Origin of the sequence: Methylohalobius crimeensis 10Ki, assembly GCF_000421465.1 — a bacterium.
GTDB classification, from domain to species: Bacteria; Pseudomonadota; Gammaproteobacteria; order Methylococcales; family Methylothermaceae; genus Methylohalobius; species Methylohalobius crimeensis.
In genome coordinates this window covers 2417907-2533249 of sequence record NZ_ATXB01000001.1, presented here as the reverse complement: position 1 = coordinate 2533249, position 115343 = coordinate 2417907, and the positions used below count along the sequence as shown (strand labels likewise).

The 115343-nt window shown below is 59.4% G+C and carries 95 protein-coding genes and 3 tRNA genes (2 of these 98 cut by a window edge); 53 read left to right on the top strand and 45 right to left on the bottom strand.

The annotated features are described in order from the left end of the window. The 4 genes from H035_RS0112425 to H035_RS0112400 form a co-directional block, all read left to right on the top strand. Positions 1-2457: the 3' portion of an Ig-like domain-containing protein gene (locus H035_RS0112425; RefSeq protein ID WP_022949298.1), read on the top strand. It extends 51 nt beyond the left edge of the window; 2457 of the gene's 2508 nt are visible here — the last part of the coding sequence; its start codon lies off the left edge, out of view; it ends in the stop codon at positions 2455-2457. A gap of 119 nt (positions 2458-2576) precedes the next feature. Next, positions 2577-5270 (top strand): FG-GAP-like repeat-containing protein, encoded by a 2694-nt coding sequence (locus H035_RS20875; RefSeq protein ID WP_084684908.1) that lies wholly within the window; start codon positions 2577-2579, stop codon positions 5268-5270. Further along, positions 5234-7036 (top strand): RHS repeat-associated core domain-containing protein, encoded by a 1803-nt coding sequence (locus H035_RS0112405; RefSeq protein WP_321162856.1) that lies wholly within the window; start codon positions 5234-5236, stop codon positions 7034-7036. Before H035_RS20875 ends, H035_RS0112405 begins: the two co-directional genes overlap by 37 nt. Then, positions 7033-7635, top strand: a complete 603-nt coding sequence (locus H035_RS0112400; RefSeq protein WP_022949293.1) for a tetratricopeptide repeat protein — start codon at positions 7033-7035, stop codon at positions 7633-7635. Before H035_RS0112405 ends, H035_RS0112400 begins: the two co-directional genes overlap by 4 nt. 1185 nt (positions 7636-8820) lie before the next feature. On the opposite strand, the gene H035_RS22235 is transcribed toward H035_RS0112400, so the two are convergent. From H035_RS22235 to H035_RS0112380, 3 genes are read right to left on the bottom strand one after another with little or no spacing between them, the layout of a single operon-like run. Next, positions 8821-8994: a hypothetical protein gene (locus H035_RS22235; RefSeq protein WP_022949291.1), complete on the bottom strand. Its 174-nt coding sequence runs from the start codon at positions 8992-8994 to the stop codon at positions 8821-8823. Position 8995: 1 nt separating this feature from the next. After that, positions 8996-9421, bottom strand: coding sequence for a type II toxin-antitoxin system VapC family toxin (locus H035_RS0112385; protein WP_022949290.1), 426 nt, complete (start codon positions 9419-9421; stop codon positions 8996-8998). Further along, complete coding sequence (locus tag H035_RS0112380; RefSeq protein WP_022949289.1) at positions 9406-9651, bottom strand: AbrB/MazE/SpoVT family DNA-binding domain-containing protein; 246 nt, start codon at positions 9649-9651, stop codon at positions 9406-9408. The genes H035_RS0112385 and H035_RS0112380 overlap by 16 nt, the downstream gene beginning before the upstream one ends. A gap of 80 nt (positions 9652-9731) precedes the next feature. Between H035_RS0112380 and H035_RS21995 the strand changes: the two genes are divergently transcribed. Continuing rightward, positions 9732-9899: a hypothetical protein gene (locus tag H035_RS21995; RefSeq protein WP_161624028.1), complete on the top strand. Its 168-nt coding sequence runs from the start codon at positions 9732-9734 to the stop codon at positions 9897-9899. Between the two features lie 391 nt (positions 9900-10290). Here the strand turns inward: H035_RS21995 and purL are convergent, their stop codons facing one another. The 4 genes from purL to H035_RS0112355 all read right to left on the bottom strand — a co-directional run bounded on the left by purL (position 10291) and on the right by H035_RS0112355 (position 16166). Continuing rightward, complete coding sequence (gene purL, locus H035_RS22230) at positions 10291-14397, bottom strand: phosphoribosylformylglycinamidine synthase (protein WP_022949287.1); 4107 nt, start codon at positions 14395-14397, stop codon at positions 10291-10293. Then, on the bottom strand, positions 14394-14969 hold the full coding sequence (bamC, locus tag H035_RS0112365; RefSeq protein WP_022949286.1) for an outer membrane protein assembly factor BamC: 576 nt from the start codon (positions 14967-14969) through the stop codon (positions 14394-14396). The genes purL and bamC overlap by 4 nt, the downstream gene beginning before the upstream one ends. Before the next feature lie 10 nt (positions 14970-14979). Beyond that, complete coding sequence (dapA, locus tag H035_RS0112360; RefSeq protein WP_022949285.1) at positions 14980-15855, bottom strand: 4-hydroxy-tetrahydrodipicolinate synthase; 876 nt, start codon at positions 15853-15855, stop codon at positions 14980-14982. A 224-nt stretch (positions 15856-16079) separates the two neighbouring features. Beyond that, positions 16080-16166, bottom strand: a tRNA-Leu gene (locus H035_RS0112355). 41 nt (positions 16167-16207) lie between these two features. Between H035_RS0112355 and queA the strand changes: the two genes are divergently transcribed. Beyond that, positions 16208-17224: a tRNA preQ1(34) S-adenosylmethionine ribosyltransferase-isomerase QueA gene (gene queA / locus H035_RS0112350; RefSeq protein WP_026596578.1), complete on the top strand. Its 1017-nt coding sequence runs from the start codon at positions 16208-16210 to the stop codon at positions 17222-17224. 56 nt (positions 17225-17280) lie between these two features. Next, on the top strand, positions 17281-18369 hold the full coding sequence (locus H035_RS0112345) for a lysylphosphatidylglycerol synthase transmembrane domain-containing protein (RefSeq protein ID WP_022949284.1): 1089 nt from the start codon (positions 17281-17283) through the stop codon (positions 18367-18369). A gap of 244 nt (positions 18370-18613) precedes the next feature. Here the strand turns inward: H035_RS0112345 and H035_RS0112340 are convergent, their stop codons facing one another. From H035_RS0112340 to H035_RS0112325, 4 genes are read right to left on the bottom strand one after another with little or no spacing between them, the layout of a single operon-like run. After that, positions 18614-19345 (bottom strand): ABC transporter ATP-binding protein, encoded by a 732-nt coding sequence (locus H035_RS0112340; RefSeq protein ID WP_040574412.1) that lies wholly within the window; start codon positions 19343-19345, stop codon positions 18614-18616. Next, positions 19342-20079 (bottom strand): ABC transporter permease, encoded by a 738-nt coding sequence (locus H035_RS0112335; RefSeq protein WP_022949282.1) that lies wholly within the window; start codon positions 20077-20079, stop codon positions 19342-19344. The genes H035_RS0112340 and H035_RS0112335 overlap by 4 nt, the downstream gene beginning before the upstream one ends. A 10-nt stretch (positions 20080-20089) precedes the next feature. Continuing rightward, positions 20090-21139 carry an ABC transporter substrate-binding protein gene (locus tag H035_RS0112330; protein ID WP_022949281.1) on the bottom strand — a complete coding sequence of 350 codons (1050 nt, stop codon included), beginning with the start codon at positions 21137-21139 and terminating at the stop codon, positions 20090-20092. Continuing rightward, entirely contained in the window at positions 21140-21916 is a 777-nt protein-coding gene (locus H035_RS0112325; protein WP_022949280.1) for a ParA family protein, read from the bottom strand. Between the two features lie 97 nt (positions 21917-22013). Here H035_RS0112325 and leuS point away from each other — a divergent pair, with 97 nt between their 5' ends. The 3 genes from leuS (at position 22014) to H035_RS0112310 (ending at position 25798) form a co-directional block, all read left to right on the top strand. Next, the gene (leuS, locus tag H035_RS0112320) at positions 22014-24473 is read left to right on the top strand and encodes a leucine--tRNA ligase (protein ID WP_022949279.1); all 2460 of its coding nucleotides are present in this window, start codon (positions 22014-22016) and stop codon (positions 24471-24473) included. A 26-nt stretch (positions 24474-24499) separates the two neighbouring features. Continuing rightward, the gene (locus H035_RS0112315; RefSeq protein ID WP_022949278.1) at positions 24500-24967 is read left to right on the top strand and encodes a hypothetical protein; all 468 of its coding nucleotides are present in this window, start codon (positions 24500-24502) and stop codon (positions 24965-24967) included. A gap of 63 nt (positions 24968-25030) precedes the next feature. After that, the gene (locus H035_RS0112310; RefSeq protein WP_026596574.1) at positions 25031-25798 is read left to right on the top strand and encodes a hypothetical protein; all 768 of its coding nucleotides are present in this window, start codon (positions 25031-25033) and stop codon (positions 25796-25798) included. 33 nt (positions 25799-25831) lie between these two features. Here H035_RS0112310 and H035_RS19585 read toward each other — a convergent pair whose 3' ends face one another. Then, positions 25832-27613 carry a patatin-like phospholipase family protein gene (locus H035_RS19585; RefSeq protein ID WP_022949276.1) on the bottom strand — a complete coding sequence of 594 codons (1782 nt, stop codon included), beginning with the start codon at positions 27611-27613 and terminating at the stop codon, positions 25832-25834. Positions 27614-27768: 155 nt separating this feature from the next. Here H035_RS19585 and H035_RS0112300 point away from each other — a divergent pair, with 155 nt between their 5' ends. Next, positions 27769-29352, top strand: a complete 1584-nt coding sequence (locus H035_RS0112300; RefSeq protein ID WP_022949275.1) for a carbon-nitrogen hydrolase family protein — start codon at positions 27769-27771, stop codon at positions 29350-29352. Between the two features lie 3 nt (positions 29353-29355). Then, positions 29356-32511: an exodeoxyribonuclease V subunit gamma gene (gene recC / locus H035_RS0112295; protein WP_022949274.1), complete on the top strand. Its 3156-nt coding sequence runs from the start codon at positions 29356-29358 to the stop codon at positions 32509-32511. Between the two features lie 22 nt (positions 32512-32533). On the opposite strand, the gene H035_RS0112290 is transcribed toward recC, so the two are convergent. Continuing rightward, the gene (locus H035_RS0112290) at positions 32534-32923 is read right to left on the bottom strand and encodes a type II toxin-antitoxin system VapC family toxin (RefSeq protein ID WP_022949273.1); all 390 of its coding nucleotides are present in this window, start codon (positions 32921-32923) and stop codon (positions 32534-32536) included. Then, positions 32920-33150, bottom strand: coding sequence for a type II toxin-antitoxin system Phd/YefM family antitoxin (locus H035_RS0112285; protein ID WP_022949272.1), 231 nt, complete (start codon positions 33148-33150; stop codon positions 32920-32922). Before H035_RS0112285 ends, H035_RS0112290 begins: the two co-directional genes overlap by 4 nt. A gap of 122 nt (positions 33151-33272) precedes the next feature. Between H035_RS0112285 and H035_RS0112280 the strand changes: the two genes are divergently transcribed. The 7 genes from H035_RS0112280 to H035_RS0112250 all read left to right on the top strand — a co-directional run bounded on the left by H035_RS0112280 (position 33273) and on the right by H035_RS0112250 (position 42963). Further along, entirely contained in the window at positions 33273-34892 is a 1620-nt protein-coding gene (locus H035_RS0112280) for a BCCT family transporter (RefSeq protein ID WP_022949271.1), read from the top strand. Next, positions 34858-35310: a universal stress protein gene (locus tag H035_RS0112275; protein WP_022949270.1), complete on the top strand. Its 453-nt coding sequence runs from the start codon at positions 34858-34860 to the stop codon at positions 35308-35310. The genes H035_RS0112280 and H035_RS0112275 overlap by 35 nt, the downstream gene beginning before the upstream one ends. Before the next feature lie 46 nt (positions 35311-35356). Further along, complete coding sequence (locus H035_RS0112270; RefSeq protein ID WP_022949269.1) at positions 35357-35839, top strand: hypothetical protein; 483 nt, start codon at positions 35357-35359, stop codon at positions 35837-35839. A 109-nt stretch (positions 35840-35948) separates the two neighbouring features. Beyond that, positions 35949-39461 (top strand): exodeoxyribonuclease V subunit beta, encoded by a 3513-nt coding sequence (gene recB, locus H035_RS0112265; protein ID WP_026596572.1) that lies wholly within the window; start codon positions 35949-35951, stop codon positions 39459-39461. After that, positions 39448-41178, top strand: a complete 1731-nt coding sequence (gene recD / locus H035_RS19580) for an exodeoxyribonuclease V subunit alpha (protein ID WP_022949267.1) — start codon at positions 39448-39450, stop codon at positions 41176-41178. The genes recB and recD overlap by 14 nt, the downstream gene beginning before the upstream one ends. Positions 41179-41233: 55 nt before the next feature. Further along, entirely contained in the window at positions 41234-41776 is a 543-nt protein-coding gene (locus H035_RS0112255; RefSeq protein ID WP_161624027.1) for an SCO family protein, read from the top strand. Next, positions 41773-42963, top strand: coding sequence for a DUF3754 domain-containing protein (locus tag H035_RS0112250; RefSeq protein ID WP_022949265.1), 1191 nt, complete (start codon positions 41773-41775; stop codon positions 42961-42963). Before H035_RS0112255 ends, H035_RS0112250 begins: the two co-directional genes overlap by 4 nt. Positions 42964-42988: 25 nt before the next feature. Here H035_RS0112250 and egtD read toward each other — a convergent pair whose 3' ends face one another. Further along, positions 42989-43969, bottom strand: coding sequence for an L-histidine N(alpha)-methyltransferase (egtD, locus tag H035_RS0112245; RefSeq protein ID WP_022949264.1), 981 nt, complete (start codon positions 43967-43969; stop codon positions 42989-42991). Continuing rightward, a complete protein-coding gene (egtB, locus tag H035_RS0112240; RefSeq protein WP_022949263.1) occupies positions 43966-45279 on the bottom strand; it encodes an ergothioneine biosynthesis protein EgtB in 1314 nt (437 codons plus the stop codon). Before egtB ends, egtD begins: the two co-directional genes overlap by 4 nt. Before the next feature lie 197 nt (positions 45280-45476). Here egtB and dapC point away from each other — a divergent pair, with 197 nt between their 5' ends. The 7 genes from dapC (at position 45477) to H035_RS19570 (ending at position 53048) form a co-directional block, all read left to right on the top strand. Further along, complete coding sequence (gene dapC / locus H035_RS0112235; protein ID WP_022949262.1) at positions 45477-46667, top strand: succinyldiaminopimelate transaminase; 1191 nt, start codon at positions 45477-45479, stop codon at positions 46665-46667. 62 nt (positions 46668-46729) lie between these two features. Next, positions 46730-47551 carry a 2,3,4,5-tetrahydropyridine-2,6-dicarboxylate N-succinyltransferase gene (gene dapD / locus H035_RS0112230; protein WP_022949261.1) on the top strand — a complete coding sequence of 274 codons (822 nt, stop codon included), beginning with the start codon at positions 46730-46732 and terminating at the stop codon, positions 47549-47551. Positions 47552-47559: 8 nt separating this feature from the next. Further along, positions 47560-47901 carry an ArsC family reductase gene (locus tag H035_RS0112225; protein ID WP_022949260.1) on the top strand — a complete coding sequence of 114 codons (342 nt, stop codon included), beginning with the start codon at positions 47560-47562 and terminating at the stop codon, positions 47899-47901. Next, a complete protein-coding gene (dapE, locus tag H035_RS0112220; protein WP_022949259.1) occupies positions 47898-49049 on the top strand; it encodes a succinyl-diaminopimelate desuccinylase in 1152 nt (383 codons plus the stop codon). Before H035_RS0112225 ends, dapE begins: the two co-directional genes overlap by 4 nt. 153 nt (positions 49050-49202) lie before the next feature. Next, entirely contained in the window at positions 49203-51956 is a 2754-nt protein-coding gene (locus H035_RS19575) for a cation-transporting P-type ATPase (RefSeq protein WP_022949258.1), read from the top strand. A gap of 28 nt (positions 51957-51984) precedes the next feature. Continuing rightward, positions 51985-52692: a fluoride efflux transporter FluC gene (locus tag H035_RS0112210; RefSeq protein ID WP_022949257.1), complete on the top strand. Its 708-nt coding sequence runs from the start codon at positions 51985-51987 to the stop codon at positions 52690-52692. Next, a complete protein-coding gene (locus H035_RS19570) occupies positions 52686-53048 on the top strand; it encodes a DUF190 domain-containing protein (RefSeq protein WP_022949256.1) in 363 nt (120 codons plus the stop codon). The genes H035_RS0112210 and H035_RS19570 overlap by 7 nt, the downstream gene beginning before the upstream one ends. On the opposite strand, the gene crcB is transcribed toward H035_RS19570, so the two are convergent. From crcB to H035_RS21415, 4 genes are all read right to left on the bottom strand, one after another. Further along, positions 52992-53705: a fluoride efflux transporter CrcB gene (gene crcB, locus H035_RS21420; RefSeq protein WP_022949255.1), complete on the bottom strand. Its 714-nt coding sequence runs from the start codon at positions 53703-53705 to the stop codon at positions 52992-52994. The two genes, H035_RS19570 and crcB, sit on opposite strands and share 57 nt — an antisense overlap. A gap of 12 nt (positions 53706-53717) precedes the next feature. Further along, positions 53718-54920 (bottom strand): polysaccharide deacetylase family protein, encoded by a 1203-nt coding sequence (locus tag H035_RS0112195; RefSeq protein ID WP_022949254.1) that lies wholly within the window; start codon positions 54918-54920, stop codon positions 53718-53720. 116 nt (positions 54921-55036) lie between these two features. Next, the gene (locus H035_RS0112190) at positions 55037-55870 is read right to left on the bottom strand and encodes an alpha/beta hydrolase (protein ID WP_022949253.1); all 834 of its coding nucleotides are present in this window, start codon (positions 55868-55870) and stop codon (positions 55037-55039) included. Positions 55871-55921: 51 nt separating this feature from the next. Further along, a protein-coding gene (locus H035_RS21415; RefSeq protein ID WP_152486022.1) for an IS630 family transposase occupies positions 55922-57050 on the bottom strand; the annotation gives its coding sequence in 2 pieces (ribosomal slippage) (positions 55922-56618 and positions 56617-57050; 1131 coding nt in all). Positions 57051-57352: 302 nt separating this feature from the next. Here H035_RS21415 and H035_RS0112175 point away from each other — a divergent pair. Then, positions 57353-58600 carry a Glu/Leu/Phe/Val family dehydrogenase gene (locus H035_RS0112175; protein ID WP_051149785.1) on the top strand — a complete coding sequence of 416 codons (1248 nt, stop codon included), beginning with the start codon at positions 57353-57355 and terminating at the stop codon, positions 58598-58600. Here H035_RS0112175 and H035_RS0112170 read toward each other — a convergent pair. Beyond that, positions 58597-59526 carry a hypothetical protein gene (locus H035_RS0112170; protein ID WP_022949251.1) on the bottom strand — a complete coding sequence of 310 codons (930 nt, stop codon included), beginning with the start codon at positions 59524-59526 and terminating at the stop codon, positions 58597-58599. The two genes, H035_RS0112175 and H035_RS0112170, sit on opposite strands and share 4 nt — an antisense overlap. Before the next feature lie 83 nt (positions 59527-59609). Between H035_RS0112170 and H035_RS19560 the strand changes: the two genes are divergently transcribed. From H035_RS19560 to H035_RS19555, 4 genes are all read left to right on the top strand, one after another. Next, a complete protein-coding gene (locus H035_RS19560; protein WP_022949250.1) occupies positions 59610-60683 on the top strand; it encodes a beta/alpha barrel domain-containing protein in 1074 nt (357 codons plus the stop codon). A 798-nt stretch (positions 60684-61481) separates the two neighbouring features. Then, complete coding sequence (gene ltrA / locus H035_RS0112160) at positions 61482-62813, top strand: group II intron reverse transcriptase/maturase (RefSeq protein ID WP_022948237.1); 1332 nt, start codon at positions 61482-61484, stop codon at positions 62811-62813. A 346-nt stretch (positions 62814-63159) separates the two neighbouring features. Continuing rightward, complete coding sequence (locus H035_RS0112155) at positions 63160-64410, top strand: PQQ-dependent sugar dehydrogenase (RefSeq protein ID WP_022949249.1); 1251 nt, start codon at positions 63160-63162, stop codon at positions 64408-64410. Between the two features lie 300 nt (positions 64411-64710). Continuing rightward, entirely contained in the window at positions 64711-66225 is a 1515-nt protein-coding gene (locus H035_RS19555) for an L-lactate MFS transporter (protein ID WP_084684959.1), read from the top strand. A gap of 103 nt (positions 66226-66328) precedes the next feature. On the opposite strand, the gene H035_RS0112140 is transcribed toward H035_RS19555, so the two are convergent. Together H035_RS0112140 and H035_RS0112135 are read right to left on the bottom strand one after the other, a co-directional pair. Then, positions 66329-66404 (bottom strand) — tRNA-Asn (locus H035_RS0112140). 6 nt (positions 66405-66410) lie between these two features. Continuing rightward, positions 66411-66487: transfer RNA gene (locus tag H035_RS0112135), tRNA-Arg, on the bottom strand. A gap of 145 nt (positions 66488-66632) precedes the next feature. On the opposite strand from H035_RS0112135, the gene H035_RS0112130 reads away from it, so the two are divergent. The 4 genes from H035_RS0112130 to H035_RS0112115 all read left to right on the top strand — a co-directional run bounded on the left by H035_RS0112130 (position 66633) and on the right by H035_RS0112115 (position 70768). Beyond that, positions 66633-69134 (top strand): glycogen/starch/alpha-glucan phosphorylase, encoded by a 2502-nt coding sequence (locus H035_RS0112130; protein WP_022949247.1) that lies wholly within the window; start codon positions 66633-66635, stop codon positions 69132-69134. 105 nt (positions 69135-69239) lie between these two features. Continuing rightward, positions 69240-70073, top strand: coding sequence for a hypothetical protein (locus H035_RS0112125; protein WP_022949246.1), 834 nt, complete (start codon positions 69240-69242; stop codon positions 70071-70073). Between the two features lie 135 nt (positions 70074-70208). After that, positions 70209-70433 carry a DUF433 domain-containing protein gene (locus tag H035_RS0112120; RefSeq protein WP_022949245.1) on the top strand — a complete coding sequence of 75 codons (225 nt, stop codon included), beginning with the start codon at positions 70209-70211 and terminating at the stop codon, positions 70431-70433. 44 nt (positions 70434-70477) lie between these two features. Further along, entirely contained in the window at positions 70478-70768 is a 291-nt protein-coding gene (locus H035_RS0112115; protein ID WP_235044577.1) for a DUF5615 family PIN-like protein, read from the top strand. 76 nt (positions 70769-70844) lie between these two features. On the opposite strand, the gene H035_RS0112110 is transcribed toward H035_RS0112115, so the two are convergent. The 3 genes from H035_RS0112110 to mtnA all read right to left on the bottom strand — a co-directional run bounded on the left by H035_RS0112110 (position 70845) and on the right by mtnA (position 73195). Beyond that, the gene (locus H035_RS0112110) at positions 70845-71543 is read right to left on the bottom strand and encodes an SDR family NAD(P)-dependent oxidoreductase (protein ID WP_022949243.1); all 699 of its coding nucleotides are present in this window, start codon (positions 71541-71543) and stop codon (positions 70845-70847) included. A 108-nt stretch (positions 71544-71651) separates the two neighbouring features. Next, on the bottom strand, positions 71652-72116 hold the full coding sequence (locus H035_RS0112105) for a tRNA (cytidine(34)-2'-O)-methyltransferase (protein WP_022949242.1): 465 nt from the start codon (positions 72114-72116) through the stop codon (positions 71652-71654). After that, complete coding sequence (mtnA, locus tag H035_RS0112100; protein ID WP_040574996.1) at positions 72116-73195, bottom strand: S-methyl-5-thioribose-1-phosphate isomerase; 1080 nt, start codon at positions 73193-73195, stop codon at positions 72116-72118. Before mtnA ends, H035_RS0112105 begins: the two co-directional genes overlap by 1 nt. Positions 73196-73246: 51 nt before the next feature. Between mtnA and H035_RS0112095 the strand changes: the two genes are divergently transcribed. The 6 genes from H035_RS0112095 (at position 73247) to H035_RS0112070 (ending at position 78369) form a co-directional block, all read left to right on the top strand. After that, positions 73247-74572: a TRZ/ATZ family hydrolase gene (locus tag H035_RS0112095; protein ID WP_022949240.1), complete on the top strand. Its 1326-nt coding sequence runs from the start codon at positions 73247-73249 to the stop codon at positions 74570-74572. Continuing rightward, complete coding sequence (ubiG, locus tag H035_RS0112090) at positions 74569-75279, top strand: bifunctional 2-polyprenyl-6-hydroxyphenol methylase/3-demethylubiquinol 3-O-methyltransferase UbiG (RefSeq protein WP_022949239.1); 711 nt, start codon at positions 74569-74571, stop codon at positions 75277-75279. Before H035_RS0112095 ends, ubiG begins: the two co-directional genes overlap by 4 nt. Beyond that, positions 75276-75989 carry an HAD family hydrolase gene (locus H035_RS19550; protein WP_022949238.1) on the top strand — a complete coding sequence of 238 codons (714 nt, stop codon included), beginning with the start codon at positions 75276-75278 and terminating at the stop codon, positions 75987-75989. Before ubiG ends, H035_RS19550 begins: the two co-directional genes overlap by 4 nt. Next, on the top strand, positions 75983-76768 hold the full coding sequence (locus H035_RS0112080; RefSeq protein WP_022949237.1) for an SDR family NAD(P)-dependent oxidoreductase: 786 nt from the start codon (positions 75983-75985) through the stop codon (positions 76766-76768). The genes H035_RS19550 and H035_RS0112080 overlap by 7 nt, the downstream gene beginning before the upstream one ends. Beyond that, positions 76749-77303: a putative Fe-S cluster assembly protein SufT gene (gene sufT, locus H035_RS0112075; RefSeq protein ID WP_022949236.1), complete on the top strand. Its 555-nt coding sequence runs from the start codon at positions 76749-76751 to the stop codon at positions 77301-77303. The genes H035_RS0112080 and sufT overlap by 20 nt, the downstream gene beginning before the upstream one ends. Before the next feature lie 172 nt (positions 77304-77475). Then, entirely contained in the window at positions 77476-78369 is an 894-nt protein-coding gene (locus H035_RS0112070) for a GGDEF domain-containing protein (RefSeq protein WP_022949235.1), read from the top strand. Positions 78370-78527: 158 nt separating this feature from the next. On the opposite strand, the gene rfbD is transcribed toward H035_RS0112070, so the two are convergent. Genes rfbD through H035_RS0112030 form a run of 8 tightly spaced genes read right to left on the bottom strand, consistent with a single transcriptional unit; the run spans position 78528 to position 85672 of the window. Next, positions 78528-79424 carry a dTDP-4-dehydrorhamnose reductase gene (gene rfbD, locus H035_RS0112065; RefSeq protein ID WP_022949234.1) on the bottom strand — a complete coding sequence of 299 codons (897 nt, stop codon included), beginning with the start codon at positions 79422-79424 and terminating at the stop codon, positions 78528-78530. Next, positions 79421-79981, bottom strand: a complete 561-nt coding sequence (gene rfbC / locus H035_RS0112060) for a dTDP-4-dehydrorhamnose 3,5-epimerase (protein WP_022949233.1) — start codon at positions 79979-79981, stop codon at positions 79421-79423. Before rfbC ends, rfbD begins: the two co-directional genes overlap by 4 nt. Continuing rightward, positions 79978-80868, bottom strand: coding sequence for a glucose-1-phosphate thymidylyltransferase RfbA (gene rfbA, locus H035_RS0112055; protein ID WP_022949232.1), 891 nt, complete (start codon positions 80866-80868; stop codon positions 79978-79980). Before rfbA ends, rfbC begins: the two co-directional genes overlap by 4 nt. Further along, complete coding sequence (rfbB, locus tag H035_RS0112050) at positions 80865-81929, bottom strand: dTDP-glucose 4,6-dehydratase (RefSeq protein ID WP_022949231.1); 1065 nt, start codon at positions 81927-81929, stop codon at positions 80865-80867. Before rfbB ends, rfbA begins: the two co-directional genes overlap by 4 nt. Further along, entirely contained in the window at positions 81926-82726 is an 801-nt protein-coding gene (locus H035_RS0112045; RefSeq protein WP_022949230.1) for an ABC transporter permease, read from the bottom strand. Before H035_RS0112045 ends, rfbB begins: the two co-directional genes overlap by 4 nt. Beyond that, positions 82717-83457, bottom strand: coding sequence for an ABC transporter ATP-binding protein (locus H035_RS0112040; protein ID WP_022949229.1), 741 nt, complete (start codon positions 83455-83457; stop codon positions 82717-82719). Before H035_RS0112040 ends, H035_RS0112045 begins: the two co-directional genes overlap by 10 nt. After that, positions 83454-84506 (bottom strand): PQQ-dependent catabolism-associated beta-propeller protein, encoded by a 1053-nt coding sequence (locus H035_RS0112035; protein WP_022949228.1) that lies wholly within the window; start codon positions 84504-84506, stop codon positions 83454-83456. The genes H035_RS0112040 and H035_RS0112035 overlap by 4 nt, the downstream gene beginning before the upstream one ends. A gap of 2 nt (positions 84507-84508) precedes the next feature. Continuing rightward, on the bottom strand, positions 84509-85672 hold the full coding sequence (locus tag H035_RS0112030) for an ABC transporter substrate-binding protein (protein WP_022949227.1): 1164 nt from the start codon (positions 85670-85672) through the stop codon (positions 84509-84511). Between the two features lie 11 nt (positions 85673-85683). On the opposite strand from H035_RS0112030, the gene H035_RS19545 reads away from it, so the two are divergent. After that, positions 85684-86832 carry a mitochondrial fission ELM1 family protein gene (locus H035_RS19545; protein ID WP_022949226.1) on the top strand — a complete coding sequence of 383 codons (1149 nt, stop codon included), beginning with the start codon at positions 85684-85686 and terminating at the stop codon, positions 86830-86832. 75 nt (positions 86833-86907) lie between these two features. Beyond that, positions 86908-87504: a hypothetical protein gene (locus H035_RS0112020; protein ID WP_022949225.1), complete on the top strand. Its 597-nt coding sequence runs from the start codon at positions 86908-86910 to the stop codon at positions 87502-87504. Positions 87505-87524: 20 nt separating this feature from the next. Here the strand turns inward: H035_RS0112020 and H035_RS0112015 are convergent, their stop codons facing one another. From H035_RS0112015 to H035_RS19520, 11 genes are all read right to left on the bottom strand, one after another. Further along, entirely contained in the window at positions 87525-88787 is a 1263-nt protein-coding gene (locus tag H035_RS0112015; RefSeq protein ID WP_022949224.1) for a competence/damage-inducible protein A, read from the bottom strand. Further along, positions 88784-91708, bottom strand: coding sequence for an FAD-binding and (Fe-S)-binding domain-containing protein (locus H035_RS19540; protein ID WP_051149784.1), 2925 nt, complete (start codon positions 91706-91708; stop codon positions 88784-88786). Before H035_RS19540 ends, H035_RS0112015 begins: the two co-directional genes overlap by 4 nt. A gap of 115 nt (positions 91709-91823) precedes the next feature. Further along, complete coding sequence (locus H035_RS19535) at positions 91824-92768, bottom strand: hypothetical protein (protein ID WP_022949222.1); 945 nt, start codon at positions 92766-92768, stop codon at positions 91824-91826. 71 nt (positions 92769-92839) lie between these two features. Beyond that, the gene (locus tag H035_RS0112000) at positions 92840-93694 is read right to left on the bottom strand and encodes a radical SAM protein (protein ID WP_022949221.1); all 855 of its coding nucleotides are present in this window, start codon (positions 93692-93694) and stop codon (positions 92840-92842) included. A 1-nt stretch (position 93695) separates the two neighbouring features. Next, complete coding sequence (locus tag H035_RS19530) at positions 93696-94202, bottom strand: LEA type 2 family protein (RefSeq protein ID WP_022949220.1); 507 nt, start codon at positions 94200-94202, stop codon at positions 93696-93698. A gap of 109 nt (positions 94203-94311) precedes the next feature. Then, positions 94312-97170, bottom strand: a complete 2859-nt coding sequence (locus tag H035_RS0111990; RefSeq protein WP_022949219.1) for an ATP-binding protein — start codon at positions 97168-97170, stop codon at positions 94312-94314. A 4-nt stretch (positions 97171-97174) separates the two neighbouring features. After that, complete coding sequence (locus H035_RS0111985) at positions 97175-97687, bottom strand: hypothetical protein (RefSeq protein WP_022949218.1); 513 nt, start codon at positions 97685-97687, stop codon at positions 97175-97177. Positions 97688-97711: 24 nt separating this feature from the next. Then, entirely contained in the window at positions 97712-98827 is a 1116-nt protein-coding gene (locus H035_RS0111980) for an AAA family ATPase (protein ID WP_022949217.1), read from the bottom strand. Between the two features lie 10 nt (positions 98828-98837). Further along, the gene (locus H035_RS19525) at positions 98838-101615 is read right to left on the bottom strand and encodes a DUF1156 domain-containing protein (RefSeq protein WP_022949216.1); all 2778 of its coding nucleotides are present in this window, start codon (positions 101613-101615) and stop codon (positions 98838-98840) included. A 9-nt stretch (positions 101616-101624) separates the two neighbouring features. Next, positions 101625-105167, bottom strand: coding sequence for a helicase-related protein (locus H035_RS0111970; RefSeq protein ID WP_022949215.1), 3543 nt, complete (start codon positions 105165-105167; stop codon positions 101625-101627). 172 nt (positions 105168-105339) lie between these two features. Next, entirely contained in the window at positions 105340-107730 is a 2391-nt protein-coding gene (locus tag H035_RS19520; RefSeq protein WP_022949214.1) for a Lon protease family protein, read from the bottom strand. A 59-nt stretch (positions 107731-107789) separates the two neighbouring features. Here H035_RS19520 and H035_RS0111960 point away from each other — a divergent pair, with 59 nt between their 5' ends. The 10 genes from H035_RS0111960 to H035_RS0111915 form a co-directional block, all read left to right on the top strand. Beyond that, positions 107790-108329, top strand: coding sequence for a TRAP transporter small permease subunit (locus H035_RS0111960; protein WP_022949213.1), 540 nt, complete (start codon positions 107790-107792; stop codon positions 108327-108329). Beyond that, on the top strand, positions 108326-109708 hold the full coding sequence (locus tag H035_RS0111955; RefSeq protein WP_022949212.1) for a TRAP transporter large permease: 1383 nt from the start codon (positions 108326-108328) through the stop codon (positions 109706-109708). The genes H035_RS0111960 and H035_RS0111955 overlap by 4 nt, the downstream gene beginning before the upstream one ends. A 2-nt stretch (positions 109709-109710) precedes the next feature. After that, on the top strand, positions 109711-110046 hold the full coding sequence (gene lptM, locus H035_RS22765; protein ID WP_084684905.1) for an LPS translocon maturation chaperone LptM: 336 nt from the start codon (positions 109711-109713) through the stop codon (positions 110044-110046). Then, positions 110047-111294 carry a diaminopimelate decarboxylase gene (lysA, locus tag H035_RS0111945; RefSeq protein WP_022949210.1) on the top strand — a complete coding sequence of 416 codons (1248 nt, stop codon included), beginning with the start codon at positions 110047-110049 and terminating at the stop codon, positions 111292-111294. It abuts the gene before it with no gap. 17 nt (positions 111295-111311) lie between these two features. Then, positions 111312-112121 (top strand): diaminopimelate epimerase, encoded by an 810-nt coding sequence (dapF, locus tag H035_RS0111940; protein WP_321162855.1) that lies wholly within the window; start codon positions 111312-111314, stop codon positions 112119-112121. Then, entirely contained in the window at positions 112118-112825 is a 708-nt protein-coding gene (locus tag H035_RS0111935) for a DUF484 family protein (protein ID WP_022949208.1), read from the top strand. Before dapF ends, H035_RS0111935 begins: the two co-directional genes overlap by 4 nt. Then, positions 112818-113723, top strand: coding sequence for a tyrosine recombinase XerC (xerC, locus tag H035_RS0111930; RefSeq protein WP_022949207.1), 906 nt, complete (start codon positions 112818-112820; stop codon positions 113721-113723). Before H035_RS0111935 ends, xerC begins: the two co-directional genes overlap by 8 nt. A 53-nt stretch (positions 113724-113776) precedes the next feature. Next, positions 113777-114817 (top strand): DUF2333 family protein, encoded by a 1041-nt coding sequence (locus H035_RS0111925; protein ID WP_022949206.1) that lies wholly within the window; start codon positions 113777-113779, stop codon positions 114815-114817. A gap of 13 nt (positions 114818-114830) precedes the next feature. Further along, positions 114831-115148 carry a DUF4389 domain-containing protein gene (locus tag H035_RS19515; RefSeq protein WP_022949205.1) on the top strand — a complete coding sequence of 106 codons (318 nt, stop codon included), beginning with the start codon at positions 114831-114833 and terminating at the stop codon, positions 115146-115148. A 148-nt stretch (positions 115149-115296) separates the two neighbouring features. Continuing rightward, positions 115297-115343 carry the 5' portion of a type IV pilus assembly protein FimV gene (locus tag H035_RS0111915; protein WP_022949204.1) on the top strand. 634 nt of this gene lie beyond the right edge of the window, so only the first 47 of its 681 coding nucleotides appear in the window; it begins with the start codon at positions 115297-115299; its stop codon lies off the right edge, out of view.

Here is a 115343-nt window from a genome sequence, read left to right as displayed (position 1 = left end):
GCGGCGGTGCTGGTCGCTTTGAGCGGGTTCTTCCTGCTCGCGGTGAAGGCCGAAGGCCCGCCGCCGGCGGGATCGGACCTTTTGTGGATCGCCGAATCGGGCGGGGTGGTGGCGCTCGATGGCGAAGGCGAGGTCCGGATCGAGCTTCCCACCGACCGGCCGGCCCGAGCGGTGGCCTTCGATCGCGATCGAAGCCTGGTGTGGGTGCTGTCGGGGGACGAGCTGCTCACTTTCGATCTGGCCGGTCAGATGCGCTCGGCGGCGGTGCTGCCGGCCCCGCCCGGTCCTTCGGCCGAACTGGTAGTGGATGCGCCTTCCGGCACTGTCTGGCTGGGGACGGCCTGGACGCTGCAGCGGTTTGCTACAGATGGAACCTTCCAGGACGCGTTCGATCTTCCCCCCGGCGCGCGCCTTGTCGGGATGGCGCTGGACGAGGCGCGCTCGCGGTTATGGCTGGCCACGCGCGATGCCCTGTTCGCCTTTGCCCCCGACGGCACTCAGACCCCTCCGATCGCCGTGTCGGACCCGGGTCCGGGCCGGATCGGCGCGATCGCCTTCGACCGTTTTCACGACGCCCTCTGGGTCGCCGGCGGTGGGCGCGTGCAGCGTTACGATAGCGCCGGCGAGCGCGTCTTCGAGGCGACTGCCCCGCGCCGGGTCGACCACCTTGCCGCCGACGGCCAGGGCGGCGCTTGGTTGGCGACCCCGGCGTCCCTCCACCACCTCGACCTCGAAGGCCGGGTTGATCTCAGCCTGCGCCCGCCCAAGGTTCCCGCCCCGGTGCGCGCGCTGGTGGCCGACCCGGGCGACGGCACTGTCTGGCTGGCAGGTCCTAAGCGGCTGCGCCACTATGCCCTGGACGGCACTCTGCTGGACGCTCCGGAATTTGCTCCGGACCGCGGCCGCCGGCGTCTTCTGGCCGATCTAGCCCGGGATCCGGGACCGGCCGTTCGCGTGGTCGTCACCGCCCCCCAAGGCGGCGCTCTCACCAACCAAAACCCGCCCCCGGTCGAACTGACCGTGCAAGGGCTTCAAGTCGCGCCCGAGCGCATTGTCCTGACCGCCAACACGGTGGAGGTAGCGGCCGACTGCCAGAATCTCGCCGAAGCCGCCTTCCTATGCTTTCCGCTCGACGAATTGTCCCAGGGCGCCAACGAGATCGTGGCCGCCGTCGTCAACGCCGCCGGCACCCGCTTTGCGTCCGAGGCGGTCGTGTTCGAACTCGATTCCATCCCCCCTGCGATCACGATCGACCAGCCGCCCAAAGGCCACCCCACCAACACAACGCAGATCGAACTGATCGGCACCCTCAGCGAGGCGGCGTCGCTCACGGTCAATGGCGTGCCGCTAGAGGTTGGCGACGATCTTCGCTTTCAGAAGACTCTCTTCCTCGAGGAAGGCGACAACCGGATCCGCCTCAAGGCTCGGGATCCGGCCGGCAACGTCGGGGCGATCGAGCGCACCGTCGTCCTCGACACGGTGCCGCCGGAGGTGCCCGACCGCGCGCGCATCAGCGTGACCCCGGCCGGGACCGGCCAGGTCCGGGTGACCGGCGATGCCGGCAGCGTCGAGCCCGGCAGTGAAGTCGAGATCACCAACACCCGCAGCGGCAAGACCGTGACCGTCACCGCCGGCGCCGACGGGAGTTTTAGCGCCGAAATCGCTTGGGAAAGCTCCGACCCCTTGCGGCTCACCCTGCAAGATCGCGCCGGCAACGCCAGCCCGGCGGTTGAAATAAACGGCACCGGCTCTGGCGGTGAAACCGCTCTCCAGGGGCGTCTCATGGATGCCCATATCGCACCCGATGTGCCTGAAGTCCCGGTCGTGGGGGCGACAGTCGGGATTCTGGGCAGCGATCTTGAAACCACCACCGACGCCGGCGGCGCCTTCACCCTGCGCGGCATCGAGGGCACTGAGGCGGCGTTGATCGTGGATGCCACCTCCGCCGAGCCCGCCCCGGACGGTTCGGCCTATGCCGGTTTTCGTACCACCCTGACCCTGACCCCTGATACACTCAACCCCCTCGAACGGCCGATCTTCCTTCCGCGCATCGATCCGGCCGGCACCGCGATCGTCGATCCGGCCCAGACCACCGTGGTCGAGAATCCCAACCTCGGCGTCTCGGTTACGATTCCGCCCCATACCGCCCAAAACCCCGACGGGACCGCCTTCAGCGGTCAGCTGTCGATCTCCGAGGTGCCGACGGATAGGACGCCCCAGCAACTGCCGGACACCCTGCAGCCGGGCCTTCTGGTCACCCTCCAGCCTGCCGGCACGCGCTTTTCTCAGCCGGTGCCGATCACCTTCCCGAATATCGACCACCTGCCACCCGGCTCCGAGACCGATATCTGGTCGTTGGACGAGACCGGCCACTTCGCCGTGACCGGCCGCGGCCGGGTCAGCGCCGACGGCCGCCGGATCGAGACCGTCACCGGCTGCCGGCCTGGCGCAGCCTAGGTCAGGCAGCGGGGCTGGAGCTGGCCTACAGCTCCTCGACTGCCCACCCCAACCCGATCATCAATGTCGAGACCGCGCTGGCCCCGGCTACGGCCACGCCTGAGGCACTCGGTATCGATTTGCTCCGTGTCGGCGGCGTCGCCCAGGATTTCCGCGCCTTTGTCGAGCCGCTGCGAAGCGCTCAGCGCCACGCCGTCACCTTCGATGCGCGCGACCTTCCGACCGGGCGCTACCCGTATGAACTGATGCTCACCAGCCACTATCCACAATCGATTGTGGGCAGCCGCGTTGCCGGCCAGGTGCTGGTCAACAACCAGCGCCAAAGCCCCATCGGCGCCGGCTGGCAGATTCCCGGCATCGCCCGGCTGGTGGATACTGAACTTGCCGGTGGGCTCCTGCTGCGAGCCGAGGATGGAGGATTAAGAAGTTTTCGGGTTGGAGCAAACAATGGGGAATTGCTTCTTCCCGCCGGAGTTTTCCCTGTGGGTGACACAGCAGTCTCCATTACGTGGGGAGATTTCAACAACGATGGGCATCCGGATATTGCGACAAGTAACAGGAAGACGGACGACGTCAGTATTTTGCTCGGAAACGGGGATGGGAGTTTTCAGCCGGAACGGCGCGTCGCGGCAGGAAATGGCCCGCAATTCATAACAGCGCACGACCTTAACGGTGATGGCATATTGGATTTTGTGGTCACCCACTACTTCGATGGTGTAAGTGTGCTACTTGGAAACGGTGATGGCACATTTCAACAACAACCGCAGTTTGCTCCGAAAGGAGCGTTGGCTGTCGCTGTGGCGGACTTCAATGGCGATGGTATTCCAGACCTAGCGACCGCAAATGGTAGCGCGGATGATGTGAGTGTCCTGCCGGGGAATGGAAATGGCACGTTCGGGGCGGAACAGAGATTCCCTGTGGGCAGCAGACCGTTTTCAATTATCGCCGTGGATTTCAACGGCGATGGCATCGTGGACTTGGCGGTGGCGAATTCATCTTCGGACGACATCAGCGTGTTACTAGGCAACGGGGATGGAACATTCCAGCAAGAATCCCGTTTTGTCACTGGCATCCATCCCATATCAATTGCTGCCGAGGATTTGAATGGCGACACTGTTCCGGATCTGGTTACCGCCAATAACGCATTTGGTGATATCAGCGTATTTATCGGAAATGGCGATGGCTCATTCCGGGAACAGTTGAACATTGATGCCGGTGGTGGCCCGCTGGGAATCTCGGTCGAGGATATTAACGGTGATCGAGTACCGGATTTGATCAGGGCGAATGGTAATTCCGATGACATCAGTATACTGCTCGGCAATGGGGATGGAAGCTTCCAGGCGGAGTCACGCTTTCCCATCGGCAATGGTCATGTTCCTGACGGCATTGCAGTGGTGGATATCAATGGAGATGGCCGGGCTGATATCGCAACCTCGAATTTCACTTCCGATAATGTCAGCGTACTTCTTAATCAGACGGATCCGGCCAGGCTTTCCGGACCCGCCGGCGATTTCACCACCATCGAGCGCCAGCCGGACGGCACCTTCATCCGCTTCTTCCCCGACGGCAGCCGGACACACTTCAACGCCGAAGGGCTTCAAACCTCGGCGGTCGACTCCAACGGCAACACCACAAGTTTTGCCTACAACGGCCAGCAACACCTGGTTTCGATCACCGACCCGGCCGGCCTAGTCACCCAGCTGCGCTATATAGGAGATCGCCTGAGCGAAATTGAAGACCCAGCCGGTCGCATCACCCGGTTTGCCCACGACGGTGACGGCAACCTGATCCGGATCACCAACCCCGACGGCAGCACCCGACAGTTCAACTATGACAGCCAGCACCTTCTGACCGCCCAGACCGACGAACGCGGTCAGGTGACCGAATACAGCTACGACGCCACCGGCAGGCTGACCATGGCGCGCCTGCCCGACGGCGCCGAGCGCACCATCACCCCCAGCCGGACCCGGGCGCTGGTGGCCAAACCGGAAACCACCTCGGTGGCCAACCCGTCGCCGGCGGTTTTGGCGAGCGATGTTAAAAGCCGCTTTACCGATGGCGAAGGCCGAACGCAGGCCTTTAAGACCGACCAACTGGGCCGGATCACTCAGCGCACAGACCCAGCCGGGCTGACCACCATCATCGACCGCGACGCCGACGGCAACCCCACAAAGACTGCCTTCCCCGACGGCAGCGTGCTCGACGCCACCTTTGATCCGCGCGGCAACCTTACGAGTTTCAGCGACACCGTCCGCGGGGGCTCCCGGAGCTTTGAATACGAAGCGGTCTTCAACCGTCCCGTCACCGCCACCGACAGCCTGGGGAACACCACCGCACTGGCCTACGACGAGCGCGGCAACCTCACCCAACTGACCACACCGTCTGGGCGCACGCTTGCGTTGGCCTACGACGCCAAAGGCTTGGTCACCCAAAGCACCGACCCGCTCGGCACGGTGCGCCAGTTCCAATACAACGACCAGGGCAACCTCACGGGCCTGATTGAAGGCGAAGGCGAGCAGCAACGCATCACCAACATCACCTATACGCCCGAGGGTTACGTCGATACGATCACCGACGCCGAAGGCCGCACCACCGACTTCGACTACGACGCGCACGGCCGGCTCACCGGCCAGACCCTGCCCGACAGGCGGGTCATCCGATTGGCCTACGACGAAGCCGGCAATCTCGTGACGGTAACCCGCCGGGTCGGCCGGACCACCGCTTCGACTACAACGCCGCGAACCTCGAAGCCGCCTACGACCCACCCGACAGCGGCCTGCCGGAGGATGTCACCCGGCGCGAATACAACCTGACTCAGCAGCTCACTGCTATCCTGCGCCCGGACGGCCGGCGCATCGATGTCGGTTACGATGCCGGCGGGCGGTTGAGTATCATCGTCACTCCCCTGGGCGCCCGCAGCTTCGGCTACGACTCGGCCACCGGCAACCTCGTCACGCTCACGAGCGAGGACGGCGAGCGGCTGGACTACCGCTACCACACTGATCTGGTCACCGCCGAGAAATATACCGGCGAGGTGGGCGGTATCGTGGGCTTTGACTATGACACCGAGCGACGGATTAACCAACTCAGCGTCAACAACGACCCGATCGCTTTCGTCTACGACGCCGACGGCTTCCTCACCCAGACCGGCGCCCTGAACCTGACCCGGGATCCGAAAAGCGGCCTGCTCGATGCCACCGCGCTCGATCAGGTCAAGACCACCTTGGGTTACAATCCATTCGCCGAGTTGGCCACCGAGGCCGCCACCGCCGCCGGCAGCACGGTGTATCAGACCGATCTGTCCCGCGACGCCTTAGGGCGCATCACCGACAAGACCGAGATGGTGCAGGGCGGCACCCACCACTTCACCTACACCTACGACCCGGCCGGAAGGCTGACCGCCGTCCATCGCGACGGCGTCCCCACCGAAAGCTATACCTTTGATGCCAACGGCAACCGCAGCACCAAGGCCACGCCGGCGGGCACCACTACCTACACCGTGGATGCTCAGGACCGCCTCATCGAAGCCGCTGGCCCCGGTGGTGACACCACCTACAGCTACACCGAAAACGGCGAGCTCAAGGCAAAAACCGGCCCGGAAGGCACGACGACCTACGCCTACGACATCCTCGGCAACCTCAGAGGCGTCACCCTGACCGATGGCAGAGCGATTGAATACCTCATTGACGGTCGCAACCGCCGCATCGGCAAAAAGATCGACGGCAGCCTCGTCCAGGGCTTTCTGTACCAGGATCAACTCAACCCCATCGCCGAACTGGATGATGCCGGCAACGTTATTGCGCGCTTCGTCTATGCCGACAAACCCAACGTGCCGGCCTATATGATAAAGAGCGGGGTGACCTACCGGATTATCTCGGACCACCTGGGCAGCCCGCGGCTGGTCATCAACGCGGCAACGGGTGTCATCGCCCAACGCATGGACTATGACGCCTTCGGCAACGTCATTCTCGATACCTACCCCGGCTTCCAGCCCTTCGGTTTTGCCGGCGGACTGTACGATCCGGATACCGGTCTGGTGCGATTCGGGGCCCGGGACTACGATCCCGAGACCGGCAGATGGACCGTCAAGGACCCGATCGGGTTCGCCGGAGGCGATGCAAACTTGTATTCCTATGTTGTAAATAACCCTCTAAACTTCATCGATCCTCTTGGTCTGGAAGGGAGTCCGTCAGGGCCAGGTCTACTCCAAGTATTGTTTCCTGCATATACAGCACCGATCTCGAGACAGCCCATTGGGGACTCGGTCGATGCGCAGCTTCGTTATGCCAACACTGTCAACCAAATACGTAGCACAGCGATTCAGTCAACCGCCTTGCCATATGAACTTGGTGTTGGTGGGCCGTCAGGTGCGGCAACGGGCGGAATGTGTAAGGCATTTGCGAAGAAAAATATTAACAAGGAGAGCGTCAGGAAAGCGGCGTGTGCTGCGGGTTTTGCAGCGGCCTGCGGGCAAGGGAAGCTGCATGATTTGGATACGATTAGAGACGATTTGAAAATGTTGGAGCGTATCAGCCAAACAAGCCGGATACGGCAACAAACGACGCATTTGCCGAAATGAGAAACGTCATTCAGTTTCCGGAAACAAAGGATAAGAAATTATCAACGGCGATTTCGATTTTTTGGGATCACACCGCCGATTCCGCATTAGAAGCGTTCAAAAGACTTGTCGATGAAGGATATGATGAGGCTTTTGCGTTTATTGGTGCGATTTACGAATTTGGTGGAAAAAACGTAGCGCGAGATTACGCAAAAGCTAAATTTTATTACGAGCAGTCTATAGAGAGATTTGGAGCTGTAGAGGCCTACCTTGGATTAATACGAATTCATTATTATGGACTGGGGGTCGAACGCGATTGCTGCAAGGCACTTGAGTACTGCACGCTTCTTTCGGAAGAGGCAAATCACCCACTTGCTAATGTTTACATTGGCAGGATCTACATGGAAGGCTGCTGTGTGGATAAAGACATAGAGAAGTCAAAGGAGTTTTTTAAGAAGGCTTGGAAGCGCGGTTATGTATTCGGGCTGACGTATCTGGGGATCGCGGAACAAAAATCTGGCCATAGGCTACTAGGTTGGTTGCACAGGATAAAGGCGGGAATTTTAGCGTTTAGGATTAGTCGGATGAACATCAACGATGACAGAATCCGTGAACTATAAATGATGCGCATACTCAGAGGAGAAATGGAATCAAGTCTAATATTCCAACAATACCCGAGCCGTCTTGTTGGAAAGGGCCACTACGATGCCCGGTCACCACTGGCACCGATGCCCTCGGTGCCGAGTGCCGCTTCGAAAATACGACGGTCGCGGCAACTCGATCGCTGTCACCCGTTTGGCCGGCCTGAGCACCGCTTCGCCTGTATTGCGCTCGAGCTGAAAAAAACCGCGATCCGTCGGAGATCGGCCTTCCCGATAAAGCCACCCGACGGCAGTACGAATTGGCCCGAAAGGGGCGTATTCCCATGTGTGGCCTCATACCATGCGGCTGGGGTCGCGTCTATGATTATCCGCGGAGGGGGGATAGGCGGAATTGGTAACGCGATCGGTCAGGGCATATCGTTGGGACTGGACCCATGCCGCTCCTTTCCGCGCGAATTCAATGTTGGTTCTTTTGTAGGATCAATAGTAGGAGGTGCTATATCGGCAGGATTGTCTGTCGGTGCAACAGGCGTTTCAGGTCAGATTGCTACAGCCGGTCGTTCGGCAGCTATTGAAGCCACTGCCGGGGGCATTGGTCAGTCAGTTGGACAACGGTAAACGACGGTAGCGGTTATGGATTGCAGTGATGCTCGCTATGGCGAAAACGGGAGGGGCCTATGGGTGATGCCTGTTTGCGCCATTGTTTTGTTGATATTTCCGAGTTATCTAGGTTATGAGGTTTGGCGTCGCCCAGCACTGTTTGCGGACGACCCTGGTCTGTTCGTCTTTATGATCGCGGTCACTATACTGCTCGCCGTTTCCGCACTGTTGCTTTTCCGGAACGGACATCGGACATTGCAACGTCTCCGCGTCACAGCTGACGGAAATTGGGATTTGTTGGGAAAGCCGTAATACGCAGGCCTTCGGGCCTGGAGATTCATTGTATCGGAGAGTTCTCAACGTCGCAGCGCTTCTTTTGGGTGCTAAGTTTGCTCAGCCGCGTTACAGAAAATTATGTTGTGTATGATCGCGAAGCCGGTGTAGCGTACGTTGCCAATGGTGAGATTTTGGGGCCGTTTCTGCGAACGCTAGCTGCGCAGATTGAAAAGCAGTTGGGTCGTCGGACCCGACCTCTGGGTCAGGGCGGATACCGGCAATTAAAAGCTTACCGAAAATAACAGATCAATCGTGTCTGACCCTGACCTACTGACCTACATTGAACACCCGCACCCGGCCGCGCGCGGTCTCCAGCAGCGGATCCAGCCGGTGCCTGCCGGCCAGCGCGACGGTCCAGCCTTCGCTTTGATCGTGCTTTCTGATGACCGGCGCATCCAGGGCGCCCGCCCGGCACAGCAGTTCGGCTTCCTTCAGGTTCACGTCAGTTCATTCCGCCGGTGGATTCGGGCAGGATCAGCTCCACGCTCGGGAAGTAGGTGCTGAAGCGGCCCTTGTCGCGCGAGATCAGCCTAAAGCCTGCCACGGCGGCATGGGCGCCGATGAAGAAATCCGGCAGCACGTTGCCTTTCTGGCCCTTGCGCCTGCGGTAGCGCAGGAAGGCCTTGCCGGCCAGGAACAGGGATTCCCTCGGGAGCGGGCGCATGGCGAAGCCCAGATGCCCGAACAGGTCCTCCACGTCCTCGATGCGCTCGAAGCCGACCGAACATTCGGCGTAGATGATCGGGTTGATGACCAGCGTGTTGTCCCGGTCCAGCCGCTCCAGCATCGAGGCGCTCCAGTCGAACCAGGCGCTGTCCGGGTCGGCCAGGTCAGTGACGACGCAGCTGTCGATCAGGATGACGGCCATGACTCGCCGCGCGTCAGGGCCATGATCTCGTCGGTGCTCATGGTCGTCCTGGCCTTGCCGTGGGCGGTGCGGAAGCGGCTGGCCTGCTTGCGGCCGGGCTGGGCCTTGGCGATGTACCAGCGCCCGCTTTCGTCCTGAAGGAACTCGATCTCGGTTTCGGCGGGTTGGATGCCCATGCTTTCGCGGACCTTCCGGGGAATGGTGACTTGGCCTTTGCTGGTGACGCGCATCGCGCTCTCCGGTCAGTTGGTAATACCTAAATAGTAATACTTTTTTTCCGGTCAAGTAAAGCGCTAAGCGATCATTCTTATTGCTGAGAACCGCGGGCTGGGGGTTGTTGCTGCTGATGCCGTTACGGGCCGTGGCCTGGGAGGACGACGCCGTTTTGTCGTTCATCAGCCGGGCCAACCCGATCCTCCAGGCGCAGCGCCACGTCACGCAGGCTTACGCCAAGCCGGGTGGAAGGGGTCAAGTCTAACATTTCAACAACACCCGAGTCGTCTTGTTGGAAAGGGCCGCTACGATGCCCGGTCACCACTGGCACCGATGCCCTCGGTGCCGAGTGCCGCTTCGAAAATACGACGGTCGCGGCAACTCGATCGCTGTCACCCGTTTGGCCGGCCTGAGCACCGCTTCGCCTGTATTGCGCTCGAGCTGAAAAAAACCGCGATCCGTCGGAGATCGGCCTTCCCGATAAAGCCACCCGACGGCAGTACGAATTGGCCCGAAAGGGGCGTATTCCCATGTATGGCCTCATACCACGCAATCCAGCATAGAAGCCAAGGCGATGTTTGCCGAAGAATTGAGTTTTCCCGATCCACGCTCGGAAAGCTCTCTCCGGCTCATTCCCTGCGCATGTCAACAGGCCTTTAGCCTACCCATACCCGGGCATTGCGGAACATCCGCAGCCACGGTCCGTCCTCGCCCCAATCGGCCGGATGCCAGGAGTGCTGTAGGGTACGGAAGCAGCGCTCCGGATGGGGCATCATGATGGTGAAGCGGCCGTCGTCGGTGGTCAGCCCGGTGATCCCCAAGGGGGAGCCGTTGGGGTTGAAGGGAAACGCTTCGGTGCGCCGGTCGCGGTGATCCACGTAGCACAGGGATGCCAAGCCGGCGTCGAGGACCGATTGAGGATCGCCTTCGAACTGGGCGCGGCCTTCCCCGTGGTTCACCGCCACCGGCAGAACGGAGCCGGCCATGTCCTGAAGCAGGATGGACGGGGAAGGCAGGATTTCCACCAATGACAGGCGTGCTTCGAATTGTTCCGACCGGTTGCGGACGAATCTCGGCCAGTGATTCGCGCCGGGAATCAGTTCCTTGAGCTGGGCGAGCATCTGGCAGCCGTTGCAGACGCCCAGGCCGAAGGTTTCCGGACGGTTGAAGAAGGCCTCGAATTGGGACCGAGCCTGGGGATTGAACAGGATGGAGGCCGCCCAGCCCGAGCCGGCTCCCAGCACGTCCCCGTAGGAAAAGCCGCCGCAGGCGGCAAGGCCGGCGAAGCTTTCCAGTCCCATGCGGCCGGTCAGAATATCGCTCATGTGAACGTCCACCGCCTCGAAGCCGGCGCGGTCGAAGGCCGCCGCCATTTCCACGTGGCCGTTTACGCCTTGTTCGCGCAAGACGGCGACCCGGGGGCTTCGGGTATGGACGAAGGGAGCACTGATGTCTTCTTGGGGATCGAAGCTCAGACGGGCGTGGAGACCGGGGTCGGCATCGTCGGCGATGGCCTCGAATTCTTGCCGGGCGCAATCGGGATTGTCCCGCAGCGCCTGCATCCGGTAGCTGGTTTCGGCCCAGGTCTGTTGCAGCCGGGCGCGGGAGGCATCCAGGAGGGTTCGGCCCTGATGCTGAATGCGGAGTTTCTGTCGCGAATCGGGGCTGCCGATCACATGGCTGATTTGCCCCAGTCCCGCTTGGGTCAGTTTCGTTCTGATCGACTCCAGATCCTGGCGGCGAATTTGAATCACCGCGCCCAATTCCTCGCAGAACAGCGCGGCCAAGGGGTCGTCTCCCAAAGGCGTCAGATCGATTGCCGCGCCGCAACGGCCGGCGAAGGTCATCTCGGCCACGGCGGCGAGCAAGCCGCCGTCGGAGCGGTCGTGGTAGGCGAGCAGATGTCCTTCGCGGTTGAGTGTCTGGATGGTTTGGAAGAAGGCTTTGAATAGCTCGGGATCTTCCAAGTCGGGTGTGAACGAGTCAAAGAGGTTAGAGGTGGCGCCGTAAAAGGTGCTGACGCCCCCCCTCCCTTGCCCTCCCCCCAGCGGGGGGAGGGTTGGGTGGGGGGAACCCTCCCCCACGTCCACAGGCACTAACCCGCCATACACCTGCGCCAAAATGGAGCCGCCCAAACGATTCCGTCCCTGGCCCAAATCGATCAGCATCAGCAGGGTGTCGGGATCGTTTTTAAGCTCGGGCGTCAACGTGGCGCGCACGTCGGTGACCGGGGCGAAGGCGGAGACGATCAAGGAAACCGGCGCGGTCATCGTCTTTTCCCCGCGATCGTCGCGCCACACCGTCTTCATGGACAGGGAATCCTTGCCCACCGGAATGGCGATGCCCAGGGCGGGACAGAGCTCGAGTCCCACCGCCTTGACCGTGTCGAACAAGGCGGCGTCTTCCCCCGGGTGGCCGCAGGCGGCCATCCAATTGGCCGACAGCTTGACCGCGCCGATGTCCGCGATGGGGGCGGCGGCCAAGTTGGTGAGGGCTTCCCCCACCGCCATCCGGCCGGAGGCGGGCGCGTCGATCACCGCCACCGGGCTCCGCTCTCCCAGGGCCATGGCTTCGCCGGTATGGGCCCGGAAGCCGGAGGCGGTCACCGCCACATCGGCGACCGGCACCTGCCACGGGCCGACCATTTGATCGCGGGCGACCAGACCGGTCACCGAGCGGTCGCCGATGGTGATGAGAAAGCTTTTGCTCGCCACGGTGGGGAAGCGCAGCACCCGGTCCGCCGCTTCCGCCCAATCCACCCTCACCCCTGGCCCCTCTCCCTGAGGGAGAGGGGTTGGGACTGTCCTTGCTTCCTCTCCCTCAGTGAGAGGGGTTGGGGCTATTCTTGCCCCCTCTCCCTCAGGGAGAGGGGTTGGGGAGAGGGGGTTGAAAATCGGCGCCCGGGGCGGGACATGCGCCACCTCCCGGTGCATTTTCGGCGGCTTGCCGAACAAAAGCTCCATGGGAAGATCCACCGGATAGGTATCGGACGGCTGGTCGTGAAGACGGAGAATTTCCTTGCCGGTGGCGCAGCCGATCACCGCCATGGGGCAGCGCTCCCGTTCGCACAGGGATTCGAATCGCGCCAGGGAGTCCGGGTGAATGGCCAGGACGTAGCGTTCCTGGGATTCGTTGCACCAGATCTGCATGGGGGACAAACCGGTATCGGCGCAGGGAATCCGGCGCAGTTCGAACTTGCCGCCCTTGAGGCAGTCGTGGATGATTTCCGGGACCGCGTTGGAGAGCCCGCCGGCGCCCACGTCATGCACCGACAGGATCGGATTGTCTCGGCCCAGGGCCCGGCAATGCTCGATCACTTCCTGACAGCGGCGCTGCATTTCCGGATTGGCGCGCTGCACCGAGGCGAAATCCAGTGCTTCGGCCGAGGCGCCGGAAGCCTGGGAGGAGGCCGCCCCGCCCCCCAGGCCGATGAGCATGGAAGGGCCGCCCAGGACGATGATTAGGGCGCCGGCAGGAATATCTCGTTTTTCGATATGATCTCGGCACATGTTGCCCAGGCCGCCGGCGAGCATGATGGGTTTATGGTAGCCGCGCAGTTCTCGTCCATCGCTGCCCGGAACCGCCTGCTCGAAGGTGCGGAAAAAGCCGGCGAGATTGGGCCGGCCGAATTCGTTGTTGAAGGCGGCCGCGCCGATGGGGCCTTCCAGCATGATGTCGAGGGCGGAGACGATCCGTCCCGGTTTGCCGGGATCGTGGGCTTCCCAGGCTTGAATGAAATCGGGAATGCGCAGGTGGGAGACGGAAAACCCGGTCAGCCCCGCCTTGGGCGTCCCGCCGCGGCCGGTGGCCCCTTCGTCGCGGATTTCGCCGCCGGCGCCGGTGGCTGCGCCGGGATCGGGAGAAATGGCGGTGGGGTGGTTGTGGGTCTCCACCTTCATCAGAATCGGCGCCGGTTCCTCGACGTAACCATAGCGATGCTCGGCGTCGCGCAGGAATACTTCCGTCACCGGTCCCTCGATGGCGGCCGCGTTGTCCCGGTAGGCCGACAGGAGGCCGTCGGGGCTGGACTCGGCGGTGTGGCGGATCATCTGGAACAGGGTGTGATCCCGGGGGGTGCCGTCGATGGTCCAACGGGCGTTGAAGATCTTGTGGCGGCAGTGTTCCGAGTTGGCTTGGGCGAACATCATCAACTCGGCGTCGGAGGGGTCCCGCCCCAATTCGGTGAAGCTTTCGATCAGGTAGTCGATTTCGTCGTCGGAAAGGGCCAGCCCCAATTCCCGGTTGGCTTGTTCCAAGGCAGCGCGGCCCTCGGCGAGCAAGGGAATGGTGATTAGGGGGGCGGGCGGACGGTGGCTGAACAAGTCCGCTTCCTCGTTCTCCGCCAGCAAAATTTCGGTCATGCGGTCGTAGAGGGGGAGCAACAGCTGGCGCCGGTCCCGCAGCGGCACATCGGCGGCGATGCGGTATTCAACGCCCCGCTCGATGCGTTCCACCGCCTCCAAGCCGCAGGTTTTAAGAATATCGCTGGCTTTGCTGGACCAGGGGGAAATGGTGCCGGGGCGGGGAACGACCCAGAAGGACTCGCCGTCGAATCCGGCGTGGGCTGCGGGACCGTAGTCGAGCAGGCGCGCCAGAACCTTGCGTTTGTCGGCGCTCAATGCCCGCCGGCATTCCAGAAAATGAACGAAGCGCGCCGCCACGGCGGTGATCCCGGGAATCCGGGCTTGGAGGTCCTGAGTCAGTTTGGTCCGTCGAAATTCGGAAAGGGCGCGGGGGCCCGCCAATTGGAGCAAGGTAGTCATGACTGAGGTAGAGTGGCCAGGGTTTGTTTGAGTCGTTCCAGTAGATCCATGGTCAAAGGGTCGGTGCGCGGTTTGCCCTTGGAATCGAGCAAGTAGAGCCGGGTGGCGTCGTCGCTTGGCTGAAGCAGAAGTTGGTAGTTTTCCTCGCGCAAGGTTCCGGCGCCGGTGAAGAAATACAGAATATCCTCCCACCAACCCCCCGGCTCGGCCAGCTCCTCCTCCGCCGGGGTATGGACGATGCCGATGCGGCCGCGGTCCGGATCGCGTTCGGTGATTTCCAGGCGGAGCCGATTGAGCGCTTTCAAGGTGGAAACCCACGCTTCGGTGAAAGGTTGGGCCAGCTCGATATAGGGCGCGGTGCTGCTCGGAACCGTCGGCAAGGGCGGCGGCGTCTGGACGGGCACCGCCGGAGGCGGCGGTTGAATTCCCATGCCTGAGCTGCCGGTATCGGCGGGCAGCTTGAGGGGAGGCAATTGACGCGCTTGAAGGTATTGCTTTTCCCGATCCGGGATCAGCCAGCTGCATCCGCCGAGCAAAGCCGCCAACAATAGCAGCAGCCGATAATTCCTCATCGACCGACGGTCACAGCACTCCGGCTTCGATCAGAGCGCTTCGCACTTCGGGGTGGTAACGCTCCGACAGCCAAGTGAGCGGAAGACGAATGCCATGCGGAATCAAGCCCATGGCGTGCAACGCCCATTTCACCGGGATCGGATTGGATTCCAAAAACAAGGTCCGGTGGAGGGCGGCCAGTTTGGCGTCCACCGATGCGGCCATTTTGGCATCCCCGGCCAGGGCGGCGACGACCATCTCGCGCATCAGCCGGGGCGCCACGTTGGCGGTGACCGAAATCACCCCCGCGCCGCCGTCCAGGCAGATCTGCCGGGCGGCGTGATCGTCACCGGAGTAGCGGGGAAAATCGGGACACAAGCGCTGGAGTTCCCGGGTCCGGGCGACCGGATCGGGGGAGGCCTCCTTGATGCCTACGATATTGTCGATGGCCGCCAGGCGCGCCACCGTTTCCGGATGCAGATCGCAGGCGGTGCGGCCGGGAACGTTGTAAAGGATTTGGGGGATGGCCACGGCCTCGGCGACGGCTTTGTAGTGGCGATACAAGCCTTCCTGGGTGGGCTTGTTGTAGTAAGGCGTCAGCAGCAGGCAGGCATCCGCGCCGAGATCGGCCGCTTTGCGAGTCAATTCGATGGCCTCGCGAGTAGCGTTGGAGCCGGTGCCGGCGATCACGGGGACACGTCCCCGGCTTTGGTCCACCACCCAGCGGATGACTTGATGATGCTCGTCGTGGGTTAAAGTGGCCGATTCGCCGGTGGTGCCCACCGCCACGATGGCGTCGGTACCGGCTTCAATGTGGAATTCCACCAGTTTGCGCAGGGCGGACTCGTTTAAGCCGCCGTCGGGATCCATGGGAGTGACAAGCGCTACGATGCTGCCTTTGATCATGCCGTGTCCTGGGAAAGAAATAGATTGGCCAGAAATAGACCATGTTACTGAGGCGACCTGAAAAAGACAAGGCGGTGTGATAGCCTATCGCCATTGGTATCTATCCCTGGGAAAGTTTTCATTAAAGGCGTGGGGGATGGCTTTCGGGGTGACCCAGGACGGTTGTCCCGTCGGGCATTCGGAAAGCAAAAGGGCTTGGGAAAATCCCAAGCCCTTGACGTGTCTGGTGCCGAGGGGGAGACTCGAACTCCCACGGTGTCACCACCACCAGATTTTGAGTCTGGCGCGTCTACCAGTTTCGCCACCTCGGCAAGAACGGATAATTATATCGGAATTTTTGGAATCCGCAAAGATGCTTACCCGTGATTTTTTTTACGAGCTTCCTTCCGAACTGATCGCCAAGGCCCCGTTGCCGAAGCGGAGCGCCAGCCGCTTGCTGGTGCTGGACGCGATCGCCGGCCGGATCGAGGATCGCCGTTTTATCGATATCGGGGACTTGATCGATGCCCGCGATCTATTGGTGTTCAACGATACCCGCGTGATTCCCGCCCGCTTGTATGGGCGTAAGGAAACCGGCGGTCGGGTGGAAATATTGGTGGAACGCTTACTGTCGAGCGAGCGCACCTTGGCCCATCTCAAGGCCAGCAAGGCCCCCGGAGCGGGGACGCGGATCGAACTCGAAGGAGGCTACCGCTGTATTGTCGAGGGTCGGGAGGGCGATCTGTTCTTGCTGCGTTTCGACGCCCCGGTCATCGAAGTGCTGGAAACATCCGGCCATATGCCCTTGCCGCCTTACATCGATCGCCCCGATACCCAAGCCGACCGGGAACGATATCAGACCGTGTATGCTCAAAAACCAGGGGCGGTGGCGGCGCCCACCGCCGGACTCCATTTCGATGAACCGCTTCTGGCAAGGCTCGGGGATAAAGGGGTGGCGATGACCTACGTCACCCTGCACGTAGGCGCGGGCACCTTCCAGCCGGTGCGGGTGGTCGATCCCGATCGGCATCGGATGCATCGAGAGTATTTCGAAGTGGGAGAAGAAACGGTAACGGCGGTGGAACAAGCCCGGTCTCGCGGTGGTCGGGTCATAGCGGTGGGCACCACCGCGGTGCGGGCCTTGGAATCGGCGGCGCGTGGCGGACGCTTGCAAGCCTGCCGGCGGGAAACCGATCTGTTTATCCGGCCGGGATTCGAGTTTCGCTGCGTGGACGCCATGATTACCAACTTCCATCTACCGGAGTCGACTTTGTTGATGTTGGTGTGCGCGTTTGCCGGTTTTGAATTCGTGCTCGATGCCTATCGTCATGCGGTGCGGCAAGGATACCGCTTTTTCAGTTACGGCGATGCCATGTTCGTCATCCGTTAATAACGATTGCTTGTTGAAATGATGCCTTTTGATTCCCACGGAAGGAGGAATTGCTTATGAATCTGGCCACTGAGCGCCGTGAAGACATCACCCTGCAGTTTCGTTCCGCGCGAATCGCACTGCCTTTGCTGATCGGTCTGTCCCTGGCGGGGTATCTGATCTACGAAGATATCAGCCGCAACGGCGCGGCGCTCTTGTCGGCCTGGAACAATCTGAGCGTGGGTTGGGGTGCCGCCGGTTGGTTGTGCTTGGCTGTGTTGCTGATGATCCTGCGCGAAGCGGCTTATATGGTTCAGTTGCGCATTTTGACCGATCGTCGCCTGAGTTGGCGCGCGGCGATGGAGGTCATGTTGTTGTGGGACTTTTTCGCCGCGGTTTCGCCCTCGGTGGTCGGCGGCGCGGCGGTGGCGGTCTTTATGCTGGTCAAGGAGCGTCTGGGAATCGGCCGCGGCACGGCCGTCGTGTTCACCAATATTCTATTGGATGAAATTTTCTATCTGGCCATGCTTCCGCTGGGTTTATGGATGGTGGGGTACGAGGGGGTGTTCCGGCCCTTGGCCCATATCGATTCGAATTGGGTCAGCGCGGGCATGCTGACCATCTTTTGGAGCGCTTACGGCGCCATATCGGCCTATGTTCTGCTTTTGGGAGCGAGTCTGTTCGTTTGGCCCCGGGCGGTCAATCGCCTGTTGCGGATTTTGTTCATGTTTCGGATTTTCAAGCGTTGGCGCCGCTGGGGTTTGCGGACCGCGCGCGATCTGTTCATCACTTCGGTGGAATTGCGCGACCGCTCCACCGGATTTTGGCTCCGATTATGGGCGGTGACCGGAACGGCCTGGTTGGCCCGCTACTTGGTGTTGAACTGCCTGCTGGCGGCTTTCGCGACTCAGCCGTTGGCCTGGGAAGCGCATGTCTTGGCGTTTGCCCGGCAGGCGGCGTTGTTCATCGTCATGGTGGTTTCTCCCACTCCCGGAAGTGCCGGCGTGGCCGAAGTGGGGTTTACCTTGATGTTCGCGGATATGGCGCCGCTCGGCTTGGTGTTGCCGTTGGCCTTGTTATGGCGAGCGGTCAGTTATTACCCTTTTCTGCTCATCGGCGTGCCGATGATGTCGCGCTGGTTGAAGCGGGTCTATGGGTCTGCCTGAAAAAAGCCGGCGCCCTACCGAAGGTGCGGTTGGCTGCGTCTTTCGACGAGAGAGGAGGAGTGATCGAAAGATTGCAGGGCGCCGGATACCAGGTTGAAGAGGTTATGCGCTTTATATTATGCATTCCTCGTACCAAAAAATAAATATTATTTTTAATCAATAGTTTAGCTTTTTTTTCAGGCTTTCAGGCCCGTGAGGGGGCGAGAAAAAGTGAGGCATTTGCCCTATTGTTGTGGCAAATGCCTCACTCTGGGGCGTGGGGGAATTGCATTCGATTCCGCAATTCTCGGTGGAGCGTCTCGATGGTGTGTTCGTCGCGGACTTGTCGCGCCCGAGGAAGCACGAACTCCCAATCGCTTCGGGTCGGCGGCGGCGTCAGGAACACCAAGCGGTCCGCCAAGGCGATCGCCTCGCGCAGATCGTGGGTGACGAACAGGATGGTATGGGGACGCCGCTGCCATAATTTGTGCAATAGTTGGCGCATTTTTTCGGCGATGGCCGCGTCCAGGGAGACGAACGGTTCGTCCATGAGGAGAATATCGGGTTCCACCGCGAACGCCCGCGCCAAGGCGACCCGGCGGCCCATGCCCAGGGACAAGCGGCTCGGATAGGTGTGCTGGAAGCGGGCCAGGCCGGTGGTTTCCAGCAGTTCGGTGACGATTTCAGGGTCGTGATCGGATGGCAGGACCAGTTCCAGGTTTTGTCTCACCGTCCGCCAAGGTAGTAGGCGCGGTTCCTGGAACACGTAGCCGAGCCTCGGCGGTTGGGAGAGGTGGAAATCGATCCGTCCTTCGAAGTCTTTGTCCAGGCCGGCGATCAGATTGAGCAAGGTGGTTTTGCCGCAGCCGGAAGGTCCGACCAGGCAGACGAATTCATTTTCCCTCAGGGTCAGGTATAAATTTTCGATGGCGGTATGGGGACGGGCCCGGTCTTGGCCGGGAAAAACCTTGCGCCGGATTTCAATCTCGATGCTCATGGGCGCCACCGATTGGCGTAACGATCCAGGGGTTTGAGTACGCTCCATTCCAGCAGTTGAATCACCACCACGAAGGCCAGGGTATAGGCGAGGATGCCGGTGACGTCGAACAATTGAAAGAACAAGTGCAACTGGTAGCCCATGCCGTTGCTCCGGCCGAGCAGCTCCACCACCAAAATGATCTTCCAGATCAGCGCCAAGCCGGTGCGGGAGGCGGCGATGACGAAGGGGTACAGCTGGGGCCAGACGACGTGGCGGAAGGTTTTCCAGCGCCCGAGGCGGTAGCAATGGGCCATTTCCAACAATTTGGGATCCAATGCCCGGGCGCCTTCCCGCAAGGTGACCGCCACGTTGGGCAGTTTGTTCACCACCACCGCCAGAATTGCGGCGAATTCGGTCAAACCCAACCACACGTAGCAGAGAATGATGATGACCAGGGCGGGAATGTTGAGGAAGAGCGTCAGCCAGGCATCGAGCACCCGATCGAGCCAAGGATGGCGGCCCATGGCGATCCCCAGGGCGCATCCCAGACTCATGGCGATCAGAAAGCTGACGCTCAGGCGGGCGAGGGTGATTCCCAAATGATAGGGCAGTTCCCCCGATTGCACATCCCGGCCCACCGTTGCGAAGACTTCGACGGGGGAAGGCAGGAGGGGGGAGTGGAACCACCAGGCCAGCCCTTGCCAGATCGCTATGAAGCCCAGCAGCGAAGCAATGGAAACCAAACGCTGCATGCAGATTCGGTCAATTGGGGAGCGTGAAACCCGGCCAGAAGGTTCCTTCGGGCAGTTCCTCGGCGGGACCGGTCAGTTGCTCGCCGCCGATTCGATGGAGCAAGCGGTACAGCTTTGCCGCGGCTTGCAATTCTCTCTCCCCCCAGGATTGCAGGCGTCCTTCGCAATAGCGCCGGCGCAGCAAGGCTTGAACATCGGAATCTTCGCTTCCGGTCATGGGTGCAATGTAGCTCCAAACGCGGTCGTCGGTGCAAATGGCTTGTTTGGCCTGGAAGGCGGTATTCCAGAAGGCTTCCACGGTGTCCGGAGCACGCTCGGCGAAGGTCTGCCGAAATACGTAACCGAGGGTGGGAATGGGTGGGGTGACATCCAAGGCTTCGAGCAAATCCCCGCCGGTGAGCAGACGCCGGTAACCCTTCGCCTCCAGGGGGGCGGCGTAATGCCAGTAGGTCAACAGCGCGTCCATGCGTCCCCGAAGGAGTTGTTGACTGAGCAGCGGCGGCGCCCCGAAAACCGGCCGGGAATCCTCGGCCAGATTCAGTTGGTGCCGTTGCTGGGCAAGCGCCTGGAGCAGCAGCCAGTTTTTGTCCAAGGCGCCGCCGGCGATTCCGAGCCGACGACCCGCCAGATCGCGAATCGATCGAATCGGCGACTCGGGGGGGACGACCAGGGCGCCGTGGGTGAGGGAATAGGGGATGACGGTGAAATCGGAGCCCCGGTTGCGCTGCCGAGCCACCCACAGCCAGTCGGTGACGATGAGATCGGCCGAGCCGCTTTGCAGAGCGATTCTACCTGCCTGGGGGTTGGCCAGTTCACGGATCTTCAAATCGAATCCGTGTTGCTTATCGAGCCCTTCCCGTTCCACCACCGTCAATTCCCAATTGAGGGTGCCGTAGGCCAGGGCGCCGATGGTCAATTGGGATGCGGCGGCGTGGGCGGAGAAGGGCAGGCACATCAAGGCCGCGAGATACAACCAGGGACGACGACGGTGGGGGGCGAATTTCCGCGGCCGTTCCGATCGGGTTTTCAGGGTGGGGATAAAGCGCAATATCAACCTCATTTAACCGTGCAATTCTTGATACAAGGCCCGGAATTCCTCGGTCAACTTGTGCTCGGGCGCGTAATGGATCAACGGCTTGGCCTGACTGTGGGATTCGCGTACCTTGACCGAGGGAGAGATGCGGGCGGACAGCACCGGGTGCCCCTCTTTGGTCAGTTCCTCCACCAATTGCTGGGGCAGGCGGGCGCGGCTTTGGAATTGATTGACCACCACCCCTTCCACTTCCAGGTCGGGATTGTGGTCCAGTTTCACTTCGGTGACGGCCTCGAGCAATTTGTATAGCGCGTCGCGGGAGAAAGCGTCGCAGTCGAACGGAATCAGGCATTTCTCGGCCGAGATCAGCGCCGAGCGGCTATAAAAGTTGAGAATCGGCGGGGTGTCGATGAAAATATAATCGAAATCGTTGAGCTGTTCCAAGGCCTCGCGCAGCTTGTAAATCTTGTAGCGCGATTCGAGGCGGCTCTGGAGCGGTTCCATTTCCGGATGGGAAGCGAGCAAATGCAGATTCGGAAAAGGCGTACTCTGGATCAATTCCCGCGCCGATGACTTTTGATTTTTGGCGAACGGGTTGATACTCAAGGTTTCGCGGAAGAATTTGGCCAGGGTTTCCTCCGGATCTTCGATTTTCGACCCCAGCAAGTAATGGGTCGAATTGCCCTGGATGTCCAGGTCCACCACCAGGGTGGATTTGCCTTCCGCCGCGGCGATGGCCGCCAGATTGCAAGTGATGGTGGATTTGCCCACGCCGCCCTTTTGATTGAAGATGACCCTACGCATTTAGACCTGCCTCGTGTTGTCGTTTAAAATCACACGATTATAAATATTTAAAAAGCAAATCATTCTAACATTTTTGCCAAAAGGTAATTTAAAACGAATGGACGAAAACTACCGCCCCCACGCCATCGAGGAAAAAGTACAACGGCTTTGGGAAGAAAGCCGCGCCTTTCAAGTCACGGAAGATCCCGACCGGGAAAAATTTTACTGCCTGTCCATGTTTCCCTATCCTTCCGGCCGACTGCACATGGGCCATGTGCGCAACTACACCATCGGCGACGCCATCGCCCGCTACCAGAGGATGCTCGGCAAGAACGTGCTTCAGCCCATGGGGTGGGATGCTTTCGGCCTGCCGGCTGAGAACGCCGCGGCCAAGCACGGCACCCATCCGGCCAAATGGACCTACGAGAACATCGAATACATGAAGGGCCAGCTCAAGCGGCTGGGGTTCGCCTATGACTGGGAGCGGGAGGTGGCCACTTGCGATCCGGACTATTATCGCTGGGAGCAGTGGTTTTTCACTCAGTTATATGAGAAAGGCCTGGTGTACCGCAAGATGGCCAAGGTCAATTGGGATCCGGTAGACCGGACGGTGCTCGCCAACGAGCAGGTGATCGATGGCCGTGGCTGGCGTTCCGGTGCTTTGGTGGAGCGCTTGGAGATTCCCCAGTGGTTCCTGAAGATTACCGCTTACGCCGACGAACTGCTGGCCGACCTGGATCGGCTGGAAGGTTGGCCGGAGCAGGTCAAGGCGATGCAGCGCAATTGGATCGGCCGTTCCGAAGGGGTGGAGATGGTCTTTGAATTGGAGGGCGGCCAAGAGCCGTTCACCATCTTCACCACCCGCCCGGATACGGTCATGGGGGTGAGCTACGTGGCTTTGGCGCCCGAACACCCTTTGGCGATGCAAGCGGCCGAGACCAATCCGGCGCTGCGCCGCTTCCTCGACGAATGCAAGACAAGCGGCGTCGCCGAGGCGGATCTGGCCACCATGGAAAAGAAGGGAGCACCCACCGGCTTGTCCGCGATCCATCCCATTTCCGGCGAAAAGGTGCCGGTGTGGGTGGCCAATTTCGTGCTCATGGAATACGGCTCGGGAGCGGTGATGGCGGTGCCGGCCCATGACCAGCGCGATTACGAGTTCGCTCGTCAGTACGATTTGCCCATCCGTCAGGTGATCGCTCCCCGTGCCGAGAGCGAGGAAGAATGCAATTTGGACAAGGAGGCATTCACCGCCAAGGGAGTATTGATCGACTCCGGCCGGTTCGATGGATTGACCTCGGAGGAGGCATTCGAAGCCATCGCCCGCTACCTGGAAGCGCACGGCAAGGGCCGCAAAAAACGCCAATATCGGCTGCGCGATTGGGGGGTATCGCGGCAGCGTTACTGGGGCGCGCCGATTCCTATGCTCTATCTGGAAGACGATACGCCGGTTCCGGAGGACCGGCTGCCGGTGGAATTGCCCTTGAAGGTGACGGTGGACGGGGTCCATTCGCCCCTCAAGACCGAGTCTTCTTTTTACGAAACCGTCACTTCCGATGGCCGGCCGGCGAAACGGGAGACCGATACCTTCGACACCTTCATGGAGTCGTCCTGGTATTATGCCCGCTTCACCAGCGCCAACTTTGCCGCAGGCATGGTGGATAAACAGAAAGCCGACTATTGGTTGCCGGTGGATCAGTACGTGGGGGGGATCGAACACGCCATCCTGCACCTTTTGTACGCCCGTTTCTACCATAAATTGATGCGCGATTTCGGGCTGGTCGGTTGCGACGAGCCTTTCAAAAATCTGTTGACTCAGGGGATGGTCCTCAAGGATGGGGTCAAAATGTCCAAGTCCAAAGGAAACGTGGTGGACCCGGAAGATCTGATCGAAAGATACGGCGCCGATACCGTGCGCCTGTTCATTTTGTTCGCCGCGCCTCCCGAGCAATCCCTGGAATGGTCCGACAGCGCGGTGGAAGGCGCCTATCGCTTCCTGAAGCGTTTGTGGCGGCAAGTGGTGGCGTTCGTTCAAACAGAGGATCGAATCGCCGAACTGGAACCCGATGCTTTGAGCGAAGCCCAAAAGGACCTGCGTCGCCAGATTCACCAGACCATCGTCAAAGTCTCCGAGGTCATCGGCAAGCGGTACACCTTCAATACCGCCATTGCCGCCAACATGGAATTGCTCAACGCCCTGGCCAAGTTCGAAAACACCGGCGCCCAAGGCATGGCAATAAAACGCGAAGGCTTGGAGGCCATCGTGCGCATGCTGGCGCCCATTGTGCCTCATATCTGTCACGAACTCTGGCAACTGATGGGGCACTCGGAAATGATCATCGACGCGCCCTGGCCGGCGGTGGACGAAAGCGCATTGGTTCAAAACGAAATCGAATTGGTGGTCCAGGTCAACGGAAAGCTCCGCGGCAAGATCCAGGTGCCGGCCGATGCCGACAAACAAACGGTGGAGCAGGCGGCCTTGAACGAGCCCCACGTACAAAGGTTTATTGAAGGCAAGACGGTGAAGAAAGTGATCGTGGTGCCGGGACGGCTGGTGAATGTGGTTGTGGGTTCGTGAAGGCTAATCCCATTATAGAATTGGGAATGAAACTGTTCACGCTGCTGGCGTCCTTTATGTATTTGATCGCCGCCGTCAGCTTGGTGGTTTTGTCCTTATCGATCATGGTCTGGTCGGTTTACGATGCGATGCTCGCCATAAAGGGCATATCTTCTCCCGTGAATAAACTTTTGGAGTCCGTGGGGGCGATCATCATTTCCATTGCGGTCCTGGACGTGGCCAAGTACTTGGTGGAGGAAGAGGTTTTGAAGAGTAAGGAACTGCGCTCGCCCTCGGAAGCCCGGCGAATGATCACCAAGATATTCGTCATTATATCCATTGCGGTGGGAATGGAGGGGTTGGTCTATATCTTCAAGACGGGCAATCAAGATGTGACGCTTTTGATTTATCCCGCCATTTTGATTGTGCTCTCTTCTTTGACAATCGTTTGTCTCGGAATTTTCCAAAAAATGAGTGTGGCCGTGGAGGAAATTGACACTAAGGAGAAAGGATAACCAGTTGTCGTTCTCGATGAGTTGCTCTTTTATCGACTGATTCGCCTAAAGGAAATGAAAACCATGAAGCCTCCTATCGTTCTGATCGGCATCGGCGAATTGGGCGGGATATTCGCACGCGGTTTTCTGCGCGCCGGTTACCCGGTTTATCCCATCGTTCGAGGTTCGGACATGGCTTCGGAAAGTCGTCGTCTGCCCGATGCCGCCTTGGTGTTGGTGACTGTGGGCGAGGCCGACCTCCATCCCCTATTGTCGGATTTACCGGCTCCCTGGCGTAATCGGCTGGGATTGCTCCAGAACGAATTGATGCCCCGTGACTGGCGGCGTCATGGCCTCTCCGAAGTCACCGTGGCAGTGGTTTGGTTCGAAAAAAAACCGGGGATGGTGCTGACCAATATTCTGGATACGCCGGTGTATGGTCCCGGTGCTGAAGCATTGACCGAAGCCCTGACCGAGGTGGGGATTCCCACCCGTATCCTGGCCGATGAACAAGCGCTTTTGTTCGAGCTGGCCAAGAAAAGCCTTTACATTCTCACCGTCAATATCGCCGGATTGGCGGTCGGCGGGACGGTGGGGGCGCTGTGGCAAAACCACCGAATATTCGCCCGCCAAGTGGCGACGGAAGTGTTGAGCGTGCTGGAATGGCGCGCCGGTCAACCTTTGCCGCGGGAGCCGCTGATTGCGGGAATGGCGGCGGGGATCGAGGATTGTCCCGACCGTGGCTGCACCGGCCGCAGCGCGAGGCTGCGGCTGGAGCGGGTGCTGGCGGAAGCCCGCCAAGCGGGGTTGGCGACCCCCACGCTGGCGGATATCATGGGCCGACTGGGATAGTCGGCGCCCGAATTTTTTGAAATGTTCTTATGATCAGTCTTTCATAGGATTGACCTTTTTCAGCCTTTCCAGACTGCCGCGCCGTAGGAAGAGGGGATTGATGAACCGCAGGTAACCCTGGACGAAAACGGTCCCCAGCAAAGGCAGGGCGGAGCGGAGCAGGAAACGCTTGACGGCTTGATAGAATGCCAGCGGCGTCCGTAGATATTTAAGCATTACGATGACTTGCGCCAGTTTGTGCAGGGTTTTCAGGTGCGCCAGTCTGCGTCCCAAATAATCGATTAACACGACAACCAAGGTGGCGACGATGGCGGCCACCGACAGACTCGAGTTCAGTCCCGCCATCAGTTCCGGCCACAGCAGAATCAATCCCACTATCGCCGCCAGAACGGTTACCGCCAACAACCAGGGAATCAAGAGCAAGGGTTTGCCCACCTGGTATCGAGCGACCTCGAGCTGGTGCAGATAATCCTCGCCGCCGTTTTCCATCCAGGGCCGGATTTGCCGGAATTGCCATTGGGGCGGCTCCCCGGTCGCGGGTTCGGGATAACTGAGTGCCTTCCCCAAACGCGCCAGTTCCTGCTGGCTGGCGAGAAAGCCGTCCAGCATCAATGAATTGGCTTCCACCTCGCTGAAGGCGTCCAGGTCGGTGCGGATATCGGCGAGGCGTTCCTGGACCTCCGCAGCGACCCCGTAATCCTTGGTGAAAGGACCGACCGTCCGATCCGGTTCGGCCGGTTGGCCGTTCGGACCGATCCAGGACAGTTCGCGAATGGCGAGTCCCTTGCGGAGATAGGTGAAGGCCACGTGATCTCGTCCCCAAGTCTCGAACAGGCGGTTCAGATTTCCGCCGCGGACCCGGTCCTGGAGAACGGAGGCGGTACGGAGCAGGACCGGTACCGTGGAGGTGTCCGGTAGGTGGTCGAACGCCATTTGCCCGGAAGCGTCGCTGACCACGAAATAGGTGCAACTCTCGTCACGCAACGCGCCGATTCCCTGGTTGTCGTGGACGCCGCCGTCCACCAGTTGGACTCGGATAGGGTCGTCGCCGTCGCGGTAAAGTTCGCTGACGGCGAGCGGGTGAAACAAGCCCGGGACGCAAGCGGATGCGGCCACCGCATCCCCCAAGGTGAAATTCTGCTGGCGGGGGACCATGTTGTCGTAGCCGGGTCGGGCACGGCGCAGGCGAATGGGAATATTGTCGCTTTCCTCGTAGTCGGATTGACCTTGATCGTCATGGCGCATGGGCTCGCCCATGGTCCGGGCGGTGAACTGCCAATCGCGCCCGGTATTGAGGGTGGTGGCGTTGAGGATCAGGATGGGGACTTTCGCCTTGCGGCAATAATTGTGGTAGTGGGGATGGAAATGAGGGAAACCCGGCGGATGGATTTTCAGCTCCCGCATCTCGATGGGGCCGGATTTACTCAGTATCGGGCGGTAGAAGTGCTTGTTGTACAATTCGGCCATCCGGTCCGAGCGGGAATAATCGGCGCGGCGCATTTCCCAATTGGCGGCGAAGCTGGAAAAGGTTTGCATACGCAAATTGGTTTCCACGGCTTTGAAGAAATCGCGCTCGATGGTTTCCATGATCTGGACATAGTCGGCGTCTTCGATTTGATCATCCGGCTTCGATTCCAGAAGTTTTTTGAGATGCAGGTAATACAAGGCGGCGATGATGGAACCGCCCGATACCGCACTGATTACTTCCACATGGCGAAGCAGGCCTTGTTCGGCCATTTGCGCCAACACGCCGATGTGGTAAAAGGATGCACGGAATCCACCGCCGGATAATGCCAGGCCAAGTTTGGTCGCCATTGTCTCCTCCTCGTTATTGTGTTAATGGCGATTGTGATTTTGCGCCCGGTCGGATTCCAAAAGCAATGTACTTTCCCTTTGCCCCTTGGGTGGTCATAATGCCAAACGCGGAATTCCCGCTATCATTGAGCGCGAAATAGTATCGACGAGAAACCATGACCGACAAAAGACAACCCACCATGCTCGACAATCCCCGCAGCCGCCTCGAGGTGCGCAACGCCACCTTGCGCGACGTGCCGGAGATCGCTTCCCTGATCGATCGGGTCTATGCCGGCACCGGAATGACGGGGTATTCGGCGGGCTCGTTGATCGGCCAGATCAATAATTTTCCCGAAGGCCAGTTCGCCGCGATGGTGGAGGATCGGGTGGTGGGCTATTGCGCCACTTTCCGCATCAGTGGAGAACTCGCGCTCAAGCCCCATACCTGGGAGGAAATTACCGGCCATGGTTATGCCTCGCGTCACGATCCGGAGGGCGAGTGGCTGTACGGGATGGAGGTTTGCGTCGATCCCCGCTATCGGGGCTATCGCATCGGGCAACGGCTTTACAACGCGCGCAAGCGCCTGTGTCAGGATCTGGGATTGAAGGGAATCGTGTTTGTGGGCCGCCTGCCGACCCTGGCGCGGCGGATCCGCCGGTTCGCCGGCGTGGAAGAATACGTGGAGCAGGTACAGCAAAAGCAACAGCGCGATCCGGTGTTGTCGTTTCAACTCCGCAACGGCTTCGAGGTGATCGGGGTGATTCCCCGTTATCTCGACGCCGACCGAGAATCCCTCGGCTACGGGGTCCATCTGGTCTGGCATAACCCCAAGGTGCCCGAGGAGACGCCCACCGGACGCCGCAAACGCTACGGTCGCCGTCTGCCCGACACCATTCGGGTCGGCGCCGTCCAATACATGCAGCGGCGGGTGATTTCCTTCGACGAATTTCTCGGATTCATCGAGTATTTCGTCGATGTGGTGGCCGACTACAAGGGGGACTTTGTGGTCTTTCCGGAAATGTTCGCCCTGCAGGTATTGTCCATCGAGGATCAGGAACTGGATCCGGCCGTTTCCATCGAGGCGCTCACCAAGTACACCCCGCGCTTCAAAGAAGCGCTCCGAAATCTGGCCATCCGCTACAACATCAACATCATCGGCGGTTCCCATCCCACGCGGATGCCCAACGGGCGGGTGGAAAACATCGCCTACGTCTTCCTGCGGGACGGAGCGATTTACGAGCAGCCCAAGATCCATCCCACCCCCAACGAGGTGTATTGGTGGAACATCGAGGGCGGCAACACCCTCAACGCCATCGAGACCGACTGCGGCCCGATCGGAGTCCTCATCTGCTACGACGCGGAATTCCCGGAACTGACGCGGCATCTGGCCGATCAAGGTGTGCAGATCCTGTTCGTGCCGTTTTGCACCGACGAGCGTCAATCCTACTTGCGGGTCCGCTATTGCGGCCAGGCGCGGGCGGTGGAAAATCAGTTCTACGTGGTCATGGCGGGCAACGTGGGCAACCTGCCCAATGTTTCCAACATGGATATTCAATATGCCCAAAGCTGCATTCTGACGCCCTGCGATTTCCCCTTCGCCCGCGACGGCATCGCCGCCGACACCACCCCCAACGTGGAAATGGTGGCGATTGCCGATTTGCGGCCCGAGACCCTGCAAATGGCGCGCAACAATGGTACCGTGCAGAACCTGCGCGATCGCCGCCACGATTTGTACAGCGTTCGCTGGCGGGGAAAGTGATAAATGTTCGCTCTCCATACCGCCAACCGTACCGAGATTCTATTCGAGCAGCTTTCCGTGGTGATGGCGCAGTACGCCTACGGTCCGTTCGATCCGGTCCGTTTCTTGATTCAGGGGCGCGGCATGGAGCGCTGGCTGCAAATGGGTTTGGCGCAGACGGACGGGGTTTGGGCCCATGGGCGGTTCGATTTCCCTAACCGTTTTTTCGGTGCACTGGCGGCGGCTCTGGGACTGCGTTTGAACGACGAGACATTCGACCGCGGCCGCATGGCGTGGTTGCTCGATGATCTGCTCAAACAGCCCCGCTTTCAGGAAGACCCGCTGCTTCAGCGTTATCTGGCCGGCCCCGGCCCGGCGTTGCGCCGTTTCCAATTGGCCCGGCAGTTGGCCAACCTATTCGACCAGTATCAAATCCAGCGGGTGGATTGGCTTTCGGCCTGGCAGGCGGGGGAGGCGGCCCAGTGCCGGGAGATGGGACGGGACATGGAGCGCTGGCAGGCAGCTCTGTGGCGGGCATTGTACGCACGCCTCGGCGGCCACCGCGGCCAACTTTGGGGGCAACTGATCGAACGCCTTCGGCGGCCGGTTCCGGAAGGCCTGTTGCCGCCGGCATTGCATTTGTTCGGGATCGGCTTTCTGCCCCCGCTGATGCTCGAGGTACTCGCGGCGCTGTCTCGGCAGACCGATGTCCATTTGTTCCTCCTCAGCCCGGTGGCAGGTTATTGGGCCGATCTGCCCGGCAAGCGTAGTCTGGCGATGCGGATGGCCGGGACGGACCCCGAAGCGGACTGGGACGGGCTGGACCATCCCCTCTTGGTAGCCTTGGGCAAGCGCGGCGCTCAATTCCAGCGCCTGGTGCTGGAACACTTGGAACCGGCGTTGGAGTCGGAAGGCTATTTCCGTCACGATCCGCCCCGCAATTTGCTCCAACACCTGCAAAACGATCTGGCCGCCGGACGGCTGAGCATGCCCGCCGAGTGCTTGCCGGTCGGAATCCATCTGCACCGTTGCCATACCCACTTGCGCGAAGTGGAGGTGGTGCGCAACGAAATTCTGACCCGTTTGGCCCGAGATGCTTCCCTGCGTCTGGAGGACATCGCCGTGATGGCGCCGGACATCGGCGCCTATCAGCCCTACATCGAAGCGGTGTTTCAAGACGTGCCCCATCATATCGCCGACCGCACGCTGGGCCACTCCAATCCGCTTTTGGAGGTGTTGATCGAAGCCTTGGAATTGATCGACGGCCGTTTCGAATGGGACCGGGTGCTGGCGTTGTTCGGCCGTCCGCCGGTACGCGATCGCTTCGGCCACAGCGCCACCGAACTGCCGCGCTTGGAGCGCTGGGTGGTGGACAGCGCCACCCGCTGGGGGCTGGACGCCGAGCAGCGCGCCGCCGAGGGCGTGCCCGGGAGCGATCACAATACCTGGCGGATGGGCGTTGACCGGTTGCTGTTGGGCTGGATGCTGGCCGGGGAAGTCGCCTGGCAAGGGACGGTTCCCTACCCCGACATCGAAGGTCAATGGGGCGCTGCGGCCCTCGGTTTGGCCGATTTCGTGCGCCGTCTGCAAGCCTGGTGGCGACGCTGGCAAACCTCCCGGCCTCCGATCCGGTGGGCGGAGGAGTTGACCGAATTCATCGACGATTTGTTCATCGATTCGGCCGACACCCTGGCGGCGCGCCAGGCATTGGCGGAGCTGTTTGCCGCCTTACCCGGGGACGCCGATTACGACGATGGCGTGCCGCTGGCCTTGATCATCGACTGGCTGCGCTCGCGGGTGGACGAGGAGTACCAGCAGCGCGGCTTCCTCAGCGGCGGCGTCACCTTCTGCACCCTCCTGCCGATGCGCGCGGTGCCGTTCCGGATCACCCTGGTCATGGGGATGGACGACGGGGCCTTTCCGCGCCGGGAAACGCCGCCCGCTTTCGACCTGATCGCCCGCCATCCCCGTCTCGGCGACCGCGAGCGGCGGCAGGAGCAGCGTTATCAATTTCTGGAAGTATTGCTTTCCACCCGCCAGGAATTGATTCTCACCTATCGGGGTCTGACCCCGGAAAAAAGCGAGCCGCTGCCGCCGGCGCAGGTGGTGACCGAGCTGATCGACACCCTGGGTCGTTACCGTCTCGATCCGAACAGTTGGATCGAAGATCATCCCTCCCATCCCTTCCATCCTCGTTATTTCACCGAGTCCGCTGCGGCGCCTAGCCAGGATGGGGAGGATTTCGAGGTGGCCCGAGCCCTCTTGGCGCCTCGGACCGAGGTGCGTTTCTGGCCATCGGGTTGGACGGTCGAGGGAGAGCCGCCCGATCCTCTACCGCTGAGCGAGCTATTGGCCTTCTACGCCGATGCCCAAAACTGGTTCTGCCGGAGTCGATTGGGATTGACCCTGGACGGTCGCGACGTCCTGCCCGAAGCCCGCGAACCTTTTGCCGCGGACGGGTTAACCACATGGCGAATGCGGTGTGAATTGCTTGATTCCGAGCAACCGCCGGCGGCCGTTCTCGAACGCTGGCAGCAGGCCGGGGAATGGCCGCAGGGGGTTGCCGGGCAGATTCCGTTCAGCGCCCTTCAGGCCGAGGCGAGGGCCTTGCGTCAAGCGGTGCAGGCCTGCAACGCGGGGGAGGCACGTTTCGAAGATCGGCACGAGGTGGTCATCGACGGTATGCGGCTGACGGGGACGATCGCCCAACGCCATTCCCGCGGCAGCGTCTTTGTCGAGCCCGGTAAACTGAAGGGCAAGCACCTGGTGCGCGTCTGGCTTCAGCATCTATTCAAGCAATCGTTTTCCGAGACGCCGACCTGGTTGGTGGCCTTGAATCCGGATCCAAAAAAGAGCGGGGTGACGGTCTGGCGATTCGATCCCCGGGAAAATTGGGCCCAACGATTCCAGCCGTGGCTGGCCCATTTTCGAGGGGGTTGGTCGAGGCCGTCGCCTTGGCTGCCGGAATGGGGGTATCGCTGGCTCGAAATCTACAAAAAGCCCACCCATCGAAAAAAGTCCGAGGATCTGCAAGCTGTTTGGCGAAATAAAATAGGAGACAAAATACCTTCCGAAGCGTTTGCCCTCTTGTTCGGCGATGCCTTGTCCGAAGACTTCGTCCGGGAATGTTGGCCGCTTTACGAAACTCTGCTGCACGCGGTACCGTGGGGGGAGGAATAGGTAATTGCGTGGTGTGGTGCCTTTACCAAATGGTTTGAAGAATGGTTGCTTCTCTGAGGTTTTGGTCGGCGGTAACGACCGGAGCGTTCAGTAGGATGGAAGTCGCCGCAATCAGCCGATCGGCCGGATCGCTGTTGATTTCGGGACCGAAATTTACCGAGAGTTCGGCTATTTCAGGGGTAATTTCCTGAATCTGAAAATTTCGTGCTTGAAGCACAAGCTTGATAAATTCGGCAGGTGTGTCCTCGATCACCAGCCGATTGCGCTTTATAAGCATCGAAATTTCCCAAATGGAAATATCGCAAATGATTAAATCGCATTCTGCGTTTTTAATCGATTTTTCGGCTTTTGGCGTCAGTTTTCCCGGATCGAGCGCATCCCAGATAATCGCGCAAGTATCGAGCAATATCACCGCATGACTTCCCAACTTTCGATCGTCGGGGAAACGACATCATGGATTTCAGCCGTCTCAGCCAGTTTGTCGAGTTTGGTCTTCGCCTCATTGCGTTGAGTAACTGGGGCGGTTAAAGTGGCCAAAGGCAAACCTTTTGAGGTGACGGTAATCCGTTCGCCTTGTTGCGCTATTTTTAAATATTTCAGTAAGTTGGCCCTAAGTTCGCTGATGGTGACGTTTATCATGGCCGGGACATCTTAATTGTACAAGATTAATGTACAATTATAAACAATAAAACCGTGTCAAAGCAATTTAACCCGGGGAATCCAGCCGCGACCCTGGATGTTGATCGAGTTTCGGAGGCGGCGTGTACCGACTGCAACATTTCTTGGGGCTGCAGGTTATTCCGGCGGTGTTTTTTACCGCAGCCGGCTTGGCGGTGGCGTTCGTGGCGCTGGCGATCGCCTTCGAACAACCCGTGGCGGTTTTTTTCGGCGATCTGACCCGCTGGATCGCGACCTATCTGGGCTGGTTCTATATCCTCACCGTCACCGGATTGCTGCTATTTCTGCTATGGCTGGCCTTCAGTCGCTACGGCGCCATCCGGCTCGGCGGTGATCAATCGCTGCCGGATTTCGACAACCTCACTTGGTTCATGATGCTTTTCGCCGCCGGCATCGGGACCATCCTCATGTTCTGGGGGGTGGCCGAGCCGATCTCCCATTTTGCCGACCCGCCGCTGGCAGGGGTCGAGGCGGGCGGAAGAGACGCGGCGAAATTGGCGATGACATTCGCCTTGTATCATTTCGGTCTGCATACCTGGAGCATTTTCGCGGTGCCCGCCCTGGCCATCGGCTATTTCGCCTATCGCCATCAACTGCCCATGCGCATCAGCAGTTTGTTTTATCCCCTATTGGGGGAGCGGACGGCGGGACCCGTCGGCTGGGCCATCGACGTGGTGGCGGTCATCGGGACACTATTCGGGGTGGCCACGTCCCTGGGATTGGGCGCACTACAGCTCAACAGCGGTCTCAATTACCTTTTCGGCTTGCCGGTGAGCGGCACCTCTCAAGTCGTGTTGATCACAGCCATCACTGCGATTGCGAGCACTTCCGTCGCATTGGGGCTGGAGCGTGGCATTCGCCGTTTGTCCCAGATCAACATTCTGCTGGCATGCGTTTTACTGTTGTTCGTCTGGTTCGCCGGGCCGACCTTGTTCATCACCAACGGCTTGGTGGAGAGCATCGGCGCCTACCTGGAGGCGCTGCCGTGGCTGGCTTTCTGGACCGAGGCCTATCAAGAGACGCATTGGCAGCAACAATGGACCTTGTTTTACTGGGCGTGGACGATTTCCTGGGCGCCGTATGTGGGGATTTTCATCGCCCGCATTTCTAGGGGGCGCACCATCCGTGAGTTCGTGGGCGGCGTGCTGTTGGCGCCCACGTTGTTTACCGTGCTGTGGTTCGCGGTGTTCGGTTTGTCGGCGATCGATCTGGAATGGCACGGGCAGGTAGGTTTGGCCGCCCAGGTACGGGAGGATGTGTCGGTGGCGGTATTTTCCTTTCTGGCGCATTATCCCTTGGCATCGATTGTGTCGGGGCTGGGCGTGGTGATCATCGTAATCTTTTTCACCACCTCTTCGGATTCCGCGTCCTTGGTGATCGATATGCTGACCCGCCGGGACGACCAACCATCCCAGGTACATCAGCGAGTATTCTGGGCGGCGGCGCAAGGGGCCGTCGCCGCCACTTTGCTGCTTGTCGGCGGCTTCGCCGCGTTGCAGAATGTGATTACGAGTCTGGGTTTGCCGTTCTGCGGCCTACTGATATTCATGGCGGTGTCCCTGCTGCGGACTTTGCGCGCCGACTACCGGGGTTACTCCGTTCAGGAGTTGGTCAGGGGACGCGCATTCCCCGTAGTGGAAATAACCGAAGCCGAGGAGGGGAGCAACGATGTATCACAAGATTCTGATCGCTATCGCACCTGATCAGGGGCCGGAGGCAAAGGCGGCGATCGAGACCGGCCTGAACCAGCTCGAGGAGGACGGTGAGCTGCATCTGGCGACCGTGGTCAGTCCCGAAGGCACCGCGTTCTTCCCTCACGTGCCGGAACAATCGCCGGAGGAGCTGGAGGCGGGAGCACGGGACGGATTGGATCTTTTGGCGCGCAAATATCTTCCCCTCAACCGAAATGCGCAACTGCATGTGGCCCACGGCGAGGCCGGGCAGGCGCTGGTGGCGCTGGCCGGCAGTCTGGGCGCCGACCTGCTTATCCTCGCCTCCCAGGGCAGCAGCCCCGGACGTTGGACATTGCGCAGAAACACGGCCGAGTACGTGACCGTCAACGCCCCTTGTCCGGTGCTAGTGCTGGCGGATTCGGAATCCCGAGACCCCGAGGAGGGATGAATCTGTTCTTCACTGGCAAAACCATACCGTAATAGGAGTGAAAGCCATGGCCGAGGTGGACAAATCCGATTCAAACAGCATCCGGCTGTTCAAACCTAGCGAGCTGCCAAAGTCAAAAAGGCTTTCCGCAAAAGGCATAAAAGCTCAACGAGTCATTAACAAATACAGTTTTATGGCGAGCGGCATTGGGTTTGTTCCGAGTCCGATTCTAGGTCAAATCGCGGTTGGTGGCATTTTGGTTAAATTACTTCAAGATTTATGCAGGATTTATGGAATTTCTTTATCCGACCATAAAATTAAAGTTATCGTTACTTCCGTTCTCGGAGGAGCGCATTCGGAATGGATTGGTTATTATTTGATGAAATATATTAAAAATTACTCGCCGGCACTTGTTCCTGCGGGTTCATATTTTCTACGTCCTGCCATTTCGGGACTTATTGTGTACTACATAGGAAAATTATTTCTCGGGCATTTGGAATCAGGAGCCTGGGTTAGAATCAAAGAAAAAGGGATAAGACAATTTGGTTGAAATTCATCAATTTGCCAAATGCTTATTGTCAGTATTGTTTCGGGAAACAGGTAGGTGCAAGGTCCATCCAAGTCATTTTCCTGATGCCGATGCCGCCGGGTAAGCTTGGATGATGGACAAATTAGATCTCTACGGCGCCGGTTTCGATCCCGGCGTGCATCTGATCGAGGCCAGCGCCGGCACCGGAAAGACCTATTCCATCGCCCAGTTGGTGGCGCGGTTCGCGGTGGCCGAGGATGTTCCGGTGGAGGCGATGCTGGTGGTCACCTTCACCAAGGCGGCCACGGCAGAATTGCGCCAGCGTATCCAGCAGCGGTTGATCCAAGTGCGCGACGCCCTGCGCGCCCGGCTGGCGGAGCAAAATCCGATTTCGGACGATACCGCTTTGGGGGAGTGGGTCGAATCCTTGGATGAGCCCGAGGCGCGTCTGAGACGCCTGGAAGGAGAGCTGTTGAAGCTCGACCTGATGTCGATTCAAACCATCCACAGTTTCTGCCAGCACGCCCTGCGGCAGCAGGCCTTGGAAGCGGGGGAACTGCTGGGCCAGACTTTGCTGGAAAACGACTGCCAGTTCAATCAGCAGATCATCGACGACTTTTGGCGGCGCCAGGCCGAAGAAATGCCGCCGCGACTGTGGCGGCGGATTTTGGACAAGACACCCACACCGGATGCGTTGTACGGTGTCCTCAAGAACTGGAAGCCTCCTATCCGGTTCGTTCCCGAAGTAGGGGCGACCGGCCGGTCACCCCTACTTAACCAGGACGAACCGTCGCCTTTCGGCGAAGATGAATGGCAAGGATTTGCCCGCTGGATGGATGGTTTGTGCGAACAAAAGCAATTGAAGGCCAAAGCGCGCCAATGGTGGGATGCTATTCGCGAGGAGGTAGGGGCGACCGGCCGGTCGCCCCTACTGAAATCCGATTTGATCGGTTTCCTGAACGATGAGGTGATCAAAAAAGTCGGCGGCTTGGAAAATCTGCCGGATTACGCCAAGCATCGCTCCCAATTGGAAAAACTGGCCGAGTTGGGAAGCCGGCAGGCGCAGATGGAGATCGGCTGGCTGCAAAGTGCTTGGCGAGCCTGGCAAGCCGAATACGAGCATCGGCTGCGGGAAAAAGGCTGGCTGACCCATGACTGGATGATCCGGCGGTTGGCCGAGATTCTGCGGGAAGGCGGCAACGCCGCTGTCGTCCACGCCCTCCGCGAGCGCTTCCGGTTGGTCTTGATCGACGAATTTCAGGACACCGACCGCTATCAATGGCAGATTTTCTCCAACTTGTTTCATACCGACGAGCACCGGATGTTTTTGATCGGCGACCCCAAACAGTCCATCTACCGCTTTCGCGGCGCCGAGCTTCGCACGTATTTCCGGGCTCGGGGGGAGGCTCGGAAAACCTGGCAGTTGGGGACCAATTACCGTTCCCATCCCGATTTGGTGGCGGCGGTCAATGCTGTATTCGCCGAGTCGGGGGAAGACGACCGGGACGATCATACGCCCTTTTACGACCGCCAGCTGGGCTATCATCCGGTGGCGGCCGGCCGCCGGGCGGACAATCTGTGTCTGCGCCGACGGGAGCGGGCGGTGGCACCTCTGCAGTGGTCGGCTTTTCAGGAAGAGGGGCAACCGTATCGTTACCGCAATTTGAAAGAGGCCACCGGACTGCTGGCAGAGCATTTGGCGGGAGACGTGGTGGATCTGCTGGATGAGCGGGAGGGCTTCGAACTGCTCAAGGATAATAAGCCACGCAAGCTGCGCCCCGCCGACCTGGCGGTATTGGTGCGCGACAACGACACCGCGCTGCAGGTGCGTGACGCCCTCCGCGATCGGAATGTGCCCGCGGTGCTGATCGATCGGCGCAGCGTTTATCAGACCCCCACGGCGGAGCATTTGTATTGGCTGTTGATGGCTTTTTGGGAAACCGGCGACTGGCGTCGCATCAAGCGGGTCATCGGCGGTTGCGACTGGTTTGGGCTGGACGCCCGCGCGTTGTTGGCGCTGGAAGAGGACAACGAGCGCGCCGGCGATTATCTGGAGGCGTTTGTCGCCGCCGGCATTACCTGGCGCCGGGACAGTCTGTTGGCGGCGGTGGCGGAGTTGTTTCGGCGCTTCGGGGTGTGGCGGCGGATCGCCGGTCGGCGCTACGGACAACGGACTTTGGCGGATCTGCGCCATCTGCTGGAGATGTTGCAGGAAACCGCGGTGCGCCAGCATCTCACCCCGCAGGCCCTGTTGTCGTGGTATCGGCGCCAACTCGATACGCCTCCCGGCGAGGCCGAGCAGCTTCGGCTGGAAAGCGACGACGAGGCGGTGGAAATCGTCACCATGCACAGCGCCAAGGGACTCGAATATCCGGTGGTGTTTTGTTTCGATCTGTGGCGGCCGGAAGGGGCGGACAAAACCACCGATCCGGTACTCTGTTCGACGGAAGAGGGAACGATGGCGGTTTGGCAGGCCGCCGGCCCGGAAGCCTTCGAAGCCGCCCGGGCGGCCCGGAAAAAGGAGATGCGTCAGGAGAACTTGCGCATCGCCTACGTGGCCTTGACCCGTGCCAAGGCCCATTGCCGCGTCTATCTGGTGGAAAAGAACCCGCCCAAGAAGGAGGGCGCCGAGCCGGCGTGGTCGCCATTGTTTCACTTGTTGTCCGGACAGAAAGAGGCGGGCGATCTGTTTCAAGGCGCCGAAGGGCTGGCCAACCGCTTTCCCGACAATTTCCAATATCAGCTGCGGGAATGGCGGCGGGGCAGCACGCGGACCTTGCCCCGCGCATTCGGCAATGAAACGCTGCGGCAACCGCCGATCTTCCCCCGGAATCTTAAGGCCGAAACCCGTGTCATGACCAGTTACTCGGCGCTGGTGCGCGGCCAACCGGATGAATCTTCGCACAATTGGCTGGAACGCTTGTTTGAGGAGTCCGAAGGCGGGACCGACGAGCCATTGCCGCGAGGGGCGGCTTTCGGCAATCTCCTGCATGAGTTGCTGGAAAAAATACCTTTTAGCGGAGTTCTCGCCGGCGGGATCGAGGAAGATTTCTGGCGTCAGGCACTGCGGCGCAACGGTCTAGCCGAGGATTTGGCTTGGGAGCAAGTATCACCCCTCCTCCAAAACACCCTGACCACCCCTTTGCCCGATTTCAGTCTGGCTCAGGTGAGCGCGGAGCGGCAGTTGAAGGAGTTGGAATTCTTTCTGCCGGTGGACCGTCTGTCGTCCGCCCAATTGAACCGACGCCTCAAGCGAGATCCCCTGTTTCGTCCTCTCCATTTCCAGTCGATTCAGGGTTTTCTCCACGGCTTCATCGACTTGGTGGTGGAGCACGGCAGCCGTTATTATGTGCTCGACTACAAATCCAACGAACTGGCCGATTACGGCCCCGACGGTCTCGAGCAAGCCATGCGCGCTCACGACTACGGTTTGCAGGCCCTGTTCTATACCCTCGCCGTGCACCGTTATCTCAAAAGCCGCCGGCCGGGTTACGATTATGCGGAACATTTCGGCGGGGTGCGTTATCTGTTTTTGCGGGGCATGGACGGCGAGACGCCGCTTCGAGGTGTTTACGCCTGGCAGCCCGAGGCCGCTTTGATTCATTGGTTGGATGAAACTTTGCAGGACCATGACCGACAGTGATGCCCGCCGTTCCCGGCCCGCCTCCTTCGGGCGCACTGAGAGTCGGGGCGACCGGCCGGTCGCCCCGACCGACGAACGTCATCCCCACGCTCGGGTTCTGGCGGATTTTTTCGCGCGCAAGGCAGGGGCGGCCGGCCGGTCGCCCCGGCAGTATGCCGACAGGCTGGAGCGATTGTTGAGCGATCTGTTGACCGCCCAGGACAACGGTCATGTGTGTTTGACTCTGGGAGAAACCCGCCGCGCTTGGTTGGAAAAGCTGACCGGATTGCACCAGCCGGCCGGGGAGGCGCCGCTGGTGCTCGAGGAGAATCGTCTCTATTTTCAGCGTTTGTGGCAATACGAGGAGCGGCTGGTGGCCGGATTGCATCGGCTGACGGATGAAAATACCGGAGTCGGGTCTGGTACTTTGCACGAATGTGCTGGAATGCGAGACCTGACCCCGATGCTGCGGGATCTTTCCCGAGCGGCCGGGCTCGACGATTCCCAGATGGATGCGGTGCGGCGGGCGGCCGCCAACCGTTTCTTCATCATCACCGGCGGACCGGGTACCGGCAAAACCACCACCGTGATTCAGCTTCTCGCCCTGCTATTGTGGGTAGGGGCGACCGGCCGGTCGCCCCTACCCAAGGTGGCGCTGGCGGCGCCCACGGGCAAGGCGGCCCAGCGCTTGCAGGAAACCATCGGCGAACGGATCGGTGCGCTGCCGGTTCCGGAATCGGTGAAGCAGGCAATTCCGGATGAGGCAACCACGCTGCATCGCCTGCTGGGCGCTCGTCCCGACACGGTGTCGCTGCGCCATGACGCACAGCGGCCGTTGCCTTACGACGTCGTGGTGGTGGACGAGGCCTCCATGGTGGATCTGGCCTTGATGAGCAAATTGGTGCAAGCGTTGCCGTCCGACGCCCGCTTGTATCTGCTGGGCGATCGGGATCAGCTGGCGTCGGTGGAGGCGGGCAGCGTTCTCGCCGACTTGTGCGACGGATTGCCCGGGCATACGCATCGCCTGGTCCGCACCCACCGTTTCGCGGGGGAACTGCAGGATTTGGCGGCGGCCCTGCAGCAGGGCGATGCCGCCGGCGTCATGGCCCGTCTGCGGCGAGGCCGCTTATGGCTGAAGCATCTGCAAGATTTCTGGGGTGCGGTGGACGAAGGTTACGCAGCCTATTGGAAAGCGGTACAAGACGGCGCGGAACCTGCGGCCTTGATGGATGCGTTTGGTGGTTTTCAGGTGCTGTGCGCCCACCGCCGAGGTCCGTTGGGCTCGGAGTGGCTCAACGATCAATTGGAGCGGCGCTGGCGGCAAAAGGGCTGGATCCCATCTCGGAATGCTTCGAGTCAAGGAGGGCGCTACTATCCCGGCCGGCCGGTCCTGATCGGCGAAAACGTGCCGGAACTGGGGTTGTTCAACGGCGACATCGGTATTTGCCTGGCAGGTGGGCGGGTCTGGTTCGGGGACGGTCGGCAATTGGCCGCCGCGCGCTTGCCTCGTCACGAGACCGTCTACGCCCAGACCTGTCATAAATCCCAGGGCAGTGAATTCGGCCGCGTGCTGGTGGTGCTGCCGCCGAAATCCTCCGAGGTTCTGACCCGTGAGCTGGTCTATACGGCGGTCACCCGGGCCAAGGAAACAATTCTGTTATGGGGCAGCGAAGAAGTATTGGAGCAGGCCGTTACGCGGGGAATCCGGCGAAGCGGCGGCCTACGTCGCAAATTGTAATGTGAGGGGCAGAGTTATTAAAAAATTTTTTTCCATCTTGTTGACGCTACTTGTTTTGTCAGGCTGTGAGCAGAAAACCGCTTGGCGTTTGACCGATGTCAGCGGCAAGCTGCCGCAGCTGGATTTCAATTTGACGGATACACAAGGACGGATGCGGCACGGCGCCGACTTTCGCGGAAAGGTTACTTTACTGTTCACCGGTTTCACTCATTGCCCGGGCGTTTGTCCGGCTACCTTGGCGCGGCTTGCCACCGTGCTGGAGGAGATCGAAGGAAGCCGTGAACACATCCAAGTATTGTTCGTCAGCTTGGATCCGGAGCGTGATCGCCCCGAGGTGTTGCAATCCTACGTAGAGCGCTTCGGGCCGTGGTTCATCGGTCTGACCGGCGGCAAGGCTCAGTTGGATGCGCTGGTGCAACGCTATTTTCTCAGTTATCGTAAGGAATCCTCCAAGATGGGGGGTGACTACGATGTGATCCATAGCGACATCGTTTTGATATTCGACCGCCGGGGCAATGCGCGGCTTTTAGCGCGCGGTTCATCTCTGCCGGCGGATTTGCGGGCGGATCTGGAACGCTTGGTGGAGGAGGCAACATGAGTGCGACCCCGAGTTCGGCGGAAATGTCCAATAAAGAACATTTCCTACCGGTTCCCCTGGCGATATTGACCGATTCCCTGGCCGAGCATTTGGGGGATGTGTCGGGTAAAGCGGATTTCCAACGCTTCGCCGAAGGGCTGGTGCTCTACTATGACGCCTTGTTCAGCCAGCGGCTGGAATTGCTCAAACATCTCTATTATCCATTCAATCCCGATTGGGACACGTTGTCCTTGCCGGCCGTAGATGCGGGGTCCCTTGCCCGCGATCGGAAAACTTTGATGGGTGAGATCAAACAATTGTTGCAACAGGCCAATTTCCAGCCTTTGGATCAGGAAACCTTGCATCAAGCGTTGAACAAGATTTCACCCCGGGGCGTGGAAGTCAGTGTGGATCTGGAGGAATTCGAAGAGATCCTGATTTATTATTGCGGCAGCGCCGCATACACCGTAAAGCGGCGGGATTGGCGCAGCCTGTATTTGCAGGAGGAGACCTTCACCATCCCCGTTTACCAGCGGCTGTTCGTGCTTTTGAAGCTGAAGCCCTGGAGCGGGCGATTGGTTGAGCAGGATATTTTCATCAAGCTGTTCAAGGAAATCCCCCATTCTGATCTGGAAACCATCTTTCCCAATACCCAGATCCGGTTGCGCATGCTCGACAAGATCAAGCTGGCGGTTACCGGCGGGGGTGGGGTGATCGGCGGCGTCATGAGCGCCATGGGGCGAATGGCCGTGGCGGCCAGTCCGATGAGGATCGTCACCGCCCTCGGCGCGCTGGGTGCGATTATTTGGAGAGAAGTGGCCAAGGTATTCAGCCAGCGTACCCAGTACATGGCGAAGTTGTCCAAAAGCCTGTATTTCTACAATCTGGACAACAATATGGGCGCGCTGTCCTGGTTGATAGAAGCCGCCAGCTCCGAGGAAGCGAAAGAAGTCCTACTGGCCTATGGACTGCTTTGGGCGCAAGGCGGGATGACCGAAGCGGAGCTGGATCGAGCGATTGAAAGCTTCATGGATGAGAAGTTCGGCGTTAAGATGAATTTCGACGTGGCGGACGGTTTGCGCAAGCTGCGCGATATGAATCTGCTGCGTGAGGAAGCCTCCGGCCGCCTGGCTGTGATTGAACCCCCCTTGGCTCATGCCGAATTGCGGGAACGGTGGGATGCGCTTTTTCCGGCGATGGTCGATTGAGCCGATTGGCCGGTGGCGTCTTCGGCTAGCCGTTGAGGCTCAGGTAATGCACGCTGAAGAGCTCGTCGTCGTCCGTCCAAACCCGTTCCGAGTGAAATCCGGCCGCATGAGCCAGGCGCTGGAACTCTTCAATGGTGTATTTATAAGAATTCTCGGTGTGGATGCTGCCCCCGTCCTGAAAATGAAAGCTTTGTCCGTCAAGGTGGACGGTCTGTTCCTTGCGGCTGATGAGGTGCATCTCCACCCGCCCCGGTGCCCGGTTATAGAAGGCATGATGGGTAAATCCCGCCAGATTGAAATCGGCATCGAGCTCCCGGTTGATGCGCTTTAATAGATTCAGGTTGAAGGCGGCGGTGATCTCCCGGCGATCGTTGTAGGCGGCCTCCAAAATGGCGGAATCTTTCTTCAAGTCGACGCCGATCAGCAATCCGCTGCCGACGCCCAGCAGAGTCGCCATATGGGCGAGAAATTTCTCCGCCTCTCGGGGTTCGAAATTGCCGATGCTGGAGCCCGGGAAAAAGCCCACCCGGGACATTCCGGCCAAGGATTCCGGAAGTTCGAGGGGGTGGCTATAATCGGCGCAAACGGCATGGATCGCCACCTCCGGAAAATCGGCCGCCAATGTCCTCGCCGATTGATAAAGGTGCTCACGGGAAATATCGATGGGGACATAAGCCGCCGGCTGCAGGGCTTGGAGCAAAAGGCGGATCTTGGTGCTGCTGCCGCTGCCGAATTCCACCAAGACGCGCCCTTTTCCCAAGCATTGGGCCATCTCGTGACCGAAGCGCTTGAATAATCCGATCTCGGTCCGAGTGAGATAGTATTCCGGAAGTTCGCAAATGGCCTCGAACAGCTGGGAACCCGCTTGATCGTAAAAATACTTGGGAGGGATAGCGCGCGGCTGAATGGACAGTCCCCGCAAGACGTCTTCTAAAAAGGAGGCCGGCGCCGGATGATGGTCGTACAGAACCGGTCTGCCCACTTGGAGGGGAGAATGGGTGCTCATAGATTGTCCGCCAATCGCAGGCCGCTGAACTGCCAACGGTCTTTAGGATAGAAGAAATTGCGATAGCTCGCCCGTAGATGGGTCCGGGAACTGACGCAAGACCCGCCCCTGAGCACCATCTGACTGCACATGAATTTGCCGTTGTACTCTCCGATCGGCCCTGCGGGCGGTCGGTAGCCGGGGTAGGGGGCATAGGTGCTGGCGGTCCATTCCCAGACGTCGCCGAACAGCTGCAGCGGTCTGTTTTCTGCCGTGGAAGGAGCCGGCCGCGGATGCAAGGCCCTCGATTCCAGGAAGTTGCCGTCGATAGGTTGCCGCGCCGCGGCGACCTCCCATTCGGCCTCCGTGGGCAGTCGGCGCCCGGCCCAGCGGGCATAGGCGTCGGCCTCGAAATAACTGAGGTGGCAGACCGCTTCTTCCGCCGCGACCGGCCGCATTCCGGAAAGGGTCATCTGCCACCACTCACCGTCGCGTTTCTCCCAATACAAGGGGGCTTCCCAGCCTTCCTCTCGAACTTTCGCCCAGCCCTCGGAAAGCCAATAGCGCGGTTCCCGGTAACCGCCCGCTTCCATGAAGGCCAGGTATTCGCCGTTGGTCACCAACCGCGAAGCGAGACGAAAGTCTTCCAGATGAACTCGATGGCGCGGGCCTTCGTTGTCGTAGGCGAAACCTTCGCCCGAGTCGCCGATGGAATGGAGTCCGCCCTCGAATTCATGCCATTTCAAAGGGATGGTTTCCAAGCCGGCGGGGTGCGGTTCAGCCATTTCCCGGTAGACCGGCCGCAAGGGATTAACGGCGAAGATATGCTTGATATCGGTCAGCAGGAGTTCCTGGTGTTGTTGCTCGTGGTTGAGCCCGAGCTCGATCAGGGGGGCTGCTTCCGACCAAGCGACCGTCGCGCAGCCCGCAAACAGTCGTTCCATGCCTTCATCCACGTGCTTTCGATAGGCGGTGATTTCGTCTACCGTGGGGCGGGATAGCAGGCCGCGCCGGGGGCGGGGCCAAAATCGGCCGACGCTTTCGTAATAGGAATTGAACAGGTAATCGTATCGGGGGTGGAAGCAGCGGTAGTCTTGAAGATGGGGGCGGAGTAGAAACCGCTCGAAGAACCAACTGCAGTGCGCCAGATGCCATTTGGGAGGACTGACGTCCGCCATGGTCTGGATGATGTAATCCTCGGTTGCCAACGGTTGGCACAATTCCTCGCTGAGACGGCGTACCTCGCGATAGCGGTCGAGGAGGCGGGCGAGCGCATCGTCCTCGCCGTAAGCTTTAATGGAGAAACCGATCTCGCTTTGATCCGCTATCATATTTCCTCCCGGTTTGCGGAGCGATTAACAGTCTAGACGAACGAGCGCGCAAGCTGCAAAAACCTGGGCTATTTTCCGTTGTGCCAGTGAATCGCGGGCAGTGGGTATATTACAGTCATAATATTTAATTTCCGTGGCGGCCGATCGAATAGGGCGGCGCCTATTTAGAGTAAGTTAGTTAAGAGGTAGCATTCATTATGAATCCCCGTCTGGACCGTCTTCAGCCTTATCCCTTCGAAAAACTCGCCCGACTCAAGGAAGGGGCGACGCCGCCTTCGGACAAGTCCGCCATCACCCTATCCATCGGCGAACCCCAGGATCCCCCGCCCCATTTCATCGCCGAAGTGCTCATCAGTCACTTGCACGGCTTGGCCAAGTATCCCAAGACCAAGGGCATGCCGCAGTTGCGCGAAACCATTGCCGCTTGGCTGACGGCCCGCTTCCGTCTGCCGGCCGCTGCAATCGATCCCGAGCGCCACGTTTTACCCGTCAACGGCACTCGCGAGGCGTTGTTTGCCTTCGCGCAGGCGGTGATCGATCCGGCCGAAAAGCCGTTGGTGTTGATGCCCAATCCTTTTTACCAGATTTACGAAGGGGCCGCCCTGCTGGCAGGTGCCGAGCCCTATTATCTCAATGCCACCGAGAAGACCGGTTTCCTGCCCGATTTCGAGGCGGTGCCGAATTCGGTCTGGCAAAAATGCCGGCTGCTTTATCTTTGTTCGCCTGGAAATCCCACCGGGCAGGTGATCGGTTTGGAAACCCTGAAAGGATTGATCGAGAAGGCCCGGCGTTTCGATTTCGTCATCGCCGCCGACGAATGCTACAGCGAACTTTACGATGACACGCCGCCGCCCGGGTTGCTCGAGGCGGCCGTTGCCTGCGGTAACGATGCCTTCTCCCGCTGCGTGGTATTTCACAGCCTGTCCAAGCGATCCAGCGCGCCGGGGCTGCGCTCCGGCTTCGTGGCCGGCGATGCGGACATTCTGCAGCCGTACTTTCTCTACCGAACCTACCACGGCTGCGCCATGCCGGTGCCCACCCAGCATGCCAGCATCGCCGCCTGGTCCGACGAGCAGCATGTGGCGGAAAACCGCCGCCGATACCGCGAGCGTTTCGATGCCGCGGAAGCGATCTTATCCGAGCGGTTCTCCGTGACGGTGCCGCCGGCGGGATTCTATTTCTGGCTCAAGACCCCCATCGACGATACCGAATTCGCGCGCAGGCTTTTCGCCGAGCAGAACGTGACCGTGCTCCCCGGCAGTTTCCTGGCGCGGACGGGGGACGGCGTCAATCCGGGACAAGGACACGTTCGTATCGCTTGGGTCCATCCTCTGAACGAATGTCGGGAAGCGGCGGAGAGAATCGCAGACTTCGTGCGCAACTTCTAAGCTTGAACCGTCATCTTGAAGATGGGTATGCTTGTCGTTTTTAAAATAATCGAGAACCAGGAATGAGTGAACAATTAGCCAAGATCATTGAAGAAGCCTTTGAACGGCGCTCGGAAATCTCCCCCCAAAACTTCGATACAAAAGTGAAGGATGCGGTGGAGGAGGCTTTGGGCCTGCTCGATTCCGGACAGGCGCGAGTGGCCGAGAAAAAGGACGGCCAATGGACGGTCAATCAGTGGCTCAAGAAAGCCGTGCTGCTGTCCTTCCGGCTTTCCGATAATCGGATGATGGACGGCGCGCCCACCAATTATTACGACAAGGTGGAACTGAAGTACGCCGGCTACCGCCCCGAGGATTTTCGCCGCGACGGCGTGCGGGTGGTGCCGCTGGCCAACGTGCGCCGGGGGGCTTATGTGGCGCCGGGTTCGGTGTTGATGCCGTCCTATGTGAATATCGGCGCCTATGTGGATTCGGGCACCATGGTGGATACTTGGGCGACGGTGGGTTCTTGCGCCCAGGTGGGAAAAAACGTGCATTTGTCCGGCGGCGTCGGAATCGGCGGCGTATTGGAGCCGCTCCAAGCCAATCCCACCATCATCGAGGATAACTGCTTCATCGGCGCCCGCTCCGAGATCGTGGAAGGGGTCATCGTGGAGGAAGGCTCGGTGATCTCCATGGGCGTGTACATCGGCCAGAGCACCAAGATTTACAATCGCCTGACCGGGGAAATCAACTACGGCCGCGTGCCCGCCGGTTCGGTGGTGGTGCCGGGCAGCTTGCCGGCGCAGGACGGCAGCCATAGCCTGTATTGCGCGGTGATCATCAAGCAGGTGGACGAGCGCACCCGCAGCAAGGTGGGCATCAACGAATTGCTCAGGGATTGAGAAATGCCATGATCGAGCTTTACGGCATTCCCAACTGCAACACGGTGAAAAAGGCTCGCCAGTGGCTGGAGGAGCACGCCATCGAGTACCGCTTCCACAATTTCAAGCGGGAAGGCGTCGATCCGGACCGGCTGGATCGCTGGCTCGATCGGCTCGGCTGGGAAACCCTGGTCAATCGCCGGGGAACCACCTGGCGGCGATTGCCGGAGGAAGCGCGCACCGATTTGAACCGGGACAAGGCGCGGGAATTGCTTCTGGCGCATGCTTCCCTGGTCAAGCGGCCGGTCCTGGAGGCCGGCGAAGCGTTGTGGGTGGGATTCGACCCGGATCGATACGAGGCCTTGAGATGAGCGGCTCGAATCGGATCAGCGGGGAAACGCTGGAATTGGCGCAAACCCTGATCGCCCGGCCGTCGGTGACGCCGGAGGATGCCGGGTGCATGGATTTGATCGTCGACCGGTTGTCTCCCTTGGGCTTCGTGCCCGAGTTCCTGGATTTCGGCGATACCCGGAATCTGTGGCTCAGGCGGGGGACGGGCGGGCCGCTGTTCGTGTTTCTGGGGCACACCGATGTGGTGCCGCCGGGGCCGCTGGCCGACTGGACCTCTCCGCCATTCGAGCCGCATATCCGTGGCGGCGGTCTGTACGGTCGCGGCGCGGCCGATATGAAAGGCGCGGTGGCGGCGTTCACCGTCGCCTGCCGGCGGTTCGTGGAAAATCACCCCCACCATCCGGGCTCCCTCGCCGTGCTGTTGACCTCGGACGAGGAAGGGATCGCCGCCAATGGGATCGTAAAAGTGGTGGAGGTGTTCGAAGCCCGCGACGAAAAAATCGACTGGTGCCTGGTGGGGGAACCTTCCAGCGAAGACACCCTGGGGGATGTGGTCAAAATCGGCCGGCGCGGTTCCCTCAACGGGCGGCTTCGGGTGTTCGGGGTGCAAGGCCACGTCGCCTACCCCCACAAGGCCAAAAATCCCATCCACGCTTTCGCCGGGGCGCTGCAGCATTTGGTGGAGGAGGTCTGGGACCGGGGCAACGCCCATTTTCCCCCCACCAGTTTTCAAATATCCAATATGAATTCAGGGACCGGCGCTGAAAACGTGATTCCGGGACAACTGGACGTCCAATTCAATTTCCGCTTCTCCACCGAGCTGACCGCCGAGGAAATCCGGCAACGGGTGACGGCGATTCTGGATCACTACGGGCTCGATTACGAACTGGACTGGCGCCTGTCGGGCAATCCCTTTTTGACCGCCGGGGAGGCGCTCATCGAGGCGGTTCAATCCTCCCTGGAATCGGTATTGGGGCGGCGTGCCCAGCTATCTACAGGCGGCGGAACCTCCGACGGACGCTTTATCGCGCCCACGGGGGCCCAAGTCTTGGAATTGGGGCTGATCAATGCCACCATCCACCAAATCAACGAATGGACGCCGGTGGAGGACCTGAATCAGCTGACCGAGGTTTACGAAAAAATCTTGGAAAACTTGTTGGCATCCTGATCGCCTTTTAGGAACTGTTGACATTCGCAGGGAGGGGCCGGAGAGAGGGATTAGTCCCATGTCAACACGCCAACTCTTAACGGTTGTTAGTAAACCAGATCGCCTGGTCGGGGAGTCTGACGCGGCGGTTTGCCGGGAGGACCATCAGGAGGCATGGGAGTGAGAAAACCATCCAAGCAAGCGCGTTCGGATGCGCCCCAATGGCATGCGCTTTCCGCCGACAAAGTCTGCGATTTGTTGCGAGTTTCCGATGCCGGTTTGTCCGCCCCGGAAGTCGAAAGAAGGCGCAAGCGATACGGGGAAAACCGCCTGACCCCCACTGCCCGGCGCGGGCCGATCCGGCGCTTTTTCGCCCAGTTCCACGATCTCCTGATCTACGTCCTGCTGGTGGCGGCCGGGGTGACCGCCGCCATCGAGCATTGGATCGACAGCGGCGTCATTCTCGGCGTCGTCTTGATCAACGCCGCCATCGGCTTCATTCAGGAAGGCAAGGCGGAAAAGGCCCTGGATGCCATTCGCAACCTGCTTTCCCACAAGGCCATGGTGCGCCGCGACGGTCGGAATTTTCTGGTTCCTGCCGAAGAGCTGGTGCCGGGAGATCTGGTGACGCTGGAAAGCGGCGACAAGGTGCCCGCCGATCTGCGCCTGCTTCAAGTAAAAAATCTCCGCGTGGACGAGTCCATGTTGACCGGCGAATCGGTGCCGGTGGACAAAAGCTGCGATGCAGTCACCGCCCACGCCCCGCTGGGAGATCGCGTCGGCATGGTTTATTCGGGCACCCTGGTGACTTACGGAACGGCCCTCGGGGTGGTGGTGGCCATCGGCGACGATACCGAAATCGGTCGCATCAGTGCCTTGCTGAGCAAGGTGCCTCATTTGACCACCCCGCTTTTGCGCCAGATGACCCGTTTCAGTCGCTGGCTGACCGCGGCCATCGTCGCCATTGCTTCGGCGACTTTCGCCTACGGTTGGATGATTCAGCATTCCTCCCTCAAGGATTTGTTCATGTCCGCGGTGGGACTTGCGGTGGCGGCGATTCCGGAAGGGTTGCCCGCGATCATGACCATCACCTTGGCCATCGGGGTGCAACGCATGGCCCGACGCAACGCCATCATCCGGCGTTTGCCCGCGGTGGAAACCCTGGGCGCGGTGACGGTGATTTGTTCCGACAAGACCGGCACCTTGACCCGCAACGAGATGACCGTGACCAACGTCGCCGTCAACGATCTATTGTTCGATGTGAAGGATGGGGGCTACGATCCCCATGGCGATTTCAGGCTGCAGGGTGAGACGGTTTCCCTGGACCTCTATCCGGGGCTTTGCGAGCTGGCCCGGGCGGCCGCGCTATGCAACAACGCCGAGATGGAGAAAAATGGCGAGCAATGGATCATTCACGGCGACCCCACCGAAGGCGCCTTATTGACGCTGGCGCGGAAAGCGGGGCTCGAGCTGGATTTCGAACGCAAGGAAATTCCCCGGACCGATACCATTCCGTTCGAATCGGAACACCGATTCATGGCCACCCTCCATCACGATCACGACGGTCACGCCTTCGTGTTCGTCAAGGGGGCGCCCGAGCGAATTCTCGCCATGTGTCGCTGGCAGCGGCGCTATGGTGAGGATGAACCCATTCACTTGGATTATTGGCACCGAGTGATGGATACCATGGCCGGTCGCGGCCAGCGGCTCTTGGCCATTGCCTTTAAAGTCGTCCCGACCGATCGGCGTCAATTGGCGTTCGACGATGTGGAGAGCGGTCTGACCCTGCTGGGCATCGTAGGCATGATCGATCCCCCGCGCGCCGAGGCGATCGAAGCCGTCCGCCAATGCCAAGGGGCGGGTATCCGGATCAAGATGATCACCGGCGATCACGCTGCCACCGCGGTGGCCATCGCCCGGCAGATGCGTATCGGGAATGGGGAGACGGTCTTGCGGGGCGAGGATTTGGATCGCCTGGACGAGTCGGCCTTGACCGAAATGCTTCGTGAGACGGACGTTTTCGCCCGCACCAGTCCGGAGAATAAGCTGAGGCTGGTGAAAAGCCTCCAGGCCGACGGTCAGGTGGTCGCCATGACCGGCGACGGGGTGAACGATGCTCCGGCGCTGAAACGGGCCGAAGTGGGCATCGCCATGGGCGTAAAAGGCACCGAAGTGGCCAAGGAATCGGCGGAAATGGTGCTCGCGGACGACAACTTTGCCTCCATCGCTCATGCCGTGGAGGAGGGAAGGGCGGTCTACGACAACCTGAAAAAGTCGATCGTTTTCATTTTGCCGACCAACGGCGGCGAAGCCATGACCATCGTCGCCGCCATTGCCATGGAACGGATGCTGCCCATTACCCCGGTGCAGATTCTGTGGGTGAACATGATCACCGCCGTTACCCTGGCGCTCACCCTGGCCTTCGAACCCCCGGAGAAGCGTATCATGCAGCGACCTCCGCGGCGCTCCGACGAAGCATTGCTGTCCAAGTTTCTGATCTGGCGCATCCTGTTCGTGTCCTTGCTGATCGTCGCGGGGACCTTCGGACTGTATCTCTGGGAACGTTCCTTCGGGACGCCGATCGAAGCCGCCCGAACCGTCGCCGTCAATACCTTGGTGATGTTCGAAATCTTCTATGTGCTCAACTGCCGTTACTTGACCGATTCGGTGCTGAATCTCAAGGGATTGTTCGGCAATCCCTACACTTGGTTGAGCATTGTTTTGCTGGTGATCTTCCAGCTGGGATTTACCTATTTGCCGCCCATGCAGTTCCTGTTCGGAACCGTGGCGATCGACGCGCGGCATTGGCAGGTGATCGTGGCCGCCTCCATGTCGGTCTTCGTGCTGGTGGAGGTGGAAAAATTCATGGTTCGATTGTTTTATCGGGCGGGGCGCCGCCGTACCGGCAGGGCCGTATCGCATCCATGACGGCGGATTGCCGCTCGGGGTCCGGCCGATGATTCAGATTTTCGCCATTGCCTTCGGCGGGGCGGTGGGTGCGTTGCTGCGTTTTTTTATTTCCAGTGGCGTATCCGCTTGGCTGGGCCCCGGCTTCCCCTACGGCACCCTCGTCGTCAATGTCCTGGGTTCTTATCTCATCGGCTTGATGAGCGAGGCGCTGCTGTTGGAACGGGTCGCGGTGGCGACGGAATTCCGGGCCGGTGTACTGGTGGGGCTGTTCGGTTCTCTGACCACTTTTTCCACCTTTTCGGTGGAAACCCTCGCCCTTCTCCAACAAGGCGCATGGCCCGCGGCCCTGGGGAATATCGGTCTCAGCGCGGGTCTCTGCACGGGAGTGGCGTTTCTGGGGCTGCTCAGCGGGCGCAGCTTGTTTTATCCTTCCCGGGGCATTATTTATTGGTCGAGGTGGCCGGTGCCTTATGGCTGGCTATTGATTAACTTTCTCATCGCGGTCCTGATCGGTTTCTTTTTGACGTTTCTGGTGGAATGGTCGCCCGTGTCCGATCGGCTCAGAGCGGTGTTGACTGTACTTTTGGTGGGCGGTTTCGTGACTTTTTCCAGCCTTTATCTGGCTTTATTTCTGCACGAAGAGGCGTTAGAACTAAAACATCACGGCCGCTGGATGGTGGGGTTGCTGCTCGGTAATGCGATGGTCTGTCTTGCGGGTATTTGGCTTGGATTCTGGGGAGGTGAGCTATGGTGAAAGGCCAACAAGTTTGGGTGGCGCGCGTTTATGTACTGGAGGGGCACGATCATCTGGACGAGCTCCTCCAAATTATCCACGAGGAGGAGGGAATCGCCAACGTACACGCTTTTCGGGCCGTCGCCGGAACCGCGGGCGGGCGGGAAGTGCACACCTCGTCCCTGTTGACCTTGTCCTTGCGGTTGCCGCTGATGGTGGAGTTTTTCGGCGAAGAGAAACGGGTCGAAGCAGCGATCGGCAAGCTGCAAAGCCGTCTCGGATTGGAGGATATTTTAGTTTGGCCGGCTATCAAGCCTCCGTCACAAGTGCCGGGCGGTGCCGAACCCTCCCCACACCCCGCCGGCACAGATCAGTAGATTCAGCGCGAAGACACCCACCAGCCACGGCAGAATCTGGTGGAAGGCATTTTCCTGGCGGAGGAGTTCCTGCAGGAGATGCAAGCTGGAAACAGTGGCGAAACCGCCGATTGACAGAATGCTCCAACTGGTTCGATAAGCCGGACCCGGACGCCACCGTTCGAAGGCGGCCTCCATCGCCAACCCCACTATAAAAGCGACCAAGCCGTTGGCCAAAAGCCCCAGCAGCCAGGGCAAGGGCCAGTCGACCCCGGGCAAGGAAATGAGGCCGTTTCCAACCAACAGCGCCCGCCCGCATAGAAAGCCGGTCCAGGCGGCGGCAAGTCCCAACCCGATGCTGATCAAAAGATTGCCGAACGCGCGCAGCATGCGCCCTTGCTCGATCAGATAAACGGTTTCCAGTGCGAAGGTGGAAAAAGTGGTGAACGCCCCCAGAAACCCGGTGGCCGCCGCCGCTCGCCAGGGAAAGCTCGACGGCGGCAATTGCAGCAAGGGGTCCGCCAAAAGCCCCAACAGGAACGAACCGATTAGATTGGCGGCGAGGGTGCCGTGGGGAAATCCCCGTCCCAGCCAGCGATAAACGGCACCGGAAATCGAAAAGCGCAGCAGGGCGCCTGTGGCACCGCCGAAGGCGACGGCAAGAAGGTTGGCGAGCATGTTCGTCGAATCCTAATTGTCTGAACAAGGTTCCGTGGACTCGTTTTCCGCCTCGGCGAGATACCGTTCCGCGGGCGTTGTTCGCTTGTAAAGCTCGGGCACCCAGGCGTCGCCCCAGAACAAAAAGCAACTCGTCTCGCCCTCCAAAATCAGATCCCGCGCCTTGGCCAGGGACTGCTTCCCCCGGGCCGAAAGTTTGGATTCCCGGTTTTTGAGCCCCCAATAGCGGGCGCTGATGGCGCGTACCCTCTCCACCGCCTGCTTCTGGGAGTCCGACCCCGCCCATTGGGACAGATCGAAGCCGGAGGTGGAACCCACGTTCCAGGCGCCGGTCCGCACGAAGGCTTCCTCGGAAGGCGAATGGGCGTCGAGATATTCGCTGATGGCGGTCGGCTGGACGGGGGACTCGCCGCCGCGAACGGCCTCCATGTAAGGCGCGAAAAAGTGGCCGAAAAATCCCGACGCCTCGTGCATCTGCCTGAACCAGCCGCCGTTTTCCCCGTCGGACCAGGTGGTCACCAGGCGGTCGGCCTCGGGACGGGGCGACTCGGCGACTTTGTGCGCCGCCTCGTTGAAGAACCAGCCGGGATCCAGTCCGCTTTCCTGGGCGTTGGAAATATCCCGGTTGCGCGGAATCACCGTGATAGCCGATCCCTCGAAGCTCGCCCGGTAGGGCTGGAAAACATCGACGGTCTTGTCCGAATTTTGCGGCTGGACGTGAACGCCGTCCACGACCACATATTCGTAACCGGCCTTCACCAAAGCCGGAATCATCTCCATGCAGAAAGCCATCTCCGGCGGCCAAAAGCCCTTGGGCGCGCGCCCGAAAATCTCCTGCATGATTTCACGTCCGCTAAGCAGTTGCTCCTCCCAGTCCTCCTGAGGGATGAGAGGGAAAATGGGATGGTAATAGCCCATGCCGATGAGTTCGATATTGTCGGCCTCGGCGTAATTTTCCAGCATCGCCGGAATATCCACGAACCGCCGATAGCGATCGACCATCTCCGGGTCGCGGAATTGCTCCAGCAGCACCCCGGAAAAGCCCACGTGGAGCCGACCCACATCGGCGTATTCGCGCGCGTAACGCGGTACGCGATCGTAGCAGCGGATGATTTGCTCCGTTTCCCACGGATTGCTGTCGATGAGCAGCCGGAGATTCCCCGGCGGTTGGTGCATGTGAAGCCCTAAGGCGTGGAAGATCCGTCCCGTCCGCATCGATCCCCCCTTTCTTCTAAAAAAAACGGTGAATGTCGGCCCCTGCCTATCCGAGCTAAGGGACACCGCGTTTAAGATAACGAGATACATGGGGCAAAGCAACGATGTCCTTCCATCTATTGAGCGGCGGGCAAATGGCGTTGGAGAAAGTGATCCAAACCGCCCACGTACCGCTCGCCGCTCAGCAGAAAGCCGGTATTGTGATCGCCCCGCAGCTTCAGGAAAGACCTGGGCGGGTGGGCGGCGGCATAGAGTGCCTGGCCGTGGCGGTAGGGAATGATCTCGTCCTCCGAGCTGTGGATGACCAGCACCGGGCAATGGACATCATTCAGGTAATCGCGGGTGGGGTAGTTGAGTCGGGCCAATCGGCGCGCCGGAAGCCACCAGTAGAGTTCGGCCGCCAGTTCCGGGACCGAGGTAAAGGCCGATTCCAGGATCAATGCGCCGGGCTTGGCTTGGGTGGCCAACCAAGCCGCCAGCGCCGCCCCCAAGGAACGGCCGAACAGGACAACGCGCTGCGGCTCGATGCCGTACACCTCGGTGAGATGGCGCCAGGCCGCGCGGGCGTCGAGCCGGGTTCCCTTCTCGCTGGGCCGGCCTTCGCTTCGGCCGTAACCCCGATAATCGAAGATCAAGATCGACAGACCCAGATCGTGGAAAATACGCACCGAATCCAGCCGGTGGGAGATATTGCCCGCGTTGCCATGGAAAAAGAGCAGGGCGCCGCGAGGTTCCTTGGCCGGAATGAACCAGCCGTGGAGGCGAACCCGGTCCTCGGTCTCAAAATGAACGGTCTCGTAATCGAGGCCGATTGCCGCCGGCGTGGCGGCGAGGGTACGCGAGGGGAGGTTGGGCAGGTACAGCAGGGCGGATTGACCGAAGTACATAGCGGCCAACAAGATACTGTAGGCGCCGGCCGCAGCCAGTAGAGCCAAAATCAGGGAAGGCATCGGATGGGGGCTCCGCTCGAAATCGGCGTATATCCTAGTGCTCTTTCAATTTTATATTGTCGGGTAGAGCTGTTTCAGCTTTATCCGGGCATCCTCAGTCGTAAACCGCCAATCGACGGTCACCGCAGCTTGGTTGCGTGCCGCCGCCCAGGCTTCGACCTCTCTGCGCACGGTTTCCCTATCCGGTAGCCGCCGATCAAGACATTGTCGCGACAACACGCTGAATTCGCATTCCGCCATATTCAACCAACTGCCATGCTTTGGTGTATACACAAATTCCAGTTTATCCAGCAGAGCGCGTGCGACCTGTGGCTCAAATGCTTTATACAAAGAAGCTCCCGTATGTGTGCTTAAGTTATCCATGACCAGGGTAATACGCCGGGCATCCGGAAAGTCTTTCTCCACCAACGCCCGAACCCCCTCTGCCCATTGCGGCGCCGCATGATTGTCTGCGACCTCTATCCGTCTCCACCCCCTAAACGGGGCATAAAACTGAATCAGGTGGGCGACACCGTTGCGCTCGTACTCCACATCGTAGCGCTCGATTTGCCCGGGCTTGCCCGGCACGCGAGGTCGCACTTCCCTCACACATTGCACGCTGGTTTCGTCCATGCACACCACCGGATAGTCCGGATCGAAGGGGCGCTTGTAAACCTCCAGGACGCGCTCCATCGCGCACACAAACGCGGCATTCTGTTTGGGCGGAATACACCACATCGCTTTCCGCCACGGTTTAAAGGCGTTTTTTTAAAACGCGTCTTACCGATTCGTGCGAAATCGACTCCACAACACCCAACTCAACCAGTCGATCGCTCAACAGATGCAACGTCCAGCGCGATTGCCCCGGTGGCGGCTCACTGCACATCAGCGCCACCAACTGCGCCTCGCCATCACCGTCGAGGACGCGCCGCTTTTCCCGCATACGCCGCTTGCGCTCCAAGGCCGCATCGAGGCCTTCCTCTACACAGCGTTGACGCAACCGCGACACCGTGCGTGCGTTGACCCCGACAGTCTCAGCCACTTCGCTGTCCAGCAGGCCCGGGCCTTGATCGCCCTCATCGGCCCACAGCAGTATTTGCGCGTGGGTGCGTCGATAGGCTGCCGTTTTGCCTTTGCGCACCAAAGCTTCCAAGCTCTGGCGCTCCTCCGCCGTCAGGCGGACAATGTATTTCTTCTTCATACGCCTTCTCAGCATGTTGCTGGATAACATTGAGAAAGCACATTAACATTAGGCAATATTAAATTGAAGGTCTACTAGTATAGCAAGGTCTTCGTTTCCGTCACGATTTGGTCACGTTGATTGCGGACGTGGATCGATCCATGATTTTTCCCCTGAAGATAACGTTTGGGCCTCAATTCAACTTGAACGAGTAGTCCGGTAGGAGGCGACGCCGACCGAATAAATGACCTGATCTTTCTAGCTTTTACTCCTTTTAAGGTCAACTGTGATTCAATGGAGGCGTTTCAAAATAAGATTGATGGATGAGCCACATGTATCACTTCCTCGACCAAAGCATTCGTATGCTCAGGGCGGCAGGCGAAGTCGGAAAGGTTGATCCCGACGTAATGCAATTGCTTGCTGCGCCGATGCGGGTCACTTCCTTTCGGATTCCCTTGAAAATGGACGACGGCAGCTTCCGCGTCTTCGATGCCCATCGCGTTCGCTACAATGATGCCCTGGGACCTTGTCGAGACGGTGTCCGCATCTCGCCCGACTTGGATCTCGACGAGGTGAAGTCGCTGGCCTTGATCATGTCTATTAAACACGCCGCCGGCCATATTCCCGCCGGCGGAGGTAAGGGCGGGATCGAGGCGGATCCGCACCAGTTAAGCCCCCGGGAGATGGAAGCCCTCTGTCGAGGGTATATGCGCAATTTGAGACCCAAGGGGCCCAATTACGATGTGCCCGGGGCGGATATCGGCACCGATCTTCAGAGCATGTCCTGGATGCTCGATGAATACGAATCCGTCAGCGGCTACCACGATCCTCCCGCGGTTAACGACAAACCGCCCATTCTGGGGGGGACGCTGGGCGGCTACGAAGCCACCGGCCGCGGTGTGTTCGAAGTATTCGAGGAGGCGGCCCATGAAATCGGTCTGGAAATCCCCAATGCCCGAGTGGCCATCCAAGGATTCGGGCAGGTGGGGTCGGTGGCGGCTGCTCAGTTCCAGAATGCCGGTTGTCGCGTCGTGGCTGTCAGCGACATCCGAGGTGGGATATACGTCAAGGAGGGGGTCGATGTGGCGGCTTTGCTACATCACAAGCAGCAAACGGGAAGCGTGGTGGAGTTCCCCGGCAGTACGCCGCTCGGCAATGCGGAATTGCTGCAATTGGAATGCGAGGTGCTGGTGCCTGCCGCAGTCCAGGGAGTGATTACCGAAGAGAATGCGGGGCGGCTGCGGACGCGTTTGCTGGTGGAAGCGGCCAATGCCCCGACCACCGTGGAGGCGGATAAAATTCTGGTGGAAAAAGGCATTGCCGTGGTTCCCGATGTCCTGGCCAATGCCGGCAGTGTGCATCTATGCCAGATGGAGCGCAGTCAGGGGCTCTACGACAATTATTGGGAGATCGACGTGATTAATCGCTTGCGCTGGGAACGCCTGATAGGGGGGGTCAGGGAAGCCCGGACGACCGCGTCGAGGTACGGGGTCGCCTCGACGCGGTTGGGCGCTTGGATCAACGCCTTGAAACGCATCGAGGAAGCGGTGAAGACGCGGGGCTGGTGTTAACCGGGAATCGCCAGGTCCTCGCCTCCGGTCGGTGAGCATTTGAGATCGGGGTTTTCCCGGGTGATCAGTTCCATGGCCACGGCCGCATTGCGCACTCTTTCCCGAATCATATCGTCGTGATAGGAGGGCGGATTCCAAGGCGCGTAGACCACCTCTTCGGAGGGGCCCGGTTCAATTTTGAAATAGCAGGGCGCGGTGATGCGCGCGATCTCGGCGGCTTCGTAGAAGCGCACAAAACCGCCCATGGCGTTGACCAGGCAGAGATAAACATCCATTGGAATTTGGATGCTGCTGCGTATTGCCGACAGCATGGGCAGGGTGAGGTCGGCGAGCGGATTGAAGGTATCGGCCCCCAATTGTTCCGCTACCCGGGCGCCCGCCGGATTGGCCTGGCCGGCGAAAACCGAGAGCTTGAAAATGATATCTTCAGGTAGGATGGCCTGCTGCCGCAGTTGGCTGGCCAGCCAGAGCACGCCCTCGTCCGCCACCAGAAAACCGCGGAATCCCGCCTCTATACAGCGTTCGATATCCTTGAGCCAGTGGCGAACGCGGTTCATGCCGCGCAGCCGCATTCCGGAAACCAGCCCTTCGGCGGTGGTGATTTGCCGGCCACTGTCCCAGGTCCGGCGGGGGCCGGGCGTCATGACCACCTCGATACGCCGTTGATGCGCCAGCTGGGCGAAATCCCGCAATTCATCCCAAGTCAGATAGGTGGCGCCGCCCACCGTGGCGATGATTCGATGCACCGGCACTCCTTGTCGATCGGCTTCGTCGATCAATGTTTCCAGGGCGGAAACCCGTTCGACGCCGGATATTTCGATTCGGTAATGCCCGCCGTCGGGAAAAGTCAGACTGGAATCGGGAAGGTGATTGTTGTCTTGGGCCGGGAGTCCGAGAGCCTCAAGCGCCTGCTCTAGTTTTTGCATACGTTGCCTCTTTTTCAACGATGTCCCTATACCGGATAAATTGCGATAATACAAAGTAAGCCAGCGTTTTAAAAGGTGTTTCCATGACTCTGAGCAGCTCGGCGATTATCCACGACCCGATCGGGCGCTATCCCCAAGCGACGGTGGCCTGTTTCGATCCCACCTGCGGCAATCTGCCCCGCAGACAGCTGGACGAAGCCCGGACTATGGTCTATCTGGAGCGATTGGCTTCCGCCGGGGCCATGGCGACACTCATCGCCTCGTCCACCGGACGGGGCCATCTGCGCACGATCGACGAGCTCACGGCGTGGTTCGATTGTGCCGCCCGGGCCGATACGGGAGAGATGCTGCGATTGGCGTTGCTGCGTCCGGAAGACGGTTTGGACGCCAACAAGCGGCTGCTGGACCGGCTTGCCGCAATGCATTATCCGGTGGTGTTTTTTCGTCCCGGGACCGACTTGGATCCATCAGCCCTTGACGAAGAAGTGAGCGCAAGCCTGGCGCCTCTTGTCAGTGCCGCCGCCGAGCGGGACTTGGCCATCGGTCTCTACTCCATTTCCGATGTCAGCGGGTTGCCTCTGACACCGGAGGCCGTCGCCCGGTTGGTTGTCTCAAGTGGCGGTGGGCATATCGTCGCCGTCAAGGTGACCGAAAAGGACTACGAACGGAGCACGGCGCGCTTCCTGGTCCATCCCGACCTCAAGCGCCTAAAAATCGTTCAGGGGTGGGACCCGCACCTGGGGCGGGCGCTTCGAGACGGTCCCCGGCACGATTCCGACGGACGCCAGCGAGTCGGCATTACTTCCGGCTTGATGGCGCTCGCGGTGTATCAGTATAGGTATCTATTGCAGGCCGCCTCGGAGGAGGATTGGGACGAAGTGGCTCAGGCGCATCAAGCGTGTACCCTTCTGTTCCAGGCTATGCAGGACGATCCGCACCGCTTCGCCGATCTTCAGCGCGCCAAATATATTATGGGTCTGGGACAACCGTTGACCGGAACGGTGACTTCGGCCCAGGTTAAACGTATTTTCAAGGCTCTGGAATCCTTGCCCCGTCCCCAAGACCGCCGCCGAGTGGCTCGAAGCTTGGATCTCATGGGAGACGGTCCTTATCATCGGTATCTTCGGCGACTGTACGAATTAAAACCGAATCCCTAACAGCTAAAATGTTCGTCTACATATTCTCTCTAGCGGCAGGTGCTGGTTGAGTATTGTATGTCCGGATTTGCGAGATTGAGGCATATCGCCATTTTCGCCATAATCAACCCCTCGTCTCCTAGGTGAGGAGGGTCTAAGTTTGAAGGGAAGGAGTATCGTGAATTTAGGTGTTCAATAATTGGGGTCATAGTAATAATTTTAAATCAAGGTAATAAATATTACTTTGACCGTATGCCGTAACCGGCTGTTTTTCTTGCGGGTTAAAGTCCCGCGAAAGGAGTTGTCCGTACACCTTTGTAGCGCCTGGAAGCAGCGTCCGAGCAATCGGGGGTTGTAAGTTTCCGAGGGGCGAAGTTGCCGGCCGTAGCGCAAGCGAACCTACGGGTAGCCTCGTCAATTAGTTGGAGATGCCGACCCTGTGGTCAGAAGGGGAAGGCCGCTGTCGATGGGATGAGAGAACGGAAGCGTTCCACCGGATCTCCCGGGGTAGCAGGGGCGGCAGGTAACGGAAGAAAACCAGTGCAGTGCGGGAGATCCGCGGCGGTGGCGGGGCAGAACCGCCAACGGGTGCGTATAAGGCGAGTGCCGAAGTCGTGCCGGGCCGTCGTGGAAGTCGGAGGGGTCCATACTACCGTTCGAGGACTTGGGACAACACAACCCGGTCCGAGGGAAGGGGCCCTGCTTTGTTCACGCAACCGAAGAGTGGAGGATCAGGGGATTATTCGCCCCCCTCCCTGGGGCTCACCCCTTCGGGGCCAGCCTGCAGCTGTTCAAAATCGCTCCCGGCGATTTTGTGCCATGGTGCTACGAACCCCGGAAAAGATCAGGACGCTGCAGAGGAAGCTCTACACCAAGGCCAATCAGGAGCCGGACTTCCGCTTCTATGCCTTGTACGACAAGCTGTGCCGGGCGGACATTCTGAGTCACGCCTATCGGCGGGTCCGGTCGAACAAGGGCGCGCCCGGCGTAGACGGGCAGACCTTCGAGGCCATCGAGGCAGAAGAAGGGGAAGCGCAATTCTTGCAACGCCTACAGAAGCAGTTGGAAAGCAAGACGTACCAAGCGGACGCGGTGCGTCGGGTAGGGATACCCAAGCCCGATGGCAGCAAACGGCCGCTGGGAATTCCCACCATCCGGGATCGAGTGGTGCAAATGGCGGCCAAAATTGTCCTGGAGCCGATCTTCGAGGCGGACTTCTGCGAGCACTCGTATGGTTTCCGTCCGAAGCGCTCGGCCCATGACGCGGTGGATGCCGTGGCGGACGCCCTGTTGAGCGGCCACGCCCAAGTGATCGACGCGGACCTGTCGAAGTATTTTGACACCCTCCCCCACGCCAAGCTGTTGGCGGCAGTGGCCGAACGCATCAGCGATGGTGCGGTGCTGGCGCTCATCAAGCAATGGCTCAAGGCACCGGTGGTGGAAGAAGACGACGACGGCACACGGCGGACGAGGGGAGGTGGCAAAAGCAATCGGCGGGGCACGCCCCAGGGCGGGGTGATCTCGCCGTTGCTAGCGAACCTGTATCTGCATCTTCTGGATCGGATATGGGAACGGCATGGACTGGAAACACGCTACCGCTGTCGGCTGGTGAGGTACGCCGACGATATAGTGGCATTGTGCGCAGGGGATGTCGAGGCGCCGCTGGCGGCGCTGCGACAGATCTTGGAGAAGCTGGACCTCAGCCTCAACGAGACCAAGACCCGGGTAGTGGATGCTCGCGAGGAATCCTTCGACTTCCTCGGATTCAGCTTTCGCGTGAAGCGGAGCTGCAAGAGTGGCAAACACTACCCGCACGTGGAACCGTCCAAGCAGGCGGTGCAGCGGATCAAAGATCGCACCAAGGCGCTGACCGACCGGCGGCGCACCCCGGTTCCGATGCCAATGATCATGGGCGAACTCAACGCCACCTTGCGTGGCTGGTCCAATTATTTCCACCACCGCAACTGCACTCGGGTGATGTCCAAAGTGAAGCTGCAAGTGGAAGAGCGGGTGCGTATCCACCTGCGGCGGCGTCACAAGCTGGCCAGCCGGGGATATCATCGCTTTCCGGGCCGAATAATCTATGGACGTTATGGGCTTTTCAAGCTGCCGACGACGGCGCCCTGGCGCTCGGCGCATGCCTCGGTGTGAAGAACATCGGAAAGCCGTGTACGGGACAAATTGGCCGGGAGCCAATTTGAACAGACGCAGGCTGGCCCCGCAGGGGTGAGCCGGTGACATCCTCGATGTCCTCCTGGCGAAGAGACCCTTAAGCCTTGGTTCGATGCTTATGGCGGTTGACCCTCAATATCGGCTTAATTTAGATTGAAATTTGGTGGAAGCGGGGGAATTTGCTTTGAAAGCGAGCACCCGCACGATCCGGCAGTGCCATCTGATGTGCACCACCGTGGCTGGTTCGGGGTTAGCACAATGGCATCTCGGGGCCGGGCAATGAGGCTTGCTTTGGATCGATCAATCGGAGCGGAGGAGGGCCGCCATGATTAAACGAGTGACGTTGGGACTGCTTTGGATCGCCCTGGCCGGTGGAGCCGCCGCCGACACGCCGACGTGCGATGCCGACAACGGCGGGCTGAAGCTGGCCAAAGGTTTCTGCGCCCTGGTGGCGGCGGACAACCTCGGTAGGGTACGGCACTTGGCCGTCGCTGACAATGGCGACGCTTACGTGGCCCTTCGAGGTGGCGGATCGGAGCCGGCGGGCGTCGTCGGCCTTCGCGACACCGACGGCGACGGCCGCTTCGATCAAAAGATCCACTTCGGCCCTGCGGGCGGTACCGGCATCGGAATCCACCGCGAATTTCTTTACTACGGCACGTCCACCCGCATCGTTCGCTGGAGGCTCGACGGCAACCTGAAGCCGGAATCGCCCATGGAAGTGGTGGTGGATGGCTTCCCCAGCCAGCGCTCCCACAGGGCCAAGACGTTCACCTTCGATACCCAGGGGAATCTTTACGTCAACGTCGGCGCTCCGTCCAACAGCTGCCAGGAGAAGGACCGGGCGGACCGCTCCCCCGGAAAAAAACCTTGCCCGCAACTAAAGCGGGCGGCGGGAATTTGGCAATTCAAGGCATTTCGAAGCGGTCAGACTCAGGTGGATGACGGCAAGCGTTATGCCACCGGGATCCGCAATGCCGTGGCCATCGCCTGGAATCCTTGGGACGATCAGCTCTATACGGTCCAGCACGGCCGCGATCAGTTGGGCCAGAACTGGGGGTTCAGCGATGAGAAAAACGCCGAAGCCCCTTCGGAAGAGCTGCAGCGGGTGACCGCCGGCGCTGATTTCGGCTGGCCCTATTGCTACCACGATCCCGCCAAGGGCTCGCGCGTGAAGGCGCCCGAATACGCGGACGACGACAGCCGGGATTGCAGCGCCTATCCCGCCCCTGAAGTCGCCTTTCCGGGGCACTTCGCCCCCAACGACCTGTTATTTTATACCGACGACCATTTCCCCGCCCCCTATCGCAACGGCGCCTTCATCGCCTTCCATGGTTCGTGGAACCGGGCACCCCTGGCGCAGCGCGGCTACAAAGTGGTATTCGTTCCCCTGGACGGCGCAGGCCGCGTGACGGGAAAGTGGGAAGTTTTCGCCGACGGCTTCGCCGGCGTGTCCCCCCTCCGTCGGCCGGGCCAAGCGAAACATCGCCCCATGGGACTGGCCCAGGGACCGGACGGGACGCTCTATATATCCGACTCGGTGCGGGGCCGGATTTGGCGGGTGATTCACCGCTGACCTCCGGCCGCAGGGTGAAAAAATGGAGCGCAGAGTGCGGGGCAAGCGGCTGAAGGAAGGTGCCAGTGCCGCGGAGCGGGGCGAGGATAAAAAGGGCATGAGTGTCTGTTGGAAAATTATAAATTAAAAGCGTGCCCCTCTTTTCTGATTCACGGAATTTGGGGCACGCCGCCATTTTCGCCATAATGAACCTTTTGCCGCTTAGATAAGGGACGTCTGGGCTTGAAGGGAAGGAGTATCGTGAGGTTAGGTTTTTTTTCGAAGCAAAATGCCGTCGCCAAACCCGGTTATAGTCGTTGGATGGTGCCGCCTGCGGCGTTGTCCGTTCATCTCTGTATCGGACAGGTATATGCCTTTAGTGTTTTTAATGAACCGTTGACCCGCGTCATTGGGATAAGCCGTTCCTCGCCGGAAGACTGGAAATTAACCACGCTGGGGTGGGTTTTTAGTTTGGCGATCTTATTTTTGGGTCTTTCTGCGGCTTTTGGCGGGAAATGGCTGGAAAAAGTAGGGCCTAGACTGACGATGTTCATAGCCGCCTGCTGCTTCGGCGGAGGGTTCCTGATTTCGGCATTGGGGGTTTCTCTCCATCAGATCTGGTTAATCTATTTAGGGTACGGCGTGATCGGGGGTATCGGTCTCGGCTTGGGTTACGTCTCGCCGGTTTCGACCTTGATTAAATGGTTTCCTGATCGCCGAGGTATGGCGACGGGTATGGCGATCATGGGGTTCGGCGGGGGCGCGATGATAGGGGCGCCTTTATCGGTGTGGCTGATGGATCATTTTAAATCCGCCACATCGGTTGGCGTCATGGAAACGTTCCTCGTGATGGGCACGCTTTATTTTCTTTCCATGTGCGTCGGATCTCTGATCATTCGCACGCCGCCCAAAAATTGGCGTCCGGCGGGTTGGGCGGCTCCGGCCGTCCGGAATGGAATGATTACCCAAAACCATGTCCATATCGACCAGGCTTTGAAAACACCCCAATTTTATTTGCTTTGGCTGGTGTTATGCTTGAATGTCACTGCCGGAATCGGTGTTCTGGGGCAGGCTTCGGTGATGATCCAGGAAATGTTCCAAGGCGTCGTGACAGCAGCCGCGGCCGCCGGATTTGTCGGACTGCTCAGCGTGTTCAATATGGGAGGGCGGTTTTTTTGGTCCACCGCCTCGGATTTTGTCGGGCGTAAAAATACCTACTTCATCTTCTTCGTTCTCGGCATCGCTTTCTATGCCTCGGTGCCTTCCATAGGCGCGGCCGGCAATTTGGTGTTATTCATCGCGTTGTATGCGGTCATTTTAAGCATGTACGGCGGCGGCTTTTCCACGATCCCCGCATATTTGGCCGATATTTTCGGGACCAAATTTGTCGGTGGCATTCACGGCCGGTTGTTGACCGCGTGGGCCACTGCCGGCGTTCTAGGGCCTGTGTTGGTGAATTATATTCGAGAGTTTCAGGTCGAGCAGGGCGTTGCCAAGGCGGATGCCTACAATCTTACGATGTACGTGATGGCGGGTCTTTTATTCCTTGGCTTTTGCTGCAATCTGATGATGCGTTCCGTTCATGAAAAGCATCATATGAAGCACGCAGAATTGGATGAACCGGATGGCGTTTTCCCCCGGGAAGAAGCCGCGTCCGCCGGTCCAGACTCGGACCAAAAAGCGGTCGGAAAAAAATTCGAAGACGAGATCGCGCATTCAACCGCCGTAAAACCGCTTAGCCTTCTATGGCTAATGTTGTTCTGGCTTTATGTGACCGTTCCCCTCGCATGGGGAATTGGGTCGACTTTGCAGAAAGCGAGTGCCTTGTTCAATTAAACGCAGATGCAAGATCATGCCCGGGGTCACCGACCATAAGCGCCAACTTAGACGGAGGCAATAAAAAAGGCTTAACCGTGATCGGCTAAGCCTTTGTTTTTATTGGCTCCCCCGGACGGACTCGAACCGCCGACCCGGTGGTTAACAGCCACCTGCTCTACCAGCTGAGCTACAGGGGAAAAGACTGGCGCGCCCGGAAGGATTCGAACCTCCGACCACCTGGTTCGTAGCCAGGTACTCTATCCAGCTGAGCTACGGGCGCTCGCAAACTGTCCGGGCAGTTTACTGATGAACGAAATTTCTGTCAACAATAAACAGAATTTTTCCGTGTTTTCTGTCCATAAACTTGCCAAGTCGTCGGGGTTTTGGACTATGATTAACGCCACTTTTTCGATTGTGTGATTGCCATGCCAGTACAGCCGTTAGTCAAAAGCAAACCGAGTTCGGCCGTCGCCGAGTTGCCCTCCTTGGGACTCGAGGCGGAGGATATTCAAGCCGATTACAAGCGCCATTTTAATTACACCCTCGGCCGCGACCGAAGCTGCCAATCGGCGCATTATGCCTACACCGCCCTAGGGTTGGTGGTCAGGGACCGCTTGATGGAGCGGTGGAAGAATACCCGGCGCGCTTACGAGGAAAGCCATTGCAAACAGGCTTATTATTTATCGATGGAGTTTCTGTTGGGGCGCGCCCTGGGGAATGCCATGCTCAACCTGGGCATCACCGATTCCATCACCGAGGCCTTGCACAGTTTGGGTCTCCACCTGGAAGAACTGGTCGAGATCGAATCCGATGCCGGGTTGGGCAACGGCGGCTTGGGAAGGCTCGCCGCCTGCTTCCTGGACAGCTGCGCGACCCTCCAACTGCCGGTAATGGGATATGGCTTGCGCTACGAATACGGGATGTTCCGCCAGCACGTCGAAAACGGTTTTCAGGTGGAAGAACCCGATCACTGGTTGCGGAACGGCAATGTGTGGGAATTGGAGCGCCCGGAGTTGGTGCTGCGGGTGCGTTTCGGAGGCAGAACCGACACCACCGCCCACGACGACGGTCGCTTGAAAGTACGCTGGGTGGATACCCATGACATCCTGGCGGTTCCCTACGATGTCCCCATTCCCGGTTATCGCAACGGAACCATCAACACCCTCCGATTGTGGAAGTCGGCCGCCACCGACGAATTCGATCTGGAAGAATTCAACGCCGGCGATTATCCGGAAGCGGTCGCCGCCAAGAATATGGCCGAGCAGATCACCTTGGTGCTGTATCCCAACGATGCCAGCGAGAACGGCAAGGAGTTGCGTCTGCGCCAGCAATATTTTCTGGCCTCCGCCAGCCTGCAGGACGTGCTGCGACGCTGGATTTGGACTCGGGGTCGGGATTTTTCCGATTTCGCCGACAAGAACTGTTTCCAGCTCAACGATACCCACCCCAGCATCGCGGTCGCCGAATTGATGCGTCTGTTGATGGACGAGCAAGGGTTGGAGTGGGCTGAGGCTTGGGATATTACCTCCCGCACCATGGCCTACACCAACCATACGCTGCTTCCCGAAGCGCTGGAGAAATGGCCGGTGCGGCTCTTCGAACAGTGGCTGCCGCGGCTTCTGGAAATTATCTACGAGATCAACGCCCGCTTCTTGGGAGAGGTGGACAAGCGCTGGCCCGGCGATATGGACCGCCTGGCGCGCATGTCGCTGATCGAGGAGGGGCACGAGCCCCAGGTGCGCATGGCCTATCTCGCCATCGTGGGCAGCTATTCCGTCAATGGAGTGGCGGAGCTGCACTCCAAATTGCTCAGCGAAGGCTTGTTCCGGGATTTCTACGAACTCTGGCCGTACAAGTTCAACAACAAGACCAACGGCATCACCCCGCGCCGCTGGCTGGCCTGGAACAACCCCGACTTGAGCGACCTCATCAGCGAGGCGATCGGCGACCGGTGGGTGACCGAACTCAATCGGCTGCACGAATTGACGCCTTTGGCTTCCGACGCCCGATTCCAGCAGTGTTGGGACGAGGTGCGCCATGCCAACAAGCAGCGCTTGATCGACTTTATTTTTCAAGAAAGCGGCGTCGAGATTCCCGCCAACTTCATGTTCGACGTGCAGGTCAAGCGGATTCACGAATACAAGCGCCAACTGCTCAATACCTTGCATGTGATCCATTTGTACGACCGGATCAAGCGCGGGGATATCGAAAACTGGACCCCGCGGGCGGTGATCATCGGCGGCAAGGCGGCGCCGGGCTATCTGATCGCCAAAAAGATCATCAAATTGATCAACAATGTCGCCCGGGTGGTCAACAGCGATCCGGATACCGAGGGGCTCCTCAAGATGGTGTTTTTGCCCAATTATCGGGTGTCGGCCATGGAGGTCATTTGCGCCGGATCCGATCTGTCGGAACAGATTTCCACCGCGGGCAAGGAGGCTTCCGGAACGGGCAATATGAAGTTCATGCTGAACGGCGCCTTGACCATCGGTACCCTGGACGGTGCCAACATCGAGATCCTGGAGGAAGTGGGAGAAGAGCACTTCTTCCTGTTCGGCCTCACCGCCGAGGAAGTGGCGCAGACTCGCGGGCATTACGATCCTCAGGCCATCATCTCGGCGGATGAAGACCTGTCCCGGGTGATGCGATTGCTGGAAAAAGGGCATTTCAACCGCTTCGAACCCGGACTGTTCGACGATGTGATCGGCGCGATCAAAAGTCCGCACGATCCGTGGCTCACCGCGGCCGACTTCCGCAGCTACGTGGAAGCCCAGAAGCGTGCCGCGGAAGCGTATCGGGATCGGCCGCGCTGGTTGCGTTCGAGTATTCTCAATACCGCCTGCAGCGGACGGTTTTCCACCGACCGGACGATCTCCCAATACAATGATGAAATCTGGCGATTGACGCCGATATCGCCGGGTAGCTGAGCGTCGTTCGAGTCGTCGCAGGAAAATTACGGGAATTTGGATAAATCGAGGGCGGATCGCCTGAAAGGGCGATCCGCCTTGTCTGCGTCTGGGTTTGCACCAGCCATGAATGCTACCTATCCGGAAAAGCTTCTGAGCAAGGTTGCGCTATTTAATTTGCTCAAATACAGCATCTACCTTCTTCTGATTTACGATGCTTATCAGTACCTGCAAATGGATTCCGCCAGCGCCCGGCAGATCCTCGCCGAGGGGGTGACCTATCATAGGTTCGTGGAGGCCTATGCCATTACCATCGATATGATTTCGTGGCTGGTGCTGTTGTTTTGTTTCGAGCTCGAAACCGCCTTGATCTCGCCCGACAAACTCAAAGGACCGGTGTTGTGGGGACTCCACGGGTTGCGAGTGGTTTGCTACTTTTTTGTGCTGTCTTCTTATTACGGATACATCGCCAAATATTTGATGTTGACCCAGGCGGTGCCGTTTGCGGTGGACGACGTTTGTACCCTGGCCGGGACCGCCTACACCTATCTTCAGGAACTGGACGAATATCTGCCTTTTACCGCCGGATCTTGCGAGCAGTTACGGAATCTTTCCTGGGTTAGGATCGAGGACACTCATATTCTCGCCGATCCGGCGCGTCTCCAAGAGGCGCGTTGGATGGCCTTGGTGGACGTGATCTACGCCACCACCTGGCTCCTGGTCGTGGTGATTCTCGAGTTGGACGTTTATCTCATGGAGCGCGACCGGCTCAAGGGGTGGCTGCTTCGGGTCAGTGAATTCACCAAGGCCGGCTTGTACCTGATCTTATTGGCGGGGGCGATTTTCTGGGGAATCCGGGGGGAATTTCTCGATTTCTGGGATGCCTTCTTGTGGTTGGCGGCGTTCGCCTTGATCGATCTGAATGTTTTCGGTTTGGCGGATGAAGCCGTGCCGGCCTAAGGTCAAGTAGACACTCCTTCCCATTGGGGGAACGGGTTTGTTGTAACCCATCCAGAAGTCCATGCCGCATGCAACGCATGATAAACTGCGTTTTACGAACTGTTGAACTAATTCAAGCCGTAATGGGGACATTCCATGTCTGATTGGCGTAAACGTATCACCATAAACCCGGAGCAATGTGGCGGACGCCCCTGTATCCGGGGCATGAGGATACGGGTGATCGATATTCTCGACCTCTTGGCGTCAGGCCTGTCCCCGGATCAGGTGCGAGAAGAGTTGCCGGACTTGGAACCTGAAGACATCACCGCCGCACTGAAATTCGCCGCCCAGAAACTAGATCACCCAATGCTCGCTGCATGATCCTTTGGGTCGACGCGCAATTGTCGCCGGCATTGGCGCCTTGGATGACCGAACAATTTGCTATTGAGGCCTATTCTGTCAAATGGTTAGGTTACCGAGATGCAGCTGACCGCGTGATTTTCTGTGCTGCACGGAAAGCGGGCGCTGTCGTGATGACCAAAGACAGCGATTTTTTACGGCTGCTGAGCGAATACGGCCCGCCTCCCCGAATACTCTGGGTAACGCTCGGTAATACCTCTAATGCCCATATGCGGGCAGTTCTCAAGCGAGTGTTTCCGGACGCGATGCATATGTTGCGTTTAGGCGAAACTCTCATTGAGATCTGTGATAGATGATGGCATCCTCCTGAAATACTGCTTCCCATTGGGCCACCAGGTTCGCAACCCGTCCCGAAGTCCATGCCGCATGCCGTCAAAGGGCGCGGACATCGAGAAACGAGCCGCTCTCGTAGGCCTTCAATTTAGGGAAAGTGGCATCCAGGAGCTTGGCGGCTTCTTCCGGCGACAGCTTGTCCGCCTCCTTGACCCGCTGAACGGACGGAAATCGGGTTGTATCGGTGGTCTCGATCAGCTTTTTCAGCATCGGAGTCCAGATGATTCCCGGCGCCAGGGAGGTGACGTGGGTATTTTCCAGTTCCCGGGAATAAAGTTTCAGCAGGGCATTGAGCTCCGCCTTGGAGAGAGAGTAGGCGTTCCAGCCCCGGTTGCAGTTGCCCGCCGCCCCCGAGGAGATGCCGACCACCTGATCGACCTTGAGGCCGAGGCCGATGACCGTATCCAAAAGCACTTTGTTGGACCAAACGTTGACGGTCATGACCGTCTCCAGTTCATGGACCGGAATGTCGGTCATGTCGTTTATTGCGTTGAGCACCCCGGCATTGAGGATAATCAGGTCGAGGGTTTCCGTCCCGTTCAGCAAAGCCCGAACCGCCGAATCGATGCGTTCCAGCCCGCGTAAATCGCAGAATTGGAAGTGCAATCGGGGGTGCTCCTTCAGATCCTCCGGCAGATGCCTGCCCAAGGCGTAAACTTGTACGTCCCGCGCCAGGTAGTATTCGGCCAGCGCCTTTCCCAGCCCGGAGCCGATGCCGGTAATCAGAATGCGTTGCATGGGCGATTGTATTGCATGTCGGTTGAAATCAAGCCATTAGGATAGCGAGATCGAAGGCGGTATAAAAGAGGGTAAGGGCCATAACCCACGTCCCTATCGGGGCGGATTCTAACCGCCACCGGTAAACTCCTGTTGGCGCCAGGCTTCGTAGACGGTCACCGCCACCGTGTTGGAAAGATTGAGACTGCGACTGTCCGGCACCATCGGCAAGCGCAGTTTTCGCTCGGAGGAAAGGGCATTCAAAACCGCTTCCGGCAATCCCCGGCTCTCCGGGCCGAACAGAAATACGTCTCCGGCCTGGAAACGCGCCTCGGTGTAGTGGCGGTGGGCCTTGGTGGTGAGTGCGAATAAACGCGCCGATCCCAAGTATTCCAGCAACGCGTTCAAGTCGGGATGGCGGTGGATGACGGTGAGGTCGCGGTAGTCGAGCCCCGCCCGTCGCAGCCTTTTTTCCTTCAAATCGAATCCCAACGGTTCGATTAGATGAAGCCGGCATCCGGTGTTGGCGCACAGGCGGATGATGTTGCCGGTGTTGGGCGCGATTTCCGGCTCGAACAGGGCGACTTCGAACATCAGGCGCGCAGTTTGTCCAGGGACTCCTGGTCGGGGTGGACGATTCCCCGTTCGGTCACGATGGCGCTGATCAGTTCCTTGGGGGTGACGTCGAAGACCGGATTCCAAGCGCCGGCGAGACGTTCCTTCCCTCGATAATACTCGGGTAGGAGTTCCCCGGCGTCCCGTTCCTCGATGGGAATGCGATCGCCGGCAGGCAGTTCCCAATCGATGGTGCTGGTGGGCGCGGCCACCATGAAACCGACCTCGAGCTGACGGGCCGCCACCGCCAGGTTGTAGGTGCCGATCTTGTTGGCGGTGTCGCCGTTGGCGGCGATTCGGTCGGCGCCGGCGATCACCCATTGGATTCGGCCTTGCTGCATCAGGAACGCCGCCGCCGAATCGCAGATCAAGGTGGCGGGGATTCGATCCTGCACCAGTTCCCACAGGGTGAGTCGAGCGCCCTGGAGCCAGGGACGGGTCTCGGTGGCGAAAATATGCGGACGGGCATCGCCGGAACCGGCGAGGGCGCGTTGCCAAATCGAGCGAATGACGCCCAGGGCCGTGCCGTAGCCGCCGGTGGCGAGGGAGCCGGTATTGCAGTGGGTCAAAATACCATTCGCCTGACCGATCAAATCGGCCCCCAGTTCACCCATTTTACGGTTGGCGGCGATATCCTCGGCGTGAATGGCGCGGGCCTCGGCCAGCAGCGCCGGTTCGGGGACGTATTCCAGGTCGGCGATGCGCCGGCGCATTCTCTCCAAGGCCCAGAAGAGATTGACCGCCGTGGGGCGCGATCGGGCGAGCGTTTCCAGGTCCGCTTCGATCAGGCGCTTCCAGCGTTCGGGATTTTCCCGAAACCACCGCCGGGCCGCCAGCACCACGCCGAAGGCGGCGGCGATGCCGATGGCCGGCGCCCCGCGCACTTGCATGGTGCGGATGGCTTCGGCCACCTCATCGGCGGCGGCGCAGAGTCGATATTCGGTCCGATCCGGCAGGCGGCGCTGGTCCAGCACTTCCAGGCCGGCATCGGTCCAGCGCAGCGGACGGACGCGGTCGGCAAGGTCCGCAGCGATGTTCGGAATGGGGGAATCGTGCATCTTGGGGGGTTCCGTGTTAAAGTTTTGGCGCATTCAAAGATAGTGAAATCGATGGAGTCGATCGACACGCTCATTTTTGCCGGATGGATTATACCGGTGGTTCCCCGTCAGCGGCTACTGACCGATGCCGCCGTCGCCGTACGCGCCGGTCGAATCGTAGCGGTGTGCAGCCGTGATGAGGCACAGCGCCGTTTCCGGGCGACGGAAACCGTACATCTGCCCGATCACGCCTTGATTCCCGGCCTGATCAATGCCCATACCCACGCCGCCATGGCGTTGATGCGGGGCATTGCCGACGATTTGCCGTTGATGGAATGGCTGAGCGAACACATCTGGCCGCGGGAAATGCGCTGGGTGGACGAGGATTTCGTCGCGGCCGGCACCCGCCTTGCCGTGGCCGAAATGCTGCGGGGCGGGACCACTTGTTTCAGCGACATGTATTTCTTTCCCGACGTCACCGCCCGGGTGGTTCGCGAGACGGGCATGCGCGCCGCGGTGGGTTTGATTTTTGTGGATTTCCCCACCCCCTGGGCCCGTTCCCCGGAAGAGTATGTCGCCAAGAACCGCGATTTATATCGGACTTGCCCGCCCGACGACCACATCGCCTGGCTGTTGGCGCCCCATGCGCCTTATTCGGTCAGTGACGAACTGTTCCGGGAGGTGGGGACCATGGCCGATGAATATGACTTGAAAGTGCATGTGCATCTCCACGAAACCGGGATCGAGATCGAGGAAAGCCTGGCGCGCTTTGGCGAGCGCCCCTTGGCCCGGATGGGGCGGTTGGGGTTGTTGAACCAAGGCTTGATCGGGGCCCACATGATTCATCTGGAAGATTCCGAGATCGAGCGAGTGGCCGCCGCCGGTTGCGGGGCGGTGCACTGTCCGGAGTCCAATCTCAAGCTGGCCAGTGGATTCTGTCCCGCCGCCCGCCTGGACGAGGCGGGAATTGCCTTGGCACTGGGGACCGACGGGGCCGCGAGCAATAACGACCTGGACATGTTCGGTGAGATGCGCACCGCCGCTTTGCTGGCCAAAGGAGTGGCTGAAAATCCGGAAGCCTTGCCCGCCCCTCGGGCGCTGGAAATGGCCACCATCGAGGGCGCCCGGGTATTGGGAATGGAGGACCGGATCGGCTCGCTGGAGCCGGGCAAATGGGCGGATATGACCGCCGTCGACCTTTCCCAACCGGAGACCCGCCCCTTGTTCGACCCCGTCTCGCAAATCGTTTATTCGGCCTGCCGCCAGCAGGTGACCGACGTTTGGGTCGGCGGTGAGCGGCTATTGGCGAAGCGGCGCTTGACCAAGCTGGATTGGTCCGCATTGCGCGCCGAAGTGGCCGATTGGCAGACACGTCTGATACAACCCTTGGAAACATGACGACTTCCGACAACGTTCATTCCGAAGAGATCGAGAAATTCGGCGCCAAAGCCGAACGCTGGTGGGATCCGACCGGCGAGTTTCGTACCTTGCACCAGGTCAATCCCCTGCGCATCCGTTTCATCCGGGAATATGCCCGGATTCGCGGCCAAAAAATCGTGGACGTGGGCTGCGGCGGCGGCATTTTGAGCGAGGCGCTGGCGCGGGAAGGGGGCGAGGTGCGGGGGATCGATCTGGCGCCCGAACTGCTGGAGGTGGCCGAGCTGCATGCTTTAGAGCAAGGGGTGGAGAATGTGCGCTACGAGGGAATCAGCGCCGAATCGCTGGCCGACCGGGAACCGGAAAGTTTCGACCTGGTCACTTGCATGGAAATGCTCGAACACGTGCCCCGGCCCGCTTCCGTGGTGGCCGCCTGCGCCCGCTTGGTCAAACCCGGCGGCAAGGTGTTCTTTTCCACCCTCAACCGGAATATGAAGGCCTATTTGCTCGCCATCGTCGGCGCCGAATACGTGCTCGACCTGATCCCCAAGGGGACCCATCAGTACGACAAATTCATCCGGCCGTCGGAGTTGGCCGCCTGGGCGCGAGCGGTGGATCTGGAACCCCTCGGGATCCGCGGGATTGAATACAACCCCCTCAGCCGACGTTTTCGCTTGGGCAAGAACCTCGACGTCAATTACTTGATAGCCTTCGAGAAGCCGCTATGAGCGGATTGCGTTGCATTTTGCTCGATCTTGACGGCACTTTGCTGGATACGGCGCCGGATTTGGCCTTCGCCCTCAACGCCGTATTGACCGAAGAAGGCCGCGAGCCGCTGCCGCTGGCGACCGTCCGTCCGGCGGTATCCCACGGTGCGCGGGGTTTGATTCGATTGGGATTCGGCGAGGACGGGGATGCGAGCGCCCGCCGGATGGATCGCTTGATTTCGGTCTATCGGAAGCACTTGGCCGACCGGACTCGCCTCTTCGACGGGATGGCCGAGGTGTTGCAGGAGGTGGAGTCGCAGGGGATGACATGGGGCGTGGTGACCAACAAACGCCGCGATCTGACCCTTCCCTTGCTGGACCGTTTGCAACTGCGCGAACGGGCGGCCTGCGTCGTGTCCGGCGATGACACGAGCCGTAACAAGCCCCATCCCGATCCGCTCTGGCTGGCTTGCCGCCAAGCGGGGGTCGATCCCGCCCACTGCATTTATGTGGGAGATGCCGAGCGCGACATCGAGGCCGGTCGCCGTGCCGGAATGGGGACGGTAGTGGCCCGCTACGGTTATTTGGCGCCGGATGCGCGTCCGGAGGGCTGGGGTGCCGACGCCTTGGTGGAAACGCCACGCCAGCTTTCCCGGATTTTTCGCGAACGGGCTTCAGCTATTCAACCGGCTGGAAAATCCAAGGTTCGAAAAGCGGCCGGCGAATGCTAAAAGAGCGACTGACCCTGCCGGCGCCGACCGGCAACACTTTATCCGGACGTGCGATTTTGATCACCGGCGCCGCCGGGGCCTTGGGAAGGGCGGCGGCTCGTGCCTGCGTCGCCGCCGGCGCTAGAGTGGTGTTGTTGGATAAGGACGTATCGGGTCTGGAAACGCTGCGTGACGAAATTCTGACGGCGTTCCCCCACGCCGACCTGGGCCTGTTTCCCATGGATTTGGCCGGCGCGACTCCAAGCGATCATCAGCAGTTGGCTCGAATCCTCTCCGATTACACCCCTGCGCTCCACGGAATGCTCCACAACGCGGCCCAACTGGACTGCTTGGAACCTTTGGATTGCCTTTCCCCGGAGCGCTGGTTTCGCAGTCTTCAAGTCAATTTGAACGCCCCTTATTTGTTGACCCACAGTTTGCTGCCGCTTTTGAAGGCCAGCGGCGACGCCTCGGTGGTATTCACTTCCGATTCGGGGGGACGTCAGGCGAATGCCTATTGGGGGGCATACGGGGTGTCCAAGGTGGGATTGGAAGCATTCGCCCGAATTTTGGCCGAGGAATGGGCGGCCGCCGGTGCCTTGCGGGCCAATGTCCTGGTGCCCGGACCGGTGCGCACGCCGATTCGCCATCGGGCGTTTCCGGGAGAGTCGGAAAAATACTTGACCCCGCCAGATTCCTTAGTAAAACTGTATGTTTATTTGCTGGGCCCCGAAAGTCGGGGCCAGTGTGGCTATACCTACATTTACCAGGACGAGTGGCATGTATTACGGTCAAGGTGAAAGCATCGTACTGCAGCGGGATGTGGAAGCGATCCGGGTGCCGGACGGCGCGCCGGTCCAGTTGCATAAAGACGAACTGGTGACGATTTATCAAGCCCTGGGCGGCAGCTATACCATCCTGACCGAGGACGGCACCATGGCGCGTATTCGGGCCGACGACGCCGATGCCTTGGGCAAGGAGCCGCCGATGGTCACCGGTCTCAAGGAGGGAACCGATCCGGAAACGATCAAACATAACGTTTGGGAAATTCTCAAGACCATTTACGACCCCGAGATTCCGGTCAACATCGCCGATCTGGGATTGGTTTATCACGTTCGCGTGACCCCCATGGAGGAGGGGAAAAGCCGGGTCGAGATCATCATGACCTTGACCGCGCCCGGTTGCGGCATGGGACCCATCATTCAGCAGGACGTGGAGCTGGCGGTCAGGAATCTTTCCGGTGTCGGGCAGGTAAGCGTGGAAGTGGTGTTCGATCCCCCCTGGTCGCGAGATATGATGTCGGAGGCGGCCAAACTACAGTTGGGCATGATGTAATCCATCCCATAGGCGGTAAGATCTTGCCAGCTTGATGGGCGTCAATATTTCGTTTTCTCCCAAGGTTTTTTTTATATAAGACCTTGTTTCTTCTGAGCAGAGATTTAGGCACGAATTTAGCTTATTTCTTTTTCGGCGTCCTATACCAAGAATAATCGCGACGGGAGAAGCTATGTCCCAGGAGCAGGTCAAACTGGCAGTCATCGATAATCCCGCTTTTGAAAAGCAAAATGCCAAAATACAGCAACCCCAGCGGATGGAGTTGCTCACGGTCCTGCAGACAACCTTAGTGCTGGATCAGTTGCTGCAATTGTTCAGTCGGGAAGTTCAACAATGGGTGCCCCACGACGGCTTCAAATACCGTCATGAAACCATCGGCTTGGCAGTCCAAGGCGGCAGGCAAGCGCATCACCGTTGCCATTACACGCTTACCATGGAGGAGCAAAATCTCGGTGAGCTAACTTTGCAGCGCCGCAAACGGTTTAGTGAATCGGAATTGAGGGGACTGGAGTCGCTGCTTTGTTGCTTGATTTATCCCTTGCGCAACGCCTTGCTGTATTATCAAGCGTTACAGTCGGCCTATACCGATCCCTTGACCGGTCTTTATAACCGTACCGCCTTGCATAGTGTTTTCCAACGCGAATGGAAGTTGGCACAGCGCCAGAAAACCCCCCTCTCGGTTTTGGTTCTCGATAGCGATTATTTCAAGCAAATCAACGATAATCACGGCCATGCCGCCGGTGACGCGGCCTTGATTAAAATCGCCCATTGCCTTGAGCAGACGGTTCGGGCCAGCGATATCATCTTTCGCTACGGCGGAGAGGAATTCGTGATCCTGCTCAACAATACGCCCGCCGAGGGAGGGTATTTGCTCGCGGAGAGAGTGCGTCGGGCGATTCAGGATATCGACTGCAGCGATATTGCCCCCGACTTGCGGATCACCATGAGTATCGGCGTGGCGGTCCTGAATCACTCCGAGGAAACTCCCGAACAGCTTCTCAAGCGCGCCGATGACGCCCTTTATCGAGCCAAGCGGCAGGGGCGGGATCGGGTGGTAGTGGCTTAAGCCTCTATTTGAATAGAGATGGTATGTTGGCGTGGGGGACGGCTTTCGGGGAACGCCGTCAACCCGTCCTTGGGGGCTTGATGGCGACCATCCGGGCCGCCAACATCCCCGAAAGCCATCCCCCACGCCTTTAGCAAAGCTTTACAACGGGATAGCTTCTAAGTTAAGGCCATGCCTTCGAGGCAAGCGGCCAGACCCGATTCCCAGGCCGGCAGCCTCAGGCCGAAATAATCTTCCAGTCGGTGATGGTCGAGCACCGAGTAGGCGGGCCGTTTGGCCGGCGTGGGGAAGTCGGCGCTGGTGATCGCATCGATTCGGGCGGCGGAATTCGGCAATAAGCCCTGTTCGACGGCCAATTCCCGGATTTTACATGCGAAGCCATACCAGGAGGTTTGACCGTCGCAGGTCAAGTGATAGATCCCTGCCGATTCCTGGAGATTTAAACGGGTCCGGGCCAGCATTTGAGCGCTGGCTTCGGCGATCCAGCGGCTCCAGGTGGGGCTGCCGATCTGGTCGTCCACGATGCCCAACTGGCTTCTCTCGCCCATCAAGCGCAGCATGGTCAACAGGAAATTGTGTCCGCGGCCGCCGTAGACCCAGGCGGTGCGCAAAATCCAGTAGTTTCCGCCGCAGGCTCGAATGGCCTCTTCTCCCTTCAGTTTGGTGCGACCGTAGACCCCTTGGGGGCCGGTGGTATCGTCCTCGTGGTAGGGACGATCGGCGTCGCCGGTAAACACGTAATCGGTGGAGAAGTGCACCAAGCCGGCGCCGATGCGCTTGGCCTCCTCGGCAAGAACGCCGGGAGCGACGGTGTTGATTCGTTGGGCCAGTTCCGGTTCCTGTTCGGCTCGATCCACCGCGGTATAGGCGGCGGCGTTGACGATGAGTCCGGGTTTCAGGGTCCGGACGACATCCGCCAAGCCATCCGGCCAGGATAGATCCAGCGCCGGTTCGGAGCGGCGGTCCAAAGCGACGACTTGGCCCAGCGGAGCCAAGGTACGGCGCAGTTCCCAGGCGACTTGGCCGTTGCGGCCGAGGAGTAGTATGGGCTTCATGAATTTTCGCAGGTCGGCAGAGCCTCGGGAGGCAGGTCTTTCAACCAATACCCGTTGCTGTCCTTGTCCGAGAGCACCGGCGCTGCGACCGGCCAATCGATGCCGATGTCCGGATCGTCCCAACGCAGGCTGTACTCGGTTTTAGGCTGATAGAAATCGGTACATTTGTAGGCGAACAGGGCTTCGTCGCTCAGTACGCAGAAACCATGGGCGAAGCCTTCCGGGACGTAGAGTTGACGGTGGTTGTCGACGGACAGTTCGTAACCGACCCAATGACCGAAGGTGGGGGAGCCTCGGCGGATGTCCACCGCCACATCGTAGACCGCGCCGCGCAGGACCTGAACCAGTTTGCCCTGGGGCTGTGGCCACTGATAATGGAGCCCGCGAAGAATGCCCTTGCGGGACAGGGACAGATTGTCCTGAACGAAATCCACCTTCAAGCCGGCCTCCCCATAGCGCCGCCGATTCCACGATTCCATGAAGAAACCGCGGGCGTCGCCGAAAACATCCGGTTCGATGAGGCGTACTCCCGGCAGTGTCGTTTCCGTTACTTTCACCACACCGCTCCTTGTTCCAAGACTCGTTTCAGATAAGCTCCGTAGCCGTTCTTTTTGAATATTTCCGCTTGCCGCGCCAGTTGGTCGGCGTCGATCCACTCCTGGGCATAGGCGATTTCCTCTGGGCAGCAGACCTTCAGTCCCTGGCGTTCCTCGATGGTTTGGATGAACTGGGACGCCTGCATCAGGGATTCGTGGGTGCCGGTGTCGAGCCAGGCGATGCCGCGACCTAGTTTTCCCAGATGGAGCCGGTCTTGTTCCAGGTATCGCGCGTTGAGATCGGTGATCTCCAATTCCCCCCGCGGCGAGGGTGTCAGGGATCGGGCCAACTCGCATACCTCGCCGTCGTAGAAATAGATGCCGGTCACCGCCCAGCGGGACTTGGGATGGGCCGGTTTTTCCTCCAGCCCGACGACTTTGCCCCGGGAATCGAATTCCGCCACCCCGTAGCGCTCCGGATCCTTGACCCAATAACCGAAGACGGTGGCGCCTTCCTGGCGTCGGCTGGCGGAGGCCAAAAGCTCGGTCAGGCCGTGGCCGTAGAAAATATTGTCCCCCAGAATCAGGCAGCTGGGATCGGTGCCGACGAAATCCTCGCCGATGATGAACGCCTGGGCCAACCCGCCGGGTTCGGGTTGAACCGCATAGGAAAGTCGGATGCCCCACTGGCTGCCGTCTTCCAACAGCCGTTGAAACAAGGGGGCGTCGTGGGGGGTGGTGATGATCAGGATCTCCCGAATCCCCGCCAGCATCAGCGTAGCCAGGGGATAGTAAATCATCGGTTTGTCGTAGACCGGCAGCAGCTGTTTGCTGACGGCGTGGGTGAGGGGATGCAGACGGGTGCCGGCGCCGCCGGCGAGGATGATTCCTTTGCGCTTGATCGTCATAGCGTCACTCCCAGGCGCTCGCGGCGGTAACTGCCGTCGGTGACCCTTCGGCACCAGGCTTGATTGTCCAGGTACCAGCGAATTGTCTTGGCCAGCCCCGTTTCGAAGGTTTCCTCAGGTGTCCACTCCAGTTCCCGTTGGATTTTGCCGGCGTCGATGGCATAGCGCTGGTCGTGGCCGGGACGGTCGGCGACGAAGGTAATCAATTGTTCATGGGGGCGGTGGGGAGCGTTGGGCAACAGTTCGTCCAAGTGTCGACAAAGGGTCCGCACCACTTCCAGATTGGTTTTTTCGTTGTTGCCGCCGATGTTGTAGACCTCTCCGGGGGTGCCGGAGGCCAGGACTCGCTCGATGGCCCGGCAGTGATCGGCCACGTAAAGCCAGTCGCGCACGTTCGATCCCTTGCCGTAGACCGGCAGCGGTTTGCCTTCCACGGCGTTGAGGATCATCAGGGGAATCAGCTTCTCGGGAAATTGATAGGGTCCGTAGTTGTTGGAGCAGTTGGTGGTCAAGGTGGGCAGCCCGTAAGTGTGATGGTAGGCGCGTGCCAGATGGTCGGAACCGGCCTTGGAAGCCGAATAGGGAGAATTGGGTCGGTACGGCGTGGTTTCGCCGAACTTGCCGGTGGGGCCCAGCGAGCCGTAAACCTCGTCGGTGGACACGTGCAGGAAGCGGAAGTTTCGCCGGTCGGGTTCGGGCAGTTCGCGCCAATAGCGGCGGGCGGCTTCCAGAAGCTCGAAGGTGCCCACCACGTTGGTCTGGATGAAATCGCCGGGCGAATCGATGGAGCGGTCCACGTGGCTTTCGGCGGCGAAGTTGACGATCGCCGCGGGACGATACTCGTCGAGCAGGCGGCGCACCAGGGTCCGGTCGGCAATCGATCCCTGGACGAAAACATGGTTGGGGTCGTCCATCACCGGCGCCAGGGTGTCCAGGTTGCCGGCATAGGTGAGCGCGTCCAGATTGACGATCCGGGTCTCTCCTCGACTTAATTGTCGCAATACGAAATTGCCGCCGATGAAGCCGGCACCGCCGGTCACCAGCCAGGTGGTTGGATTCATCCGCCTCTCCGTTTCAGCATGCCTTTGGAGGGGTTGTAGCCCCACACGGCCAGGATCAAAAATACCGACATGGTACCCAAAGTATAGAGAAATGCATATTGGTTGAAGTGGCCGTAGAGGGCGAAGCGGATCAACTCCACCGCTTGGGAAAAGGGATTGTAGCGGGCCAGGGTGGCGAGCAGGGGACTCGATTCCTCGAGCCGCCAAAGAGGATACAGGGCGGTGGAGAGGAAAAACATGGGGAAAATGACGAAGTTCATCACTCCGGCGAAATTCTCCAGTTGCTTGATGAAAGACGACAGCAGCATTCCCAGGGCCCCCAGCATCATGCCGCCCAGGATTAGCGCCGGGAACACGGCCAGATACCCCGTGGGCGGCGGCTGGATTTGGTAAAGCCAGGCGATGCCCAGAAATACATAGGCCTGCACAATCGAAACCAGGGTGCTCGCCAACAATTTGGAGACCAGCAGATACCAACGGGGCAGGGGGGCCACCAGAAGCATCCGCATGCTGCCCATTTCCCGGTCGTATACCATCGACAGGGAGCTCTGCATGCCGTTGAACAGGAGGATCATCCCGGTCAGCCCGGGGGTAATGTATTCCTCGTAGAGAATATAGGTCTCGTAGGGCGGGATGACCGCGATGCCCAGGGTGGAGCGGAAACCGGCGGCGAAGATGAACAGCCACACCAGCGGTCTCACCAGGGCGGCGACGAAACGTCCCCGTTGATGGACGAAACGGAGCAATTCGCGGGCGCTGATGGCCCGGGTGGCACGCAAATAATGCATCAGGCCCATGCGGCTTTCTCCTCGGTCAGCATCTGGAAGGCTTCAGTCAGGGTTTCCACTTGGGTTTGGCGGATGACTTCGGCGACCACGCCGGTGGCGCGGACCTTCCCTTTATGGAGGACGATCAATTCGTCGGTGGGCGCGACCTCGTCCAGCAGATGGGTGGCCCATAAAACGCCGATGGTTTGCTCCCGGGCCAGTTGATGAAGGTGCCGGACCAGCGCCTGGCGGCTGGGAATGTCGAGGCCCACCGTGGGTTCGTCCAGGAGCAGCAAGGTGGGACGGTGGAGCAGGGCGCGGGCGATTTCCACCCGCCGCCGGTAGCCGCCGCTCAGACTGCGGATTTTGGACTTGCGGTATTCGCGCAATCCGAAGCGTTCCAGTTCGGTTTCGATCCGGTCGCGGGCTTCACGCCCACCGAGGCCGTGCAGGGCGGCGTGATAGCGCAGGTTCTGCAGCACGCTCAGATCCAGATCCAGGGTCGGTTGCTGGAACACCACCCCCATTCGCGCCAGCGCCCGGCGGGGGTGTTTGCGGTTGTCGAAACCGGCGATGCGGATGCGGCCGGTGGGGCTGTCGAAGAGACGGGTGATCAGATTGAACAGGGTGGTTTTTCCCGCGCCGTTGGGTCCCAAGAGGAGCGTACAACGGCCCTCGGGAACGGTGAAGGCAATCTCGTCCAAAGTCGGCTTCTTGCCATAGGCGAAGCCGACGTTTTCGATTTCCAGGGGGGCGTTCATGGCTTGACCGCGACCCCCCAGGGGTAATGGCCCACCGGGATGGATTTGATCGGCTTGAGCCGGGCGGTGTCGATCACGGTCACGTCGTGGCTGGTGCCGTTGGTGGTGTAGAGGCGTTTGCCGTCGTCGGCGAAGGCCAGGTGCCAAACCCGTTGGCCGGTCAAAAGATACTTGACCACTTCCAGTTTTTGGGCGTCGACCACCGCCACCCGGTTGGCCGGACCCAGGGCGACGTAGCCGTAGCGACGCCGGGAATCCACCACCACGCCTACCGGCTGGATCAGCTCCTGGGTGACCCCGGGGATCTTGAAGTGGAGCTTTTTGACTTCCTGTTGGCTGGAGGCGTCGATGACGGTCAAGGTGCTGCCGATTTCCGAAGTTACCCAGAGTTGTTTGCTGTCGGCGGTGAAGGTGGCCGCCCGTGGGCGGGGGTCCACCAGCGTGTTGTGGGCGATCTCCAAGGTTTGGGTATCGATCCAGTGGGCCATGTTGGTAGTTTCCGAGGTGCTCACTACCCATCGGCCGTCGGGACTCACCGCGATGCCTTCCGGCTCCACCCCCACCGGGATGGTTTTGACCACCTCCCCGCTCGCCAGATCGATCACCGTCACCTGGTTGTCGTCCTCGTTGGAGACGTACATGCGCTCGCCCTTCGGGTCGATGGCGAAGGTCTCCGGATCGTCTCCCGAGGGAAGATCGCCGATGATCTTATAGGTGTCGCCGTCCAGAACCTGGATGGTGTCGTCGTCGCTGGCGGCCACGTACAGTTTCCGGTAATCGGGGCTGAGCTTGATGTCGCGAGGGCGGCGGCCGATCTTGACCGTACGGGTCAGTTCCATCGCATCGTCGTCCACCACCGCCAGGGCGTTGTCCTTCTCCAAAGTGACCAGGACGGTATCGGCATAACTCGGGCAAGCAATCAGGAGGCTCAGTACGAGCAGCCACCAGCGAAGATCGTCGTGCAGGGAAATGTATACATATACAGCGTGTTCAGGGCCGTCTTCAGCGGCTATCGATCCTCGAATGTCGGCGGACTCAAGCTTACCCATAATCATCTCCTTAAATGACAGTTGGATTCGCGCTCGTCGTATCCCAGCGCGTCCAGTTCGTTGACCGGGTGTAAGAACTCCTTCAAAGGCGCCACCGTCACCACCGCGTGCGGCCCGGTCAGCAGAATCGGTTGGCGCATTTGACCGTTCCAGGGGCGAAACGACAACGGTCTGCCCTTGAAGCCGGCCAGGGCCAAGCGGTCGCTTAATAGATACTCACGGATTGCATTGAACTCGGTGCTTTGGGTTCGGGTGGCGGCTTCGCCGACGGCGCGAACCGCCAGCCAGCCGGCGTAATCTTCCGATTCCATCCAGCGTCCGGTCTTGTCCCGAAAGCGGTTTTGCAGTTGCTCCGCGCCCCAGCGCTCGTGGGCCGGATGCCAGGCGGTGGCGATCAAGCCGTGGCTACCGGCCACCGGCCGCGGCAGCCAGGTGCGGTAGGGAAAATAATCGCCGAACAGGTCCGCCTCATCGGCCAGCAGCAGGATATCGTAGTTCACTCCCTGGGTGAAGACCGGAACCAACGATTCGGCGGTGCGCCGGGCGTCGAAGGTATGGGTCCAGGGCTTTTCGGCGACGATGTCGATTCCCAGCCGCTCGGCGCTGCGTTTGAGGGCGGCGGCGAAACCCGCGTCCCGGGGCTGCTGGCCGGAAACCAGAAACCAGTCGGTCCAGCGCCGCTTTTTCAGATATTGCCCCAGGGCATCGGCGCGCATGGCGTAACTGGGGAGGGTATGCAGGAGGTTGGCGCGGCAATCGTCGTTGCGCAGGCGATCGTCGTAGGCGCCGACGTTGTACAATAAAATATCTTCCGCACCCGGCATGTCCGCCAGGGCGAGGAGTTTTTCCGCCGGCAGGTTGACGAGGATATGGCGGTAGCCTTCCCGGAGCAAGAAATAGAAAGCCCTTGCCGGGTCTTCGTCTGGTCCCACCACGGCTTCTAATAAACGGAAATTCTGGCCGACGAAGCGGCCGGTGGTGTTGTTGTCGGCGATGCCCAGTTCCGCCCCGCGAAGGCCGGCGTCTTGGTGGAGTGGATCCAAGTTGGTGGCGATCGGCCTCAGATCCTCGCGTTCCTGGCCGAGATAGGCGATGAAAAGCGTTTCTTCCGCCCCCACCGGAGACAGCCAGAAAAATAGCGCCAAAACGGACAATCGAATCCACATAACCTTAAATCATGACCAAAGCAGTCGAAAATTATAACCGATCCGACTCTCTTTCACGGGTTTGGCTGTTGTGCGGCCACAAAGCAGGGGACAACCAGCAGCTTCTCGCCTTGGCCGACGCACTCGCTTGGCCCTATACCGTCAAACGCATGCACTATCGCGCATATGAGTTGCTGGTCGGTCGCTGGGGCGCGACTTTGGCGGGAATCCGGCGCAAGCAAAGCGATGCCCTCGATCCGCCTTGGCCGGATCTGATCCTGACCGCCGGGCGTCGCAACGAGCCGGTGGCGCTCTGGATTCGAAAGCAGGCCGCCGAAACCGGCCGAACCGTGCGAATCGTCCATCTGGGCCGGCCGTGGGCGCCACTTCGTTATTTCGATTTAATCGTGACCACGCCCCAATATCAATTGCCTCGTTTGTCTAACGTCTACTACATCCCCTTTCCGCTTCATCGTCTGACGGGCGAAAAACTGCGGTCGGCGGCGGCCGATTGGAGATCGAAGATCACCGCGCCCGGGCCTTATATCGCCCTCCTGGTGGGGGGCAGCAGCGGACCTTATGTTTTCGATGCGCGCGCAGCGTCGGAACTGGCTCGGCAGGCCAGCGTGCTGGCGCGGGAAAAAGGCGCCTCTCTACTCGTGACCGGCAGTGCCAGAACTTCGGCCGAGGCGATGGAGGCTCTGGCCGAGCGAATCGATGTGCCGGCCGAGATCCATCGCTGGCGGCCGAGCGATCCGGACAATCCTTATTTGGGGTATCTCGCCTTGGCGGAGGAGGTTATCGTCACGGGCGAGAGCATGTCCATGCTCGCCGAGGCGTGCTTTACCGGCAAGCCGGTCCATATTTTTCCATTCGGCGCCGGACGATGGGCGATGCGAGCCGAATCCCCCCTCCCGCCGGGGCGGCACTGGTGGGATCGGGAGCGGCTGAAGGCTTGGCGTAGTGCGATCGGCCTCATTCTGGCGCCGCGGCGGCTACGACGCGATATTCGCCGGATTCTGCAGGATGCGATTGCAGTCGGGCGAGCGGTATGGCTGGGAGAGCCCTTCGTAGCGGGACCGCCTCCCTTGGCGGATGAGTTGGCGCGCACGGTGGAGCAAGTGAGAACCATGCTAAAAAAGTCCGTTCAAGAAGGAATGCAGGAAACCATTTCAAAATAATAGGGTCCCCTTGACAGCCGTACCGCTGTATTTGTTACGGTGAAAAACTTTATTTATATAAACAGGATTACCCATATGTTCGATTTCCCTCGTAAAGCTCTGAAGCCGGTCATCGTTTCCCTGGGATTGACGATGAGCTTCACTTTGGCGGCCGCCGAAACCGATCCCATGTCATCCGGCGGTGGACAATCCGCGATGGATGCGGCTTCGGCGCAAATGTCGCTGCAACAAAAAGCGCAATCCCTGCAGGCGCAATTGCAAGACATTCAGCAAAAAGCATTGGAAGCCAAGCCGGAATTGAAAAAGCAAGGCGCCGATCTCCAGCAGTTGATCCAGAAAACCATAGAGGCGGAAGGCGTGTCGCTGGAAAACGATGTCGCACGGCTGAAGGAATTGAAGAAAAAAGCCCAGCAAACGGGAGTGGAGCAAGCCCAGCGCGAAGAGTTGGCTCGGGAGTTTCAGCAAACCCGCCAAGCATTGGTGCAGGCCCAGCAAAAAGCGATGCAGGATGAGACCGTGCAAAAGCAACAGCAGGCGTTCCAATCGGCCTTGATGGACGCCATGCAAGAGCAAAACCCCGACACTAAAAATCTGGTAAGCCAATTGCAGCAGATTATGCAGCAACTGCAGCAAAGCCGCATGCAACAAATGATGCAACAGCAGCAGCAATAGTCAGTAGGCCGATTGCGAACCTAGGAGTGAAAATCGTCCGGCACGTCTCCATGCGACAGGATGCGTCGCAAGCGATCCAGGGCGGAGCAGGCGCTGAGGTGCCGGATCCACTCCCGACCGCGGTAGGTGGCGAAGCGGTGGCTATGGATTCGGGTTTGGCCGTCGGGGGTGACCAGGCCGATGTAGATTAGGTCCGCGGTTCCGGTAACGCTCAGGCCCCAGTCCGACTGAAATCGCCGTTTGACCCCCCGAGCCATTTGCTCGGCGACTTGCGGACTGGCCTCTCCAAACCGCTCCAGAATCTCCGGCTCGACACCCATCAGAGCGATCATCAAAGCCGGGTCGCAGGCGATCACGCCGCCGCGGAAGTAATCGGCGCTTTCCGGTTCCTGAGCGATCATCCGACCCAGGTCTCCGCCGTGGCAGGATTCGGCGACGGCAAGGGATTGACCTTGCGACCGCAGCCGGGCTCCCGCCACGGATGCCAGGGAATCGTCGTCGCTGCCGTAGCAGTCCGGTCCCGCCACTGCCCGCAAGCTCGTTTCCACCGGCTCGATCAAGGCCAAGGCCGCCTCCCGGGTGGCAGCGCCGGCGCTGATTCTGAGTCGGACTTCGCCCTTGCCGCCGTAGGGTGCTACGGTCGGGTTTTCGAGTTCCAGAAAAGAGGCGACCTTTTCCGCCAACGCCGACTCGCCGATTCCCCAGAAGCGTAACGTTCGGCTGACGATGGTGGTTCGCCCCCAGCCCCGGCTTATCAGATAAGGCGCGGCGGTTTCGGTCCACATCCGCTGCATTTCGCCGGGTACGCCGGGAAAGGTCAGCAAAGTCAATCCGGAACGAGGCTGCCAGATCATCCCCGGGGCGCTGCCGATGGGGTTGGGCAACATCTCGGCGCCGCGGGGAAGCAGGGCCTGCTTGCGGTTGCTCTCCGGCAGAGAACGATGGGAATGGGCGTATTTCTCCTGGATGTCCGCCCAAATTTCGGGGCGAAACTCCAGCGGCGCCCCGAAAAAGTCGGCCAAGGTTTCCGTGGTCAGATCGTCCGGAGTCGGACCGAGACCGCCGGTAAAGACGAGCAAATTGGAACGCTCGCAGGCGATGGAAATCACCTGCTTGATCCGCTCGGGATTGTCCCCGACCACGGTTTGGTAATAGTGGGGAATACCCAGCAGCGCCAATTGCCGGGCCAAAAAATGGGCGTTGCTGTTACGAATGTCGCCCAGCAACAATTCGGTGCCGACACAGATGACTTCGGTGCTGGCCGGGGTGGGATCTTTTTTCATTTTTCGTATTCTATGATTGGGGGTGGGATCGTGTCATCTTCTAACGCCAGGTGCAACACTTCCGCCGGATGGTAGGCGCGCACGCCCAGGCAGTCGAGAATCTGCCGTCGACAGCTGGTGCCCGGTGCCACTACCAGGCTGTCCGGATCCGCTTGCCGGATCGCCGGCAGCAGGACGAGTTCGGCGATTGCAAGAGAAATCTCGTAATGTTCTTTTTCGTATCCGAAAATCCCCGCCATGCCGCAGCAGCCGGAAGGAATCGCCTCGATGCGGGTGTCGGGGATGACGGAAAGCGTTGCCAGTAGCGGTTCCATGCCCACCAGGGCTTTTTCGTGGCAGTGGCCGTGCACCAACACTTCCTTTCCCAATGGGGAAAATAGGGAGCGTGCCGAGGATGCCGCCTTCTTCGCGATGAATTCTTCGAACAGAAGGATTTGCTCGGCGATCCGGCGAGCCTTTTGTCTCAGCTTACCGTCGGCGAGCAAGTCGACGGCTTCGTCTCGGAAAGTCAAAACCTCGGACGGTTCGAGACCGACGATGAAACGGCCCGCCGCCGCATGGGGATAAAGCTGCTCCACCGCTGAAGTCAATCGCTCTCGGGCTTGTCGCAGCATTCCTTGGCTGATCTGGATGCGCCCGGATTCCAGGCAAGGAGTGATTCGAACCCGGCAACCCAGCCGGTTTAACACTTCCAGAGCCGCGATACCGATGTGCGGTTCGTAATATTCGGTGAAGAGGTCGTTGAACAAGACGACCGTTTCCCCCTGCCCGGTATCGGCAGGGCGCTGCCTCAGCTGATGGCTGAAGCGCTGTGGGGCCAAGGGCGGCAGGGGGCGTTGGGGGTGAAATCCCAGCAGCGATTTGATCCGGCCCGGAGCGGACAATACGTTGCTCAGTCGGGGGAAACGGCCGGCGGTTCCGATGAGGCGGTCGAGATTCCCCACCAGCCGAGCCCGCCGGGGCAAACCGAACCGGTCGTGATAATGCTGCAGGAATTCGGCTTTCATGCGGGCCATGTCCACATTGGCGGGACATTCCGCCTTGCAGCCCTTGCACGACAGGCACAGATCGAGGGCTTCGCGCAATAAACCGGCATCCTCGCCGGCCCATCCGGCGGGGTTGGCCATCACCTGCCGGAAGATATTAGCCCGGCCGCGGGTGCCGTGCTTTTCCTCGCGCGTGGCCATGTAAGAAGGACACATGGTGCCGTGGCCGGCGGTTTTCAAGCAAACCCCCGCGCCGTTGCATTGGGAGGTGGCGGTCTCGAAGCCTCCCTGCCGGCGCCAGTCGAAATGGGTGGAAACCGGTTGCCTGTGGCCGGCAAGCCGCAAGTGCTCGGTCAGTCGCCGGTTGTCGAGGGAGGCATGGGGATTCAGCAGGTCATGGGGATCGAACACCTGCTTGACCGCTTGTAACAGCTTGATTATTTCCCGGCCCATCAGGCGTTCCAGAAAAGGCGCCCGCAAACGGCCGTCGCCGTGTTTGGCGGAAAGGGTTCCGCGGTAGCGGATGACCAGATCGGCCACCTCTTCCAAAATTTGGGTGAATTTCTGTTGTTCGCTCGCCAGGTCCAGTTGGGGGCGAAAGTGGATCATCCCCCGGCCCACCGGGCCATAAATCACGCATTCCGTCCCGTGGCGGGCCATCAGATTTTGCATGTCCCGGACATAGGCGGGCAGATCGGCGACCGCCACCGCGGTATCCTCGATGCCGGTCACCGCCTTTTTCCGGCCGGGGATGCCCATCAGGAGCCCCAACCCGGCTTTGCGCAAGGTCCAGGCTTGTTCCATTTCGGGCGGGTCCAGTACCACATGGGCATAGCCCATGTGCGGCCCGCGCAGTTCCGTGAGCACGCCGGTCAATTGGTCGTCCAAATCCTGATCCGATTGGCCAGTGAATTCGGCCAGCAGGACCGCGCCCGGATCGCCTTGCAGCCAAAACCGGTTGCGCCGCTGTTCCAGGTTGTTCTGGGTCAAGGCCAGGATATGCCGATCCACCAGTTCCAGGGCCGCCGGCCCGTGGGACAGGACGGGAGCGACGGCTTTCAAAGCCCGGTCGACCTCCTCGAAGTGGATGCATAGCAGTTTCCGGGAGGTGGGCAAGGGGACCAGATTCAATTCAATTTCGGTTACCAGGGCCAAGCCGCCCTCGCTGCCACACAGGAGCCTGGCCAGGTTGAAGGCCGGACCCTGTGGCACCCAAGGCTGCCCGCTCGCCAGCACATCCAAGGCATAGCCCGCATTTCGGGGGATATGGTCGGGACGGGGGAAGCGCAGGAGGATCAAATCGCGGTGCGCTTCTATCAGGTGGTAAACGGTGCGATAAATTTGGCCCTCTAAGTTTTCTAGCCGAAGCTTCTCCTCCAATGCTTCCGGCCTCAAGGGACCGAACCGGGCCACGCTGCCGTCGCTCAACACTGCTTCCACCGAATGGACATGCTCGCGCGTGGTGCCATAGCGCAAGCCGTGGATGCCCGAGGCATTGTTGCCCAGCATGCCGCCGACCGTGCAGCGGTTGGAGGTGGAGGGGTCGGGAGCGAACATCAGTCCTTGAGGCCGCAGTTTTTCGTTGAGATCGTCCCGGATCACCCCCGGCTGTACCCGCACCCGCCGACGGGCACCGTCCACTTCCAGAATTTGGTTCATATAGCGGCTGCAATCGACCACCAGACCTTCGCCCACGCATTGGCCGGCCAGACTGGTGCCCGCCGCTCGCGGAATCAAGGGGAGTCGCTGGCGGGCGGCGAATTGCATGACGGCGATGCAGTCATTTCGGCCGCGCGGCCTGGCGATCGCCCGGGGCAGTTGCTGATAGGGCGAGGCATCGGTGGCGTAGAGCATGCGGGACAACGGATCGCCCAGCACATCGCCCTCGAGGGTCCGATCGAGTTCAGTCAAGGCGGGCGGTGCATTAGCTGACATAGAAAGTGCAGCCTAGTGGAGTCCTTCGAGCGGTCAGTTTATCCATGCGTCGAAGGAACTGTCACGGAAAGAGGCACAAATCGGCGGTTTTTGCCGATTTGTGCGGATGCCCGATCTATGCGGCCTTCTGCTGCGCCGGCAATTCCCAGCCCAGGGGATGCCCCGGCGGGGGCGCCAAAGGCTCGATTCGCTCCATCACCTCGAAGGCGTCGTGGCGGACGTGATTTTTCGCCATCTCGGCGCGGACTTGCTCTGCGCTCACCAAGCCCTTTTCCAGGCACTCTTTCACCAGCCCGAAGAAGTAGCGTTCCTGGTTGGGGTCCGGATGGGTCCGGTAGCGGCCCAGCAGCGCGTATTCGCCAAACAAATGACGGCGGGCGCGTAGGATCAAGCCCCACAGGTTTTTCTTTTCCGCCGGGCGAAAATCCACCGGGAGTCCGGATTTCCACGGTTGGGTCTTGCGCTTGGTGGTGTGGAGCATTTTGGTTTGCGGCGTGAGCTTGTCGAAATCGTTCCATTCGTTTTCGAACAGCTCGATGAGATCCCGCGGCTCCCGCTTGAGACAGATCCAGTCCATGTAATCGACCTGGAAGTCGAATAGTTGCTGAAAGGTTTCCTCCACCTTCCAATGGGTCAACTTGGCGCAGTCCAAGAGCATGACGCTGCTGGCCAGGCAGCCTTCCTTGCCTTTCTTGCCGGTCCGCGGACGGCACATCAGGCCGGCGCCGCCCATCTCCTTAGAAAGGAGTTCCCAGACGTCTCCCACGGCGAACACGTCGGGGTCGACCACCACCGCCCGGCCTTGATAATGCATCAATTCCGGCGGCATGAAGCGGAGCGGGGTGAACGATTGCAGGTCGTCGTTGAGCCACTGACGCCGCTGGCCGTCGCGCAAATACCATTGTCCCTCCTTGGCATGCAGGAAGGGATAATCCTCGTGATGGATGATCTCCACTTCGAACCGGTCGGCGTGGAGGGAATTGCGCTTCATGCTGTAGGCGGACACCACCGCCCCCAGCCATTGCTTGTGGTTGGTGTGAATAAAGACGCGGTAATCCATGGATGCGAACCTCTTGCCCCGGTTTGAACGAATGTCCAGTTTAATCAAACAATTCCATAAAATCGATAAGGTTAAGGCGTGAGTTTGACCTTAAGCCCCAGTGTCCGAATTTTTTCCGCGAACTCTTCCATCCAGGATGCGGGCAGGGGGGCCAAGCGCTCCGCCTCCGGTTGCATGGAAGGTCGGGCCAGTCCGTAAAGCAGCACGCCGCGGAGTGGAATATGCCGCGCTGTGGTGGTGGCGAGAAAATCCAGATAGGCGTGTTGTTCTTCTTGGGAAGGGGACTCGCCGTCGAGCATGAACAGGCAGGTCTGAATCCAAATCGGACAGAGCCGGGCGGCGGTTTCCAGATTGGCCAGGACCCGCTCCGGGGTGATGGCGGCGCCGTTGCTCCGCCGAATGCCTTCGGCGGTGGCGCTGTCGACCTTGAACCACAGCTCTCCCCCCAGCTTGTTCCAACGGGCCAGACCCCGCTGTACTTCCGGTCGCTGAATGAGGCTGCCGTTGCTGATGATGACCTTGCCGATTTGCGGGGGCAGGGGGATTTCGGCCAAGGTTTGCTCGATGGCGGCGATGGCCTGGTCGAATTCCGCCAGGGTGGTGGGCTCGCCGTTTCCCGAAATGGAGATGTCCTTGAGGGTTCGATGATCGGGAGGAACCTGGAAGCGTTGATAGAAAGTGCCGTCCAGGATCGATTCCAGAAGGCCGCGCAATTCCCGTTGTAATCGAGCTTTATCCAGCGGCGGGGCGGTGCCGCGCTGTAAATCGGGTACCTGGCAGTAGAGGCAACGCCAGTTGCAGGCGTTGTTGGGATTGAAATTGATCCCCACCGAGATTCCGCCCGCGCGGCGGGAGACCACCGGGTAGACGTAGGTCAGGCCGGCGCTGTCGCGGCGGTGATCGGTGACGGTCAGGGTTCGGGTCACGTCAGTAATCGTCCTCCAATGGCCGGGGGACGGCCTGTTCGCCGATGAAACGCCAAAAATCCAAGGTGCCTTGTTCTTCGAAAGGGACGCGGATATCCCGAGTCCATCCTCGGCCCAGGCTGAGATGACCTCTCACTTGATAATCGATCGGTCGGCGGGTGCCCAATTCCACGATCTGTTTCAGTAATCCCAGGGTTTGGACCGTGGCGATCACGTCCACATCCTGTCGGCCGTAAGCGGGCACGCGGATTTCATGTTCGGCCAAACCGCGGGCCAGGGGTTGGTCGTTGAGAAGCACGTCGGCGACCACGCCGTTGATGTCGAAGCCGTAGGCGTTGGGATTGTCGACTCGGAGGGTGACCAAAAAATCCTGGGCCAGGAGCTTGCCGCCGCGTAATCGAACGTCGACCACCGAAACCCTGGGTTGTTCGAAGGTGGAGAGATTGGCGCAGCCGGTCAACCAAAATAGCAGGAAGCCGCAAAGGCCGAACATCGATAGGGCGCGCATGGAAGTGATTCCGGCGTTGTTAAATGTCTTATTATATCATGGGTTATTAGCTCGACTTTTCCCATCGGGGATATAGTGAAACAAGCACTTAAAAGGGAAATGGGAGTTTTTACGTACCGGTTTCACCACCTCCCTCGAACTCAGCGTTGCTGAATCGCAACACGTTGCAGTTCTCCTTCACAGTCCGCTGCAGTGCCTCATCAAATCCGTCGCGGCTCTTGGCTTCGATTTCGACTGATATCGTCACGTCGACCCCCAGCTTGGCGGTGAAATGCTGAACCACTTCCTCCATGATCGTGGCAAAATCCATCTTCGCTTTTACCGGGTCCACGGCGATGGTGCCGTAGAACTGCTTTTTAACGGCAGCGGTGCTTCCTGAATCCGGTTGTCCCATTTCACCTGGTGTCGGGGGTGGCGTGGTGCCTGCTTTGCCTGTCGCGCCTGAGGTTGCCGCGCCGCCCGCTTCACCGGGTTGGGTCGGTTGCGGTGATGGTTGTGCGGCTTGACGGATGCGCTCGACGTAGGCTACGGCTGCTTCACGATCAATCAGCAACGACGATTCATCCAGGGTGACGCTGGCACTGTGGCCAAAGCTAAAGCCGAGGTAACGGTCGCCTTCCTTGCCGGAAGCAAAACCAAAGTAATCCTCGCTTTCAACGCCTTTAGAAAGGGCGTCGCGGAAGACATGATCATTCACCAGCCGCGGCAGGTACAGGTAGTGGCAGGTGTCTTGCCAGACTTTCAGCGCGCTGACTTCTGTCACCCCGTCCTTCAAATACCACTGCTTGAGCACGTTGCGCAGGTGGATAGGAGACCACTCATAGATGACCCATTCTTCTTCGCGCAGCGTATTTTCGATGGTTTGTACCAGGCTGGGAATCGTGGGTGATACGGAGACCACCTCCCAGTTCAGGGTTGGTTTGCCTTTGACGAAATCTTCGATCGGCGCGATCAGCCACTTGTAGGTTTCCCGAATCAACTGCGTCAGGGACTGTTCCGCCCTGTCTCGATGGCGCTTGGCCTGGTTGAGATGTGAGAGATCCTGGTTCAGTGTGCCATTTTCGATATCGGTGACGATGGATTGCCAAGCCAGATAAATGCGGCCTTGTTCCTTCAGCCGGCTCACCACATCAAAATCCGGTGCCAGAAAGATCAACCGGTTCCGTTTCTGCCGGGGCTGGTCGCCTCGATGATGCAATAGCTTTTCCGCCTCCATAAAAGCCGGATTGATCTCGGCGCGGCTGTAGGCGGCATTGGTCGGCAGCACCACCAGGCGTGGACCGGAACCGTAGTCGTCGGGAACGTCCCCCGACGGGGTGAATACATGAATGCCGCCGAACCGGTGGTTGCGGCCAAAGGCGCGCGTCACGCGATTTTTCAGCAGCGGCAGCAGCTCGTCGCGCTCGCTAATGTTCTGCTTGCGGCTTTCCATTTCCCGGCGCAGGTTGGGCTTGGTATCCAGCCAGTAGCGGTCCTGCTCGGCATAGAGATAATGCAAGCGATCGCGCAGGCGCTTCAACACATCCTCGAACACACCGATGGTCTGGCCGGGCTGGACCGAGCCGAGCAGGATGCGCTCGGTCTGGATACCCCGGATCATCTGCTCCCGGGTGGAGGGCGCACTGCCCAGAAAAATGGTGCGGGCGGTGCGGCGCGCGGCCTGCACGCCGCCGAACAGGGTATGGTGGCCGTCGATTTCATAAGGGACCGAGTGGGGGCCGTCCACTTCGCGCTCGATCACCGGCTCCCAGCCCTGGGGCAGGTAGTGGATACTCTTGTGGCGCACATTGCTGTCTTCCAGCGGCAGGGAGCCGGGCATGATCAGCGCGTCCTTGTTATCCGAGTTCCACAGCCGGTGGATGACGATGGCCATGTATTGGAGCACGCCGCGGGTGCGCTGGAATTTCTCCAGCGTGGACCAGTCCTCGTAGAGCCGGTCGAAGATCTCCGGGTGGATGGGGTAGGAGCGGCACAGGCGCTCGAAGTATTCGTTGGACTGGGTCTCTACGGGGAACTTGTCGGCGTGCTGCCGGTAGAAGTCGGAAAACTGCCGGCTGATGCCTTCCACCTGGGCGCGCTCGCCGGGGTTCTCGAACAGCCGCCGGCGCACGATCTCGAACGCTTCCTCGGTGCCCACCGGCTTCCAGACGGACTCCACCCGGGCGAAGTATTTCTCCAGGGAGTTCAGCGCGCGCTGACCCATGGTGCCGCCCGCCTCCAGCTCGGATTCAGGCAGAGAGGCCAGCAGGATGGCGTTGGGTATCGCCTTCATGGCTTCGGTCAGGCCCTGAATAAAGCTGATATTGCTGTCGAAAGTGCCGGCCTTGTACTGCTTGCCCAGCTCCAGTTGGCGGATAAAGGCCACCAGCTCATCCATCAGGATCACGCACGGCGCCGCCTGGCGAATCAGCGCGGTCAAAACCTCTTTGCCGGGCGAGGTGCCGTCGGCATCGCTGCCGGCCACCATCTCATAGCCCGGCTCGCCGAGCAGCTGGTAGGCGAGTTCCCCCCACAAGGTATTAACGTAGGTGTTGCCGTATTGGCGGGGCTGGCTGGGCGACAGCTTGATGCCGTCGATCACCGCGATCTTGGCGCGGGGCAGATCGTGAATGCCGGCCTCGTCCAGTACCGGCGGCACGCCCATCAGTCGGTCGGTGCCGACTTCGCGGCTCGCCAGGTGATAAACCGCCAGCAGCGTATGCGTCTTGCCGCCACCGAAGGCGGTTTGCAGTTGGATGACCGGATCGCCGCCCTGGCCCGCCAGGCGTTGCGCCACCGAGATCAAGAGCAGGCGCATCCCTTCGGTGATGAAGGTGCGGGCAAAGAATTGCTCCGCATCCTGATATTCGGCCGGCGCGGTGCCACCCGCCACCTGGGTGATATCGGCCGCGAATTCCGACTGTTTGAAGGAGCCTTCCAGAACGTCTTGGTGGGGGCGGGCAATCTCGCGCCAAGGCTTTAGACTCATAGTTTTATCCTGTAACGGTCCAGTTCATATTCTGCTTAAGATTGTTTTGATCAACTATTTCAGGATGTGGATCAATTGCCTTAAGCAATTTTTTGAGTTTGCTTTTTAAATCGCTTGGATCGACTGCCTTTGGAAATAGCTTTGATGCCTTGCAAGGCTGCTCAACATGTAATACCACTCTAAGCTGGGTTGCCCGCAATGCCTTCCGTGCAAACTTTTTCTCATCTTGATCGGTCGCATTGCATTGTGCTGCCACCAACCCAGCAATGCTATCTCGTACCTTTTTTGCAACATCCAGTGATAGATTGCTCGGCTTCTTCGAGCCCGGACGCCGATAGTCCTTGACTTCTATGATCCACAGTACGTCATTGTCTATGCAGAGAAAGTCAACGGCTTTGCTGCCGCCGCATATGCTTTGAAACTGGTTCCGAATAAATGACCACTTGTCAAATGCCGTGGCGTCACAACACCCATTCGCAAATGAAAAGGTCAATCCACCTTCTGTAAAATCGTTCACGACATTCCCTCCTTCCATGGATGATTAAATAGCCAGAAACCGATCAGACTGCTCGAGTGATTCATCCAGCAAGATCAGTGGATCAATATCTTCGGGTGTACCACCTTGCGAAATAATCACACCTCCAGAAGTTGTCTTCAGCGCGAAATAACGCTGCCCTACATTTTGGAATTCTTCCTTGCCAGATAAAATCTCCAATTCTCGGAGCAAAAAAAGGCTGTGCGTCGCTAAAATCACCTGGATTCCATGGCAACAGAGAAGGAAGAGTGCTTCAGCGACCAACTTGATAAGCCTCGGATTCAAATTCGTTTCTGGTTCATCCCAGAACAGTGTTCCACCGGGCTGCAGGCTGCCGTTGTCCAATAATTGCATAATAGTCGCCAACTTGCGTAAGCCTTCTGCAAGAAGCGTGATTTCGCGGCGCTGCCTCTTCTTGCCTCTAACCGTATAAACCGTATAAAATCGACCACCTTCGAGTATCACATCTCCCCCTATTGCATTCCCTAATCTTTCAAGCAGTTTTCCAATGAACTCTGGCCTCTCCTTGAGGCGTGGCGAAGAGAGCTTAACGGCCAAATCCCTGAATGTTTCATCAAACGACAATTCACGGGTTTCATACAGTGAGATAAACCCTTCGAAAAAAGAGATCATCTCTTTGCTGGGAAGATACACTGAGCGTCCATAGATGGCGTTTGAGGTTAACCTTTCAGGTAGCTGGTCAATGCTTACTTTGGTTTCAGCGCGATCGGAGAATTGAAAGGCCCAGGTAATCTCATCGTCCATTGGCGGCATAGGGGGTTCATGTGGCATCCTGATCGTCACCGTTGGAATCGAACCTGTCACAGTTCCGTTCACAGACGTCCCTTTTCTTGAGCCGCCAGTGGTAAGGTTACCGATCCTTTCAGGCTTGAAAATATGCAACAGCCGCTCCGAGACGTGCCGTTCAATGGACTCCTTGCTTATAAAACTGCTGCGATCTTTGACCTGTGTCTCCCAGATGGTCGAGATCAAATAGCCCAACTTGAGCAAATGGGTCTTTCCCGTTCCATTCTCCCCCACAATGACATTCAGGCCTTCCGAGAAGCGAAGATTTGCCTTCTTGAATACAGTGAAGTTGGTCAGATTCAGATTGCTCAGCATCAGTGACTCCTCATATCTCAAATTCCATCTGTGAGCCGGCATGGCCGATCTCGTGGGAAGCAGCGACGATGGCGTGCCAGGAGCCGATCAGTTCGTTGTAGGCGCGGGCTTCCTCGGCCCACTTCTTGCGCTCGCACAGGGTGTAGAGGTGATAGGCGAGCTGGCGGATGGATTCGCCTTTCTCCGGCATCTGGGCCAGCAACTCACCGGCGGCGGATTCGCCCTGATTATTGAGACGGCGGATCATCTGGTAGCAGGCTTCCCAGATGGGCGTTCGTTGGTCGCGAGTGGGGTCCCAATCCGCTTCGTACTCGCTCCATTTGAGCAGGCGCACCTTGCCGCCACCGGATTCCACCACACCGGCTTCACGCACGCCGTCCACGCTGGTGCCCTTGGCCCGGGAGAGGGTATCCGCCTCGCCGAAGGGGCCGGCGCTCCAACCGTATTGGTCGAACCAGCTGGCACAGAACTGGGTGTCGGCATCGAAACTGCCGGACTCGGGGCTCAGGTATTCGGTGATGGCACGGTTGATCAGCACCAGGGCGTCATGCACGCTCATTTTGGAGCCGTCCTGGTTCAGCACCGCTTCGTACTTCGAGAAAATGGCCATGCCGGGGCCTATAGCTGACTGGGCCAAATCTACAGGCGCGATGGGGGTTTGACCACTTTCACCCCCGATCATGGTTTCGAGCGCGTCAGGCATTTCTTCTCGTAACTCACGCTGGAAGTCACGCCGTGAAATGGTGTTGGCTCCATCACCTCGCCTTCGGCAGACAAGAACAATGCTGGATGCTAGTGCGTTAGAATCTCGTGCTCTGCTTCGCGCGCCTCTTTCTGTTCTGATTGGCCAAGTGCCTGTTATCTGAAAGCCAGCAGAAATGACTGCATCCAAGAAAGCTTCCCAGCCGCGAGATATGGTTTTAACGTCAGTGCTTTCGGACTGTTTAAAAGCGTAATAGATTGTTACAGGAAAGTAGGGGGATGATTCATTCGCAATCTTCGCCATGACCTGAGTCATGCCGCTCATGAAATATTCATTTGCTGAGTCGCCCCAACGTTTTACATCTGCAACTAGTTCATCTGATTTTGGCGTTTGAATGGAGCCAAATAGCTCAGGGTAAAACGGCTTCAATGCGCGCCTTTGCCAGACGTAAAAATAATCCGATATATCGGCATATGGTACGTTGTCGTAATACGGTGGATCTGTTGAGACAACTTTTTCCTTGTAGTCGGCAGCTCTGGCATCGCATTGAGTGACAAACCCATTCGACATCTCCTTGTAAGTCCTTTCGACGACTTTGGCCGCCCAATCTGCGTTGGTTGCCCACGAGCAATGAAAAGAGGAAAACGGATTGGCTTCTGGATAGTCCCAAGTCATTGGGATCACGTGTGTCGCGAATACGTGTCCCACAGTTCCTCTAGGCATCCAAGTGGCGAGCGTGCTCCAGTAGTCCGCGCTTCGGCTTATCGCCATACCAAGGTACGTGCATATCGCCTTTGCGTATTCTTTTGATGCACCTGAATTTATTGCGTGGTCATAAACATTTGGCAAAAGTGAGGAAAGCTTGTCCATGACAGCGATCTGTCTGCCGGTATAGATATCACCGAATGTCTCCATGCCATAGCGAGGTGGTCCCATATACTGGGGGTGTGTGGAAAGTTTTTCCGATGGTTTCCACCCGGGTACGAACTCAAGCGCTACTTTCTCATGATCGGGTGATGGTGATAAAAAGAATCTAGCACCGTCTTTCTCAACGAGCATAGCTAATAGTTTGCTTCCCATGCGTCCTGCCTTGCCCATTTCCTTTATGTATGAGAGGGGTATAGGGCTGTCGGTCAGGATGCAGGAAAAAGAGCCTCGTCCTTTTTTAGTACCCTTCTTTGCATGGGCGGGGATTTTTTCGTTATGAACTATAAATTCATAGCCGTCTTCAGTTATTACTGGCTCAACCCACGCTTCTCGCCCGGTAACATTTGATATGGCGAAGCTGCTAACTAATGGCACGTTGATGCCATTCGCAGCTGGGCTAGGGCTCGGTACAGTCCGTGCCCACAACCATGCAAGTACTGTGGCTTTGCCTCCACCGAATTCGCGTGGCAATTCAGCTTTAGGGAATAAATGGCTTAGTTCTTGTTCGCAAATTGCTCCTATGTATGCTGCATATCTTCTAATGTCCTCGGCAAGGCCGGTACACCCCTCCCAATCTAATAATGTGTCAGTGTTATTCGAGGAAAATTCGGCCGGGCCAACGGGAACCTGGTTATAGAAATTGCGAGGTATTTCGATCAACGCCTTTCCGTTGATTACCGCAATAGGGTTGAGATCGGAGCTATAAGTTTCTAACCCAAGTCGCTGTGCTTCAAGCGGCAGGTATCCACGCCCGTTGAAGGGGTCTATAAACTTCAAAGAGGTTGATGCGTCTAAGCCATAAATTTGTTGTGTTTCGCGCCAACTTTTTTCAATTTCCTGTCTGGCGGCATTGATCACAGACTCATTGTTGGAGTTTTCCCATTTGACAAGTGCTCGAATAATGTCAAATAGGCGTTCCCTCTCCGCATCAGCTTGTGCTTTAGTTTTTCCTTTGTACCAGCCCCTTTCGCCACCTGGGTCGTTGACCAATTGAGCGAAAAGTATTGCTCTCGCTGCCGCCAGAGATCGTGATGCCCACCATGGGTGGATAGTGGAAGGGTGGCCGTGTCTGACGGACTTCTCTTTTCCAGACGACTCGTTTATGTCGTCGAGCGGCAGTGCGACTTCAATGAGTTTCTTTGGTGCTTTGGTGGCCATTGAAAATCCTTAAATCGTCTGTTCTGGCGCAACTGCCTTGGAAAGCAGGTCGCTCAGGTCGTAATTGATACTGGCCACGCCAAAGTCGGGCTCAGAGTTAAAGGGGTTGCGGATGTAATAGGGGCCTTCATGGCTGTCGCCATCGACGACTACGATGGCCAGTAGAAATTTCTCCGCCTGGTTCAGCGCATAGATGATCTCGTTGCGGCTGACGGTAATGGTGCTCTGGCCTTTGGCGCGGCCCTTGACCTCGATGTGACGATCAGGAGGTAGGGAGCCATCAGGATTCGCCGGCGGTCTTGCCGTGACGTCCCAGCCGCATTTTTCGGCGGAGACGTCCTTCACTTCATGGCCAAAGTCGCGCTCGATGGTCATCACCGCTTGCATGGCGACGTTTTCTATACGGGAGCGTGCTTCGGTATCGGCACAGAAGTTGGTTTCGCCCTTGCGCTGGGCCAGCAGTCCCCGGGGGATCACCAAGGCACCGCCGATCACTACCGGCGTACTGGAGACCACGTTTTTTATCGCTTCCAGTTCGCGCTTGCGCTGTTCGAGCCGGGCGGTCAGTTCTTCGACGGTGCGCTTGGCGTTTTGAGGCTGCATCCTTGGCTGCTTGCCGGCGGCCACATCGTCGCTGAGCTTGATGTAGCGGTCGGACCAGTAGTTGATTTCCTTCACCAGGCGCTCATTCACGGCGGCCAGCACCTTGTCGGCCTGGCGTTCGCGCCGGGCTTTGACTTCTTGATAATGCTCGGGGACCAAATGTTGGGAAGCATGGTTCAGGGCCAGGGCTTCCAGGTCCCCGTTGATCCAGGGGGCGTCGAGGATGTCCTGAACCCGCTGCAGGTCTATGTCGTCGACGGGTTGCAGGTCCAGGTGCGGTGCCCAACCGGCGTGATAGGCATTGCCATGTTGGTCGATCTCCACGAATTGCAGTCGGCGTGAGGCGACTCTGGGTCGATCTCCATTGGCTTCGCGCACGCTGTGATCCACCATAAACAGGATCTTCGGCTCCCGCCCGTCGTCGTTGGGGTCCACCAGCACGGCACCCTGCTTGAGTTTGCCGCGGTGGGCCGAAAGGATCAGATCGGTCGTGGCGTGCATCAGCGGATGGCCGGGATGGATGAGGCCAGCCATGGGTTTGCCATGCACCCGTACCAGCTGCTTTTCAAAGCAGATGCGTTCGTACTTCTTCAGCACCGGGGTGCGGGACTCGCCAATGACCCGGTCCCGCTCGCGGATGGCGGCGGGCACGTGGCGCACCTCGTAGCGGCCGGCTTCGCGGGGGCGCATTTCGCCATTGAGGTTCTGGAAGGCCTCGGTGAAAAAGGCGCGGATGAAGTAGGGCTGCAGTTTGCGCGCCTCGGCCTTCTCCATCTCCTCCTTGACCGCGTAGAGGTCCTCCAGGCTCATGTGCTGCTCGACCAGCGCATTGCGGCGTAGGATTTCTCGCAGGTGCTCGGTATCCAGCGCACCCTCGATCACCTGGTTAAGTTTATCTTTTACTTCCTGTGATTCGCCATAGCGGATGGCCTCGATTAACAAATCCTTGAGAGACTTGTTCTCGAAGGCCTCGCCCAGGATGTCGAACACCTTGCCGCCCAGGGCCTGTTTTTCCACTTCCAGCTTGTCGAACAACTTCTGGAAGACATCGCCTTCCCGGGTTTCCTTGGCCACCAGGTTCCACAAATGGCAGACCTCGGTCTGGCCGATGCGGTGGATGCGGCCAAAGCGCTGTTCCAGCCGGTTGGGGTTCCAGGGCAGGTCGTAGTTGACCATCAGGTTGGCGTTTTGCAGGTTGACGCCTTCGCCGGCGGCGTCGGTGGCGACCAGCACCAGCACGTCCGGGTTGTTGCGAAACTCCTCTTGGGCCTTGCGCCGGTCGTCCCGATTCACGCCGCCGTGAATGGCGATCACCGCCTCCGGTCGGCCCAGCATGCCGCCGATGCGTCCCACCAGGTAGTGGAGGGTGTCCTTGTGCTCGGTGAAGATGATCAGTTTGCGCCGAGTGCCGCCGCCCGTGTACATCTCCGGGCGGTCTTGCAGCAGGTGCGAGAGTTCCTCCCACTTCTTGTCATTGCCGGACTGGACGACACCCAGGGCTTGCTGCTCCAGGTTCTTCAGGATCAGAATTTCAGCTTCGAGTTCGGGAATGGTCTCGGCGGCGGTGGCCTGGTCGACGACCTGGTCGGCGTAGATCTCGTATTCCTCGGCGCTCAATTCCTCGTCGAGCTCGTCGAGGTTGTCGGGCAGGTCGATCTTCTTTTTAACGGCGTATTCGCCTAATGTCTCCGCAACGCCTTCGCGCACTTTTTCGCCGCGGGCGATCAGCTTCTCCTCTTCCAGCCGTGATTCTAGCCGTTTGCGACGGCGCTTGAGCGACTGGTAGATGGCTTCCGGGCTGGAGGCGAGGCGGCGCTGCAGCTGGGTCAGGGCAAAGCCGACGGTGTTTTTGCGGCCCTTTTCCTTCAAGTTGTCCGCCCGGTTCATCTCGTTGCGGACGTAATCGGTGACGGCCGTGTAGAGTGCCGCCTCCGCATCGGAGAGTTCGTAGTTGGCGGTGTAGGCGCGGCGTTCCGGGAACAGGGGCGTGCCATCGAACTTGAGCAGTTCTTCCTTGACCATGCGGCGCATCATGTCGGAGACGTCCACCTTGTGGGCGCCCTCGCGGAACTTACCGTAGAAGCGATCGCCGTCCAGGAGGGAGAGCCAGATCTGGAAGTCTTCTTCCTTGCCGTTGTGGGGCGTGGCGGTCATCAGCAGGAAGTGGCGGGTGATGGCGCCGAGTAGTTCTCCCAACTGGAATCGCTTGGTCTTTTTGACTTTGTTGCCGAAGTAGCTGGCGGAGAGCTTGTGGGCCTCATCGACGATGATCAGGTCCCACTCGGTGTTCCTAAGCTTCTCCTGGTACTCCTCGTTGCGCGACAGTTGATCGAGCCGGCAGATCAGCTGGTTTTGCGCATCGAAGTAATTGCCGGAGGCGCACTGCTCCTGTTTCTCACGGCTGAAGATCTCGAACTGGACGCCGAACTTCTCCAGCAGTTCGTCCTGCCACTGCTCGGTGAGCCCGCCGGGCGCAACGATGAGGACGCGCTTGGCATCGGCGCGCATCAGCAGCTCGCGGATCAGCAGGCCGGCCATGATGGTCTTGCCGGCCCCCGGGTCGTCTGCCAGTACGAAGCGTAGCGGCTGTCGGGGCAGCATGGACTCGTAGACGGCGGAGATCTGGTGCGGCAGGGGTTCCACGTTGGAGGTGTGGACCGCCATCATCGGATCGAAAAGGGCGGCCTGGGAAATCCGGTAGGCTTCCAATCCGAGTTTGAATTCGGCGCCGGGGGCGTCGAAGGCCCAGGGGCGGCCTGCCTGTGCCAGCTCGAGCCGTGCCTCATCGGAGCGGAATAGCATCTGCTCACTTAGGCGGCCCTGGCTGTCTTTGTAATAGACGGTGACTGCGTTGTCGCCGACGGGCTCCACTTGCACCACGCGCACGATCTCGTCGGCCTGAATGCCGCGGATTTGGGTGTCCTTTTTGATGTCCTCGAGTTTGAGCATTTTGCCCCCTTAGCTCGACTTTTTCCATTAACAGGCAAGTGTAACGCACTGAAAAATAATGCCTGGTGTTTTAAACGGGAATTTTCCATTGTCGCGATTTGAAATCGACATGTAAAAAACTCCCACTTCTTTAATGTTTGTTTCACCATGCTGCCCATGGAGAAAGTCGAGCTTACGTATCGGCGCCGCCGTCTTCGGGTTCATACATTTCCGCGATCTCTTTCAAGCGGGCCACCGCTTTGCCGTTGATGGTATCCGGGCGGTATTTGCCCTCCGCGCCCGGTGTTCCGGCAGGTTGATCCATGAGGAGTTCCAGCGCCTGATCCACGTGGCTGACCGGATACAAGTTGAATTGCCCGGCTGTCACCGCTTGAATGACTTCTTCCTCGAGCACCAGTTCGTCACAGTTGGGCGCCGGGAAAATGACGCCGTGGGTGCCGTCCAATCCTCTTGCCCGGCAGAGCTGGAAGAAACCTTCTATTTTCTCGTTCACGCCGCCGACCGCCTGAACTTCGCCGTACTGATTGACCGAGCCGGTGACCGCGAAACACTGCTGGATCGGCAAGTGGGTGAGGGCCGAGATGAGCGCGCTGACTTCGGCCAGGGCGGCGCTGTCGCCGTCGACGTAACCGTAGGACTGCTCCAGGGCGATGTGCGCGGAAACCGCAAGCGGGAATTGTTGGGCGTATTTGTATCCCAAATAGCCGGAGAGAATCATCACGCCCTTGGAGTGGATCGGTTGACCCAGGTTCACCTCGCGCTCGATGTCCACCACTCCCTTGGAGCCGGGATAGACGGTGGCGGTGATTCGGGCCGGCGCGCCGAAGCTGCGCGTACCGGTTTCGAAGACGGTCAAGGCGTTGATTTTGCCGGTCGCCTTGCCGCCGGTGGCGATCAGGATGGTGCCGTCGATGATTTCTTCCAGGCTGACTTGGGCCAAACGACCTTCCCGCTGATCCTTGGCCGCCAAAGCTTGATTTACGTGGGAAGCTTCGATGTGAGGGGCATGCTCTTGCGCGCGCCACCATTCGGCCTCGCGCAGCAGGTCGATGAGTTCGCCGAAGCGGGCCGACAGCTTGTGGCGCGATTCCGCCAGGCGCGAACTATGATTGGCCAGATGCAGGACCGCCCGGGAGGTGAGGGCGGCGGTGCGATTGACTTGAGTCTGATGAGCCAGGAAGCGGGCCAACAAAGACAGCATCTCCGAGGTGCGCGCCAGATCGTCATCGAAATCGGCCAGGATTTTGAAAATATCGTTGAATTCCGGGTCCACTTCCTGGAGAAGCAGATAATGACCGCGATCGCCGACCAGGATCACTTTCACATCGAGGGGGATGGGCTCGGGGTTGAGGGTCGCCGGCAGCAGGGTCGCCGGTTCGTTGGAGGGGCGTTCAATGGTCAGTTGGCCGCGTTTCAGGGTGTGTTTGAGAGTGGTCCAGGACAAGGGTTCGGCGAACAGCTTGTCGGCCTCCAGAATCAAATAGCCGCCATTGGCCAAATGCAGCGAGCCGGGATAGATTTTGTGGTAATTCGTTTCGATGATGCCTTGTTCGGCGGTATATTCGATGTGCCCGAATAGATTGGTGTAGCTGGGATGGGGTGCGTGGATGACCGGTACGCCCGCCTCGGCGGTGTGGCTGACGAATACATTGGGGGCGTAGTTTTCCTGTAAACGCTTGCGTCGAGTCGTTTCGTCGGTCCCTTCGGAGCACAGTTTTTCCTGTATCGTGAGTTCCAGGTCGGCGCGCAGGCGCTTGAAAAAATCCGCCAATCCCTCGACCTGGCGGTATTTTGCCTCCAATGGCTCAAGTAGCGGGGCGATGGCTTGGCGGACAGTGGTACGATCCAGGTGCCGCTGTTTTTCCGCCATCTCCCGCTTCCATTGGGGGAGTTCGGCGAGCAGATCGGCGAGGTAATCTTCCAGTTCGGTGACGGTGCGGTTGAAGGTGTCCCGGTCGGCTTCGGAAAGCTGGGTGAATTGGGTCTCGTCCAGCGGCGTGCCTTCCTTCAGCGGCGTAAAGGTGATCGAATCGCCATCGTGGAAAACGGCGATACTTCGTTCCAGGGCCTGGCGCTCCAGTTGATTGAAAGCGTGTTCATGGCGTTGATTGAATTCGCGCTCGATGCGGTGTTTGCGGCGCTGATAGGAGGGGCTTTCGAACACCGCCGGAAAGGTGTCCAGGAGTTTGTCGATGAAAGCCTCCATGTCGGCGGCGAAAGCCTGGCTGCGACCGGTTGGCAAGGCCACGGCGACGGGCCGGCGCGGTTCGTCCGGATGGTTGAGGTAGATCCAATCGTCGGGAGCGGGACGCTTGCGGGCATCTTCTTCCAGCAGATTGGTGGCAAGGGTCAGGCGACCGGTTCGGGATTCTCCCATCACAAAGGTGTGATAGCTGGGGTGCTGCATGGCGATGGCGAAGCGGAGCGCCTGCTCGGCCCGGGCTTGTCCGAGTACTCCGGTGAAAGGGGCCAGTTCGGCGGTGGTTCGAAAATCCAGGCCTGCTTGCGACTCGAGCAGCAGATCATCCGGAGAGAGCGGGGGGTGACGGCGAGATCGGGTCATAGAGCGGGATTTCCCTTTCCTTGTATAATAAATAAGATTTGTTGGGAAATAATACGGACATGGGGATTTTTTGTGCCATTATCGCCGGTTTCGTTCGAACCGTCGATGGGTTGAACGAATGGCTCGGGCGCGCGGTGGCTTGGTTGGCCTTGGGAATGGTGATGGTAACCTTCCTGGTGGTCATCCTGCGTTACGGCTTCGATCTGGGCTGGATCGCGCTGCAGGAATCGGTGGTCTATATGCATGCGGTGTTGTTTTTGCTGGGTGCGGGATACACCCTGAAACACGACGCCCATGTGCGGGTGGATATTCTCTATCAGCGGATGGGCGCGAAAGGACGGGCGTGGGTGGATTTTCTCGGCGCCTGGTTGCTGTTGGTTCCGGTATGCGTCTTTATCTTCTGGAGTGCGTGGGACTATGTGGCGGCTTCCTGGGCGATTCGAGAAGCATCCCGCGAAGCCGGCGGTTTGCCGGCGGTCTTTCTGCTCAAGAGCGTCATCCTGGGATTTGCCGCGATCTTCCTGCTGCAAGGCGTCGCCCAGAGCGGTAGGGCGCTGTTGATTATCCTGGATCGACCGTTGAAAGGGGAACGATCTTGACCGAATCGACCATGGCGGTGGGCATGTTTGCCGCCGTTTTCCTGGTGCTTTTGACCGGCTATCCGGTGGCGATGGCCTTGGGTGGAACGGCTTTGGCTTTCGCCGGCCTGGGGCTGCAATTGGATTTGTTCGACGCGGCGTTTCTGGAGGCGCTTCCCAATCGGCTATACGGCATCATGATCAACCAAACCCTGATGGCGGTGCCGTTGTTCGTGTTCATGGGGGTGGTGCTGGAGCGGGCCCGGATCGCCGAGGATTTGCTCGACACCATGGCCGAATTGTTCGGCTTCCTGCGCGGCGGCTTGGGGGTGACCGTCACCCTGGTGGGGATGTTGATGGCCGCCAGCACCGGGATCGTGGGGGCGACCGTGGTGACCATGGGCTTGCTTTCCCTTCCCACCATGCTCAAGCGCGGTTACCATCCCGCTTTGGCGTGCGGAACCATCTGCGCCTCCGGGACGCTGGGGCAAATCATTCCACCTTCCATCGTGCTGGTGCTTTTGGGGGACGTGATCGGTTCGGCTTATAGCCAGGCGCAATTGGAGATGGGCGTATTCACCCCTAAAACCGTATCGGTGGGGGATCTGTTCGCCGGCGCCCTTTTTCCCGGCTTGGGATTGGTGGCGTTTTATTTGTTGTTTTTATTGGCATTGGCCTGGGTGAAGCCCGACTGGATGCCGGTGAAGAATCCGGAAAACAAACGCGAGGGGCATCTGTTCGGACGGGTGCTGAAGGGCTTGTTGCCGCCCCTTTTGCTGATTGTGGCGGTGTTGGGCTCCATCCTGGGAGGCTTGGCCACCCCCACCGAGGCGGCGTCGGTGGGTGCCGCCGGTGCGCTGATGCTGGCGGGGCTGCGCCGCCAATTGGATTTTGCCCGCCTGCGCGAAGTGATGCGAAATACCGCTCGGGTGAGCAGTATGGTGTTTTTGATCCTGATCGGCGCGGCGCTGTTTTCCCTCGTGTTTCGCGGCTTTTACGGCGACGAGATGGTGGTGGCGTGGCTGTCGGATCTTCCCGGCGGTGCATTCGGGGCGATGGTGATCGTGATGGGGGTGATGTTCGCCCTCGGTTTTGTGCTGGATTTTATCGAGATCACCTTCGTGGTGGTGCCCATCGTGGGACCGGTGCTTTTGACCATGGGCTTGGACCCGGTCTGGCTGGGGGTGATGATCGCCCTGAACCTGCAAACTTCTTTTTTGACCCCGCCGTTCGGTTTTGCCTTGTTTTATCTGCGAGGCGTGGCGCCGGCGGAAGTGGGCACCGGTGCCATTTACCGGGGCGTCATGCCGTACATCGCCATCCAGGTGCTGATGCTGGGGATATTGGCCGTTTGGCCGACCTTGGCCACCTGGTTGCCGCAACAGATTTACGGGGAGTGAGTATGTCTAAAATCATTCAAGTAAAATTCTTCATCATTTCTATGCGAAGCGGGGACCGGGAGCTTGACCTTCGGGACGCCGTGAACCCTTCCTTGGGGGCTTTCCCCCCACCCAACCCTCCCCCCATTGGGGGGAGGGCAAGGGAGGGGGGGGCGCGAACGCCCTCCGGTCAAGCTCCCGGTCCCCGCACCCCACGAGATGGGTTTTGCGAACCATCTTTTACCCACTTGGCTCTGTTACTTCTCCTGATTTCGGCGGTTCAATTGACAGGCTGCGGTCAGAAAGGAGATCTCTATCTGCCGGAGCCGGAGCAAACCCAGGAAAAGGAAAAACGCTGAATGGATCATTTTTACTACCGCGAAGGACAATTGTATGCCGAAGACGTGCCCGTGGCGGAGATCGTCGCCGAATACGGCACGCCGGCCTATATTTATTCCCGCGCCACCTTGGAACGTCACTGGCGCGCTTTCGATCGCGCCTTCGGCGATTATCCCCATCTGATCTGCTACGCGGTCAAGGCCAATTCCAATCTGGCGGTGCTGGGCCTGCTGGCCCGCTTGGGCTCCGGCTTTGACATCGTTTCGGTGGGAGAGTTGGAGCGGGTGCTCGAGTCCGGCGGGGAGGCGGGCAAAATTGTCTTTTCCGGCGTGGGCAAGCGCGAGGACGAGCTTCGCCGCGCCTTAGAGGTGGGTATCCGCTGCTTCAATGTGGAAGTGCCGGAGGAACTGGACCGTCTCAACCGGATCGCCGGCCAGCTGGGCGTCAAGGCGCCGGTATCCTTGCGGGTCAATCCGGATGTGGACGCCAAAACCCACCCTTACATCGCCACCGGGCTGAAGGAAAACAAGTTCGGAATCGACGTGGAGACGGCCCTGGCCGAATATCGGCGCGCGGCGGAAATGCCCCATCTGGAAGTGGTGGGCTTGGATTGCCATATCGGTTCCCAATTGACCGAAATCACCCCGTTTCTAGATGCGGTGGCGCGGGTGCTGACCTTGGTGGACCGCCTGGAACAGGCGGGAATTTTCTTGCGCCACCTGGACTTGGGCGGGGGCTTGGGGATTCCCTACCGAGAAGAAACACCGCCCCGGCCAGACGAATACGTGACCGCGATTCTTGAAAAATTGGCCGGTCGATCCCATGAAATCTGGTTGGAGCCGGGGCGAGCCATCGCCGGTAACGCCGGGATTTTGGCGACGCGGGTGGAATATCTGAAGCCCACCCCCGCCAAGTGGTTCGCCATCGTCGACGGGGCCATGAACGATCTGCTTCGGCCTGCCTTGTATCAGGCCTGGCAGGAGATCGTCCCGATTCGTCCCCGTACCGATGCGCCGGAGCGGCTATACGACGTGGTCGGGCCGGTGTGCGAAACCGGGGATTTTCTGGGGCGCGAGCGGCGTTTGGCTTTGGCGCCGGGAGATTTGCTCGCAGTGCGGTCGGCAGGGGCCTATGGGTTTACCATGAGTTCCAATTACAATTCCCGTCCGCGGCCGCCGGAGATCATGGTGGACGGAGAGCGGGTGCATGTGGTCCGCCGCCGGGAAACCTTGGCGGATCTGTGGCTCGGAGAACAGGTACTGGCGTGAAATTGCGATTCACCAAGATGCAAGGATTGGGTAACGACTTTGTCGTGATCGACGCGGTCACCCAATCCGTGACTCTGAACGCGGTGCAGATCCGCCGCTTGGCCGATCGCCACTTCGGGGTGGGCTGCGATCAAGTGTTGCTGGTGGAGCCGCCGCCCGACGCCACCGTCGATTTCCGCTATCGAATCTTCAATGCCGACGGCGGCGAGGTGGCCCAATGCGGCAACGGCGCGCGCTGTTTCGCCCGTTTCGTGCGCGCCAAGGGATTGATCGATCGGGATCGTATTCGGGTGGTTACCGCCGCCGGTCGGATGGATCTTGAACTGGTGGAAGCCAATCAAGTGCGCGTGGAAATGGGGGTTCCCCGGTTCGCGCCGGAGGCGCTTCCCTTGGCGGTGCATGGGGAAATGTCAGAGTACCAGGTAGAGATCGACGGCGTCGACCGGCGGTTCGGTGCCGTATCCATGGGCAACCCCCATGCGGTGATCACGGTGCCCGACGTCGCCGCCGCGCCGGTGAACGAAGTGGGGTCAGAGTTGGCGTCCCACCGACTGTTTCCCGAGCGGGTCAATGTGGGGTTCATGCAAATCGTCGATTCCCGGCATATCCGCCTGCGGGTGTTCGAGCGCGGGGTGGGAGAAACCCTGGCCTGCGGCAGCGGGGCGTGTGCGGCGGCGGTGGTGGGTATTGAGCAGGGGAGGTTGCGTTCGCCGGTGACGGTCGCTTTGCCGGGCGGGGAATTGAAGATCGAATGGTCCGGGCGCGGAGCTCCGGTCGTCATGACCGGGCCGGCGGAATGCGTATTCGAGGGAGAAATAGATTTGTGAGACAAAAGTCATGTCCGGTGACGCCGGAACCGGCGGTAACCGAGGAGCAGGTGGCGGCTTATTTGGCGGCCAATCCGGTTTTTTTCGTGCATCACCCGGAATTGTTGTCCCGGCTGACCATTCCGCATGAATGCGGAGAGGCGGTATCTTTGTTGGAATACCAGGTCGCCTTGCTGCGCCAAACCAATCGCAGTCTGGAGCGACAGCTCGACAACTTGGTGCAGATCGCGCGGGATAACGATCGACTGCTGGAGGGAATGCACCGACTGACCTTGGTCCTTTTGCAGGCCGAGACGGTGGCCGAGGGGGTGGCGGGAATCGAAGAAGGATTGTGGAATCATTTCGGAGTCGAGCGGGTGGTTTTGCGGTTTTTTCAGCCCTGCAAAACTTCCGCGCGGGCCGATGTGTTCGTTCCTGCCTATCACGCCGATTTGTTCCAGGACGTATTGGAAACCCGGGAACCCTATATCGGTTCCCCGGCATCCAGCCAACTGGAGTTCTTGTTTTCCAGCGAGGCGGACGGAATCGGTTCCTGCGCCTTGGTGCCTTTGCGTCAACCCGATTTGATCGGGGTCCTGGCGATCGGCAGTCGGGATCGTCAGCGCTTTTATCCCGGCTTGGGGAAAGTCTTTCTGGCCCGCCTCGGCGAGTTGGTGGGGGCGCGGCTGGAAAACTTGCTGCAAGCGGAGGCAAGCGATGGGTAGTACGCTGGAAGGCGTCCTGGAGGGCTACTTGACAGCGCTTAAATACGAACGGCGGGTGTCGTCTCACACTTTGATCGCCTATCGTCGCGATTTACAAAGGTGGATTGCCCATTGCCGCCGGGTTGGCATCGATCGCTGGGACGGACTGGACGAAGGCACGATCCGTCAGTATGTGGGAGAACGTCGTCGGGAAGGAATCTCCGCCCGGACCCTGCAGCGGGAATTGTCCGCGTTGCGCAGTTTATTCGATTATCTCCTCAAGCACCGACTGGCAGAGGATAATCCCGCCCGCCGGGTCAGGCCTCCCAAGTCGCTTCGTTCTCTGCCCGAGACTTTGAGTGTGGATGAAGCCGGTGCCTTGTTGAACGAGGCGCCGAAGTCGGTATTTGAAATTCGTGATCGGGCGATGTGGGAGCTTTTCTACTCTTCCGGTCTGCGTCTTGGAGAACTGGTGGCCCTGGATGTGACGGATTTGGATTTGAGCGAAGCGATGCTGAGAGTGCGCGGCGGCAAGGGTGGCAAGGATCGGATTTTGCCCGTCGGCCGGCTGGCTCGAGAAGCAATCGAGGCTTGGTTGAAGGGCCGTGCCTCGTGGGTCGCCATGGATGAAAACGCCTTGTTCGTGAATCGGCGCGGTAAGCGGATGACCGGGCGCGGCGTGCAATTGCGCTTGAGTGAGTGGGGGCGCCGTTTGGGTTTCGATCGTCCGCTCTTTCCGCACTTGCTTCGGCATTCCTTTGCCAGTCATCTGCTCGAGGCCAGCGGAGATTTGCGGGCGGTGCAGGAATTGCTGGGCCATGCCGATATCGCCACGACTCAGATCTATACCCATTTGGATTTTCAGCATCTGGCCAAGGTCTACGATCAGGCTCATCCGCGGGCGAAACGGCGAAAATGAACCGGCTAAATTTGTTAAGCTATTGTCAATTACGCCTATTTGAGGATTGAAAGATGGTTTCCCCCCACGTATCGACAGAGTCCGAGGCTCCGCCGAATGAAGAAGCTGCGGAGGAGGTCCGGCAAAAGCGCAGAATTTGGACCTTTTCCGGAATTGCCGGCGCTATTGTAGTGGCGCTGTTCGCGATCGGTTGGTATTGGAGTTATCAGGCCTTATATCCGTCGGAATACGATATAACCGAGGTGGCGCTGGAAGAAACCGGAGTGGCCGAACCGAAAGAATTGAGACAAGGTGTCCGAACCACTTCGGTATTGATCCACAACATGGATTTTTTGATGACGAAGGCGGGCGGTTATTTGTCCAATGACGTGATGCCGCCGAGCATTTTTCTGGATAACATGCCCAATTGGGAATATGGCGTGGTGATCGCGTCTCGGGACTTGGCCACCGCGCTGCGCAACCAGTTTTCCCGGGCCCAATCCCAATCCGCCGAGGATAAGGACCTGGGGTTCGGGGAACCTTATTACTATTTCGAAACCGGTTCCTGGATTTTGCCCACCACCGAGGGTCAATATCAGAACGGTATCTCCGCCTTCCGCCGTTATCTGGGACGTCTTCAGCAGGGACGGGCGCCGTTCTATCCCCGTGCCGATAACTTGAACCAGTATATCGATATTTTGGGGAAACGACTCGGCAGCTACACCCAAAGGCTCAGCGCCAGTAGTAAGGTTCATGAGGAGTCGGCGCTAATCATCCGGGGCAAGCCTTCCGTCGCTTTCACCCCGATGGAACAGACGCCTTGGCTCGAGGTGGACGATCACTTCTACGAGGCCAGAGGCTATTGTTGGGCGCTTTTGCATGTCATGCGGGCGATCGAGGAGGATTTTCATGAGATTTTGAGGCTTAAGGCCGCGGAAACCCCCGTGCATCAAATCATCCGTGAGTTGGAAGCGACGCAGTCCCCGCTGCTGAGTCCGGTCGTTCTGAACGGTAGCGGTTTCGGGGTTTTCGCCAACTACTCGCTGACCCAGGCGACCTACATCGCCCACGCGAACGCCGCTTTGATCGATTTGCGTGCCTTGCTGAATATCTGATCGAGTCTAAAATATGCATACCTCACCCATCGACTCTGAAATTCGACGTCATCTCAAGGAAGTCAATACTTGGCAGCGGATTTTTTTCATGGCCGTCTTTGCTTTTATCCTGGGATTTGTCCGGGTCATTTTATGGGCGGTGGTCATTTTCCAGGTGGCCAGCAAGCTGCTGACCGGCCGCGATAACCCTCATGCCCGCCAATTGGGGGCGACCTTGGGGGTCTATCTTTACCAAATCCTGTTGTTCTTGACTTTCAACACGGACCAAATGCCTTTTCCTTTCGCCGAGCTGGAAGGTTTGGGCAAGCTTCCGTCCTCGATGCGGCGTTGACGTAGAAAATCGGATTTTTTCATTTTTGTGACGGCGGTCAAAAAGACCGCCTTTTTTATGTCGCTATCCTTCTCCTTGGTATACCTTTTTAGATAGCAAGTCCATTTAACTAAGAAGGTACGTGGTGGCATCTTCCGATTTGACGACAATGGCTCGATACTCCCCCTTATGGGAAGGGATTTTCTTTCTCGAGCC

What these genes read in the sequence shown, in the direction of transcription:
- H035_RS0112095 (WP_022949240.1), top strand. Translation starts at nt 73,247, where the DNA reads ATGGAGTCGATCGACACGCTCATTTTTGCCGGATGGATTATACCGGTG.
- lysA (WP_022949210.1), top strand. Translation starts at nt 110,047, where the DNA reads ATGGATCATTTTTACTACCGCGAAGGACAATTGTATGCCGAAGACGTG.
- ubiG (WP_022949239.1), top strand. Translation starts at nt 74,569, where the DNA reads ATGACGACTTCCGACAACGTTCATTCCGAAGAGATCGAGAAATTCGGC.
- H035_RS19575 (WP_022949258.1), top strand. Translation starts at nt 49,203, where the DNA reads ATGGGAGTGAGAAAACCATCCAAGCAAGCGCGTTCGGATGCGCCCCAA.
- H035_RS0112275 (WP_022949270.1), top strand. Translation starts at nt 34,858, where the DNA reads ATGTATCACAAGATTCTGATCGCTATCGCACCTGATCAGGGGCCGGAG.
- H035_RS0111980 (WP_022949217.1), bottom strand. Translation starts at nt 98,827, where the DNA reads ATGCTGAGCAATCTGAATCTGACCAACTTCACTGTATTCAAGAAGGCA.
- H035_RS0112210 (WP_022949257.1), top strand. Translation starts at nt 51,985, where the DNA reads ATGATTCAGATTTTCGCCATTGCCTTCGGCGGGGCGGTGGGTGCGTTG.
- H035_RS0112030 (WP_022949227.1), bottom strand. Translation starts at nt 85,672, where the DNA reads ATGTGGATTCGATTGTCCGTTTTGGCGCTATTTTTCTGGCTGTCTCCG.
- H035_RS0112040 (WP_022949229.1), bottom strand. Translation starts at nt 83,457, where the DNA reads ATGAACGCCCCCCTGGAAATCGAAAACGTCGGCTTCGCCTATGGCAAG.
- H035_RS0112380 (WP_022949289.1), bottom strand. Translation starts at nt 9,651, where the DNA reads ATGCGCGTCACCAGCAAAGGCCAAGTCACCATTCCCCGGAAGGTCCGC.
- H035_RS0112045 (WP_022949230.1), bottom strand. Translation starts at nt 82,726, where the DNA reads ATGGGCCTGATGCATTATTTGCGTGCCACCCGGGCCATCAGCGCCCGC.
- H035_RS0112285 (WP_022949272.1), bottom strand. Translation starts at nt 33,150, where the DNA reads ATGATAAACGTCACCATCAGCGAACTTAGGGCCAACTTACTGAAATAT.
- recB (WP_026596572.1), top strand. Translation starts at nt 35,949, where the DNA reads ATGATGGACAAATTAGATCTCTACGGCGCCGGTTTCGATCCCGGCGTG.
- H035_RS0112155 (WP_022949249.1), top strand. Translation starts at nt 63,160, where the DNA reads ATGATTAAACGAGTGACGTTGGGACTGCTTTGGATCGCCCTGGCCGGT.
- recC (WP_022949274.1), top strand. Translation starts at nt 29,356, where the DNA reads ATGTTCGCTCTCCATACCGCCAACCGTACCGAGATTCTATTCGAGCAG.
- H035_RS19560 (WP_022949250.1), top strand. Translation starts at nt 59,610, where the DNA reads ATGACTCTGAGCAGCTCGGCGATTATCCACGACCCGATCGGGCGCTAT.
- H035_RS0112035 (WP_022949228.1), bottom strand. Translation starts at nt 84,506, where the DNA reads ATGGGTAAGCTTGAGTCCGCCGACATTCGAGGATCGATAGCCGCTGAA.
- egtB (WP_022949263.1), bottom strand. Translation starts at nt 45,279, where the DNA reads ATGATAGCGGATCAAAGCGAGATCGGTTTCTCCATTAAAGCTTACGGC.
- dapF (WP_321162855.1), top strand. Translation starts at nt 111,312, where the DNA reads ATGCAAGGATTGGGTAACGACTTTGTCGTGATCGACGCGGTCACCCAA.
- lptM (WP_084684905.1), top strand. Translation starts at nt 109,711, where the DNA reads ATGTCTAAAATCATTCAAGTAAAATTCTTCATCATTTCTATGCGAAGC.
- sufT (WP_022949236.1), top strand. Translation starts at nt 76,749, where the DNA reads ATGTATTACGGTCAAGGTGAAAGCATCGTACTGCAGCGGGATGTGGAA.
- dapA (WP_022949285.1), bottom strand. Translation starts at nt 15,855, where the DNA reads ATGATCAAAGGCAGCATCGTAGCGCTTGTCACTCCCATGGATCCCGAC.
- H035_RS19515 (WP_022949205.1), top strand. Translation starts at nt 114,831, where the DNA reads ATGCATACCTCACCCATCGACTCTGAAATTCGACGTCATCTCAAGGAA.
- H035_RS0112070 (WP_022949235.1), top strand. Translation starts at nt 77,476, where the DNA reads ATGTCCCAGGAGCAGGTCAAACTGGCAGTCATCGATAATCCCGCTTTT.
- H035_RS0112325 (WP_022949280.1), bottom strand. Translation starts at nt 21,916, where the DNA reads ATGCGTAGGGTCATCTTCAATCAAAAGGGCGGCGTGGGCAAATCCACC.
- queA (WP_026596578.1), top strand. Translation starts at nt 16,208, where the DNA reads ATGCTTACCCGTGATTTTTTTTACGAGCTTCCTTCCGAACTGATCGCC.
- H035_RS19540 (WP_051149784.1), bottom strand. Translation starts at nt 91,708, where the DNA reads ATGTCAGCTAATGCACCGCCCGCCTTGACTGAACTCGATCGGACCCTC.
- mtnA (WP_040574996.1), bottom strand. Translation starts at nt 73,195, where the DNA reads ATGCACGATTCCCCCATTCCGAACATCGCTGCGGACCTTGCCGACCGC.
- H035_RS0111960 (WP_022949213.1), top strand. Translation starts at nt 107,790, where the DNA reads ATGGGGATTTTTTGTGCCATTATCGCCGGTTTCGTTCGAACCGTCGAT.
- H035_RS19535 (WP_022949222.1), bottom strand. Translation starts at nt 92,768, where the DNA reads ATGGATTACCGCGTCTTTATTCACACCAACCACAAGCAATGGCTGGGG.
- H035_RS0111970 (WP_022949215.1), bottom strand. Translation starts at nt 105,167, where the DNA reads ATGCTCAAACTCGAGGACATCAAAAAGGACACCCAAATCCGCGGCATT.
- H035_RS0111925 (WP_022949206.1), top strand. Translation starts at nt 113,777, where the DNA reads ATGGTTTCCCCCCACGTATCGACAGAGTCCGAGGCTCCGCCGAATGAA.
- H035_RS0112015 (WP_022949224.1), bottom strand. Translation starts at nt 88,787, where the DNA reads ATGAAAAAAGATCCCACCCCGGCCAGCACCGAAGTCATCTGTGTCGGC.
- H035_RS19530 (WP_022949220.1), bottom strand. Translation starts at nt 94,202, where the DNA reads ATGCGCGCCCTATCGATGTTCGGCCTTTGCGGCTTCCTGCTATTTTGG.
- H035_RS0112080 (WP_022949237.1), top strand. Translation starts at nt 75,983, where the DNA reads ATGCTAAAAGAGCGACTGACCCTGCCGGCGCCGACCGGCAACACTTTA.
- rfbD (WP_022949234.1), bottom strand. Translation starts at nt 79,424, where the DNA reads ATGAAGCCCATACTACTCCTCGGCCGCAACGGCCAAGTCGCCTGGGAA.
- H035_RS0112190 (WP_022949253.1), bottom strand. Translation starts at nt 55,870, where the DNA reads ATGCCTTCCCTGATTTTGGCTCTACTGGCTGCGGCCGGCGCCTACAGT.
- dapC (WP_022949262.1), top strand. Translation starts at nt 45,477, where the DNA reads ATGAATCCCCGTCTGGACCGTCTTCAGCCTTATCCCTTCGAAAAACTC.
- H035_RS19570 (WP_022949256.1), top strand. Translation starts at nt 52,686, where the DNA reads ATGGTGAAAGGCCAACAAGTTTGGGTGGCGCGCGTTTATGTACTGGAG.
- H035_RS0112345 (WP_022949284.1), top strand. Translation starts at nt 17,281, where the DNA reads ATGAATCTGGCCACTGAGCGCCGTGAAGACATCACCCTGCAGTTTCGT.
- rfbB (WP_022949231.1), bottom strand. Translation starts at nt 81,929, where the DNA reads ATGAATCCAACCACCTGGCTGGTGACCGGCGGTGCCGGCTTCATCGGC.
- H035_RS0112335 (WP_022949282.1), bottom strand. Translation starts at nt 20,079, where the DNA reads ATGCAGCGTTTGGTTTCCATTGCTTCGCTGCTGGGCTTCATAGCGATC.
- egtD (WP_022949264.1), bottom strand. Translation starts at nt 43,969, where the DNA reads ATGAGCACCCATTCTCCCCTCCAAGTGGGCAGACCGGTTCTGTACGAC.
- H035_RS0112125 (WP_022949246.1), top strand. Translation starts at nt 69,240, where the DNA reads ATGAATGCTACCTATCCGGAAAAGCTTCTGAGCAAGGTTGCGCTATTT.
- H035_RS0112385 (WP_022949290.1), bottom strand. Translation starts at nt 9,421, where the DNA reads ATGGCCGTCATCCTGATCGACAGCTGCGTCGTCACTGACCTGGCCGAC.
- H035_RS0112340 (WP_040574412.1), bottom strand. Translation starts at nt 19,345, where the DNA reads ATGAGCATCGAGATTGAAATCCGGCGCAAGGTTTTTCCCGGCCAAGAC.
- H035_RS0112250 (WP_022949265.1), top strand. Translation starts at nt 41,773, where the DNA reads ATGAGTGCGACCCCGAGTTCGGCGGAAATGTCCAATAAAGAACATTTC.
- H035_RS0112110 (WP_022949243.1), bottom strand. Translation starts at nt 71,543, where the DNA reads ATGCAACGCATTCTGATTACCGGCATCGGCTCCGGGCTGGGAAAGGCG.
- H035_RS19545 (WP_022949226.1), top strand. Translation starts at nt 85,684, where the DNA reads ATGACCAAAGCAGTCGAAAATTATAACCGATCCGACTCTCTTTCACGG.
- H035_RS0112175 (WP_051149785.1), top strand. Translation starts at nt 57,353, where the DNA reads ATGAGCCACATGTATCACTTCCTCGACCAAAGCATTCGTATGCTCAGG.
- leuS (WP_022949279.1), top strand. Translation starts at nt 22,014, where the DNA reads ATGGACGAAAACTACCGCCCCCACGCCATCGAGGAAAAAGTACAACGG.
- H035_RS0112270 (WP_022949269.1), top strand. Translation starts at nt 35,357, where the DNA reads ATGGCCGAGGTGGACAAATCCGATTCAAACAGCATCCGGCTGTTCAAA.
- dapE (WP_022949259.1), top strand. Translation starts at nt 47,898, where the DNA reads ATGAGCGGCTCGAATCGGATCAGCGGGGAAACGCTGGAATTGGCGCAA.
- H035_RS0112115 (WP_235044577.1), top strand. Translation starts at nt 70,478, where the DNA reads ATGACCGAACAATTTGCTATTGAGGCCTATTCTGTCAAATGGTTAGGT.
- recD (WP_022949267.1), top strand. Translation starts at nt 39,448, where the DNA reads ATGACCGACAGTGATGCCCGCCGTTCCCGGCCCGCCTCCTTCGGGCGC.
- H035_RS0112310 (WP_026596574.1), top strand. Translation starts at nt 25,031, where the DNA reads ATGAAGCCTCCTATCGTTCTGATCGGCATCGGCGAATTGGGCGGGATA.
- H035_RS19525 (WP_022949216.1), bottom strand. Translation starts at nt 101,615, where the DNA reads ATGGCCACCAAAGCACCAAAGAAACTCATTGAAGTCGCACTGCCGCTC.
- crcB (WP_022949255.1), bottom strand. Translation starts at nt 53,705, where the DNA reads ATGCTCGCCAACCTTCTTGCCGTCGCCTTCGGCGGTGCCACAGGCGCC.
- H035_RS0112120 (WP_022949245.1), top strand. Translation starts at nt 70,209, where the DNA reads ATGTCTGATTGGCGTAAACGTATCACCATAAACCCGGAGCAATGTGGC.
- H035_RS0112400 (WP_022949293.1), top strand. Translation starts at nt 7,033, where the DNA reads ATGAGAAACGTCATTCAGTTTCCGGAAACAAAGGATAAGAAATTATCA.
- H035_RS19555 (WP_084684959.1), top strand. Translation starts at nt 64,711, where the DNA reads ATGGTGCCGCCTGCGGCGTTGTCCGTTCATCTCTGTATCGGACAGGTA.
- H035_RS0112300 (WP_022949275.1), top strand. Translation starts at nt 27,769, where the DNA reads ATGACCGACAAAAGACAACCCACCATGCTCGACAATCCCCGCAGCCGC.
- H035_RS0112020 (WP_022949225.1), top strand. Translation starts at nt 86,908, where the DNA reads ATGTTCGATTTCCCTCGTAAAGCTCTGAAGCCGGTCATCGTTTCCCTG.
- H035_RS0112105 (WP_022949242.1), bottom strand. Translation starts at nt 72,116, where the DNA reads ATGTTCGAAGTCGCCCTGTTCGAGCCGGAAATCGCGCCCAACACCGGC.
- H035_RS19520 (WP_022949214.1), bottom strand. Translation starts at nt 107,730, where the DNA reads ATGACCCGATCTCGCCGTCACCCCCCGCTCTCTCCGGATGATCTGCTG.
- H035_RS0112225 (WP_022949260.1), top strand. Translation starts at nt 47,560, where the DNA reads ATGATCGAGCTTTACGGCATTCCCAACTGCAACACGGTGAAAAAGGCT.
- H035_RS0112170 (WP_022949251.1), bottom strand. Translation starts at nt 59,526, where the DNA reads ATGCAAAAACTAGAGCAGGCGCTTGAGGCTCTCGGACTCCCGGCCCAA.
- H035_RS0112130 (WP_022949247.1), top strand. Translation starts at nt 66,633, where the DNA reads ATGCCAGTACAGCCGTTAGTCAAAAGCAAACCGAGTTCGGCCGTCGCC.
- dapD (WP_022949261.1), top strand. Translation starts at nt 46,730, where the DNA reads ATGAGTGAACAATTAGCCAAGATCATTGAAGAAGCCTTTGAACGGCGC.
- H035_RS0112330 (WP_022949281.1), bottom strand. Translation starts at nt 21,139, where the DNA reads ATGAGGTTGATATTGCGCTTTATCCCCACCCTGAAAACCCGATCGGAA.
- H035_RS19585 (WP_022949276.1), bottom strand. Translation starts at nt 27,613, where the DNA reads ATGGCGACCAAACTTGGCCTGGCATTATCCGGCGGTGGATTCCGTGCA.
- xerC (WP_022949207.1), top strand. Translation starts at nt 112,818, where the DNA reads ATGGGTAGTACGCTGGAAGGCGTCCTGGAGGGCTACTTGACAGCGCTT.
- purL (WP_022949287.1), bottom strand. Translation starts at nt 14,397, where the DNA reads ATGACTACCTTGCTCCAATTGGCGGGCCCCCGCGCCCTTTCCGAATTT.
- ltrA (WP_022948237.1), top strand. Translation starts at nt 61,482, where the DNA reads ATGGTGCTACGAACCCCGGAAAAGATCAGGACGCTGCAGAGGAAGCTC.
- H035_RS0112195 (WP_022949254.1), bottom strand. Translation starts at nt 54,920, where the DNA reads ATGCGGACGGGACGGATCTTCCACGCCTTAGGGCTTCACATGCACCAA.
- bamC (WP_022949286.1), bottom strand. Translation starts at nt 14,969, where the DNA reads ATGAGGAATTATCGGCTGCTGCTATTGTTGGCGGCTTTGCTCGGCGGA.
- H035_RS0112315 (WP_022949278.1), top strand. Translation starts at nt 24,500, where the DNA reads ATGAAACTGTTCACGCTGCTGGCGTCCTTTATGTATTTGATCGCCGCC.
- H035_RS0111990 (WP_022949219.1), bottom strand. Translation starts at nt 97,170, where the DNA reads ATGAGTCTAAAGCCTTGGCGCGAGATTGCCCGCCCCCACCAAGACGTT.
- H035_RS19550 (WP_022949238.1), top strand. Translation starts at nt 75,276, where the DNA reads ATGAGCGGATTGCGTTGCATTTTGCTCGATCTTGACGGCACTTTGCTG.
- rfbA (WP_022949232.1), bottom strand. Translation starts at nt 80,868, where the DNA reads ATGACGATCAAGCGCAAAGGAATCATCCTCGCCGGCGGCGCCGGCACC.